This window comes from Pseudomonas sp. TAA207, assembly GCF_001529285.1.
Classification (GTDB): Bacteria; Pseudomonadota; Gammaproteobacteria; order Pseudomonadales; family Pseudomonadaceae; genus Aquipseudomonas; species Aquipseudomonas weihenstephanensis.
Genome location: NZ_LLWJ01000061.1, coordinates 1 through 112527 on the forward strand (window position 1 = coordinate 1; position 112527 = coordinate 112527).

Sequence of the window (112527 nt, forward strand, 5' to 3'; positions counted from 1 at the left end):
GCTTTACGGCCGCTTCGCGCCCGGACGCAGCCTCGCATTACTCGTCAGCGACTACGCGCAAGTTGGTGTAGCCATTGGCGAAGGCGACGTCTGAGTGCGCAGCGATCATAAACCCGATGAATGCGGTTGAATGACTTTACGACCGCTTCGCGCCCGGACGCAGCCTCGCATTACTCGTCAGCGACTACACGCAAGTTGGTGTAGCCATTGGCGAAGGCGACGTCTGAGTGCGCAGCGATCGTAAACCCGTTGAATGCGGTTGAATGACTTCATGGCCGCTACGCGTCAGCGGCTACACGGCTGTGCTCTGCGTTACTCAAGCACCGTGACCGGCATGCCCACTTCCAGCACCCCATGGCTGTCGTTCACCAGGTTCTGGCCGAACATCGTGCCGCCTTCCTGTTTGCGGTAGCTCATCAAGGTCATCAATGGTTCGCGCTGCTCGTCACGCTCGCCGGTTTGCGGATCAATGGTGGTGAGGATGCAACGCGAACACGACTTGACCAGACGAAATTCGACATCGCCAATACGAATGCGCTTCCAGCCGTCTTCGGCAAAGGCTTCGCTGCCTTCGACCACCAGATTGGGACGAAAACGCAGCATGTCCAGAGGTCGGCCGAGCCGGGTCGAAATATCGTCCAGCGAGGCCTGACCAATCAGCAGCAATGGATAGCCGTCCGCAAAGGCTACCTTGTCATCGTCGCGCCCATAACCGGCTTCAGTGGTGCGCGCACGCTCAAGCGGCACATGCACCAGGCGCACCGGGCGCCCGATAAAAGCGCTCAGCCAGCGGGCCGCGGCATCGCCAGCGTCCGGCACACGCAGGGTGTCGCGCCAAATGGTCACGCCGCGCAGATCCGTGTTGGCATCGGGCACCTCGACCTCCAGCGCCGCAGTCCCTGCAGTGCTGAGCGTCAGTCCGCCGCTAGCGTTCCAGAGCGCAGAGAGCTGGCTCATTTTTGGATCGGCGCGCTGGGTCAAAAAACGCCCGGTGGCTTCGTCCACCAGCATCCAGCGTCGATCACCCACCACACCCAACGCGTCCAACCCCACTTGCGTCAGGCTTTCACCCTGGCCGGACTTGAGCGGGAAACGATAAATCGAACGTAGATGCAGCATGGATCAGCCCCTGCGGAGTAAAAACGCCACAGTATACGAGCCGACCCCTCGTGCAAAGAATCAGGCAGGCACTTGATCCAGCACCAAGCGTTGACGCACCACGTCTACTAACTTGTCCGGCTGGAATTTGGACAGGAAGTTATCGCAACCGACCTTTTTCACCATCGACTCGTTGAAGCTGCCTGACAGCGAGGTGTGCAGCACCACATACAGGCTGCGCAAACGCGGGTCGTTGCGGATTTCAGTGGTCAGGCGGTAGCCGTCCATTTCAGGCATTTCAGCATCGGTGAAAATCATCAGCAGCTTGTCAGTCATGACCTCCCCTGAATCCGCCCAGCCTTTGAGCATGTTCAACGCTTTGAGGCCATCGCTGGCGACGTGCATTTTGACGCCCAACTGCGAGAGCGTTTCGCGCAACTGCGACAGCGCTACTTTGGAGTCATCGACCAACAGCACTTCGCGGCCTCGCGCATACTCAAGAATCGGGTCTTCCAACGTTTCACGGGAGACTTTGGCGCTGTAAGGCACGATTTCGGCCAGTACTTTTTCGACGTCAATGATCTCGACCAACTGCTCGTCGACCTTGCTGATAGCGGTCAGGTAATGCTGGCGCCCGGCACTGGTCGGCGGGGGCAAAATGGCTTCCCAGTTCATGTTGACGATGCGGTCTACACCGCCGACCAGAAACGCCTGCACCGAACGGTTGTACTCGGTCACGATGATGGTGCTGTCAGGTCCCGGCACCAGCGGGCGCATGCCGATGGCTTGCGACAAGTCGATGACGGGCAAGGTTTGACCGCGCAAATTGACAACACCACAGACAAACGGATGACGCTGCGGCATCAGGGTCAGTTTTGGCAGTTGCAGGACTTCTTGCACCTTGAACACGTTGATCGCGAACAGCTGGCGACCCGCCAGGCGGAACATGAGAATTTCCAGTCGGTTTTCGCCAACCAACTGTGTGCGCTGGTCTACCGAGTCGAGGATGCCGGCCATGAATAACTCCTGGGCGTGGGTGCTGAATGTCTAGCGTTATCGGCAGAATCACAGGGAGCTTAACCCCGAAAACAAATCTGCCCACCGAAAGTGATGGCACTTTGATATCACGTCGTGTAATTATCGGCATGCCTTCTCGATCAAATGCCGCTTACCCCCTCCCCATGTCGTTATGCCCTAAGGGATTCCCCTAGGGGCAATCAGGCCTGACCTGATATTCGTGCTATCCAATTGCCATTATTGTGACCCCCTTCGCATTATATGAATCACGGCGGGAACTTTTCATTCTTGAAACAGCGCTGTCTGAGCGGCAACTTGCACTAAGGCATTCCGAATTTTTAAACATTTAATGCGTCTTTTTTTCAAACCCTCAAAGTGATCAGTTCAACTTAAAGTCACCCTGACGCTGCCCCTCTGTACCCCGCCTGTTCGTGGCGTTGGCACAATGAGTACGGACATTCACTTAAATGGCGTTCTAGCAGAGTGAGACGATGCATGTTCAATGGCAAAACACGGCCGTTAGCGCTAGCAGACTTTTTAATTGAAGCTCAAGTGTTGTTGACCACGGCAGAAGAATGCCTGAGTCACTTAAAACTGATCCACGACGATGAAGATGCGATCAATTGCATGCTGGGGACGCTGTCAAAACTTGAAAGGCGCGCCAAGGCACTGGCCATCACCCCGGTAGCCGGATTTTGCCGCGCCCTGCGGGCGCTCCTCAAACAAGCCAATAGCCTGGGCACGCTGCGCGACAAGACGGTCGCGACCCTCAGGGACTGCTTCAGTCTGCTGGCCTGGCAAGTCGAACTGATTGACCTCAAAACAGGCCAATTGGTGCTGGACGATACCGAGCAAGTGATGCTGATTGCCACGTTTGCGGCGCAGATCGGTGCCCCCTCCGGTCCGCCGATGGCAAACGAGTAAATGCACGCCGCTGATGCGCAACCTGTGCGGCGACACGCCAAACCTTGGGTGTCCCGGCCCACCCTCGGCCTGCGGCGACATTTAGAGTGACATCAGCGCCGCTCTGCACTTGCGTATCGCGTAATACCTACCAACTAAACACCTGTTCTTCCACGCATTAACGCTGTAAGAAAAACCTGTAGGTCGCTAACTAAGGCGAACAAACACCGGGGAACTTAACGGGCGGCAAAGGCGACCTGCTTTAAATGAAGTGATACCATGCGCGCCGCCCATTGAGCCGCAGACCTGCGAAGTAACAGGTTCAGGTGTCGCCTCAATTATCCATTTACGACCGTGTAACTCTTAACCTGGCACTCCCCTGCCAGGTCCTTCAGCGAACACCATTGGCTCCACACGCTATGCACGCCAGCCTCAAGTCATTCAAGCCCTGGTTGCCCACGGGTAAAACTGCTCGCCGGCTGACAGCGCTGCTCTGTCTGTGCTCGGCCACCTCGAGCATCATCGTCTACCTGACCTCGGCGACGTTGCCCAGCGCGTTGATGCTGCTCGATCTGGCGGCCCTGGGCAGCGTCTGGTGGTTGCACCGCGACTCACGCAGCGCCATCAAACTGCAACCCAAAGAGCTGGCGGCGCGGTTGATTCAGGTTCAGGAAAGTGAACGTCAACACCTGAGCCGCGAACTGCATGATGACATCGGGCAGCTCCTGACCGCCGCCACCTTGCAAATCCGCTGGCTGCAACGGCGCGTGCCCGAAGACTTGCAAGGCCACTGCCTGGGCCTGTGCAATGTGCTCGAAGAAACCCTGGCCAAAGTGCGCGACGTGTCTGCCGCGTTTAACCCTCGGCAAATCGCAAGCCTGGGGATTGAAGTCAGCTTGCGTGCGCACTTGATCAAAACGCTGGAAAACACGTCGCTGCACTGGACCTTTGAATGCCACCAACGCCTGACCGACCTGCACGAAGACATGGCCTTCGCCCTGTTTCGCGTCACCCAAGAGTCCGTCACCAACGTGCTGCGCCATGCCAAGGCAACCAATCTGGTGGTGCAACTGCGTCGCCAGGCCGATGGCATGAAGCTGACGGTACACGATGATGGCGCAGGCTTTATGCCAGCCAGAAACCCCAGCCAGGCAGGCCAACGCGGCATGGCCGGAATGCTTGAACGGGTTGAACAACTGGGCGGCAGCATCAGTGTCATCAGTGAGCCGGGTGCGGGCACTCAAATCGACGTGCTGCTGCCGTGGCCACGTCGCGCGCGCGAACGCGCCAGCCTGAGCAAAACCCCATGACCTGTAACCTGCTGTTGGTGGATGACCATCTGTTGATTCGGGCCGGGGTCAAAGCACTGATCAACGACTTGCCAGGCTACGCGGTCATTGGTGAGCTGGATGACGGCGGGCAATTGCTGGAAGTGGCAGAACGGCTGCACCCGGACATCATTCTGCTCGACCTGTCGATGCGTCATACCGGTGGCCTCGAAGCGCTGCGCCGACTCAAGGCGGCCCTGCCCCTGAGCAAAGTGCTGATCCTGTCCATGCACACCGACCCGCAATTGATCATGCAAACCCTTGAAAGTGGTGCCCACGGCTACTTGCTCAAAGACACCAGTGCCGTGGAGCTGGAGCAAGCACTGGGTGCGCTGCGCCATAACGAGCGTTATTTGAGCCCGGCCATTGCACATACCGTGATCAATCAAGCGCTCAACCGGGGGCCGGGGCACGCCGCCCTTCAGGCCAAAAACCACAACCTGACCGAACGCCAACTGGAAATCCTGCGGCTCATCGTGCGCGGTAAATCCACCCGCGAAATTGCCTGTGGCCTGGGCCTGAGCATCAAAACCGTGGAGACCCACCGCGCGCACGTCATGAAGCGCCTGCACATCCACGACGTGGCAGGGTTGGTGCTGTTTGCCGTGCGCGAACAAATCATCAGTCTGGATGACTGAGCAGGGGCGAGCCTTGCGGCAAATGCACCTTTAACGCGCCCTTCTTTACCTCAAAGCGCCGGGCGGGCCCCGTCATCGGCTCACCGTCCAGGTTGATCGACAGCCCCTCGGCCGAAGTAATCTCAACCCAGGGCATGCGCGCACGCACGAACAGGCTGTCGATCCCCCAACCGCCCTCCATCAGCCCTTTGATCGTGCCAACGACTTCCTGCGGGGCCGGCAAAATGCTGATGTCCAGCAGGCCATCATCGGCTACAGCGTCAGGGCACAGTTCGTGCCCTCCGCCTGCCTGGCGTCCGTTACCAATGCCCAGCGCCAGCAGTTCGCCCTTCCAGTGGAAGTTGGGACCTTGCAGCTCGGCATACTCAGCATGCAACTCGCTAAAACGCGACAGCCCGGTAAACAGATACGCCGCGCCACCCAAGACTTTTTTCAAGTCCTCGGATGTGTTGGCCGTGACCTGGCTGCCAAAGCCACCGGTGGCCATGTTCAAAAACAGCTCGCCCCCGGCATCACCCAAATCAATAGGGCGCGCCGGTGTGTCGAGCAAGGCCAGCGCTTTCGCAGGTTCCAACGAAACGCCCGCTGCCCGCGCGAAGTCATTGGCCGTCCCCAGGGGCAGCAACACCAGGCTGGCCTCAGTCCGGGCCTGCGCCATTGCTTCGGCGATATCACGCAACGTGCCATCGCCCCCGCCCGCGATCAGGTGGGTATACCCCGCCTCCAGAGCCTCGCGCACCAAACGCTGGGCATCACCGGCCTCCCACGTCAGCCGCACCGCCAGCTCCCAGCCTTGGGCACGTTGCTGTTCAACGGCGGCCCGCACGTCTTCGTTGAGTGCCTGCTTGCCATGCAAGATTAAAAAAGCCTTTCCTGCGCTCATTCATCGTCCCTCAAATGTGAGTCTGACCTTTTGGACAACAACCAAATGAAAACGGCCTGCGGTTTTTTTATTCGTCACGCTGCCCTGCCCGCCGGGGCGAAACACGGTTTTAAAAAAGGATCGCGTTTTTAGATTCGCGACAAAGTGTTTCATGTTCTTTACTACTCTCCAGACGCGACAAAAGCCCCTCAGGCGACAGGTATAAGCCTGAATACAAGGGGTTGAGCAATCTTTCTCCATAAAAAATAAACGCGTCTACACTCCAGACCACACACAAAGTGCCAAATAAAGCCCCATAAAAAACACAATTAGCCGATCCGCCGACTGCCTCTGAATGAGCGTTTTTGCAGCATGGATGAGTGACATTGCTTTGCAGTCCGTCCCCCGCCACGGGGGCGATTAAGAAGGGATACTTATGCGCTTGCAGCCCGTTGACAGCTTGTCCCTTACCCGCCCGAGCATGGTCGAGTACTTCTTGCTAGCCATTCGTCTGGTCCATGGGGTGACTGCGATCTTGCCAGGCCTGTTGCTGCTGTTTTATTTGCGTGACCAACACCCTGAAGCCACCAAAAGTTATTTCGCCGTACTGATTTTTTTCGGTGTGGTCAGCGTGCTGTTCTTTCAGGCCCTGGGGGTCTATGCCGAAAACATTTTCAGTAACCGCTGGCGCCTGCAACTCACACTGTTCGCCTGGTCTGCGGCGTTTTGCCTGCTGCTGTTCATGCACCGCGCACTGGACTTGTTCAATTTCATCTCCAACGCTGAGTTAGTGGTGTGGTACTTGGGCAGCCTGGTGTTATTTGGCGTTGAACGCATGATTTTGCTGACGCTGTTCAAGCGCTTGATGAGCCGTGGCATTTTTTTGCAGCAAGCGGTGATTTTGGGCGCCACCGAAAACGGGGTGCGCCTGGCCGAATACCTGGCCCAGCATCAGGACATTCGTTCCGGTGTCATCGGCTTTGTCGATGACCGCGTGGCCCGCCTGCCAGACACCGTCGCCCATCTGCCCTTGCTCGGTAACACCCAGGATCTGGAAAAAATGATCCGCGAAGAAAAGGTCACGCAAATTCTGGTCGCGCTGCCCTGGTCGGCCGAAAACCGGCTGGACTACATCATTCGCAACCTGCGCAAATTCCCGGTCAACGTGCTGTTGGTGCCCGACATGATTGCCTTTCGCCATGCGCACAACCGCATCAGCGAAGTCGCCAACCTGCCGATGTTCAACGCCTCCGAGGTGCCGCTGCGGGGCTGGTCGCCGGTATTCAAACGCATTGAAGACATGGTGTTGTCGACCCTCGCGCTGATCCTGCTGTCACCGCTCATGCTGCTGGTGGCGCTGGCGATAAAAATCGACTCCCCCGGCCCCGTCCTGTTTCGCCAGAAACGCTACGGCTATAACAATCGCCTGATTGAGGTGTTCAAGTTTCGTTCGATGTACCAAAACCAGTCAGACTTCACCGCCGACAAACAAACCACGCGCGGCGATCCGCGTGTCACACGGGTCGGGCGTTTTATCCGCAAAACCAGCCTTGATGAATTGCCGCAACTGTTCAACGTGTTCGCCGGCAGCATGTCGATGGTCGGCCCGCGCCCGCATGCCACGGCCACCAAAGCGGCGGGCATTTTATTTGAAGAGGCGGTGCAGGAGTACACCTCACGCCATCGGGTAAAACCCGGCATCACCGGCTGGGCACAAATCAATGGCTATCGGGGCGAAACCGACACCCTGGAAAAGATCGAAAAACGTGTCGAGTTCGATCTCGAATACATCGAAAACTGGTCGGTGTGGTTTGACCTGTACATCCTGTTCCGCACAGTCCCGGCGGTAATCATGACTAAAGAGGCGTTCTGAATGAGCACACTCATTCCCTGCATTATCGCCGGCGGTGCCGGCACGCGACTGTGGCCGGTGTCACGTGAAGCCATGCCCAAACCGTTTATGCGCTTGCCTGACGGTGAAAGCCTGCTGCAAAAGACCTTTCGCCGCGCCACCGGTTTGCGTGATGTGGGGCAGTTACTGACCGTCACCAACCGCGAGGTGTTTTTTCGCACCCTGGATGACTATCGCCAGATGAACAAAGGCGCGGTCGAGCTGGACTTCATCCTCGAACCCTTTGGCCGCAACACCGCGCCTGCCATTGCGGCGGCAGCCTTGCATGTGGCCCAACGCTATGGCGCAGACGCACAGCTGCTGGTGTTGCCTGCCGACCACCTGATCAAAGACATCGAAGCCTTCGGCAAAGCGGTCGACAGCGCGCGGCAATTGGCCGACGAAGGCTGGCTGGTGACGTTCGGCATTTTACCGACCAAGGCCGAAACCGGGTTCGGCTATATCGAGAAAGGCCAAGCGCTGAACGGCGACGCGTATCAAGTGGCCCGCTTCGTTGAAAAGCCCGATGCAGCTACCGCGCAACAGTACCTGGACGGCGGCCATCACTTGTGGAACGGCGGCATGTTTTGCATGCGCGTCGACAGCGTGTTGCGTGAGTTCAAGCAACACGCGCCCGACGTACTGGCGGCGGTCAGCCACTGCCTGGAACACAGCCAGGTATTCCAGGGCAAACAGGAAATCCACCTCGAACTGGACAGCACCACCTTTGCCCTCGCCCCGGATATTTCCATTGATTACGCGTTGATGGAGCGCTCGCAAAAAGTCGCCGTGGTGCCATGCAGCCTGGGCTGGAGCGACATCGGTTCGTGGGAAGCGGTGCGCGAACTCAGCCCCGCCGACGCCAATGGCAATCAGTGCAACGGCGAAAACGTGCTGCACGATGTGCACAACTGCTACATCGATTCGCCCAAACGCCTGGTGGGCGGCGTCGGCCTCAACGACCTGATCATCATCGACACCCCGGACGCCCTGTTGATCGCCGACTCAAAACGCAGCCAGGACGTGAAGTACATCGCCCAGACGCTCAAGCGTCAGGGCCACGACGCCTACCGCCTGCATCGCACCGTGACTCGCCCGTGGGGCACTTACACGGTGCTCGAAGAAGGCCGGCGCTTCAAAATCAAACGCATTGTGGTCAAGCCGCAGGGCACCTTGTCCCTGCAAATGCACCACCACCGCAGTGAGCACTGGATTGTGGTCAGCGGCATGGCCAGGGTCACCAATGGCGACGACGAATTTCTGCTCGACACCAACGAATCCACCTTTATCAAACCGGGTAAAACCCACCGCCTGGTCAACCCCGGGGTGGTTGATCTGGTGATGATCGAGGTGCAAAGCGGTGAGTACCTGGGCGAAGACGACATCGTGCGTTTCACTGACATTTACGGGCGTGTGCCCGTCGACGCCAGCAAAAGCTGAATCAGGTTGTTCGATTGCCAATGACCCGCAAGGGAGCTGTGACCATGCATGCCAGGAAGCGCAAACAATGAAAAAAGTCCTGCTGATGTTGAGTGTTGTGTTGCTAAGTGCGTGCAGCCTGCCGTCCAAAGTGGCGCTGCCTGACGACGAGGTATTACGCGAAGGCCATCGCGCCGGCCTGGCCCTGGCGGGCAAGCCGCTGCCCCTGGAACGTATCCGCGCAGGCGACACGTTGCGCATTGTCCGTAATACCGGTGAAGCGCCCTCTATCTCGGCGTTTACCGCCAACTCGATCTATGAACTGACACTGTTTAACGTGCGCACCGACGGCACGTTTTCTTACCCCTACATTGGCAGTGTCAAAGCGGCGGGCATGACCCCGGACCAGCTCACCACGGTGCTGGAAAAAAAGCTGACCCACGTTTATCAAGACCCGTCGCTGACCATCAACTTCTCGCAAACGCCCAGTAACACGGTGTACGTAGGCGGGGCGGTACAAAACCCGGCCACCTTGCAAGTCAACATAGCCACCACGCTGGAGCAGGCCATTGTGGGCGCTGGCGGCGTGCAGCCGGTGGGCGACAGCAACAACGTTGCCCTGCTGCGCCAAGAGGATGACGGGCGCTACAACACCTACTTTTTTGATTACAAAAACTCCATTGCCCGTGGCAATGGCATGCAAGCACCGGTTCTGCTGCAACGCGGCGACGTTGTGTTTGTGCCCAAGTCGTCAGTGGGCAATGGCATCGAGTGGGTCGATCTCTACCTCAACCAATTGATTCCGTTTACCAAATCAATTGGCATCGGGGCGTCCTACGAACTGCGTAAAAACGACAATAACTAATCGCCAAAGGACTGCCGACATGATCAATATCCGTTCTTTCCGCGATTTATTGCGCCTGTTCTTCATCTTCAAGCGCGAAGTCAAAATCACCGTGCTGGTGACGTTCATCATCATCGTGCTGGGTGCGTTCCTGCTGCCCAACCGCTTTGAGTCCACCGCGCTGTTACTGGTTAAACCCGGCCGCGATACCAGCACCTTGCCGATTGAAATTGCCGACCGCCAGGCGGTGGTCATCCCCAGCGCCATGCGCGACCCGATCATCGATGAAGAACGCATCCTCACCGGGCGCCCGATTGTGCGCATGGTGGCCGAGAAGTACCTCGATGACCTGTCACGCCAGCCGCAACCTACCGGCGTGGTGGCCACGGTCAAAAATGCGCTGAAGGCCACCGTGCAGGGCCTGGTTGATATCGGCCGCGGCTTTTTGCAAATGCTTGGGCTGGTCGAGAAGCAAACCCCGGTCGAGCGCCTGGCCGAGCAACTGAGTAAGAACTTCAGCGTGACCCACGCCCCCGGCTCTTCGGTGATGGAGGTGAGTTTTACCTGGAATGATCCCGAGGTCGCACAACAGGTGGTCAAAACCTGGATCGACCAATACGAGCAAGAGCGCACCTCCACCATGGGTCGCAAGAGCTTGTACGGCTTCTATGAAGCAGAGGCGGCATCCACACAAGCGCGCATCCTCGACCTTCAGCGCCAGATCGAAACCATCCTCAACCAACTGGGGGCGGTGAGCATCACAGAACGCCTGAACGACATCGCCCGCAACCTCAATAACCTCAAGGGTGAGCACCTCAACACCACCCGCGCCGTGGCCTCGACCCAAAGCGGTCTGGACACCATTCAAGCGCAGCTCAACAGCATGAAAAAAGAGATCAGCATCGGGCGCCAGATCAGCATCAACCCCGACCGTCAAGACTTGGCCCAACGCATCAATGCCAAGCTGATCGAACGTCAGGAGATGACCCGCACCTTCAAAGAAACCGCACCGCCGGTCAAAGCGCTGGACGCTGCCATCGCCAACCTGCAAGCCCTGCTCAACAGTGAAAAAGCGGTGGTGCAACGCAGCGAAAACCTGGCCCCCAACCCGGTATTCACGCGTTTGCAAAACAGCTTTGCCGACCAGCAAGCCAGCCTCAGCCGCCTGAAAACCCAAGCGGCCCAGCAAAAGGTGCAACTTCAAAAGCTTGAGCAAGACCGACGTGAAGCGCTGGCCCTGGAGCCTGAGCTGTCGCGTTTGCAGCGCGAATTGGAGGCGGCTGAAAAAAGCTTCGCGCTGTACAGCGACAGCACCGAAAAAGCCCGGATTGACCGTGAACTGGACAAGAGCCGCATCAGCAACATCGCGGTGATCGAACAAGCCACGCTCAACCCTAACCGTGTGTTCCCCAAAAGCCTGCTGATGCTGTTTTTGGCGATCCCGATCAGCCTCGCGGTGGGCTTGCTGGCGCTGTACTTCTTCTACCTGCTGGATCAGCGCATCCACGACGGCGACCACATCGAAGAGCGTTTCGGGGTCAAGGTCTGGACCAGCCTGCAAGACCTCAGCGACAAGCAGCCGCAACGGCGCAGCGCCTTTATCGCCAGCATGTATCGCTTGTATGGCGTACTGCCGCTGGAGCAAGTGGCCGAGCGCGGCCTGAGCATCGGGTTGACCTCGGCGCGTAAAGGCGAAGGCGTGAGCTTTGTGATTGAGCACCTGCGCGAACTGCTGGTGGAACGCGGCCATCAAGTGCGCGTCAACGGCGCTGGCCCTGCGGCACCGGGCGAAATCCTGCTGCTGGATGCCTCAGGTTTCTTCTCCAATCAGGAAGCGTTCGTGATTCTGCGTCAGGCCGACCTGATTTGCCTGATCGTGGAAGCCGAAAAAACCACCGTGCCTATCCTGCAAACCGCACTCAATACGCTTAATACCGCGTTCAAGCGTGTGGACGGGATCATCATCAACCGCCGTCGCTTCGACATCCCCGAAAAGGTGTTGAACTTCCTGGCCCGCATTCGGGGTAAAGCCTGATGCACATTGCCCTGCTTGCGCCATTGGCGCCTGAACAAAACGGAATTGCCGACTACGCAGGGCACCTCAAGGCCGCCCTGCTGAGCCAGGGCATTGAAGTCAGCACGCCCCTGGCCGGCATTGGCAACGACCCCGAGCGCGCCGTGCAACGGGTGGCGAGCACCGATTGGCGCGGCATCGATCTGGTGCACGCCGAGTTGGGTGGTGGGCGTTTGGCCGAGTTTCATGCCCTGCGCGCGTTACGCCAGCGTTTTGCAAAATTACCCCTGACCGCCACCGTGCATGACCCTGAGCGTCTGGTGTGGCGCCGGGCCAAGCTGCCGTGGCCGTTGTCGCTGGCCAGCCGCCTGCCCTCCCCACTGCCACAAATGGCCACGGTACTGGCTGATCCGTTGTGCCTGTATGAAGAGCGGCAACTGGCCCGCAGCCTGACGCGTCTGGTGACGCTGACCCAATCAGGCGGCGATTGCCTCAAACAGCGCATGGGCCTGCACGCTGAACAAATGGTGGTCATCCCCCACGGCAACCTGTTGATCCCGCCCGCGGCGATGCCAGCCCTTGATCCGCTGAAGCTGCTGTACTTCGGCTTCATTTATCGCGGCAAGGGCATTGAAGACTTGCTTGAAGCGCTGGCCATGACCTTTACGCAAAAACCCGAACTCAAACAGCACCTGACGCTGACGCTGGCTGGGGGCAGCGAGCCGGAAATGGCCTTCGAGTCGGGAGGCAGTTATCTGCACTTGTTGCGCCAACGCATCGAACAACTGGGGCTGGAGAAGAGCATTGCATGGCACCTGGATTTACCGGCCAGTGAAATCGCCAAGGTCATCCAGGCCCATCACGTCATGGTGCTGCCGTACCGCGAGTCGAGCAAACTCAAGCTGCTGGGCCAACTGCGCGGCACCAGCGGTGCGTTGTCCTGGGCAGCCGCCTGTGGGCGCGGAGTCATCACCTCGGATGCTCGCTCCTTTGCCGAAGAGGTCGACCACGGCAACGGCGTGATCTACCCCCAAGGCAACGTGGCGGCACTGGCGGCTGAATTGGGCCACCTGTGTGCCGATCCGCAGATGGCGCTGCGCTGGGCCGAACACGCGCAAAAAATCGGCGACGAACGCGTGTGGAGCGAAACCGCCAAACATTTTCATCAGATGTTCAAATCCGCCTGCTGGGGACGCACACATGTGGCGTAAACCTGTTATTTGGCTGCCCCTGCTGCTGCTCGTGGCAGTGGGCGTCAGTCTGTTGCCGTGGAGCCCGCCCGTCGAAGCCGAAGGCACCACCTTGCGCGGGCCACGCCCCATTGAGTGGAAAGACTTCCTAGGGGTGAATGCGCAGTTTCAATACTTCCCCCAGCCGGTGTATGAAAAACAGATGCAGCGCCTCGACGAACTGGGCCTCGACTGGGTACGCCTGACGATTCACTGGGCCATGATCGAGCCTGAAGAAAACCAGCTGCAACTGGCCCCGCTCGATGGTGTGATGCAGGCCATCAACGCCCACAAACTCAAAACCCTGGCGTACCTGGTCGGCTCGGCACCCTTCGCCAGCAGCGTGCCAGAGGGCGCCGAGGCCAACGATCAGTACCCACCCAAAGACTTCAACGTATTTGCCCAGCGCATGCAGATGCTGGCCCAGCGCTACCCGCAGGTGAATGTGTGGCAGGTGTGGAACGAGCCCAACATCATGTGGATGCCACAGGCCGATCCCGACGCGTACTACCGCCTGCTGACCACTACCGTCGACGCTCTGCGTGCGCAACTGCCGGGGCAGCAGGTCGCCACGGCTGGCATGGCGTACTACAGCCAGATGCCCAAGCAAGAAGGTCTGATGCTGGAAAAACTGCTGGAAAAAGGCTTGGCCGAGCAACACCTGATCACCGCCTATCACCCTTATTCTCAGTACCCCGAAGGTGACAACCCGGCGGACAAGGACTTCTTGACCCGCTCCAACTTCCTCAACAATGCCTTGCACGCCAAAGGCATCGCGCAGGTCTGGGCCACCGAATGGGGCTGGTCGAGTTACAACGGCCCCAAAGAAATGCAGCTGCTGATTGGCGTGGACGGGCAAGCCGACTACACCCTGCGCCGTCTGGCCTTGATGAGCGCGATGGATTTCCAGCGCATTTTCCTGTTTAACCTCAGCGATCTGGACCGACGCGCCAGCCCGCGTGATCAGTTCTACGGATTGCTCGATCTGCAAGGCAACCCCAAGCCTGTGTATGTGGCCCTGCAACACTTTTTCAACGTCACAGGCCCACGTATCGACCCGGCGGATGCGCCCACCGTCGAGGGTGCGCCGAGCGATCTGTACAGCATTGGCTGGACCCGCAGCGACGGCAAACGCCTGTGGATGTTCTGGAGCGCCAGCGGTGAACAGGTGCACTTGCCCGGCATCACCCAGGCCACGCTGTACAACCCGCACGATGGCAGTGAAACCCCGTTGAGCGATGCATCGGCAATCACGGTGGCGCTTAAAACCAGCCTGCAACTGTTGGTATGGACACCATGAACATACTTTGGACGCTGCCCTACTTGCCGTGGCCCACCACCAGCGGCGGCAAAACCCGCCAATACCATCTGCTGCGCAGCCTGGCGGCACGCGGGCATCGCATCACCTTATTGGTGCAATCCAAAACGGTACTCGACGCTGACACCCGTGCCGCGCTTGAGCCGTTTGTCGAGCGGTTGATCGTGATGCCCAGACGCCCCTTACGCAGCCTGAAAACATTACTGGCCGTGGCGCTCGCGCCCTACCCCATGCTGGCCGCGATCAACGGCGTCAGCGCACCGCTTGAGCAGCAGTGGCGTGAACTGCTGCAAGCACCGTGGGACGTGATCCAGATCGAGCACAGCTACAGTTTTCAACCGTTCGAACGTGCGCTGAGCGCGACCGGGCGCGATTTTATCCTCACCGAACACAACGTCGAATCCGCCTTGGGCGCGGCCAGCTACGACCGGCTCCCCGGTTGGTTCAAGCCGTTTACCTCCTATGACCAATGGCGTTACCGGCGCTGGGAAAAACGCGTGTTCGGGCTGGCAAAGGAATTAATCGCCGTCACCGAACAGGACGCTCACACCCTGCGTCAACTCACACACACGCCGGTGTCGGTGGTGGTCAACGGCGTCGACAGCGCACATTACGCAGCGGTTCAGCCAGACGTGCACAGCCAGCGCCTGCTGTTTGTCGGCAATTACGAATACCACCCCAACGTGGATGCCGTGGAATGGGCGCTGGACACCATTTTGCCGGCGCTGTGGGCTCTCAACCCGAACGTGCGGTTCGCTATTTGCGGCTTTGGTTTGCCCCACGATTGGCGCCAGCGCTGGCCTGACCCACGCATCGAATGGCAGGGCTTTGTGCCCGATTTGCGCGACCTGCAGCGCCAGGCCGCAGTGTTTTTTGCCCCGCTGCGTCAGGGCGGCGGCTCCAAGCTCAAAGTGCTCGAAGCGATGGCTGCCGGTTTGCCGGTGGTCACCACCGGGCAGGGCACGTCAGGTTTGAAGGTCATCAACGGCGACCACTACCTGGGCAGCGAAAACCCTCAGGAACTGGCGCAATTGTTGAACGTGGCACTCAGCGATCCTGCGCTCTTGCAGCGCATCGGCGAGGCTGGGCGTGCTTACGTCAGGGCCGAGCACGACTGGTCGGTGGCCGCGGCCCAGCTGGAACAGGTTTACACCCGTCTTCCCTCCTTAAAAGAAGAAGTCAGCGTATGCGCATAGGTCTGGATTACCGCCCCGCAGCGGGCTACGGCAACAGCGGCATTGGTCGTCAGGCGCTGGCACTGGAAGCCGCATTGCGCGCGCACCCCGAGGTGCAATTGCAGTTGTTTGGCGTAGCGCCCGAAGATCACCCGCTGCGCCGTCGCGTGCACTGCCCGCGCTGGGGTTCACCCTTGCAAGGGGTGCATCGGCTGCCCAGCCGTTTGCGTTTCGAAGGCGGCTTCCTGCCGGGTGCCCTGCGCGAAGCCGGGATCGACATCCATATCTGCAATTTCAACATGGGCTTGCCGATGGGGGCCAAGCCACCCGGCATGCGCTACGTGCTGCAACTGCACGACCTGTTCCAACTGACGCACACCAACCACCACGGCTCACGCCTCAAGGCCAAGGTGTACCGCACCAGCGACAAACTCTCGATAGGCCACTCGATCAAGGTCGCCGACCGGATCTGGACCCCTTCGCAATACACCGCCGACGAAGTGGTCAAGCTGTTCCCCGAAGCCAAAGGCAAAGTACGCGTGCTGCCCAACCTGGTGAGCGGCTTTGTCGGTGAGCCGGCCGACATCACGGACCTCAACCTGCCACCGCGTTACTGGCTGGCGGTGGGCACCCGCGAGCCGCGCAAAAATATCCCGTGGCTGGTCAGCGCCTGGCACGCCGCACGCCAACGCAGCGAACACGTACCGGAATTAGTGCTGGTGGGCGCGCGCGAACACCTGCCCCAGCCGTTGCAACAATTGCCCGGCCTGCACTTTTTAAGCGACCTGACAGACGCGCAATTACACGCCGTTTACCAACAGGCCGAACGCCTGTGGCAACCCTCCTTCGCCGAAGGCTTTGGCTTGCCGGTGATCGAAGCCTTGAGCGTGGGCACTTCGGTGGCCGTGGCCAGTGGTTCGGCGCTGGATGAAATCACCCCGCCTGACAGCCCGCGCTTTTCGCCCACCGACAGCTACGCCCTGAGCGAATTGATGCTGACACTGGCAACCCAAGGTCCCCAAGCCCCTGAACAAATGAAAGCCTGGGCCACCCGCTACGCTGACGATGCCTATCGCCAGCGCTTCAATGAGCTGCTGGAGGAGCTTCGCTAATGCCCTTGGCACTCCCGCTTGCAGTGTTGTTCAGCCTGCTGTTCGGGCTGATGGTCTGGGTATTGCCGCCGCTCAGCGTCATCGTGTTGATGGTCGGTGTGGCGGGCGTGGTGACGGTGCTGCGCCACCCTTTGTGGGGGCTATTGCTGTTTGGCGTGCTGGCGACGTTTTTGCCGTACACCACGATCAATATCGGCTTTCGCACCACCGTGTCCGAGCTGCTGATCCTGCTGGTATGGGGCAGCGTGCTGGTGCAAAAAATTCTCAACAATCTGGGACCTGCGCCCAAGCTGATGCGCACCGAACGCTGGGTATTGGCGCTGATGCTGTTCAGTGCATTGCCGTTTATCGTCGGCCAGTTGATGGTGACCGCCGAAGGTAACGGCCCGGTGAACTGGGTGCGCTGGTTGCTGAACCTGTCTGTTCTGTTTTTGGTGCCGCGCCTGCTCGACACGCCCAAGGCCCGCGAGCAGATGGTCATCGCGCTGCTGCTGGGCACGCTGTTCTTGCTGCTGCTGTCGATCCCGGTGTACCTGCGCGACCGCTCAGCCAGCGGTATTACGTCGATCCTCGGGCACTTGGGGTATGGCGGGGTGAGCATGCTCGATGATCGCTTGCAGTCCTTCACCACGCGCATGAGTTCGCCGTGGATGCACCCCAACGTCACGGGCGGCGCCATGGCGCTGCTGGTGCCGCTGGCCCTGTGTTTCGGTGTGACCCGCCGTGGCTGGCCCAAAGCGCTGGGCATCAGCGTCGGGGTCTTGGGCATTCTTGCACTGGCCATGACCGGCTCACGCGGCGCCTTGATCAGCATGCTGGTGGTGCTGGTCTGGTGCGCGGCCAAGCGGGTGCCTTACACCGGGCGCATGCTGTTTGCCGGTGTCGCTGCCATGTTCGTACTGCTGTTGGTGTACCCACCGCTACAAGACCGCCTGGCGGAGATTTTTTCAACCTCCGACAGCGGCAGTACCAGCGTACGCCTGGACGAATACCGCGCCTTCCCCAGAGCCATCGCCACCTTTCCTCTGGGCATTGGTTTCAAGGTTGAAGCGGGCGTTGCGGGCACCGGGCTGCTGGGTATCTCCAACCTGTTTCTCAACTTCATGTACAAAACCGGGCTGCCCGGCATGCTGCTGTTCATTGGCGTGGTGGTGAGTTGGTGGCGCGCCGTGCGCCCTCAACAAAGGACCCTCGTCCTGAGCGCAGACAATGCAATCTGGTTCGGCACCACAGTGGGTATTTTGGCAGCGTTGGTCAGCGGCCTGTTCGACCACTACTTCAGTTTCACTCAGGTATTGATCGCGCTGTTCTGGTTGATGCTCGGCCTGAGCCTGCACGAAGCCAAGCGCCTCAAACACAACGCCTCGACGCCCCTTTCAGGAGTTCGCCCATGAAGCACCGTCTTTTTCACTCGCGAAACCTGCGCCTGGCCCTGCCCGAGTACGCCGAGAAAATGGGCGTCAGCGTTCAAGAGCTGAGCGAGGCCTACGACTGGATGCTGGCCAACGATGTGTGTTTTGAACAACCGCTCAAGGGCGACACGTTATGTTTCATCAGCTACTTGAACATTGAGCCGCGCATCGAACACCCTCTGGCACGGCGCTTTTACGCCTTGCTGGGCCGAGAGGTCAAAGGGGCGCTGATCCCGCTCTACGGAAAAAACTGGGCGACGTTGCGCGACCGCATGCTGCGCTGGTGGGAGTTGGCCTACAACATCCTGATCTGCAAGATCCCCAGCCACACCTTGCGCCTGCTGTGGCTGCGGGCAGGCGGGGCAAAAATTGGCAAAGGCTCGACCGTGTGGCGCAACACCGAAATCCTTGGCGTCGATGGCTTGCGCATCGGCGAGGACAGTACCGTGGGCTGGCACTGCCAACTGGACGCACGTGGCGGCCTGATAATTGGCAATCACGTCACCATCGCCTCCCACGTGCTGATCATTGCCGGTGGGCATGACGTGCAGGCGCCCGAGTTCTGGGCCGTGGGCGGCCCGATTTATATTCGCGATTACGCGTGGATCGCCAGCCGCGCCCTGCTCTCGTTCGGCGCCGACATCGGTGAAGGCGCGGTGGTGGGCGGCAATTGCGTGGTATCCAAACCGGTGCCACCTTATGCCATCGTCGGCGGCCCGGACGCCACCATCAAAGGCGAACGCTGCCGCAACCTCAACTACAAGGTGGGCGGCAAAGGCCTGTTCACCTTGTTCCACTAGGCCCGGGCCATGTTCGGCCCCACCTTGTGGCTCACCCTGGCAACGTTGACAGGCCTTGGCGCGGGGTTCGCACGCGAGTGGCTGCTGGTCGCTGCCTGGGGCGCGGGTGGGCGCAGCGACGGGTTTCTGGTGGCCATGTTTTTGCCCGAGGCGCTGCGCATGGCGTTGGCCGCAGGCTTGCTGAGTGCCGCCGCCCTGCCGCTGTATCAACAACGTTCGCGCACTGAGCAAAGTGCCTGGCTCAGCGCGCTGGCCCCGCGTTTATTGCTGTGCGGGTTACTGCTCAGTGGCATTTTGGGTTTGGGTTCACTGCTGTGGGTACGCCTGATCGGCCCCGGCCTCGACAGCCAGGGTTATGCGCTGGCGAGTGACAGCTTGCGGATTCTGGCGTGGTGCGCGCCGGGGTTCGTGCTGCACGGGCTGTTCTGTGTGCCTTTACAGGCCCGTTCAAGGTTTGTGCTGGCCGGGTTGGGGTCGCTGCTGTTCAACCTGCCGCCGGTGCTGTACCTGGCACTGCTCAAGCATGATGCCAGCGCCCAGGGTCTGGCCTGCGCCTGCGTGCTCGGCAGCCTGCTCATGCCCTCGGTGCTGTTATTGCCGCTGTACCGCGACGGCTGGAAGCCTTGGCACATCCAGTCCGCGCCCGGCGCCAGCCGCGAACTGTTGCAACGCATCGGTCCTTTATTAAGTAGCAATCTGGCGAGCCAGGGCCTGGCGTTGCTGGAGCGTATGGTCGCGTCACTGTTGGGCGAAGGTTCGGTGACCTGGATCAACCTGGCGCGCAAGCTGATCAACCTGCCGCTGATTGCCCTGATGAGTCTCAACCAAGTGTTGCTCGGTTTGATGAGTGGCAGCGCGGGCGAACAGCGCTTGGGGCTGCTGCGCAAAGGACTGGCCAGCGCCACCTTGCTGACCGTGCCCGCCGTCGCCGGGCTGATTGGCGCAGCAGGCGCATTGGTGCATTTGCTGCTGCCCAACCAGGCGGCGGACAGCCCCTTGCCCACCTTGCTGGCGTGGTTCTCGGTCCCGTTAATGTTTGGCGCCTGGAATGCCCTGCTCGCGCGTTATGCCTATGCCGCCGGGGACACGCGCATGCCGCTCAACTGCGAGCTGATCGGCAGCCTGCTCAATGCCCTATTGCTGGCCGTGCTGCCGTACTTTTTTGGGTTGATCGGCATCGCACTTGCCGCTGTTGGCGGGGTGATCCTTACGGGCCTGCTGCTGATGCGGCGCCAACAACTGTTTTCGGTCGTGCCGTGGCGCAGCCATTGGTTACTCGGGCTGGGCATGATGCTGTTGTCCGCCTTACTGCTGCACCCGCTGCACAATATCTGGCTGCAATTGGGCCTGAGCACGGCCTTCGGCGCGCTGCTGATGCTGGCGATGGCGATGTGGTTGCGCCCGTGGCGCCCTGATAAACCGGAGGTTCAATGACATCGCCCCTCAAGGTGGCCTGCATCATCCCGACCTATAACGGGCGCCATGAACTGGAGCGCCTGCTGGATTCGCTGGGGCGCCAGAGCGCTGAATTTGACACTTTTATCGTCGATTCCAGTTCGCGTGATGGCACGTTCGAGCTGGCCGGGTCGCGCTGCAAAAACGTGTTGCGCATCGACAGCAAAGACTTCAACCACGGCGGCACGCGGCAACTGATGGTTGAGCGCAACCCCGGCTACGATGTGTGCGTCTTCATGACCCAGGACGCCTACCTTGAAGACCCGGATGCACTGGCCGCGATTGTGCGCCCGTTTGCTGATCCTCAAGTAGGGGCCGTCTGCGGGCGGCAACTGCCGCATCTGGACGCCGTGCCCTTGGCGCAACACGCGCGGCAGTTCAACTACCCGCCCACGTCACAGGTCAAAACCCTCGCCGACGCGCCGCAACTGGGGCTCAAAACGGCGTTCATGTCCAACTCGTTTGCGGCCTATCGACGCGAGGCACTGCTGGCTGTCGGTGGCTTTGCGCAGCACGTAATACTGTCGGAAGACATGTACGTCACCGCCAAAATGCTGCTGGCGGGCTGGAGCGTGGTGTATGAGGGGCAGGCGTGCTGTCGCCACTCGCACAATTACACCCTCAAGGAAGAGTTTCGGCGCTACTTCGACATTGGGGTGTTTCAGGCGCGTGAGCCGTGGATACGGCAAGCGTTCGGCGGTGCCGGCGGTGAGGGGTTGCGCTATGTGAAATCCGAACTGACGTTTTTGGGGCCGCAACGGCTGCTGAGCTGGCCGGCTTCACTGGTGCGCAACGCCGTCAAACTGGGCGCTTACAAACTGGGGCAACAGGAACATCGCCTGCCCAATCACTGGAAGAAAAAACTCAGCATGAACCCACGCTATTGGGACGGGCCATTTGCGTGAGCTCTCGGCTGCGAGTCTTAAATACTCAAAAGACCGCAGCCTTCGCCAGCGCCTACGTGCGTTTGCGCGCGGGTCAGCCCAGCACTTCGCTCAGCGGGATAAAGGCGACCCCATCGCCTTCCACCAGCGTGCTGTCTTCCAGCACCTCTACCAGCCCTTCGGCCCATGCTGCACTGCGCAGTACACCCGAACTCTGGTTTTTGTAGATCACCGCCCGCCCTTGCTCCAGACGCCCGCGCAGGTATTCGCGGCGATTGCCGGGTTTGGGCCAGACAAAACCGGCAGGCACTTGAAACTTGAGTGGCTCCACCGCCTGCACACCCTGACGGCGCAATAAATAAGGGCGCGCCAGCAGCGCAAAGGTGACCAACGTCGACGCCGGATTACCCGGTAACCCAATCACCGGCACGCCGCGAAAATGCCCGCAGGTCAGCGGTTTGCCAGGTTTGATTGCCAGTTTCCACAGCGCCAGCTCACCCGCTTCGCGCAGGGCGATACCCAGGAAGTCGGCTTCACCCACCGAAACCCCACCGGTAGACAAAATCAGGTCCACCGCGCCCAGTTCTGCCAGGCGCTGACGGGTCGCAGGCAAGTCGTCCGGCAAGATGCCTGCATCCAGCACTTCGCACCCCAGACGGGTCAACCAACTGCACAGCAGCACGCGGTTGCTGTTGTAAATCTGCCCCGGCCCCAATGGCTGACCCGGCTCGATCAACTCATCCCCGGTGGACAACACGGCCACCTTGACCCGGCGAATCACCTCAAGCGTGGCGCAGCCCAATGACGCAGCCAAGCCTTGCTCAATCGGTCCCAAACGCGTGCCCGCCGGTAAAACCACTTCACCGACCGTGGTCTCCTGGCCTTGTGGCCGAATGTTTTGCCCTTCGCGCAGTGCCTGTGTGAACAGCACCCGTCCGTCGGCCTGCACCTGAGCGTTCTCTTGCATCTCGACGCAATTGGCGCCCGCAGGCACGGGTGCCCCGGTGAAGATCCGCGCGCACGTGCCGCAGGCCAAAGCCTCAGGCGCCTGACCGGCAAAGATGCGCTGGCTGACGCTCAAAGGCTCACCGCTCCAGTCGGCCAGGTTCAGCGCATACCCGTCCATTGCACTGTTGGGCCACGGCGGCAGGTCAAGGCTCGACACCAGGTCATGGGCCAGCACACGCCCCTCGCACAAGGCCAACGCCAGCACCTCGGTGTCGCGAATCGGCGCCGCTTCGGCCAGCGCCAGCAACCTTGCCAGCGCCACTTCAACGGGCATCAGCTCGCCCGTGCGGCCCGGCTTACCCACGGGTTGGGCAGGCCGCTGCCTGTTTTAAATGGGCCACGAAGTTACACGGGCGATGGCGCGAGTCCAGTTGCTCAGCCAAAATCCCGTCCCAACCCGTGCGCACGGCATTGGTCGAACCCGGCAGGCAGCACACCAGGGTGCCATTGGCCAACCCGGCCAGCGCGCGCGATTGAACCGTTGAGGTGCCGATATCGGCGAGCGAGATATGACGGAACAATTCGCCAAAGCCATCAACGTGTTTGTCCAGCAGGCAACCCACGGCTTCAGGCGTGCTGTCGCGGCCGGTAAAACCGGTGCCGCCGGTGATCAACACCACTTGCACTTGATCCTCAGCAATCCAGTGGGCGACTTGGGCGCGGATTTTGTAGAGATCATCCTTGAGCAACACCCGTGCCGCCAACTGATGGCCCGCTTCGCTCAGGCGGTCGACAAATACTTGGCCCGAGGTGTCGGTTTCAAGTGTGCGGGTATCGCTCACTGTCAGCACAGCGATGTTTAAAGGGACGAAAGGCGCATCAACCTTGGCTTTCATAGACGAGGTCCAGTTGTAGGAAGAACAGCCCGGTGTTATATCACAGCCCTTCTTTTGCCTGACTGCGCGGAGTCAATTCATGAGCCAGTTCCACTGTTCAATCTTGCTGCTGGCGGGCGGACGGGGCCAGCGTATGGGCGGGCAGGACAAAGGGTTATTGCGCTGGCAGGGCCAGCCCTTGATCAGCCATGCCCAGCGGGTGGCGCGGCCATTGACGGATGACTTGATCATTTCTTGCAACCGCAATCACGCGCACTACGCCGCCTATGCGGACCAGGTGGTCAATGATGGCAACGATGATTTTGACGGGCCGCTGGCCGGTATCCGCGCAGGGCTGGCCGTGGCTCGGCACTCACACCTGCTGGTGCTGCCGTGCGATGTGCCGCGCATCGACACCGACCTGATCCGCGCCCTGTTCGATACGGCGCGCCTGAACCTCGAGCAACCGGTGATGGTGCGCCACGGCGAACACTGGGAACCGCTGCTGTGCGTGATCCCCGTCGCACTCAAAAGCGCATTCGACACCGCGTGGCAAAACGGTCAGCGCAGCCCGCGCAACATCATGCTTGAGCTCAATGCACAGGCTTGCGCATGCGCGCAGAATGATCCCCGGCTGCTCAACGTCAACACCCCGGATTTACTCGAACAAAGCCAATAGCTATCCTTGCGCCACTAGCCAGGGAACTTGCAGACGATGTATACGTCTCAGGGACAGCTACCCATTACGTACATTCATTTGTTGGAGAAACACAATGACTCATCGGACTCTCGCCGCCCTCATGCTCACTGCTGGCCTGGCCGCCCTTGCTGGCTGTGCGTCGCCAACCGTGATCACTCTTAACGACGGTCGTGAAATCCAGGCAATTGACACGCCTAAGTACGATGAAGATTCGGGCTTCTACCAGTTCAAGCAATTGGACGGCAAAGAAACCCGTATCAACAAAGACCAGATTCGCACCGTTAAAGAGCTGTAAGGCTTATGCGTTAAAACAAAACCCGCCCCGTGCGGGTTTTGTTGTTTTGGCGGGCCACACGCTTACCACGCAAGATGGATGCGGCTTTCAAAGTAGCGTTCTTCACCGCTAACCGGGTCGATGAAACGCAACGCCTTGGCCAGCAGCTTCAAGGGCTTGGCGTAGTCATCCTCGGCATCCTTGATCACCTGCGGATAAAACGGGTCGTTGCAGATCCCCGCCCCCAACGCCGCCATGTGCACGCGCAACTGATGCTTTTTGCCGGTGACGGGGTACAGCGCATAACGCCACAGGTCACCGTTTTTCTCACTCACATCGACCAGGGTTTCAGTGTTGCTGTCGCCCGGCCCTTCCTGCATGCGAAAGAACGGTTCACCGTCTACCAAACGGCTTTTATGTACACGCGGCAGCTCCAGTTCAGGCAAGGCAGGCGCGATGGCTTCATAGCGTTTTTCGATTTTGCGTGTCGGAAACAGCAACTGGTAAGCGGAGCGTGTGGCCGGGTTGGCGGAAAACAACACCAACCCCGCCGTGTGCCGATCAATGCGGTGCAATGGCACCAAATTCGGATTGTCGAGCGTGCGAATCAGACGGCGCAACAGGGTTTGCTCGACGTATTCACCGGCCGGGGTCACTGGCAGAAAGTGGGGTTTGTCGGCCACCACCAAATGTTCATCGGCATAGAGAATGGTCTCTTGGACCGGGATCGGCGTTTCGTTGGGCACTTCACGAAAATAGTGAATACGCAGGCCTTCCTTGTAGGCCAACTGCGCACTGATCGGCGCGCCGTCCGCATCCAGCACACGACCGCGCGCCAGGCGATCAAGCCACTGCTCACGGCTGATCGCCTGAAAGTGTTCACACAAGCAGTCAAGCACTGTCAGCCACTTACCGGGCGGCAGGTAGAGGGTGCTGGCTTGGTGCTCGGCGGCGTTAAAGCGCTGGGTCGACATAAAAAACTCGGGCAGTAAAAAGCAGCCGGGGATTATCGCCCACCGGGCCTGTTCACGAAACCGTCTCAGGAGCAGCCCGTGGCCTAGATGAGGAAGCTCGCCACCTGTTCAGTCTCAAAAGGCCAGTCCAACTCTGCGCCTGTATCGACCCGGCGCAACACCGGGATGCGCAGGCCATAGGTTTGAACTTGCCCCTCGCACTCTGCGATATCGACCAGCGCAACCAACAAGCCCCCTTCGACAAGCGGCATTAACACAGCTTCTGCGACTTCGCACAGGTGGCAGCCAAGGGTGCCCAACAGTTCACATTCGGGGGACATAATTCACGACCTGAAAAATAGGCCGCCATTCTAGGAGCGTTGCCCTATGACGTCGACCCGCAGCCCAGGTACGCCTGTCATTTGGCCGAGTCGGGTTGGCCAGCCGCGCGTTTGACCGCAAAGGTGCGATTGCAAAACGCCGTGGCCCAATCCAGCACCGGCTTTTCGAAAAAACGGTACGCCAGCGCCCCGTAACAGATCACGGCACTCATCATCAGCAGCAGAAAAAACAGATTGTCCCACACGCTGTCAGGCCATGCGCCGATACGCTGCCACACATGCCCGATCACGCCCAACACCAGCAAGTGCGACAGGTAAATCGTGTAAGACATATCACCTGTAAAAATCAGAAACTGCGGCACACGAATCAACTTGCGCCGCTCCAGCAGGGCCAGCGAACCAATCAGCGCGCCAAAAATAACCCCCACCGACACCATGCGCAGCAAGCCTTCGGTGAAGAACAGCTTGAATACGTAGATCAACCCAAACCCGACGGTCAAAGCAGCCATCAAGGTTGCCCAGACCCAGGGCGTTGGCACCTTGACGCTGTGCTTACTGTAAAAAAACAGTGCCAGAGCGCTGCCCATGATGAATTCCAGCGCGTAAGGGTGGAGCATGATTTTCAACGCCGGATTGAAGTCTTGCCAGTTGGCCAACAGGTTGAACGAAATCAGCCCGCACGCCCACAACGCCAGCAATAGCGGCAGGTGTTTTTCTTTGAATAACAACAACCCCGTAAACACCAGGTAGAACCACAACTCAAATACCAGCGACCAGGCCACCATCACCAATAGCACTCGATCATTGGGCAGCAATAAAAACGACATCAAGAGATTGGAGCTGCCATGCGAGGTATTGACCACGCCCGGCAGCGCCAAAGTGACGCCCAGGGTGATAAAAAAATACAGCCAATAATTTGGGTAAATGCGCGACAGCCGATTAAAAGCAAAACGCTGGGTTTGCACCGCGCTCTGAAAGCGGCCACGGGTCACAATCACCATGACAAAGCCACTGATCACAAAAAAAAGATCAACCCCCAGCTGGAAGAAGTCGACCCACGCTGGCAATAAAAGATCACCACCCGAATACTTCGCCTCAACTGACGCCATGTGGAATAACACCACTCCCAAAACGGCAGCGCCTCTCAAGCCTTGCAGGGAATACAGACGTTCCATAACGCTCCTGACGACTACGCTTGTCCAACATCCAATTAAGTAGCTTGGCTGTGAGCATAGCGAAGGACCGTGATTTTGAAATGTTGGCGTTTAATCATGATGTGTGTCAGCGCAAGCCCCTTTGAATTACTGGAAGCTCGCGACTTTTTTTATTCAAACAGACAAGGAAGACCTGCGTGTTTGCCAATTTGTTAATCATCCTCGCCTCCTCACTGGTGGTGATCGCCTTTTTCAGGCGGTTAAAGCTGCCTCCAGTCCTGGGCTATTTGTGTGTCGGGCTGTTTGTCGGGCCTACCGCTCTGGACTGGATCAACGACAGCCCGAACCTGCCCGACCTGGCTGAATTGGGGGTGGTGTTTTTGCTGTTTTCATTAGGGTTGGAGTTTTCGCTGCCCAAAATGCTGGCGCTGCGCAGGGTGGTCTTTGGCCTGGGTAGCCTGCAAGTACTGTGCACCTCGCTGGTGTTGGGGAGCCTGCTGTACGCGTTTGGCATGAGCCTCAATGCCGCCTTTTTACTCGGCGCCGGGCTGGCGCTGTCGTCCACGGCCATCGTCAGTAAAGAGCTGACCAGCCTCGGTGAAATTTTCAGTCGTCATGGCCAAAACGCGATTGGCGTGCTGCTGTTCCAAGACGTGGTGGCGGTGCTTTTACTGACATTAGTGCCTGTGTTCGCAGGCAGCAGCGAGCAAGCCTGGTACTGGGCGTTACCCATCACCTTGGGCAAAACCGTGATCCTGTTTGTCGGCTTGCTATTGGCCAGCCGCTTCCTGTTACCGCGCCTGTTCCACGAAGTAGCCGCCTCGCGCTCCGCCGAACTGTTTGTGTTGCTGGCACTGGTCATCGTGCTGCTCACGGCATGGCTCACCCATTTATTGGGTTTGTCGCCCGCACTGGGCGCATTTTTGGCTGGCATGCTGCTGGGTGAAAGCCATTACCGCCATCAGATCGAAGCGGATATCCGCCCGTTCCGCGACATCTTGCTGGGGCTGTTCTTCGTCAGCATCGGCATGCTCATCGACCTTCAACTGTTTGTGCATGACGGCTTTTTGATTCTGGGCCTGACCTTGGCCTTGCTCTTGATCAAAGGGGGCGTGGTCGCTGCGCTGGTCAAGTTGCGCGGCAGCGATGGTGAAACGGCCTGGCGCAGTGGCCTGGCCCTGGCGCAGGGAGGCGAGTTCTGTTTTGCACTGATGGCACAAATGCAAATCAACTCGTTGATCCCGCCCCAGATTGCCAGCTACCTGTTGGCCGCGACCTTCTGCTCGATGTTGTTGACGCCACTTTTACTGCGCGCTGCACCGCAGATCGCCGCCAGCTTGCACCGCAAGTCCAACGAAGAAGCCGAGCTTGAAGAAATCGCCGCGCAGAACGCTGAACTGCACGGCCACGTGGTGATGTGCGGTTATGGGCGGGTGGGTCAGTCCATTGGCCGTTTCTTGCGCAGTGAGCATCATGATTTTGTGGCTTTGGACTACGACCCGGATCGCATTCAAGAAGCCGCCAAAGTCGACAGCTGCGTGCATTACGGCGACGCCCGCCGTGGTGATCTGTTGCGCGCTGTCGGCCTTGACCGGGCGCGCCTGCTGGTCATCGCCGTAGACAACACTGAGGTGGCCATGTGCGTGCTCAAAGAGGCTCGCCTGATCACACTTGATGTGCCGGTACTGGTCAGAACCCGTGACGACAGCCAACTGGCTGAACTGAAGGCTGCCGGGGCGACCGAAGTGGTACCGGAACTGCTGGAATCCAGCCTGATGCTGGCCTCTCATGCCTTGATTCTGCTTGGCCTTTCGGAAAAAACCGTGCGCCATCGAGTGGATGAAGTGCGGCATAACCGTTATCACTTGCTGGAAGGCTGCATTGAAAACCCTGATGCACGCGAGAATCAGGGGTTCACCCGCGAAAATGAATAATTTAAGGTAAGGTTTTTCTCTGATTGAAGGTCAACGCCTCTAACGCCTGCGTCAGCAAGTGAGAGAAATGCAGTGAACCTTCAATCAATGCCTACACTCGAACCATCATCAAGCCACTTACGGAGATTCACATGGCCCGCACTACAGCAAAGAATGCTCAAGAGATATTGATGGCTGACTTCCAGGCGCTGGTTGCAGACACCGAAAGACTGCTGGAGCACACCGCGTCCCTGGCGGGTGATCAAGCCGAAGAGCTGCGTGCCCAAATCAAGGACAGCCTGCTCAAGGCCCGCGAGTCGCTGGATGAAACCAAAGAGACCCTGCAACAGCGTGGGCAGGCAGCCGTCGTGGCGACCGAAGACTACGTTCAGGCAAACCCGTGGCAGTCGGTTGGCATTGCCGCCGGCGTCGGCTTTTTGATTGGCCTGCTGGCTACGCGGCGCTGATATGACAGAAGAATCCGGCTCCCCTCGTTCCTCACCGCGGCGCCTGGGTGCCGCGTTTCTGGGCCTGCTGCACAGCCATGTCGAGTTATTGGGCATCGAGTTGCAAGAACAGAAGGCACGGACTGTCAGCCTGTTACTGTTTGCCGGGCTGGCCTTGGTGTTTGGCCTGTTATTGCTGATCGGGCTGTCGGCGCTGGTGCTGATTCTGGTCTGGGACAGTTATCGCCTGACCGGCATCATCGGCCTGTGTGTGTTTTATACGTTAGCGGCGATTTTCTGCGGCCTTCGTCTTAAAGCAGCGGTGTTCGATGAATCCTCTCCTTTCAATGCCACGCTCGAAGAGCTGGCCAAAGACCGCGAGCGTTTATTGCCATGAGCAGCCTGCCTGAAATGCCGCAAAAAGCGTCACGGCGCGAGATGCGTAAAGTGTTGATTCGCTTGCGCATGGAAATGCATCGCCAGGAAATTCGCCATGAAACCCAGCAGTTGCTCCAGCCTTTGCAAAAAATGCGCGGGATGACCAGCAACTGGCAAGAAAGCCTGGGGATCAAGCATGCGCCGTTGTGGGGCGTAGGCGCTGTCACCCTGTTGGGCTTTTTGACCGGTAAGGGCGCACGTTCCAAAGGCAGCGGTCGCATGTCGCGCCTGATCGGGCTGACGACCGGTCTGCTGCCACTGATCAAACTGGTCATCCAGGGCTCCGCGCGCAAGCCTTGAGGCGATGATTGCATCACCCGTTGCACCTGACTGTGTAACGGTTGATGAGTAACACGAGGCGACGTTCGTCAGCGCAGCCATCGTAGAACCATCGAACCCGGTGCGTCAGACACACCTTAGCCACCGGGTGTGCGGCCGCTTCGCGCTCAATCGCAGCCTCGTGACTCGACAGTGAACGCAGGTTCATGTCCCCACCTGATCCAACTTGCACGCTCGCGCGTGACGCGAGAAGCTGCGAGCACAGTCACTGACGGAGCACTGCGCCTTGGATTGGCAAACTCTACTTAATCGCGAACGCCTCGGAAAACCTCACCACAGTCCTGAAGAGCTGGGACGCAGCCCTTTTCATAAAGACCATGACCGAATCATCTTTTCAGGTGCTTTTCGCCGTCTGGGCCGTAAAACCCAAGTTCACCCCGTCAATAGCAATGACCATATCCACACCCGCCTGACCCACTCCCTTGAAGTCAGCTGTGTGGGCCGCTCATTGGGCATGCGCGTGGGGGAGACGCTTCGCAGCGCCCTGCCCGACTGGTGTGACCCCGGTGATTTGGGCATGGTTGTACAGTCGGCCTGTCTGGCCCATGACATTGGCAACCCGCCCTTCGGGCATTCGGGTGAAGACGCTATCCGTAACTGGTTTCAACAGGCCGCAGACCGTGGCTGGCTCGATGATATGAGTGATGTCGAGCGCACTGACTTCCTGAGCTTTGAAGGCAATGCCCAAGGATTCAGGGTGCTCACGCAGCTGGAATACCATCAGTTTGATGGCGGCACCCGCCTGACCCATGCCACCCTGGGTACGTTCCTCAAATACCCCTGGACGGCGCGCCATGCCGATTCGCAAGGTTACAAAAAGCACAAGTTCGGTTGCTATCAGAGTGAACTGCATCTGCTCGAAGGGATCGCCCACAAACTGGGCTTGCCGCAACTCGAAGAAGAACGCTGGGCACGCCATCCTCTGGTGTATCTGATGGAGGCGGCGGACGACATCTGCTATGCACTCATTGACCTTGAGGACGGCCTGGAGATGGACTTGCTGGGATACCGCGAAGTCGAATCCCTGCTGCTGGGACTGGTGGGTGATGACTTGCCTGAAACCTATCGTTTGCTGGGCCCTCAAGATTCCGAGCGACGCAAATTGGCCATTCTGCGTGGCAAAGCCATCGAGCATTTGACCAATGCCGCTGCGCTCGCCTTTGTCGAGCAACAACAAGCACTGCTCAACGGCACGCTACCCGGGGACTTGGTCGAGCATATGCATGGCCCGGCAAAACGTTGCGTGCTGGATGCAAAAGACATGGCCCGCAAAAAAATCTTCCAGGACAAGCGCAAAACCCTTCACGAAATCGGCGCGTACACCACGCTGGAAATTCTCCTGAATGCCTTTTGCGGCGCTGTACTTGAGCAACATGGCGGGCGCACGCCTTCGTTCAAAAGCCGGCGCATTCTGGATTTGCTGGGCAATAGCGCGCCTGACCCTTACTGGCCATTACACCGTTCGTTTATGCGCGTCATCGACTTCATTGCAGGCATGACAGACAGCTATGCCACCGAGATGGCCAGAGAAATGACTGGCCGCTCAAGTCCGGCTTGAATTTAAGTCTCGGTCCTAACAGGGCTGGCCTGAATCCTACAGGCTAGCCCTACAACCACTGCTCGGAAACACCTATGCACACACTCTTAATTAAACGTCATTAAACAAGCACAAGTAGCAAACACCAAAAACGCGTGTAGTACTTTTCCCAACCCAAACTAAACACTCCATTCAACAGCACAAACCAAACACTAAAAAAACACTCTATCCCTCATTACCTTTCCACTCACAACGTTAACAAATCGTGCTCTCGCGCCTTAATTTCCGTAGGATTTTTCCCATACTACGTTTGTAGGCCCGCAGGTTCGTGTGCCCGCTCATATAACTGAGCTATGGTGCGCGCTTTCTATACCGTGCTTAACAGGAATTAATTATGACCACCGTCTTTATAGTTGACGATCATCCGGTTATCCGACTGGCAATTCGTATGTTGTTAGAACATGAAGGTTATGAAATAGTCGGCGAAACCGACAATGGCGTCGACGCAATGCAAATGGTGCGTGAATGCGTGCCCGATTTGATCATTCTCGACATCAGCATCCCTAAACTCGACGGACTGGAAGTGCTCGCACGCTTCAACGCCATGAATTCAACCCTTAAAACATTGGTCCTGACCGCCCAGTCCCCTACCCTGTTTGCCATGCGCTGCATGCAATCCGGTGCGGCGGGGTATGTGTGCAAACAGGAAGAACTGAGTGAACTTGTCAGCGCAATAAAAGCCGTATTCTCTGGCTACAATTATTTCCCCAGTCAAGCCTTGACTCCTGAGCGACACGAGGATGGCGACTGTTCAGAAATCGAGTTATTCAAATTAGTGAATGACCGCGAACTCATGGTTCTACAGCTTTTCGCACAAGGCAAAACAAACAAAGAAATCGCCAAAGGGATGTTCTTGAGTAATAAAACAGTGAGCACTTACAAAAAAAGACTCATGCAAAAATTAAAAGCAAACTCATTGGTTGATCTTATCGAACTGGCTAAACGCAATTCTTTAGTGTGAGAAACACGATGCCCACGCGGTTACTACATCCTTTATCACTGATCACCGGCTTACTTCTATGCTGGTCCATGCTGGCTCACGCCACCGGCAGTGACAACTACCCATTGCTGAGCCGCTCGGGCATCTCTTACCTGGAAGCCCCGCTCGATAAGAAACAGCGCAAATGGCTTCAGGAAAAACGCGTATTGCGGGTGGGCATTTCTTCTCCGGACTATCCCCCTTTTGACATGACGACCAGCGGCCAGGATTACGAAGGTTTCACTGCCGACTACATCGGCCTTCTGGCCCAGGCACTCAACGTATCGATCAACGTTCAGCGCTTTGCAACAAGAGACGACGTTATCCAGGCCCTGGAGCAAGGCAACATTGATTTGCTCGGTACCTCGAATGGTTACGAAGCCGCCAATCAGAACCTGCTGCTTTCAACTCCCTACGCCGTTGACCAGCCTGTTCTTGTAACCCGCGAAGGAGAAACCCGCTCCTTGACCCAAGGCCTGGAAGGCTTGCGCTTGAGCATGGTTTACCACTACCTGCCACTCGATGAGGTCAAAAGGCTTTATCCAAAGGCCATCATTCAGTCATACCCTTCGTACCAAAATGCAATAAACGCGGTGGCATTTGATCAGGCCGATGTGTTTCTGGGCGATACGCTCTCCACGCATTACATGATCAACAAGGGCTATTTGAAGAACATTAAAATGGCCAATTTCAGCAAGCATGAAGCCTATGGCTTCAGCTTTGCTGTTCGTCGTGATAACCACGTCCTGCTGGACATCCTCAATTCCACGCTTGAGGCCATCCCCAACAACGAGCGCCAAAACATCGCCAAACGCTGGAGCGCTGGCAGCGACATATTGCTGACTGACCAAAAGCTCCAACTGACCGAACGTGAACAGCGCTGGCTGGCTAAACATGCCGTGGTCAAGGTCGTGGTTAACGAAACGCTGGCGCCGCTGAGCTTTTTTGATGCCGAGGGTAATTTTCGCGGTATTACCGCAGACCTGCTGGAAATGATTCGCCTGCGCACCGGGTTGCGGTTCGAGATCCAGCGTACCCGCAGCCTGAGCCACATGATCGACATGATTCAGCGACATGAGACCGACATTATTTCGGTGATCAGCCCATCGGTATCGCGCGAGAACAAACTCAATTTCAGTCGTCCCTATCTCGAAAACTCATTTGTCCTGCTGACTGCAAAAGGCATCCAGCACCCCGCCAACCTGGAACAGCTGGCCGGCAAACGCCTGGCGTTGACCCTGGGTAACCCGCTAACCGGCTATCTTCGCAAAGCATTCCCAGACATCACGCTCGTCGAAACCGACGATATCTATCAAGCGACGCAATTGTTGTCAGAGGGCAAAGTACAAGGGGCTGTGAATACCCTGGTCATTGCCAATTACTTGCTGGCGTCTCAACTGTTTCAGGACCGCCTGCAAATCAGCGCTACGATTGGCACCCAGCCTGCCACCTTTTCCCTGGCCACAGCCCGCGATGCCAGCGAACTAAGCTCGATCCTCGACAAAGCACTGCTCAGCATTGCCCCGGATGAGTTGGGCATTATCAACAGCCGCTGGCGCGGTTATGTGCCCGCCTCGGATAGCTACTGGCGCAATTATCATCGCCTGATTTACCAGGTCATCATCGGGACCACGCTTTTGCTGCTGCTGTCATTGGTCTGGAACGCTTACATGCGCCGCCAGATACAGCAGCGAAAACAGGCTGAGCGCGCCCTCAGCGATCAGTTCGAATTTATGCGCGCAATGGTCAATGAAACACCTCACCCCATTTATGTGCGAGATCGCCAGGGCATTCTGCAAACCTGTAATGACAGTTATCTGGAAGCGTTTTGCGCCAAGCGCGAAGAAGTCATCGGCAAAACGGTCATACAAACTCGCAGTGCCATCAGTAATGAACACGAAGCCCGGGACTTTCAGGCTGACTATTTGCGCGTTATACGCGAAGGCACGCCACTGATCATGGATCGCCAATTGCACATCGGCGATCAGATCATGACCATTTACCACTGGATTCTTCCCTACAGAGATTCGCTGGGTGAGGTGCAAGGCATCATCGGTGGCTGGATCGACATCAGTGACCGCCGTCAATTGATGGACAAACTGCGCTCCGCCAAAGAGCTGGCTGATGAGGCCAACCGCGCCAAAAGTACGTTCCTGGCAACAATGAGCCATGAAATCCGCACCCCCATGAATGCGGTTATAGGCTTGCTGGAACTCACGTTGAAACGAGCGGATAAAGGCCAGCTCGATCGACCATCAATTGAGGTGGCGTACAACTCTGCCAAAGACTTGCTGGAGTTGATTGGCGATATTCTTGATATCGCCAGAATCGAGTCGGGCCGGCTGAACCTGTCAGCTGAGCGCGTCAACTTGCGCGAATTGGCCAGCTCCGTGATTCGGGTGTTCGACGGTTTGGCACGGCAAAAAAAGCTGGCCCTGTCGCTGATTTTCACCCCGGGGCATGACGCTCCGGATGTACTGGTCGACCCCCTGCGTTTTAAACAAATCCTCACCAACCTGATCAGCAATGCCATCAAGTTCACAGATCGCGGTCATGTGACGCTGGCATTGAACCTGCTCCCGACAGACACCCCGGATCTGGTTCAGGTGCAGCTCAGCGTGCAAGACACAGGCATTGGTATCAGCAGCAGCGATCAGGCGCGCCTGTTTGAACCTTTTTCACAAGTAGAAAACAGCGGCCAGCTCGCCCTGGGGGGCGCAGGACTCGGGCTGGTGATTTGCAAAAGCCTGTGCGAAATGATGGGCGGCACCCTGACGCTGAGCAGCCAACCCACGGTGGGCACACTGGTTCAGGTCACCCTGAAAGTACCGTCTCTGGCACCCAGCCTGAGTCAGACCGCAAAAGAGCCGGAGATCACCCACAGCACACGGACGCTCAATGTCCTGGTTGTGGACGATCACCCGGCTAATCGCTTGTTGATGTGTCAGCAATTGGGCTTTTTAGGCCATGTGTACACCACGGCGCAAAACGGTGCCGCCGGGCTTGAACTCTGGAAGCAAGGGGGGTTCGACGTGGTCATTGCTGATTGCAATATGCCCGTCATGAATGGCTATGACTTGACCCGCGCGATTCGACATATCGAACACGTTGACCAGCGAGTACCGTGCACGATCCTGGGGTTCACCGCCAACGCCCAACCAGAGGAGCGTCTCAACTGCCAACAGGCAGGCATGGACGACTGCATGTTCAAGCCCATCAGCCTCACATTGCTCTGCAAGCGTCTGAACGAACTCAAGCCTGTCTACGCCGAAGTCGCATTCAATGTTGAAAGCCTTTATGCGCTGTCAGGTGCAGACCCCATCAGGATCAAGCGATTGCTCGAAGAGCTGTTACGCAGCAACCGGGCTGACCTTGAGGCGCTGCGCATACTGCGCGCAGACGAAGGACGGGAGGGTTTAACTGACTTGGCCCACAGAATTAAAGGCGCCGCACGTATTGTCGGGGCCGTGAAATTGATTGAGCGGTGTGAAGCGCTGGAAACGGCCAGCCCCGACACCTTGCAACACGCCTGTGATGAGGTCAGGCATGCCATGGCGTCACTGGAGCAAACGCTGCTCAATGAACTGGCCAAGCTTGCCGAATAACCAAGGAGTCACCCTGCACAAAAAAAGGCGCTCGTGAGCCTGGCCTAACTATGCTTACAGGGACCAGCGCACTCCTATCGGCGGGGACACCTTGTATGCCCAAGACTGCGTCAGCTAAAAAGCGCCAATTTCCCCTGCATGTCCATATCAGCGTGATGTTCACGCTGTTGCTGGTATTGCTGGGTGTGGCCTTGGGAATTTTTAACTATGTGCAAGCCACACGGATCATTCTCAACAGCAGCCAGCAGGTGTTCAGCCAGATAGAACAGGATGTGCAGCAAGACTTGCTGCACACCTACCAGCCAATACGCCAGGCGCTGAACCTGCTTTCACTCGGTACCGATGGCACTACCGATCGATTCGAAAGCCGGATGGCATTGTTGAAACCGTTTGTACAAACACTCAATGACAACCCGGCACTCGCCGCCCTTTATCTGGGGGACAACCAAGGGAACTTCTTTCTGGTTCGCCCTTTACGTAATCAAGCAACCAAGAACCGCCTGAAAGCACCGCAACAAGCCATGTATCAGGTCTGGAGCATTCAACGGTCGGGGCTACTGAGCGAGGTTGAGTCGAAAATTCTATTTTTTGATGAGTCCCTGTCGCTGCTTGAACAACGCAATAAAGCCGATGAAACCTACGACCCACGTGCCCGCAGCTGGTTTATTCCGGCGCGGGGTATCACCGACCAACTCACCACCAGCCCGTATTTGTTTTTCTCGACACGCGAGGTGGGCACTACATTATCCCGTCGCAGTTCGGCCAAAGCGGTGATCGGAGCAGACCTCACGCTTTCTCAACTTTCCACCACGCTGGCCCGGCACAAGGTCACGCCCGGCACAGAAATCGCGTTATTTGATGACACAGGCCAGGCCGTTGCTTACCCGGATTACCAGCCGTCACTGGCCGACCCTGAGTCCACTCACCTGTCTCGCGTCGAACAACTTAGCCCCGCATTCGCAGCCTTAACCCGCCATGGCATCGACCCCGACCATCGCCTCAAGGCTGATCAACGCCAGTGGATCGTCTCCCAAGCCAGGCTGACCGATGGTGGGCTGAACGGCTTGCATCTGGCCCTGATGGTTCCTGAAGACGAACTGCTGGGCGATGCTTATCAACTGCGTTGGGAAGGCGCCATTGTCACCCTGGCGATCCTGCTGCTGTGCCTGCCCTTAGGCTGGTTAATCTCTCGATTGTTGGTCAAACCCCTGCGTGCCCTGGTGCAAGAAGCCGAAGCGATACGGCGTTTTGACTTCAATTACCCCGCGATACAGCACTCACCGGTGCTTGAAATCGACCAATTGGCTGCCTCCATGCGCCGCATGAAAGAGACCTTGGCCAGTTTTTTTGAGATCACCGCCAGCCTGTCAGCGCACACCCGTTTCGAACCGCTGCTGCAATCGGTGGTGCGCGAAACCATGAAGATTGCCCAGGCGCAGGCCGGGCTGATTTATCTGACCGAAAGTGAGGGGCCTCATTTCGCCCTCAAAGGGTTGATCATTAACGATCAACCCCGCGACTTGAGCACATTGACTCACCCCGCGCTGAATGCTCAGGAGCGCGAATATCCGCCCTGGTTGCGTACACTGCATGAAGGCAACGACAGCGTGGTGTGCACCCTCAGCCATGCACAGGCCGGTGACTTGCAACCCGTGATGCAGGCGTTCGACAGCCAAAGCGTGCACCTGATCGGGATTCGTCTGCACAACCGTCATGGCGAGACCGTGGGCATCCTGGTGTTATTACTCAACAACAGCGGTTCGCGTGAAGACCAGGAGCACCTGCGCGCCGACCGTATTGCCTTCATCAAGGCCGTCTCGGGCGCGGCGGCGGTTTCTATTGAAAGCCAGCGCCTGCAAGCGCGACAAAAGCAGCTGCTGGACGCCTTCATCCAATTGCTGGCCGGGGCGATTGACGCCAAAAGCCCTTACACCGGCAGTCATTGCCAGCGCGTGCCCGCCCTGACCTTGATGCTGGCCCAGGCGGCTGCCGCCAGCCAACACACCGCATTTGCGCACTATCAACCCACCGATGAAGAGTGGGAAGCGCTGCACATCGCGTCCTGGCTGCATGATTGCGGCAAGGTCACCACGCCAGAATACGTGGTCGACAAAGCCACCAAACTTGAAACCCTGTACGACCGGATCCACGAAATACGCACCCGTTTCGAGGTTCTCAAGCGCGATGCCTGGGTCAGCTATTGGCAGGGCAAGGCTTTGGGTGCAGACGAGAAGCAACTGGCTCAAGCCCGTGACGCCAGCCTGGGCGCACTGGACGATGACTTTGCCTTTGTTGCCCGCAGCAATCTTGGCAGCGAAGCCATGGCCGAGGCCGACCTGGAACGCTTAAAGACGATTGCCCTGCGCACCTGGACCCGCACGCTAGATGATCGGCTGGGCGTGTCATGGGAAGAAAACAAACGCCAGGCAACCCGAACGGAGCAAGCCTTACCGGTGACCGAGTCACTGTTGGCCGACAAGCCGGAACACCTGTTCGTACGCAACGAGGCCGAATGCATGGAGCCGGACAATATATGGGGCTTTCAACTGGACGTGCCTGCGTACAAGTTCAATCGCGGCGAGCTGTACAACCTGAGCATTACTCGGGGCACCCTGACCCGCGAAGAGCGTTACATCATCAATAACCACATCGTGCAAACCATCCTCATGCTCAAGCACCTGCCCTTCCCCAGCTACTTGGGCAACATTGCTGAAATAGCGGGCGGGCATCATGAAAAAATGGACGGCACCGGTTATCCGAAACGGCTGAAACGCGAAGAGATGAGCCTGGCGGCACGCATGATGGCGATTGCCGATATTTTTGAGGCGTTAACCGCGTCCGACCGACCGTACAAACGCGGTAAAACCCTGAGTGAAGCGCTGAGCATCATGGCAGCCATGTGCCACGATGCTCATATTGACCCGCAATTGTTCGCGCTGTTTATGCACGAGCAGATCTATATGCAGTATGCCCAGCGCTTTCTGGCGCCTGAGCAGGTCGACAGCGTGGAAGTCGACGTGCTGCTACGCAAGGCCGGGCTGGGCCCATAGGCTCAGCAATCGCTCAAACGCAAAAAGATGGCCGCAAGTGCTTCGATGCCTTGCTGATCCTGCGCTGAAAAACGCCCGATGCTCGGGCTGTCCAGATCCAGCACACCGATCAAACGACCGTCCTTGATCAAAGGCACCACCAATTCACTGTTGGACGCGCTGTCGCAGGCAATATGCCCTGCGAACGCGTGTACATCCTCAACCCGCTGGGTCTCTCGGGTTGCGGCCGCAGCACCGCACACACCCCGACCAAACGGGATGCGCACACAGGCGATCTGGCCCTGAAAAGGTCCCAGTACCAACTCTTCATTGCGATTGAGGTAAAACCCGGCCCAATTCAAATCATCGAGCTGGTGATACAAAAATGCCGAAAACTGTGCGGCATTGGCAATAAAGTCACGCTCATCAGCCAACAAGGACTCCAGTTGCGCCTTCAACAAGGCATAACCGTCCAAACCATCACCTGTTGCGTTCAAATCAATCATTCGGTTGCTCCAACAATTTCAATCCAACCCAGTAGCGTGCGAACTGGTAAGCGCAGCGTCCATTACGATTGCCACGCCCGGTTGCCCAGCGCACAGCCAAAATATCCAGTGCCTCATTGCGCTCCCACTGCAAACCGGCCTTGCCCGCCAACACGCCGATCCAGTGTTCAACCACGCTCAGAAAATGCTCCTGCGTAAACGGGTAAAACGACAGCCACAGGCCAAATCGATCAGACAACGCAATCTTGTCTTCCACGGCTTCGCTGGGATGCAGTTCACCGTCGACGTGTTTCCAGTTTTCGTTGTCGCTTTCTTTTTCTGGCACTAAATGCCGACGGTTAGACGTGGCATACAACAGAACGTTTTCCGGGGCTTGCTCAAGGGAGCCATCCAGCACGCTTTTCAGCACGCGGTAATCGCCCTCGCCGGCCTCGAAAGACAAGTCATCACAAAACAGTACAAAACGTTGCTCCAGACCTTGCAGGGCTTCAACCACGCGAGGCAGGTCAGCCAGGTGATCGCGCTCGATTTCAATCAGGCGCAACCCGTGCGAGGCGTATTCGGCCAGCAACGCCCGAATCAAGGAGGACTTACCCGTGCCGCGCGACCCCCAAAGCAATGCATGGTTGGCCGGTAAACCGTCCAGAAATTGTTTAGTATTGCGGCCCAATTGATCGCGCTGCTGATCGACGCCAATCAAGTCGCTAAGACGCATCTGAAGGCTGACGTCCAGCGGCATCAAATAACCCGTACGCCCTTCGCGCTGCCAGCGTGCGGCGAGAGAGCGATCCCAATCCACCGGTTGGCGGATCGCCGGCAGCAACGGTTCAATACGCGCAAGCACCGCGTCAGCACGCTCAAGAAAGGCATTCAGTTTAGAATCCACAACATCTCCTCAGACTGATACACACAAAGCGCATTGATGGAGTGGACACGGATGCCCATCCCCGGATTAGCGGATACGTAATTACCAGCGGTTAACTGGGCAAAGTCTGCCAGCTAACCTGTTAATCTCTTGCCAGCCGACAGGACATGGAAACAGGTACAGCACCTTATGGACATAAAACTCACCCATCGCCTGTCGTTCAAACAGGCGCGGCTGACAGTGCTGGTCGGCTTTGTACTGGGAACGCTGCTCAGCCTGCTGCAAATCGGCATCGATTATGCCAGCGAAAACGCTGCCATCAATCGTGAAATCTATTCCTTGCTTGAGATCAGCCATAACCCGGCTTCACGGATTGCCTACAATCTGGACTCAGAGCTGGCTCAAGAGTTAGTGCTGGGGCTGTTACGCTCGCCTGCAATCATCGGCGCGCAACTGAGCGACAACGATAAGTCGGTGCTGGCATCGGTGCAGGATCAGCCCGAATCCGGGCGCTACCGGGCACTCAGTGACTTCCTGTTCGGGGCCAATCGTTCGTTTGATGACCGGCTCTACTTCAATCACATGCCGCAACAAAGCGTTGGCGTGCTGCACCTTGAGGTAGACACCTACCCTTTTGGCAGCCGTTTTTTACACCGGGCCGAAGTGACCTTGCTCAGCGGCTTCGCCCGCAGCCTCATCCTGTCAGGCATTTTACTCGGCCTGTTTTACGTGATGCTGACCCAGCCATTGGTGCGGGTGATCCGTGAGCTGAGCAACAGCAAACCCGGCGACCCTCAACCTTCACGTATCCATTGCCCGCCTGGCCACGAAGACGATGAAATCGGGGTGCTGGTCAACGTTGCCAATCAGCAGTTTGATGCACTGGTGCGTGAGATCGAACAGCGGCGCAGCGCCGAAAACCGTCTGAACGAATACCTGGCGCAGCTGGAACACATCGTGTCGGCCCGCACCCAGCAATTAAAAGCGATCAATGACCGCCTCAGCCAGTCCAATGAAGAACTGGAAGCCGCCCGCAGCACAGCGCTGGAAATGGCCCAGGCACGCTCCGCCTTTCTGGCCAATATGAGTCACGAAATACGCACCCCTCTCAATGGGTTGTTGGGCATGCTCGCCCTGACCCTGGACAGCCCGCTCAATGCTGAACAACACCAGCAGCTGTCGATTGCCCATGATTCGGGCAAAGTGCTGGTCGAGCTGCTCAACGATATTCTCGACCTGTCCAAATTCGACGCCGGGCAATTGGAACTGGAGCACATTGCGTTCGATCTTGGAACGCTGGTTGAAGACACCGCCAACCTGCTGTCGCAGAACGCTGCGCCCAGCGTCGAGCTAACGTGCCTGATCGACCCGCAGTTCCCGGCGCTGGTATTGGGCGATCCGACGCGGGTGCGTCAGATCGTCAGCAACTTGTTATCCAACGCCCTGAAGTTCACCCGGTTCGGGCGGGTGGATGTGCGCCTGAGCGCACAGCATGATCGCGTGCGTATCGAGGTCTGCGACACAGGGATTGGGATTGCTCAAGAGGCACAGGCCAGAATCTTTCAACCTTTTACCCAAGCGGGCGCCGGTATCACTCGCCAGTACGGCGGCACAGGCTTGGGCCTGGCATTGACCAACAGCCTGTGTGAAGTCATGCAAGGGCGCTTGACCATCAGCTCCGAAGTGGGTTTTGGCAGTCAGTTCTGCGCTGAACTGCCCCTGCCCTGCCACACAGAGGCGATTACGCCCAAACCCCTTTTGGGTAACGTGATTGCGGTCACAACCGCGAGCAGTGGCCTGGCAGAGTTGCTGAGCAGCCTGTTGCCGATCTGGGGCCTGAAATTTCAGCGCTTTTCGATAGACGACTCCTTGGCCAAGGTCAATCCTGACTTGTTGATCACGGACTGCCCCGAATGCCTGTTTGGCTTACGCCCGGCGATCAGCACACCGATTTTACTGGTCACCGCCTATGGCAATTTCATGCCGAGCGATCAGGTCAATGCACTGGCGCCGCTCCAGCAGAAAGCCCGGCCCCTTTCGCGTAAAGCGCTCTATCAAACCTTGCAGCACTTATTGCAAAAAGACGATGACGAGACCTTGCGCGCCCCGACCCACCTCCAGCCCGCACCGCACCGGGCACGCATTCTATTGGTGGAAGACAACCCGGTTAACCAGTTGGTCGCCAAAGGAATGCTGAGCAAACTGGGCTGCGAAGTAATGGTTGCTGCCCACGGTGGGGAAGCCTTGAGGCAGTTGGCACAGCATCGTTTTGATCTGGTGCTGATGGACTGCAACATGCCCGTTATGGATGGCTATGAAGCCAGCCGGCAAATACGCCAAAGCGAGCTTTGGGCTGACCTGCCGATAGTTGCTCTGACAGCCAATGCCATGCCTGAGGAACGTGAACGTTGCCGCACCGCCGGCATGAACGACTACCTGTCCAAGCCGTTCCGGCGTGAAGAATTGCAAGCGCTGCTCGATACCTGGGTGCCGCTCAAGCCTTAGGCGAAGGGCGTGGGTGCCAATGAGTGAGAAACGGGGCTACCGCGCCTACATAAACACCTCAGCCATCGCCTTTACGGCCGCACCTCCACACGCAGCAGTGATTCGATGTCAGCTTTCAAGGCATCGGGTTTCGTCGCAGGGGCATAGCGTTTGATACTGCGACCGTGCTCACCGATCAAAAACTTGGTGAAGTTCCACTTGATGCCTGTGGAACCCAGCAATCCAGGGGCGCGCTGTTTGAGGGCAGTAAACAGAGGGTGCGCCTGAGGGCCATTGACTTCGACTTTTTTGAACAACGGGAAGCTCACGCCAAAGTTCACCTCGCAAAATTGCAAGATTGCCGCTTCATCCCCGGGTTCCTGTTGCCTGAACTGGTTGCAGGGAAACCCCAGAATGACCAAACCTTGATCCTTATACTGCTGCCACAGCGCTTCCAGCCCTTTGTACTGTGAGGTAAACCCGCAGTTGCTCGCGGTATTAACCACCAACACGGCTTTGCCCGCGAAGTCGGCCAAGGTCTTTTGCTCACCGCTCAGTGTGGTGCAAGCAATGTTCCACAGGTTGTCAGTCATGACGCCACCCTCGATAACGTGAAGTTCAGTCGCGCGCCACGAAGTCCAGGCACACCGAGTTGATGCAATAACGCAAACCGGTAGGGGGCGGGCCGTCAGGAAATACGTGGCCCAAATGCGCATCACATTTGGCACACGTCACTTCAGTGCGGACCATGCCGTGGCTCACATCACGAATCTCGACCATCGCACACTCGCCAATGGGTTGATAAAAGCTTGGCCAACCGCAGCCTGAGTCAAACTTGGCCGCAGAGTCGAACAACGGCTCATTACAACAAATGCAATGGTAAACACCGTCCGCTTTGGTGGCGTTGTACTTGCCGGAGAATGGCCGCTCGGTGCCTTTGAGGCGGCACACGTTGTATTGCTCCGGGTCGAGCATGGCCTTCCAATCGTCCAGTGTTTTTTCCAACTTTTGCATGCTTAAGCCCCTATAGCTGAAAAACCCCGACCAGTGGCTTTTCCAGGGGTCGGGTGGCACGTATGATTGCGCCTCGTTAAGCGCCAGTCTGGCACCCGCGTTATGTGCATTCAAACGGATTCTTGAAGCAAAGCGGGTTGCCGCTGTGTGAAGACACAGAATTTCCCAGTGCAGGCGTCACGTCCTGGCTGGATCGTTCATTTTCGGGATCACATCGCCATGCAGGTCAGCAAATCAAACAAGCTCGCCAACGTCTGTTATGACATTCGCGGCCCAGTGCTCAAGCACGCCAAACGTCTGGAAGAGGAAGGCCACCGCATCCTCAAGCTGAATATCGGCAACCCGGCGCCATTTGGTTTTGAAGCGCCGGACGAAATCCTTCAGGACGTGATCCGCAATTTGCCTACCGCTCAGGGCTACAGCGACTCCAAAGGCCTGTTCAGCGCCCGCAAAGCCGTGATGCAGTACTACCAGCAAAAGCAGGTAGAAGGCGTGGGCATTGAAGACATCTACCTGGGTAATGGCGTCTCCGAACTCATCGTGATGTCGCTGCAAGCGTTGCTCAACAATGGCGATGAAGTGCTGGTGCCCGCCCCCGATTACCCGCTATGGACCGCAGCGGTAACGCTGGCAGGTGGCCATCCGGTGCACTACCTGTGCGACGAGCAAGCCAACTGGTTCCCTGACCTGGCCGATATCAAAGCCAAAATCACCCCAAACACCAAAGCGATGGTCATCATCAACCCGAACAACCCAACGGGTGCGGTGTATTCCAAAGAGCTGCTGCAAGGTATGTTGCAAATCGCTCGCCAGCACAACCTGGTGGTGTTCTCGGATGAGATCTACGACAAAATTCTGTATGACGATGCCGTGCACATCTGCACTGCGTCGCTGGCACCGGACGTGCTCTGCCTGACCTTTAACGGCCTCTCCAAGTCGTACCGGGTGGCAGGTTTCCGTTCCGGCTGGATCGCTATCTCCGGCCCCAAGCACAATGCCCAAAGCTACATTGAAGGCATCGACATGCTGGCCAACATGCGCCTGTGCGCCAACGTGCCCAGCCAGCATGCCATCCAGACCGCGCTCGGTGGCTACCAGAGCATCAATGACCTGGTGCTGCCCAACGGCCGCTTGCTGGAGCAACGTAACCGTACCTGGGAGTTGCTCAATGACATTCCGGGCGTCAGTTGCGTAAAACCGATGGGCGCGCTGTATGCGTTCCCGCGCATTGATCCAAAAGTCTGCCCGATTCTTAACGACGAGAAATTCGTGCTCGACTTGCTGCTGTCGGAAAAACTGCTGGTGGTGCAAGGCACGGCGTTCAATTGGCCGTGGCCAGATCACTTTCGCGTGGTGACACTGCCACGCGTGGACGAACTGGATCAGGCGATCGGCAGAATCGGTAACTTTCTGAAAACCTACCGTCAGTAATTTCTCTACATGCTGTGCGACGCATCAAATGTCGCACAGCATGTGTCTAATGAAACATTCTTCACTTACTGTACCTTCCGGGCCTTTTCGCGCCTGAATACGCCTTAAAAAATCCTTAAGCCTCGTATCCACTGGGTTTTGTGGGAATTTTTGAGCCTAAAAAAAGTCAATCCGTATTAGGAAATGGCTCTCTTGCAACTAGAATCACGCTGTAGGACACAGTTTGAAATAGTCACTTGGTTGAATAGCCTGTAACAGCACCTTATATACCCCGCATGCGGCAACACCTTAAGACGAGGAGATTCTTACAACCATGATGCGCATTTTGCTGTTTTTGGCCACTAACCTGGCGGTCGTGCTGATTGCCAGCATCACCCTGAGCCTGTTCGGCTTTAACGGGTTCATGGCGGCCAACGGGGTTGATCTGAACCTCAGTCAGCTGTTGGTTTTCTGTGCAGTCTTTGGTTTCGCAGGGTCTCTGTTCTCGCTGTTCATCTCCAAATGGATGGCGAAGATGAGCACAAGCACCCAGGTGATTACTCAACCTCGTACTCGTCATGAACAATGGCTGATGCAAACCGTTGAGCAATTGTCTCGGGAGGCCGGGATCAAAATGCCCGAGGTCGGGATCTTCCCGGCTTATGAGGCTAATGCTTTTGCAACCGGCTGGAACAAGAACGATGCCCTGGTGGCTGTTAGCCAGGGGCTTTTGGAGCGCTTCTCGCCCGATGAAGTGAAAGCCGTGCTGGCTCACGAAATCGGCCATGTGGCCAACGGTGATATGGTCACCCTGGCACTGGTTCAGGGCGTGGTGAACACCTTCGTCATGTTCTTTGCGCGCATTATCGGCAACTTTGTCGACAAAGTGATTTTCAAGAACGATGAAGGCCGAGGCATTGCCTATTACGTTGCGACCATTTTTGCCGAGTTGGTACTGGGCTTCCTGGCCAGCGCCATCGTGATGTGGTTCTCGCGCAAACGTGAGTTCCGGGCAGATGAAGCCGGTGCTCATCTGGCGGGTACCACCGCCATGATCAGCGCCCTGCAACGTCTGCGCTCCGAACAGGGCCTGCCGGTGCATATGCCTGACACCTTGGCCGCCTTTGGTATCAATGGCGGTATCAAGCAGGGCCTGGCGCGCATGTTCATGAGCCACCCGCCGCTGGAAGAACGTATCGATGCATTGCGTCGTCGCGGCTAACCTGACGGCACAGGCACAATAAAAGGGCGACTTCGGTCGCCCTTTTTCATGTTCGACGCAGCGGGCTTAGACGTTTTTTTGCAAGCGATACGCGCGCTCTACCAAACGAGTGGCGCCCTTATTCAGGAAATTCCAGCTCTTGTCCAGAATGTCGGATTGCTCCAGCACCTCCAGCGACCACTCTGGGGTCAGCAGGCGCTGAACCTCTGTATCCGGCACTGAGAATGGCGGCCCCTGCATTTCGGATTGATCGTAGTCGAGAGTAATCAACAGGCCCTGGCAATCGCGCGGCAAGACTTTCGTCAAGTGGGTAACGTAATTTGCTCGCATCTCAGGCGGTAAGGCGATGATTGCCGCACGGTCATATAACCCCTGACACGTCGCCACATCGGCTGCGCTGATCGCAAACAAGTCACCACACATGAGGGTCACAGGCCCCGCCTCATAGACGCTGAAGGCGCCACGCCGGGTAACGTCGGGTTTGAGGTTATGCTCGCTGAAATAGCGCTTTACAGCATCCTCAGACAACTCGACACCCAACACGTGGTAACCGTGAGCGGCCAGCCAGGTGATATCCAGACTTTTCCCACACAAAGGCACCAGCACACGCGCACCTGGCTCTAACCCCAAGGTTGGCCAATAGCGCGCCAAATACGGGTTGACGTGGTCCAGATGAAAGCCAATCTGATTGTTCTTCCACCGGTCGTGCCAAAACTCAGGCTGCATGATTCACCTTTAAATTCGATAGATAAGTACTAAAACTTATATTGGATTTAGATCAATGATCAGGATGAAGATGACGCATCTTAACCTTGAGACATAACGCCATGCTCCCCAGTCTTTTTATCTCCCATGGCTCGCCGATGCTAGCACTCGAACCAGGCGCCAGTGGCCCCGCCCTGACTCGCCTGGCCAGTGAATTGCCACGACCTAAAGCAATTGTAGTGATGTCTGCCCATTGGGAAAGCCCCGAACTGCGCGTTAGCAGCGCCGCAGCGCCTGAAACGTGGCACGATTTTGGCGGCTTCCCTCCTGCGTTGTTTGCCGTGCAATACCCCGCGCCGGGCGAGCCTGCCCTGGCAGCGCGCATTGCTCAAGTGTTACAAGACGGCGGCCTACCCGCACAACTCGACGCCAAACGCCCTTTCGATCACGGCACCTGGGTGCCGCTGTCATTGATGTACCCGGCAGCGGATATTCCGGTTGTACAAATTTCACTGCCCAGCCACAAAGGCCCGGCTTATCAGACAAAAGTCGGTCGCGCTTTGGCGGGTTTGCGTGAAGAAGGCATTTTGCTGATCGGCTCTGGCAGCATTACCCACAACTTGCGTGAGCTTGACTGGCGTGCGGGGCCAGAGAGTATCGAGACGTGGGCCAAAGATTTTCGTGACTGGATGATTGAAAAGCTCACCCATGATGACGAGGCAGCGCTGCACGACTATCGCCGCCAGGCGCCAAATGCCGTACGCAGCCACCCGAGTGACGAGCACTTGCTGCCGCTTTATTTCGCTCGCGGTGCCGGGGGGGCTCCTCGTATTGAACACGAAGGCTGGACGATGGGCGCTCTGGGGATGGACATCTATCGGTTCGGGTGAACCTGCAATCGCTCCAACGCGATCCGATTGAGCATAGAGCCGTCTCAGTCAACACTCGCAGCTTGGGTGCCTTGGCTGCAACTACGGGCAGCCACCAAAAAAGGCAGGCAAAAAAAATCCCCGAACCAGTCGGGGATTTTTTTAGCGATCAATCACTGCAACAGTGATTAATCTTCGCGATAGCGACGCAGCTTGAGCTGCTTGCCTGCAACGCGAGTATCTTTGAGCTTGGCCAGCAGTTTTTCCAGGCCATCTTCCGGCAGTTCTACCAGGCTGAAGCTATCACGCACTTGAATGCGACCGATGGCTTCACGTGCCAGACCACCCTCGTTGAGGATAGCGCCCAGCAGGTTCTTGGCAGCGATGCCATCACGCGCACCCAGCGCGGTACGGCAACGAGCACGGCCTTCGGCCAATGCAACCGGAGCGCGACGCTCACGATCACCGCGGTCCGGACGGTCACCCGAACGCTCGGAACGCTCACGCGGTGCACTGTTAGGCACCAGTGGGCGATCACGCTCGATGGCAGCCAAGGTCAGCGCCTGACCATTGGTGGCTTTGCGCAACAGCGCTGCGGCCAATGCACGTGGGCTGCAACCGATATCGGCAATCAGGCGATCCAGCAGATCACCGTGAGTCGATTCAGCGTCAGCCACCAGCGGCGTCAGGCTGTTGGTCAGTTTCTTGATGCGAGCATCGAGAACAGCTTGAGCATCCGGCAGGCGGACTTCAGCAACCTTTTGACCGGTTACACGCTCGATCACTTGCAGCATGCGACGCTCACGCGGCGTAACCAGCAACAGGGCGCGACCTTCGCGACCGGCACGGCCAGTACGGCCGATACGGTGAACGTAGGACTCTGGATCGTAAGGCATGTCAACGTTGAACACGTGGGTGATACGTGGAACGTCAAGACCACGTGCCGCTACGTCGGTCGCCACAACGATGTCCAGACGGCCATCTTTGAGGGATTCGATAACGCGCTCACGCTGGTTCTGAGCAATGTCACCGTTCAGCGCAGCAGCTTTATAGCCTTTGGCTTCCAGGGCACTGGCCAGGTCCAGGGTCGCTTGCTTGGTGCGCACGAACATGATCAGGGCGTCGAAATCTTCAACTTCCAGCAGGCTCAATACAGCCGAGGTCTTCTGGTCAGCGTGAACCAACAGGTGAGCCTGTTCGATCGCGGTAACGGTCTGAGTCTTGGTCTGAATCTTCACGTGTTGCGGGTCGCGCAGGTGGCGCTCAGCAATGGCACGGATCGACTGCGGCAAGGTCGCCGAGAACAATACGGTCTGGCGAGTCGCTGGCAAGGCCTTGAAGATCACTTCAAGGTCATCCATGAAGCCCAGCTTGAGCATTTCGTCAGCTTCGTCGAGAACCAGGTGGTTCACGGTCGCCAATACTTTTTCGTCACGACGCAAGTGGTCGCACAGACGGCCCGGTGTGGCGACAACGATTTGTGCGCCATTACGGATTGCTTTCAGTTGTGGGCCCATAGGCGCGCCGCCGTAAACGGCCACAACAGTTACACCCGGCATTTGCTTGGCGTAGGTTTCGAAAGCGGTTGCTACTTGCAGCGCCAACTCACGGGTTGGCGCCAGGATCAGGGCTTGCGGCTCGCGCTTAGCAGGATCGATGCGGTGCAGGATCGGCAGGGCGAACGCGGCGGTTTTACCCGTACCGGTTTGCGCCTGACCAATCATGTCGTGACCGGCCATGATGATCGGGATCGATTGCTGCTGAATAGCCGAAGGTTCTTCGTAGCCAGTTGCTGCAACGGCTGCAAGAATGTTCGGATTAAGATTAAAAGCGGCGAAGCCGCCGGTTTCCTGGGTCATGGGTCTGCCTCTAAGTGCATCCGCAAAGACCCATGCTCCAAAGCTGCGCATGCCGTGTAAGACTCAAGAGTCGCCCTGGCTGCTTTGTCGGCGGGGATTTGCGAAAACGTTTAAATGAATGGAGCGTTCAGGGTTGTCCGCGAAACGGACGAGCAGCCGAAGCGTGCTTCGGGAAATGCGACACCTAAACGTGGCCCGGCTAAAGGCCGGCGCGCACTATACCGGATTTATCCAAAAAAAGAAGTGTTTTTTTAAGGATAAAAGCGCTGAACGCCTCTGTAGACCGGGCCTTGACGATATTTTGCACACTGCAAAATGATTAAACCCTCGCCCGCGGGCTAAAACGTTTCACCTTCGCCCTTCACGTGGCTGGGCGAATGGCCTTGATCAAGGACTCCAGCGAGTAGCCCAAACGCGCAGCCAAGCCCTGGGCCCGCAGCGTCAAAGCCGGCAGCTCCAGCGTTTGTTCCAGATCGGCAGGCACCATCAAAATGACGTTCCCCTCCTTCACCGGCAGCTCCCAATAGTGACGATGGAATAACCCGCGCAGCAGCGCTGCACCCAGCGGTTTGCCATCATCTGTGGCCCACTGGTTGATGATCAGCCAACCGTTGGGGTTGAGCTTGTTCTGGCAGCTTTCAAGAAAGTTCCAGCCCAGATGAGCAGGCGCAGGCCCCAAGTCGTTGTACAGGTCGACAAAGATCAGGTCCGCCGACTCCGCACTTTCCAGCAACTCCTGCGCATCGCCGATGCGAATGTACAAGCGCGGGTCATCGTCCAGCCCAAGGTACTCGATGGCCAGACGCGGGACATCCGGGCGCAGTTCAATGGCTTCGACATCCTCAAGGGGCAAAAACTTCAGACAGGCCTGGGTCAGGGTTCCGGCGCCCAAACCTAGAAACAAGGCACTTTCGGGGGCTTCATGGCACAGCGCGCCAATCAGCATGGCGCGGGTGTAGTCGTATTCCAGCCAGCTGGGATCAGCGGTGAACACGCAACTTTGCTCGATCGCATCGCCAAATTCGAGGAAGCGGTAGTCTTCCACTTCAAGTACTCGAATCATGCCGAAGTCATCATGAACCTCAGCGAGCAGACGCTCAACGCGCTCCTCAGACATTTCCTCTCCTTGCCGCGACCCGGCACAACCCGGGCATCGCTCTAAAAAAACACCACTCGGAGCCGAGCAGAAAGGCGCGATTGTCGGCCATTGCCACGCAACAGGTCACGCACTAATTGCTGATAACATGCGCCATCTCCCCTTGACACTAGAGTCTGCGATGAGCCAACCCTGGACCCCCGACAGCTGGCGCGCCCTGCCAATCCAGCAACAACCGCACTACCCTGATGCCGCGCACGTACTGCGTGTCGAGCAGAGCCTGGCGAGTTACCCGCCACTGGTCTTTGCGGGCGAGGCTCGCGAATTACGCCGTCAGTTTGCCGAGGTCACACAAGGTCGGGCGTTTCTGTTGCAGGGCGGCGATTGCGCTGAAAGCTTTGCCGAGTTTTCCGCCGCCAAAATTCGCGACACGTTCAAAGTGTTGCTGCAAATGGCAATCGTCATGACCTTCGCCGCAGGTTGCCCGGTGGTCAAGGTCGGGCGCATGGCCGGGCAATTCGCCAAGCCGCGTTCGGCCAACGATGAAACGATCAATGGCGTAACCCTGCCAGCGTACCGGGGCGATATTGTTAACGGCATCGGCTTCGATGAAAAAAGCCGCGTGCCGGACCCCGAGCGTCTGGTGCAAGCCTATAACCAGTCAACGGCGACCCTGAACCTGCTGCGCGCCTTTGCCCAGGGCGGCTTTGCCGACCTGCATCAGGTTCACAAATGGAACCTGGACTTCATCGCCAACTCGGCACTGGCGGATAAATACAGCCAATTGGCCAGCCGCATCGACGAAACCTTGGCCTTTATGCGCGCCTGCGGCATGGACAGCTCGCCGCAGTTGCGCGAGACCAGCTTCTTCACGGCTCACGAAGCGCTGCTGTTGAACTACGAAGAAGCGTTCGTGCGTCGCGACAGCCTGACCAACGATTATTACGATTGCTCGGCCCACATGCTGTGGATCGGCGATCGCACGCGCCAGCTCGACGGCGCACATGTCGAGTTCCTGCGCGGGGTCAATAATCCGATTGGGGTCAAGGTTGGCCCGAGCATGAACACCCAAGACCTGATCCGCCTGATCGATATCCTCAACCCGGACAACGACCCGGGCCGTCTCAACTTGATCGTGCGCATGGGCGCCAATAAGGTGGGCGATCACCTGCCAAGCCTGATCCGCGCGGTCGAAGGCGAAGGCAAGCAGGTGCTCTGGAGCTGTGATCCGATGCACGCCAACACGATCAAGGCCAGCAGCGGTTACAAGACCCGCGACTTCGCGCAGATCCTCGGCGAGGTGAAGCAGTTCTTCCAGGTGCATGAGGCCGAGGGCAGCTATGCAGGCGGCATTCACATCGAAATGACCGGACAAAATGTCACTGAATGCATTGGTGGCGCGCGTCCGATTACCGAAGATGGCTTGTCGGACCGCTACCACACCCACTGCGACCCACGCATGAATGCCGATCAGTCGCTGGAACTGGCGTTTTTGATTGCCGAAACGCTCAAGCAGGTTAAGCGCTGAGTGAGCACGCAGTTGCGATCTCTTGATGTTAAAAGGATCGCAACCTGCGCCTGCGCCAGCACGGATTGCGGCTCATTTGTTGAACGGGTCTTCCCAAAAATGCCGGTGACTTTCGATTTCAATATCCGCCCGGCTCAACCCCAAATCCTTCAATGTGGCATCACTGACCCGCCGTAAATGTGCGCGTTCGCGCGACAGTTGATGCCAGCGAACCACCCGCGCAAACCAGCCTGCACTTATCTGACCTTTCATCGCTCGAATCCTCCTTGGGGATGGCTCAAGTCTGCGCACAGGCATAAGATCAATCCAACGAATGTTTCTTATGCAATTCATTTGCGAGATTGATCAATGGCTGACTTTCCGAGCATCGACACCGACCTGCTGCGCACGTTTGCAGCCATCGCCGATCACGGTGGATTTACCCGCGCAGCCGAAGCCGTCAACCGCACTCAATCGGCGGTGAGCATGCAAATGAAACGGCTGGAGGAAGACGTGCTGCAATGCCCGCTCTTTCAGCGCGAGGGGCGCAACGTGGTGCTCACTGCCGAAGGGCAGGTGTTACTGGGCTATGCGCGGCGCATTCTTAAATTACACAGTGAGGTGTTCAATACCCTGCGCCAGCCGCAGATGGTGGGCATGATCAAAATCGGCTCGCCGGATGATTATGTGATGCGTTTTTTGCCCGGCATTCTTTCACGCTTTGCCCAGGACTATCCGCTGATCAATGTCGAAGTGCATTGCGAACCTTCAGCGCAGTTGTTGCAGCGTAACGATCTGGACCTGACCATCGTCACCCGCAAACCCGGCTCTGAAAGGGGCCAGATCTTGCGCCAGGAACGCTTCGTGTGGATGGTGGCTCAAGGTTTCTCGCCGCACGAGCAAACGCCCTTGCCCCTGGCGATGTTCAATACCGAGTGCTTTTGCCGGATCTGGGCCTGCAATGCGCTGGATGCATTACAGCGCGAGTACCGCGTTGCCTACACCAGCGCCAGCCTGGCAGCCATCAATGCAGTCGTGAGCACAGGACTTGCGGTGACTGCACAGCTCGAAAGCCTGTTAACGCCCGACCTGCGTATCGTGGGCGAAGCCGAAAACCTGCCGCTCTTGCCTACGGCCAGTATCGTGCTGTTGCGCAAGGCCACCACCACGCCCTCCCCCATCATCGAGTGTTTTGCTCAGTACATCATCGACGGCTTCAAGCCTTGATCGCCAGCAGCCCGGCACAGATCAGCAAAAAGGCGCAGTACATGCCACGCAATACGCGCTCCGGTAGCGCATGGGCCACCTTGACCCCCCAACTGATACTCAACAGGCCACCAATGGCCATCGGCACCCCCATGTGCCAGTTCACTTCATGGTGCACGGCATAGGTGAGCAGCGTGACGCTGGTACTGGGGGCCGCCAGCGCCAGGGACATCCCCTGAGCCACCACTTGCGAAGTGCCGAAGACGCTGGTCAGTACGGGGGCCGCCACCACAGCGCCGCCCACACCGAACAGTCCGCCCGTCGTCCCCGCCAGCGCGCCCAGCACGCCATACCACGGCCAACCGAAGCGAGTGTTTGCAGCGGCTTGCGCCGAAGCGCCATAAAGTTTGATCAGGTTATAGAGGGTGATGGCCAGCAAGAATCCGACAAACCCCCAGCGAATCAGGCTCGGGTCCAGGCCGACCGCGAGCATGGCGCCCAGCCAGGCAAAACAAAAGCTCATCACCACCAAGGGCAGTGCCTGGCGCCAATCGATACGGTTGCGCTGGTTATAGCGGTACAGCGCCACGAACACATTGGGCACCGACATCACCAAGGCCGTGCCCTGCGCCATCTGTTGATCCAGCCCGAACCACAAGCCCAGCACCGGAATGGCAATCAAGCCGCCACCAATGCCGAACAACCCGCCCAGCGCGCCCAAGGCAATCCCCAGCGCGGCATACATTGCAAAATCGATCAGCATTACTGGCCCTCTTGGTGAGCCGCCATGCTACCCAGTCGCTCGCCTGTGGCAAAGCTCAAAACCGGGCCTTGCGCACGATTTCATCCAGCAAAAAAAACCCGACCATAAGGCCGGGCTCTTTTGTGGTGCGGTTAACGCAAGGTTTAAACCTTGGCGCGGCCCTTGTAGGAGCCACCGTCACGGGTGTCGATCTCGATCCAGTCGCCGATTTCAACGAAATCTGCAACGCTCAGCTCGGTACCGTTTTTCAGTTTGGCAGGCTTCATCACCTTGCCCGAAGTGTCGCCGCGCGCGGAACCTTCGGTGTAGTCAACCTGACGCACGATGGTGGTCGGCAGCTCTACGGAAACCAGGCGGTCTTCAAAGAAGATGGCTTCGCAAACATCGGTCATGCCTTCTTCAACGAAAGGCAAAACGGCTTCGATGTCTTCAGCGTTCAGCTCGTACATGGTGTAGTCAGTGGTGTCCATGAACGTGTAGGTGTCGCCGGAGATGAACGACAGGGTCGCTTCTTTGCGATCCAGGATCACGTCTTCCAGCTTGTCATCAGCGCTGTAAACGATTTCAGTTTTGTAGCCGGTCAGCAGGTTCTTCAGCTTGGTCTTCATGATCGCGCTGTTACGGCCCGACTTGGTGAATTCAGCTTTCTGAACCAACCAAGGGTCGTTTTCGAGCTTGATGACGGTGCCGGGTTTAAGCTCTTTACCAGTTTTCATTGCGAGTATCCGAATTTGGATTGAGATTTACAAAAATCTAGGCCGCGTATCATATCCAATTTCTATAAAACAGTACCAGCGCTTGCGCAAGATCAGCCTGCATTGCCTGTTGCAAGCACCAGCGCTCGCTGTGCGCGGTGATTTCAGGCCAGTGTTCAAGCACCGCATTCCAGCTGTGCGCCATGTCAGCGCCAGCGTTCCAGGCCAGCCACAGCTCGGTGAACGCCTGCGCGGCGGGCGCGGACAAGTCTTTGACGTACAACGCCAAAAACGCCTTGAGCTTGATCCAGTGCGCGTCCTCTTCTTGCTGATAGATGTGCCACAGCAGCGGACGACCAGCCCATTGCGCCCGCACAAATGAATCCTCGCCACGCACGGCATTGAAGTCACAACTCCATAAAAGCCGATCGTAATCCTCTTGCCGGACGAACGGCAGTGCCTGAACGCTCAGTTGACCCCGCTGCTCAACCGTTCCAAGTGGCAATTGATCGACATCCAGCCAGCGCAACAGATCCCCCATGATGCGACCTTGCGGCACCAGTAAATGCGTGGGTCGAGCGCCCGCTGCCATCGCCTCCAGCCAGCTGGCCAGCCCGGTGTTTTCGTAAGCAAAGAGCGAAATCAGGTGCGCACCGTCTAACGCATACACCCCCAGCGCCTGCAAAAAAGCACGTCGTGCCTGCGGATCACGCTCAAACGCCTGGCGTCGGGCAATCAGATCTGCTTCTCGCAACAGGCCCCCCGTGCCTTTCTCAAAACCGGGAAAGAAGAACATGCGCTTGAGCCCGTCAGGCCGCAGCGAGGGTAATCCGTGACAACCGGTCACCCAGTCTTCGGCGCTTAAATACTCAAGGTTGATCCACAGCGCAGGCACAGGCCGGGCTTTCATGGCCAGTAGATAAGCCTCTGGCAGTTTGCAGGCAAAGGCTTCGATGACGACATCAGCCACCTGCGCCGCCTCCCACTCCTGCGGCCACCGATGCACCTCAACCCCTTGGCGCCATTGTTGGGTTGCCGTGGCGTCTGCCTCGGGACAAAGCGCGACAAACGCCTGCAAGTCGTCGACCCACAACCGCACGGCCACGTCATGTTCGGCAACCAATTGCCGGGCCAGCCGCCAGGTCACACCAATGTCACCGTAGTTATCGACCACGCTGCAAAAAATATCCCAGGAGGCTTTCATTCCGGGCTCCAACGCTCAAAAGGCGGATTCTCCGCATAAAACAGTCGATACAGAAGCGCTGACACGGATTAATCTGCTCGGCAGTCGTGCGACAATCGCCGCTCGCATCCATTCGCGCCTGCCAGGAGGCTGCCATGCCCGCTCGTCCGATTGCTCGCCGTCGACTGTCTGTCAGGTTAAGCCCGTTGTCGTTGATCGGCTGTATCGCCGCTGGCCTTTGGCTAGGTTGCATGGCGATTGCACTGACCGGCTGGCTACTTTATCGCACGCTCGGGCCTGCCCCTCTGGCGCCAGTGGTCAACGACCTGCGCCAAATCATCCAACCGCAACCGCCCGTTCAAACGCCCGAAGCCAGCAACGTGATGTTTGAGCAGTACCAGCAAAATCTTTATCAAAGCGAGCAACAGCAACGCCTTGACCAAGCGCGCAGCAACTATCGCAACCTGTCCAACCCAACGTGCCAGTTTTGGTTACAGCAAGACCAAAATGCCCCAACCGATAAAAGCCGGGCTAATGTGCTGCGCTTTTGCAATTAACCTCAGACATAAAACGCCCCCCTTATGAACAAGACTGTTGTGCACCGCCTGCTACTGGAAAAGCTTGAGGTTGACCTCGATGTACTCCAGCGCGCCGCTCAAACGGCTTATGAAGCCGCCACGCACGAAGAGAATGTCGCGGAAAACAAATACGACACGCTGGGTCTGGAAGCCTCGTATCTGGCGACGGGGCAAGCACGCAGGGTTGAGCAGATCCGCCAGTCGCTGAAAAGCTGCCGGACAATGGCGCTAGAACCGTTCAATGCGGCGCGCGGGATTCAGGTCGGCGCGCTGGTCAACCTGGAAGCCGAAAACGGCAATGCGCAGCATCTATTTCTGGCGCCTGATGCCGCCGGCCTCACGCTCTGTGTTGAGGGGCAAACCGTGACGGTTATCACCCCGCATTCGCCGCTAGGCACAGCGCTGCTGGGCAAACAGGTGGACGACGAGGTGCAGATTACCGTGGGCGCTACAGCGCAATACTTCAGCGTCTGCACGATTGACTAGACGGGCTGCGCTGGATCGCGAGCCAGCTTGCGCCTGCGGGGCTACTCGCTGCGACTTACTTGGCAGCCGCCATCAGACGGTTCACTTCACTGCGCACCATGTTGGCGTACTCCGGCGGTGACATCGCGTCCAGTTCCGAGCGCACCCATTCAGCCCACTTGCCCTTGCGTTTGGAGCGCTCACCAAACAAACGCGCCGCATCCCCTTTGGCCTTGCCCAGATTGCTCTGCCAAAGATCAAACAGACGGGACTTTTCATCTTCAAGCGCAGCACGCTCAGCGAGAGACTTATTGGCGAGGTTGAAGCTCATGAGATTTTCCTGCGGCGTAAATTGGGCTACATCTTACACCCTCAAAAGAAGTGTCTCAGCCTGGTTTTTAACTACGCTGTCACCCTAGTACCGCACCCCGTGCAAAAACAGATGCAACTTTTCAGCACGGGACTGACTCCATTACTCATCACCCTTTCACCTGCAAGGAGTACCGCAATGGCTCGAAAAAACGCCGTACACGCCGCTGAAGACCAAATCAAAGACCAGGCTTTCAGTGAGCTGCAAGACCTGATTGCCGAATCGGAAAAACTGCTTAAAGACAGTGCTTCACTGGTCGGCGAAGAGGGTGAAACCCTGCGTGCGCAAGTTGGCCTGAAACTTAAACAGGCGCTGGATTCAGTGAGCAATGTGCGCGAGCGCACCAAGCCCGTCGTGGACGCCACAGAAAATTACATCGGCGGCCATCCGTGGCAGACCGTGGCGATTTCGGCAGGCTTTGGCCTGGTGGTTGGCCTGTTACTGGGGCGCCGCAACTAATCAGGCTTATTGCCCGACTGCGCTGCACCTGCACAGCCCCTCGCCAGCCTGGCGAGGGGCTTTGTTGTTTGAGCCGTTATTTTTTTCGACATACTCAGTGACATTGACGCCCGACAGTCCCGATACTTCACGCCACTCCCAACGCCTTCGAGACAGTCAATGTCAGCCTCAACTGCTGCCACCAAGCCCTTAAGCACCGCCCTGATTCTGCTGATGGCGACCGCCACCGGCCTGGCGGTTGCCAGCAACTATTACGCGCAACCGTTGCTTCACACCATCGCCCAACACATGGGCTTGAGCATGAGCGGCGCTGGCTCCGTGGTCATTACCGCGCAGCTGAGCTACGGCGCAGGCCTTTTGTTGCTGGTACCACTGGGGGACTTGTTCGAGCAACGCCGACTCATTGTGATCATGACGGTACTCAGTGCGCTGGGGCTTCTTTTGAGCGCATTTTCCCCCTCGTTGACTTGGCTGTTACTGGGTACGGCAATTACGGGCCTGTTTTCAGTGTCAGCCCAAATACTGGTAACCATGGGTGCCAGCCTGACAGATCCGCAAAGCCGCGGGCGCGTAGTAGGCACCTTGATGAGTGGCCTGCTGCTGGGGATTTTGCTCGCGCGGACCGTTGCGGGGGCGTTGTCCTCGGCGGGTGATTGGCGAACCATCTACTTGCTGGCGGCAGCACTGATGTTTATCAGCGCCATCGCTTTGTTTGTCGCCCTGCCCAGCCATCACCACAGTGCGGGCTTGAGCTACCCGAAATTGCTGGGATCGGTGTTTCGCCTGTTCGTCGAAGAGCCAGTGCTGCGCCTGAGAGCCGCATTGGGCTTATTGACGTTCTCGCTGTTTGCCTTGTTCTGGACCCCGCTGGCTTTTCTGCTGGCGGTGCCACCCTATAGCTACTCGGACGCTGTGATCGGCCTGTTCGGCCTGGCCGGTGCCGTCGGCGCACTGGCGGCCAGCTGGGCCGGACGCATGGCTGACCGAGGCAAAGGGCAGCAGGCCACCACCGTCGGCTTGCTGGTCCTGCTTGCTAGCTGGCTACCGATGGCGTTTGCCGGCACCTCGTTGACCGCCTTGTTGATCGGCGTGCTGGCATTGGATTTTGCCGTGCAACTGGTTCACGTCAGCAATCAGAATGCGGTGTTTCAAGTCCGTCCTGCTGCGCGTAATCGCCTTAATGCCGGTTACATCACCTGTTATTTCATCGGTGGCGCGCTGGGTTCACTGGTGGGTGCGCAAACCTATCCGGTCTATGGGTGGGATGGCATCGTGCTCGTCGGGGCCGTCATCGCCACATTAACCCTGGCTGTCTGGGGCTACGCCTTGCAACGCGAAAGCAAGCTGCAACCCGTCGACTAGAGAGTGTTACAGCACTTCTCATCACTTGGCTTAGTCGCTAGGATGCATTCCCCCTGAAAATAACCTGCCCGCGCAGACCCTCTTATTGCTCCGAGATAACGAATGATCCCTAAAGAATCGCGCAATGAACTCGCCCTGGACACATTCATCAAGGCGCACCCGCACTTAATCGAAGAAATGAAGGAACTGAGCCACGAAGACCGGCAACAGCAAATCCTCTGGGCATTTGAAGACGAAGCACAAAGCCGCGGACTGGAAGCGTGGGAACTGGCGCTGGAGCTGATTGCACGCTCACCTGAAGAACTCGCAGCCATGCGTCGGGAGGTTCATCAAGAGGTGGCTGAAGCACTGGACATGAGCTGGGAAGAATACTGCGGATTCAACGACATCGCGGTGTGAGTGGCGCGCGCATTGAGTGACGCAACGGTTATCAGCCAACCGTTCGTCACTTGAGTGGCACGAATCGGTAAAATGCCCACACCAATATCATGTAGTCCTCGCCCACCTTGGAGCTGACATCATGATGACGCTGCTCAAACACCTCTCTTTCGCCGCCGCGCTAGGCATTTTATCCGCCAGTTCGTATGCCGCACCGTCTTCAACGGGACCGACCATCCCCGAAAATCCCGTCAACCCGCCTGCAACTCAAGGGGTTGAGCCCAGCATCAATCAGGATTCCAAAATCCATAACGATGCCGATACGCCTACCCATCCTTCAGTTGACCCCAGGATTCAGGGCAATGACCCTGGTCGCCAGGGCGGTACGAATACAGACGGAAATGGCCCAGTGGGCGACAACGATCAGTTAATAACCCCGTCAGGTTCTGCCAAACCTTAATCCTGCACTCAAGGCCATCGTTCAAAACGGCTCAAAAAGGTAACTGTAAAAAAGAATTTCAAGTCATAGGTGGTGTCCAAGATGTAACGACCACTTAAAGGCTTACAGATGAAATTCGACACCTTTTCCCAAGGGCTTGCCAAAGCCGCGGGCCGCCCCCGTACGTTCCAGATTGCACTCCTGCTCATCGTGATCTGGGCCGTGTCGGGGCCTTTTTTCCACTTCAATGACACCTGGCAGTTGATCATCAATACATCCACCACCATCATCACCTTCCTGATGGTGTTCCTCATCCAAAACACTCAAAACCGTGATAACGATGTATTGCACATCAAGATCGACGAGTTGCTGCGCGTAACCAAAGAAGCGCAAAATGCAGTGCTCAACCTGGACTCACTGGATGCCAAAGAACTGCGCAACATTCGCAAGCAGTACAAGCGCATGGGTGAAAACCAATCGGTAGAAGTGACGCGCACCGAATCGGAAGTCACTGCGACCGAAAAAGGCACCCAGACCCCTGCTTGAACATACCGCGCTGATACTTTCAGGCATCAGCGCAGCCCATTGCCATTAGCTGTAAGGTTTATCAGCGCCACCTTTTTGGTGAGCCGCGGCAAGTTTCTTTGCCATTTCCAGATGCATCTCCAGTTTGGGTAAGTACTTGTGAGCGAACGCTTTGAGTTCCGGTGACGTGGACTGATGGGCCTGATGCTTGAACAATGCAATGGCATCTTCATGGGTCTTGACCTGATGAGCCGCGTAAGCCACATCAAACGACGCCCCTTCCTGCACTTGAAGCATCATAGACTTCGCTTTACTCAAAATATCCTCTTCAGCCGCCACCTTAAGACCTTGCTTTTGAGCGATTTCTTTCAGGTCACGGTTGGCATCGGTGTAGTCCTTAATGACTTCGACTGCATAGCTATTGATATCTACAGCCGTGGTTTTCTGAATTGCCATGCGACTGTTTTCAATCTCCGCAATCCCTGCTGCAGACGCCTCGTCAACAAACTCGGCAGGACTGGCAGCCACGGCAGCTCCCGCCATGAACATGGCATAAGCCAATGCACAACTGGCGACAAGGCGTTTAGGGACACTCGGGGTTTTCATAACATCCTCCAGAAAAAGGCAGGTTTATTCCCTGCACAGAATCTGAAGGCGTATGCGGGTAAAGGTTTAGAAAAACCTGATAGGGGCGACGAGCGGTCACTGCAAAAAGTACCGGACGTCATGTTTACGAGCACCGGGATGTGGCTGCGTTTATTCAAACCGCTCAACGACTGTGGCCGCTAATGCATGACCCCGGTCAACATTATAAATACGATGGATGAAAACCCACTGCCCTTGCCACTTATAAAGTTTTGTGTGCACACGCATCAGTTCAAATAAATAAACAGGACAACTTAGCTCCATGGCGACTTGTTTTAAGGGGACGCCCAATACTTTACTCATCCGATACTGAGCAGCGGCTTTAGACATCACCAAACATTCACGCGCCTGCGCCACCAAAGAGGTCAATTGAAAAAATGTCCATTGATCAGCCACCTCGCACTGATGTCGATGCAATGTGATATCAAGAGAGCCCTCAACGCAAACAGGACTTGAGTATTCAACCTCACTGACGTACGTCAACAGCTTTCGCTGAATGGGCGATGAGTCTATTTCCTCTTCTTTAAATCGCACCAACAATGACTCATGCATGTGTCCCGAGACGGCGGACAAGGCGGCTGCTCCATCAAGTCGCAATAACTTCCAATGCAGAATAACGCGCGCAAACACCTCTTCCTGGGCGGCGAACACATGAAAAAACTCGAGCACCGTATTCGATTGCCTTAACCGCACCTTGTCTAGAATCGCCGTAAACTCAGCCGCATCGAAGAATTGAAAGGGGCGAGCATAATTAATCTCACACCCGACGACAACCATACTTTGCTGATAGTCCTTGAGCTGCCGAGCAATCGACACGCCTAAATATTTAATAAACCAGGCGCACACATCATTTACGCCAAACTCAAGCAGAGCATGTGGATGAAACTGTATAGGACTGAACAAGGTAGGGTCGATGGCCCGGACACTAGAGACACTGCGATCAATATACATATCAACCTCCTGCAATGGCCGTAAAAACATCCAATTCATCGTGGTTATTAACGTTTACATCCAGCGAATCAACAGATAGCTTTTCACCATTTAGCGAGACCAGAAAGCTTTTCTTAACTTGCCCTTGGCCATCCAGAACAACAGCACGGAGATCCGGGTGTAGGCTGATTATTTTCAGGATCACACTCTTAACTGTGTCCTGAGGTTCAACATCAATACTCATTTCACGTGCGTAACCCATGAACCTTGCAAGGTTTCCCGATAGCTTAATATTCATTCCTTTAACTCCTGCTGATACTTGCGCTGTTCCTGCATCTCCAATTCATGGATTTTATAAATACCGAGATCCACCTTAAGCTTCTCTTGAGGGTCCGCACCCGCAATCAAGGATGCAAAGTCCCGTTGCGCCCGACCAAGACCACTGTTTTCGGTATACCCCCAACCTCCTGTGATGCTCAGTGCCATCGAGACAATTTTATTAACAGCCTCAACCGCCTGGTATTTAGCGGATGATGACACCGGATCCCAATAAGGATCCGATGCGCCCAGATCCTGTCGAAGTAAGGCGTGATAGACAAAAGCGCGTGCAGACTCAAGCAGGATATACATCTCACCCACCACAGCCTGTACATGCTGAAAGTCAATCAAGCGCTGCTGATTACGTACCGTACGGTGCACATAATCTACGGCTGCTTCAATGACTGCCCGCGCCCGCCCTAAGAACAACGTTGTTTGCAAGGATCGTCGACAATTAAGAAAGTAACGCTGGGCAAAACCGAGTCCATCCGAGGCCACCAACAAACGACTTTTGTGCAACCGTACATTATTTAAAGACAGAGATGAAATTCCGGTGGAGCGGCACCCCAGCATGACGCGAGGCAACACAACAACACCCGGATCATCCGCACGCACTAAAAAAACCTGAACATCCAACGTATTGCTGCGCACAAACACCATAAATACATCAGCTGTCTCAGCGCCAGTCACGATTTCCTTCACCCCATTCAGTACGAAATAGTCAATATCTTTATCGCGCACCGCACACGAGGTGAATGTGAATGCATCCGCATTCTCTGTGTAGGCAAACGCCCCGCCTCTTCTCCCTTCTACCAGATCGTTAATGTACTGATCATTAACATCATCACGCCCGAGGGCAAGCAGGGCTGTAATAAAAGACATCCGCACCGAGATCAAAAACGGAAAGGAGGCATCCACAGACAAATAACCAATTTTTTCCAGCACTTGGCCCCATGCCGCATACCCCTGCCCTAAGCCGCACCTTGATTTAGGCAGGTGGTACTTATAAAGACCTAACTGCGCAAACTTCGAAATTAAATCGTGACTTATCGGGGTCGATGTTCGGTCGCGTTCAATGACAGAACTATTTAACTCGCCCTCTATAAGAGGACCATACACTGCCTTTACATCCCGAGCTCCTTGCCAATCTATACGCATTATGGGTCCCTCCATAGCGAGCAAGACAGTACATAACTTACAACCTCCAAGCAGCCACCCAAGCCGCCGTTTATCAGCGTCAGCGCTGTTAACACCACGACAAAGAGTAGGCCAGAATAAAAAAAACGCCATGACCTGTGCGCTAAATCGTTTTAAAAGATAAACCCTGTCCTGTAAACCCGTTATCAACCCCGCATGCGCTTCGTGTGCAGCACGAAAAGCACTTGCGACAATACTTTTTACTGCGTCAAATTACCCCACACCAAGATTGGACTGCACCCTGCTGGCCTCAACATTGACGCACGCAGGAACGTCGCATGAAGAAGGACGATAAGAATGACCCTTTTTAGACTTGCTCTGGCTTCAGAAGCGCCCAAACGGTGGCGCCTCATGGGCAGCGTGGGCAGTCCACCCCCATGCAGGCATGTACTTACTGGCCGGTATGGCGTTGCTGGGGGCGTGGATGCTGGCAAACACACGTAGCAGCTGCCGAAGGAACGAGGCTGCTACAAGGATTGGCCATATCACACACAGATGCTGGCTTAATTAGGGGACACCGTTATCACTGTAGATCCGGAAAAAGGGCCTGGGGTGACAGTGCCTCGGGTGACTAAAGTGGAAATGATATTAAGTGGACTATCCAGATTGTTTGTAACCGACATATTAATGCCATTGGTGGCATCCCGAGTATTGATTGTCACTACGGAGTAAAGACTGTCATCATTTCTAAGCCTGACGCCCCAAGTGTTTGTACGGGCTGCCCTGACAGAGATGCTGGCAGAAGCATTACATCTAACATTGAGACGGGTCGATGCTTGTGCGCCATTAAGTTCTGAGCCGGACAGCGCTCTATGGTCGACAGTCGCATTCCCACTAATACTGCATTGCACCGGAGGTGTTGGCGGCCTTAATGGCACACAATTAGTAAGATCATATGCAGGGCCACCCATATTGCCGCTGGCCGTAGTATAAACCATACACCCCCCCGTAAGATCCCAGGCTGACTCTATCAAGTACGAATCGCTATAAGGCATAAACACCCCCATACTATTAAGCTCACGAAGAATATCTCCGAACGTCACCGGACGGTTAAGACCCGTAGTAACGGTCCATTGACCACCACTAAGTTGCGAACCCACCAACCTAAGCTCTGGACGTACTTGGCAATTCCGATTAGTTCTACCACAGGCACTTAATCCTGAGTCTTCAAGAGACCATCCGCTTAACGTATAGGATATTCTTGTAAACCCACCCTCAGACACAATCGACGTCACAACGAAGGTAGCGGTAGCATGTGCCCTCGATATAAAACCAAATAACAGCACCACAAACACTAAAATCAGCCGCATATAAATAACCTGGCAATTAATGCGAGACGGGGATCTTAACCATCACGAGACAGCAAGACTTAAAATAAAAACAACCTGATCGTTTTTAAAAATCAAACGCCCCATCAACTAGTCATAGCTTAGCGTAAAACTTAACGCCGCATAAAACGCCCCCAACCCTATGTTCCTATCTACCAACGCCTGCGACTCCCCTTGCAGATAAGCATTGAAATTTATCAAGTTACTGCCTTTGATAAACGCCCCCATATTGTGGGTTTCATTTAGTACCAAGGGCTTGCCGTCGACAGTTTCCAACCCCAACAAGACACCGTGCACATCGCCGCTTTGCAATACCAGCAGCCCAGGTGGGTCGATACTTTCAGGCCCGCTGAACATGATACTGACCCTGCTGTTGCCTGTGCCCAACTGACAATTCTGCAGGTGCAAAGTCATGGGCCGCCCGCGGGTGCGGCCATTGAGATAAAGGTCCTTGTCCACAACGCTTAAAAAATCCAGCTCAACCTGGGCATCTTCCGCCGCGAGCATACAAGGCTCATTGACCAGCGAGCCGGAAAAGTACAGGTTGTCTTCATCTGCCACCGCTGCTGACCACCACAGGCCTAGGGCAATCCAGAGGGTCAGGTTCACGATCCACTTGCCCATAAATCCTCCTAATAAAACTCGGCCAGTAACAGTGCCGAAGCGGTGAAGTCGATACTCGGCAACTCACTGCCCTTAAGCTTGACGGGTACTGCCTCCAGCAACGGCAAGGCGGTGGGGGTGATCTGCATAAATTGAGGCTCGCCGGGAATAAGCTCGGCCCCGCCAAGCAATACCTTGATGCCAAGGTCCGGCACAGAGGACTGCAACGCTTTAGGTTCAAAAACAGCAGGATTGCCCTTGAGGGTCAGGCGCATGCGCCAGGAAGTACGGGTACTCGCACCCGGACAGTTGATTTGATAAGGGATCGCCTTGCGGTATTGCTCACCATCGATGCGATTGATGGCGAGATTGCCAAAGCGCACATCCAGACGCCCGCCCTTGTCACTGACCGTACAGAGGGGCCGTGCCAGTAGAGTGCCGCTTAACTGCAGGGTTTCGGCCATGCCAGCCAAAGGCAAGGCAGCCAGCGACAGAACTGTTAACACTCGATTTAAGGCGTTCATTGATACTCCACCATCACCGTGGCGGTGGCCGAAAACGTGCCATTTACGATCTCGCTGCTTTGAGTCCTTTTGGCCAACACTGCTTGCAGCAACGGTTTCTTGCTGGCATCGAAATTTGCCCAGGTATTGAGCGCAAGCGCAGAGCCATCTTTTTTAAACGCAATACCCAGTTCGTCATTGCCCGGCACTGCCAATAAAGCCGGTAAAAACCAGGTGCCGGCCCCCTGCACCTGTATGCGAACCTGATTGCTCACCGCCAGTGAGCAATCAAGGGTGTAAGGGAGGGTGATGGTCTTGTAACTGCCATCAATATCGTCGACTTGCACATCGCCAAATGTGGCGGCAATCAATTTACCGTCGTTGATCACACACGGAGGGGCCGCCATCATATTACCGCCGAAATCCATACGCATATCGACAGCAAGGCATGCCAAAGGCAGTGCAGACGCCAACAGAACAGCCAGCACTCGGGACAGGACGTTCATAGATATTCAACCATCAATGTCGCGCTGGAAAAAAATGCCCCGGTTCGTATCTGGGTACTCCCAGCCCTCTTGACCAACACAACTTGCAACCGAGGTGTACTGGTGCGATTGAAATTTGACCACGTATTGATCGCAAGGTTGGTGCCGTCTTTTATGAACTGGATGCCAACTTCGGGAATACCCGTAATAGCCAACAATGCAGGAGTAAACGACTGGGTTCCTCTCACTTGCATACGAATGACGCTGCTCTCGACACTGGAGCAATTCAGGGTGTAAGGGATGGGGATCGTCTTGTAACTGCCATCGATATCGGCGGTCTGAACATCTCCAAAATAGGCATTAATAAATCTTCCGCCGTTGATCACACAGGTGGGCGCCAGAACAGTGCCGCTGATCGTCACAGTCATACTGGAGGCAGCATTCGCGAATGACCCACAACCCAGTGCCAGCACCATAAGCGCCACTCGCAGGGCCGACATTTTGCAGTGCTCAGTCATAGCTCAGATTCACATTCAGGCTGGCACGAAAAGCGCCCGGACGCAGCGGTGCAGCGGTGCGCTCAGGCCGGATGTAGTAAGTCAACTGGCTGTCACCCGGCGTGACAAACCACACAGGCGCGGTTTGCCCCAGATGCAGGTTGCGCCCCTGAACGTCCTGCACGCGCAGGCCAACACCACTGGCACCCTCTACCTTGATCAGTTCCGGGGTATCTGGATCGGACACGGCGCTGAAGGTCAGCGTGGCCACTGGCTCGCTGGCACTCCACAGCAGGGTGCCCAGCCGGTCATCCCGGCGCCCGCCCTCGCTGCGTACACAGCCCTGCAGTTTCAGTTGTAGCGTTACAGGCCTGCCCTGATCGCCCATTTGAGCCAGGCGAGCTGTACTCAGGTTGCCCAGGTCCAGGGTCTGATGGCTGGAACTGGTGTCCAGATAACACGCGCTTTCAAGCAAGCTGCCGATCACCTGGAACTCGGCCGTCTGCACGTTTGTACCTGCGGCCTGGGACAAGGTTGAAACACTTGAGCAGCAGAGCAAGGCCACCAGGCAGTTGCGGAGTCGAGGGATCATGGTTTCAACTCACTTGAAGAGGTCATGGCTCAAGGTCATTTCTTGTCGGTAACAGGGCTGGCGGTGCAAGTCCCCGCCACACAGCTGAACTGCAATTGCGGACGGCCGCCGTAGTCATTGACGTAGGTCAGCACTGGCTTGTCGCCCAGCACCTTGGTGCTCAAGCCCAGATCCTGCTGGGACTTGGGCGGGACCATAATGGGCTTGAAGTCCGCCGGGCTGGCTGTCTTGAGATCCGGGGCGGCTTCAATCAGAGTGATGAAATAAGGCGTCGGGTTGTTAACCTGATAGCGCTCGCCCTGACGGCTCAGGGTCAGTTGTTCCTGCCAGGGCGCTTCACTCAAGCCCTTCTTTTGCGCAATCGCCAAGGGCCGGTAGAACAGCTTTACCCGGGTTTGCAAGGCGATTTGCAAGGTGTTGGCCTTGTCGCTGCGCGGCGGAATTTCGCGCAGGTTGAAGTAAAAAATCGACTCGCGATCCTGGGCGAGCAGGTTCAACTCTGGCAGGCCCTGGATCTTCACCTGGCTGCTGGCACCGGGTTCCAGGCGCTGTACAGGGGGGAGCACCACCATGGGGCCGGTGACTTTCTCGCCCTGTTCGTTTTCGATCCAGCCCTGGGCCAGGTAAGGCAACTGCGCATTCTGGTTGCTGATGCTCAGGCTGACGGATTTTTCACCGCCGATAAAAATCACCCGGGTGCGGTCCAGTGATACAGCGGCCTGACTGGTTTGTACGGTACTTGCACCAAGCATGGCGAGTAGTACAAAGGTGTAACGTTTGCAGAAGATCATGGGTGGTTCCTGTAGCCATAAATTAAGTGGCGCCGTTGCTTGTGTCGCCAAGGGGCTGACACAGCAGCTCCAGTTGTGATTTGAGTGAAGCAACCTTGTCCGGCAGGGTGAAGCGGCAGTGGTCGTTGCCCCCCCAGTTCAGCGTCATGGTTTCGCCCGGTTGCATGCCGCTCAGATAGGTCGAACCTTCTTCACCGACAATGCCGGTGTCCTGGCCGCGGCTATTTTTGGCGGTTGCACCAAAGGGCGGGGCGTCACGATCGGCCATCAGAATGGTGACCATCCCCTTTGCTCCGGCGATCACGTCAAAGCTGCGATAGCCAATGGCGCCTTCGGTCAACGTGCCCTGGATCACGGACTGGGTTGCTTCAACATCGTCGGGCAAGGTGTCCAGATCGATACTGGCCTGATTGCGGTAGTAGCTGTTGACGTCCGTGATCACGGCCTTGCCGAACCGATTGGTATGGGTCACGGCGCCGTTGCCACGCACCGGTACATCGGCCACACCCTGGGTATCGACCAGCAATCGGGTGCCGCCCATTACACTACTGCGGTGCAGGGCCGCGCCTCGACCGGTGATGGTGGCGCCGCCTTCTACGGACAGGCTGGCCGTGGTGTATTCGCCCTCCTGGTAACTGCCACTGACAACCACTTGGGCCTGATCCCCTTGATGGGAGAAAAAGCCACTGGCGGTTTCGCCGCTTGAAGTCTTACCGGCGCTGAGCATGTACTGGTTACGCTCGTCGAGGCTGTCGTAGTAACTCAAGGTATGGGTGCTATCTCCGTTATTAACCGAAGTGTTGAGACTGATTGAGCCCGTACCACCCCAGGGAATACTGACCGACAGATACGCACCATCATCGGAGGCACCATTGGATTTGTTCTGATAGGCCGTCAGCGACAGGCTAAGATTTTTCAAACGACCCACATCGAAGTAGCGCGACATCGACAGGCTGAAGCGATCACTGGCCCGGCTGTCCCAGTAGGTCTGGTGGTTATAGTTGAAATACAGGCTGAGGCCGGCATCACGAAACTGTTTGCTCAGGGTGGTGGTGTACATGTTCTTGCTGCGGTTAAGCGGCCGATCACCATGCCTGGCTTCAATAAACTCGTTCATGCTCATGTAGTTTTCTTCGGAGAAGCGATAGCCGGCGAAGGTCACCTGGCTGTCGTACTCATCGAAGCGCTTGGAGTAGCTGATCCGGTAGGACTTGCCCATCAGGGCACTGTTGCTGGCCGGTACAGTGGCACGGGATTGGGTGACATCCACCGACAACGCGCCAAAAGCCAGCAAGTCACGGCCGGCACCCACCGCCAGCGAACCGTAATCCTTGGCGCCGAGTGCGCCGCCATACAACGACCAGCCATTACTTACACCCCAGGAAAACTCGCCAGTGGTGAAGATCGGGCCGTCCATCTGATGCTCCCAGTCGGAAGGCTTACCGCCTGTCAGCTTGTAGCGCACAGACCCCGGACGCGTCAGATACGGAATGCTGGCGGTGTCCATTGTGAAATCCTGAACACTGCCGTCCTGTTCTTCGACGCGCACATCCAACTGACCACTGACCGCATCGTTAAGGTCCTGGATACGAAAGGGGCCCGGCGGCACCTGAGTGTTGTAAAGCACCCTGCCCTGCTGGCTGATCACCACGCGAGCGTTGGTGCGGGCCACGCCCGTGACCTCGGGGGCATAGCCTCGAAGATTGGGCGGCAACATATTGTCGTTACTGCTCAGGTTGGCGCCTGTGTAGCGGAAGCTGCCGAACAGGTCGGAGTCCAGGTAGCCTTCGCCGACAATCAGGCTCGAACGTAAAGACGGTATGGCACGCAATGCGTAAAAGCGGCTCCAGGCGAATTGTTGCTGTGAGGCCTGGCCAGCGCTGCGCTGCATTTGTGATTGCCAGTCGCCGCGAAAGCGCCAGGCACCCTGATTGAAACCCACAGTACCGTTGCCATTCAGATTGTCGTTGCGACTGCCTTTACGGTCGGTGGTCTGAGCGTTGAAGTTGTAGTCAAACAGCGCACCGGTAATGCCATCGTCCCAGCGAGAAGGCGGGTCCCAATTCGGCGCGGTGTATTCCAGCTGGTCCTGGGGGATGCTCAGGTACAACCCTGAAGTACTCAGATCGCCACGAGCCTGCATGCCGGGAATACTGCTGAGCTCCAGACACGCACCGTCGCGCCACCAGGTCAGGTTTTTAATTGTTTGCTCTTTCAAACCCAGTTCATTTACAAGTGCTGGGGAGAGGCAGGGGAGACTGTTCTTCGGGTTATCATCCGGGGTAATAAAAACAACGGGGAATTCAGTGAGCGTATCGCGATTAAGATGAACCATCAGTGTGTACTCCCCCGGCATGATGAAGTTCGCCGAAGCAAACACCCCAAGATCAAGGTTCTGGCGATCGTTAAGGTCCAATACATCGGTATTGAACTCGAACTCTTGGGCTGCACTGGCCCACGTCGCCAAACAACACAACGCTGTGGCAGTCAATACCTTACGGTGATCCACGCGAATACAATCCTTGATCTATAAAGCCTCACCACTTCAATCACTCAGAAGTGCTGAATACTCAATTTGATAGTGGCGTGATAGTTACCCGCCTGAAGTGCACTTCCAGTACCGACAAGTTCCAGGACGTAATTAAGCACCATGGTGTCAGCAACACCGGAGCTGTCATCAAGTAACATGCCGGGCGCAATCAACTTTCCACGAGCATCCTTTATCCGCAATGCAATGCCTTTGACTGCACCCTGGAGGCTAAAATTATTACCGTCAACCTCACCTTCAAATGTCAATTTCAAGGCCCGCGACGATAGGGCATTGGAACCTGTGTAGGTGATGCCGCAATCACTCAGGTAAATATTCAAAGGCCGCTGAAACGAGGCTTCACCGCGTACCAGGCCATCCAGCGAGGCCGGTTGAAAGGTGACCGTTTGGCCTTCATTACCCATGCGCATGGCACAGCCCGTATCCACAATACTGCCGACTAATTGCACACGCCCTTCTTGTTGCTTGTTAGCCAGTAGGTCAGCGGCACAGGCCTGCACACCAAACAGGTACAGAACCAGGAGCAGTGACAACAGCAGCAGGACGCCAGAGCGAATCATCAACACCTCCGAAAACTTCCCCCAAGCACGCACTAAGTACGTACTCAGGGGCATCTCAATGACGGAGCGAGTTATTGATAAGCGAGGGTAAAGTTGGCGAACGTCTCGAAGTCACCCGGCGTAATTTCAGCAGCCGCTCCAGGTGTGCCTGGCTCATCACCTACACCCGGCGTGCCTGGTGCTCTGTCACCCTGCAGGTAAGCGCTGAACGCGAGGAAGGTATCGCCGTTAGACAGCGTCTGTGCAGGCGACTCACTGCCCAGCGGGATCAGGGTACCGTTTTGATCGGCGATAGCCAGGCTGGCACCGCGAGCCGTGCCTCTGAGTGCCAGCAGGTCAGTGTTGGCTGCCGGCGAACCGGTGAAGGTAGCGGTCGCAGACTTCAAGACACCCAATTCACAGCCGAGCAGTTCGATTCGGAAAGGCGTAGGGCGAGACTGACCACCATCCCTCAGCGCAACGTTGGCAACCTGCGCCATTTCAACAGTCTGAAACTGCGAGTCTTGAGCGATAGAGCATGGCGCATTAATAATGGAGCCTTTAAACGTAATGACGCCATTACCCTGATTTTCAGCCATTGCACCAGCCGAAGTTGCCACCAGAGTAACTGCCATAATGGCGCCAGCCAAAGTTTTAACTTTCATTTCACGCTCCTAAAGTTGTTGTTTCCCTTGAGGAAGTTCACCGGAACCTTCTCAAGCTCGGGTATCGAAGTACCGTTGAGCTGGGGCAACTTTAGGGGGCGATAGTGTAAAAGTGAGTAGGACGTTGCCGATAGCATGCTAGGAAATTTCCCACATGCTTTTTCCTGCTAGCGGTCAGGCAGTCAGCGCATTGCGCTTGGCAAGCTCGGCCAGGTCCACCAGCGAATTGACGCTCAGCTTTTGCAGCAGGCGGGTTTTATAGGTGCTGATGGTCTTGTTGCTCAAAAACAGTTTTTCACTGATCTGCTTGTTTGAATAACCCTGGGCCAAGTGCTGCAAGACCGTCAATTCGCGGTCGGTCAGCGACTGGATCTGCTTAAGCTCGGTCAGTTGATCTGACGAGCTGACGCTGTCAGAGGTCAGCGAGGGAAAGAAGGTATAGCCTGCGTCTACGGCCTTGATGGCAGTAATCAGTTTGTCCAGGCCTTCTTCCTTGTTGATAAAACCGCGGGCACCGAGCTGGATGCAGCGCCTGCACACCGAGTCGGCAGGCTGGGAAGTCAGGATCAGTATTTCACTGCGTACATTCAGGGCCTTGATACGGGTAATCACACTAAAACCATCGAGCTTGGGAATTCCGATATCAAGCACTACCACCTGCGGCGTCAGTTCGCGCACCAGTTGTACAGCATCAAGCCCGTTGTCTGCTTCACCCACCACGCGCATGCCATGTTTTTCCAGCAGAACCGTGACCGCGAGCAGAATCACCGGGTGATCATCAACTATAAGAACGCTATGCATGGTGCCTTTAACCTCTTGAACGCGCTTGCCACTGAACAGCGGTAAAGGCTAACACGCTTAGCCAGGCAGGATCTGGCTATAGGCCTTCGTGAAGTTTAGCTTCGGAAATTTCCTAGAAAAGATCGGAAAATTCCCATTTGGACACTTTCAGTACGCTAGCACACTGATTCCCCTCCTTTCTGAGTAGATGTGCGCGATGCAAGACTTGACGGTTTTGGTGCTGGAGGATGAACCCTTCCAGCGGCTGGTCACTGTGACCGCGCTGGAAAAACTGCTGCCGGGCACGGTGTTGCAAGCGGCTGACGGCGATGAGGCGATCACAGCCCTGGCGGGCTGCAGCCATGTGGATATTGTGCTGTGTGACCTGAAAATGGCCGGCATGGATGGCCTGGCCTTTCTGCGTCATGCCACCAGCAGCGGCAAGGTGCGTGCAGTGGTGCTGTGCAGCGGGCTTGACCCGATTCTGCGTCAGGCTACGGTGTTGATGATCCACTGCCTTGGCCTCACCTTTCTCGGTGATTTGGGCAAGCCGTTCAATATCGAGGGTTTCAACCAACTGGCCAAACGTTATAAGGCGCACTGTAACACCCAGCCCAGGCCGTTATTGCCGGCGGAGCTGCCCACCCTGAACGATGTGCTGCAAGGCCTGGATAACGGCGCGTTCGAGGCCTATTACCAACCCAAAGTCACTCTTGCGGGTCAGGATCTGGTGGGCGCAGAAGTGCTCGCGCGCTGGGTGCATCCGCAGTGGGGAGTATTGGCTCCTGCACACTTCTTGCCGGTGATGGAGCAGCACAATCTGATCGACAGAATGTTCTGGCATCTGTTCGAGCAGGGTTTGGCCCTGCACCAGCAACTGGCAGCGCAGGGCCAGGCAATCCATTTGGCGTTCAATCTGCATCCGGCGCAGTTGGCATGCAGCGGCCTGACCGAGCGCATTCCGATGATGCTCAAGCGCGCGCAGGTGCCAGCAGCCTGTGTGATCTTCGAGATCACCGAAACAGGCCTGCTCAGCGCCCCGGCCAGTAGCCTTGAGAATCTGGTGCGCCTGCGCATGCTCGGTTGTGGCCTGGCCATGGATGATTTTGGCGCGGGTTACTCATCGCTGGATCGCCTTAGCGAGCTGCCCTTCAGCGAGATAAAGCTGGACCGGGCGTTTGCCCACAAGATGCAAAGCAACCCCAGGTGTGCCGCGATTATCAGTTGCTCGGTGGCTCTGGCCCGGGCGCTGGATATTTCGCTGGTGATCGAGGGCGTAGAAACCGCCGCACAACAAACCCGCCTGATCGAACTGGGCTGTACCATTGCCCAGGGCTATCTATTTGCCCGGCCCATGCCGCAAAGCCACTTTATCGATTACTGCAGGATCAGGCTGCTCGCCAGCACGGGACCATCACCGAGCAATAAAGGCGATGGCTTTGAACTATAATCTCGCCAGCCACGATGACCATGCCGTATTGCGTTGCGTCCCATCAGACTTCCACGGTCTCTTTTCGATGTACTTACCTTTGTTCTGGCTGGCCTTATGCTCGCTACTGATCAGCTCTCCCGTGGAGGCTGGCGCACTAACTTCGGCCCCCCAAACGCTCTCCAGTCAATTGCGCATCGACCGTCAGGACCTGGGTATTACCCAGAAAGACTGGCAATGGCTGCGCCACAAGGGCGAACTCAGGGTCGGCGTATCGCCTGACGAGTCCCCACCCTTCTCGATCAATGCTCAGAGCAACCAGTACGAGGGCATCAGTGCCGATGTAACAGCCCTTGTTGCCCAATTGCTGGTGCTTAAGGTCAAGATCGTGCCATTTGCCAACGCCAAGGACGCCGCCCAGGCGCTGCAGGAGGGCAGCATCGATGTGCTCAGCAGCCACGGTAGCCAGGAGCCGGGCACGCAGTTGATCTTCAGCAAGCCTTATGCCCGGGACCGCTTGGCTGTGTTCAAGCGCAGCGCCGAACCACGTAATTCGCCCAGCGATCTGGCTGGTTTGCGCGTAGCGGCTACCGACGAGCATATGAACGACTTGCTAAGGCGCTATCCACGGGCGGATTTGAAGGTCTATGCCGACCATGACAAAGCCATTGCCGCCGCAGCTTTCGGCCAGGCGGATGTGTATGTCGACGACCTGTACAGCGCCTATTACCAGATCAATCATGCGTTCTACGGCTATGTGCGCTTTGAGCGCTTCAGCGATCTGGCTATTGGCGGTTACAGCTATGCCTTGCGCGCAGACAACAATCAGTTACAGCGGCTGATCAATATCGCCCTTGAGACCATTGGCGACGATCGACTTACCCATCTGGCCAAGCGCTGGATCGGCAACAGTTTTATTCCCGGCGAAGAGCCGATCGACCTTACGCCGCAACAGGTGCGCTGGATAAAGCGTAATCCGGTAGCTCGACTGGTGATCAACGATGACCTGGCCCCGGGTGCCTATTTTGACTCCAACGGGATTTTTTCCGGTGAAGTGGCCGATCTTCTGGAAGTGATCACCCTGAGCACCGGGCTGCATTTTCAGGTGATTTCGCGCGGCGGCGGTTACCCGCAAATCATCGAAACCTTGCTCAAGGGCGATGCCGATCTGGCACTGATGACGGCCAGCCCCGAACGTGAGGAACATCTGCGCTTTACCCGGCCGGTGATCAACGGTCCTTTTGTGCTGCTTAGCACCATAGCGCAACAAGGCAAGCTGGACAGCCTGGTCGACAAGCGTGTGGCCATTCCCAGCGGGCATGTGGCCATACAACAACTGCGCAGAAACTATCCCAAAGCCACGCTGATCGAGGCCGGTGACACGCTGGACTCGATGAACCTGCTCTATGAAGACAAGGCCGATGCCGCGGTCATAGCATTGCCTGCGGCGCGCTATTACAGCGAACGGTTATTTCGCGACAAACTGGTCATCAACAATATGCTGGACCTGGGCCCGGGCACGGCCAGCTTCGCCTTGCGCCGCAGTGATGCGGAACTGCAATCCATTATCGACAAGGTCTTGCAGAACATTGCACCGGATGAACTCAGCGCCATTGCCAACCGCTGGCGAGCGCCACCGGGCATGAGCGGGCAAACCTGGGTGGATTACGAACGGCTGATCCGTCAAATCGTCGTCGGCGCTGCGCTGTTACTGTTGCTGGTATTGGTATGGGTGATCTACCTGCGCCGCCAGATCAAGGCCCGGCTCAAGGCCGAGCGCATGCTCAATGACCAACTGCAATTTGTCGAAGCCCTGACCGACTGCATGCCACCACCGCTGTATGTGTGTGATGTAAACGGGGTCATCCTGTCGTGCAACCGCAGCTTCCTTAAAAGCATCGGTTTGAACAAGGATCAGGTGCTGAACAAGGCTGTGCATGAGTTACCCGGCGAGCACATCAAGAACCCACCTGAGCTTGATCAAAACTATCAGCAAGCACTGAGCAACGGTCAGACCATCGAGTCGCTGCATCTTCTTGAGCTGCAAGGCAAGATCGTGTCGGTCAGCCATTGGGTACAACCGTTCCACGACTGCCAGGGCATCACCAAGGGTCTTATCTGCGGCTGGCTGGATATCAGCGAACACCGCCAACTGGTGCAGCAACTGCAGGAGGCCAAGAGCCAGGCCGACAGCGCCAGCAAGGCCAAGAGCAGTTTCCTGGCAACCATGAGCCATGAAATCCGTACGCCCATGAACGCCGTTATCGGCATTCTGGAGTTGGCGCTCAAACGCGCCACTGATGAGCCCATTGATCGCGCCAGCATTGAAATTGCCCACACCTCGGCTAAAAGCCTGCTGGAGTTGATCGGCGATATTCTCGATATCGCCCGTATTGAATCCGGGCGTCTGAGCCTGTCGCCCAACCGCGCCAACCTGCGCGAGTTGGTGGAATCGGTGGCCCGGGTGTTTGAAGGGCTGGCCCGGCAAAAACGCCTGCGCCTGTTGCTGGAGATCGATTCGAGCATCAATTGCGATGTGCTGGTCGATGCCCTGCGCTTCAAGCAGATCCTCTCCAATCTGGTCAGCAATGCGATCAAATTTACCGAGGAAGGCACGGTCAAGGTCAGTATCGTGGGCGCCTTGCTCGACAACATTCTGCTCAACGTGAGCCTCAGCGTGCAAGACACCGGTGTGGGCATCAGTTTGGTCGATCAGCAGCGCCTGTTCCGCCCCTTTGCCCAGGTGCAGCGCAATGTGCAGCACACCGAAGGCACTGGTCTGGGCCTGGTGATCTGCCGCTCGCTGTGCGAAATGATGGGCGGCCAATTGAGCATGAACAGTGCGTTGGGCCGGGGGACGCAGGTCAATATCGAGTTGCGCGTGCAGGTACTTGAGGCCATTAGCGTGCCGCTGCTGCCGCTGCTGGCGCCAGCGCAAGTCAGGCAGCGTTATCGCCTGCAGGTGCTGGTGGTTGATGATCACCAGGTCAATCGCAAGGTGCTATCCGAGCAGTTGAACTACTTGGGCCACGATGTCAGCGAAGCGGAAAATGGCCAGCAGGCTTTCGAGAGCTGGAGCACGCAGGCGTTCGATGTGGTGATTACCGACTGCCATATGCCGGTCATGAACGGCGCAGAACTCACCCGGGCCATTCGGCGCGAGGAACAGGACAACGCACAGGAGCCCACTGTGATCATCGGCCTGACCGCCGATGCCCAGCCGCAAGAGCTTGAACTGTGCATTCTCGCGGGCATGAACGAGTGCCTGATCAAGCCGATCAGCGTTGATGAACTGGACGCGCATTTGCTCGCCCACCAACACTTGGAGGAGGTACAACAGCCTGCAATGGCCCAACTGGCGTTGGTGCCTGACTCAGTACAAATGGTTGATCTTGGCCCGCTGGAGGGTTTGATCAGCAGCGAGCCGATAAAGCTGCGCAAAATTCTCGATGAGTTGATCAAGAGCAACCGTAAGGACTGTCAACTTATGACGGTATTACTGCAAGAAGGTGAGGTTGAGAAGCTTGTAGAACTGGCCCATCGCATCAAGGGCGCAGCACGAGTGGTAAAGGGCGAGCACCTGGTTCAGTGCTGCCGCAAGCTTGAGATCGCGTGTATTGACCCGCAAGTATCACTGAATCAGCTCAGGGCGTTGGTCGCTCAGGTCGAAACAGCGATCGGGATGCTGGAAGAGGCGTTGCTGGGGCTCAGGAATCCCAATTAATAAACCGACGCACTCTTTGCAGTTTCGCAACCGCCAGAGGCCTCTGAGGGATCAAGTATTGCTTCTGCCACTCAAGGCACTACACGCAGCCGCCTCTTTCGGGCAGGGATCGATTGAGGACATAAGGTTTTCGATTATCCTCGTGTCAGGTACCCCTGGGAGCCTTTTGAATACCCCCCCTTCCCTCTCATCGTTCGCGGCGACAAACCTGGGACGCCCCTCATAGACCAGCGCGTTACGAACGTACGGACACTGGATACAGAACGTCTCAAAGTGTCTATCAGTCTCAGGCACCAATGCCGTATTGATAACCACCAGATCAAAAGGCTCGTCCGCGCGATCAAGCATGGCCAGCAGTTCGTCAAAAGAGCCGACAGGTGCAATGCGGTGGTATCCAAATTTATTGAACATCTTCTCGATGGACAAACGTTGAAGATGCTCGTCTTCAACGATCAATATGCGCAGTGAGGGAGTAGACATTGTTACCGCTCGTAGGGGCGAAATCTGGAGAGACTGAAGGTGTGAGGTATTGTTGCTCGTCCTTGAATAAGCAGGAACGAGGAAGACTCCTACGAATACGTAGGAAAAATCCCACAAGTCGCTACACCATTGCGCACAGCCACCCTTCTACGGATTGACATAGGCGCCTAGCTCTCCATTTCGATCCCGTGTAGCACGAGCGAGGGCAATCTTTACCATCAGGAGAGTGAGGATCTCAAGAACGGGGAATGGCATGGCGCCGATCAGCACCTTCTCCTGACGACACCGCAAATGCTCACAAGGTGTGTTTACAGGTCTATTTATGACAGACCGAAAAAAGCCGCCTCGATGGGCGGCTTTGCAAGTCGATAGCGCACAGATCAAACGATGATCGTGTGAGGGTACGCGTGCATGGCGCTGTCGTGTGTCACCAGGCTGATACCTTCTGCAAGCGCTTGGGCCACCATGATGCGGTCAAACGGATCGCGGTGATGATTTGGCAGATTGCCCACAGTCAGCCCGTAATCAGAAGTGATCGGCAACTCAAGATAGCCCGCATCTAACAGCACTTTGCGTAGCACAGCTGGAATAACACCGGTGCGCTCGGCGCCCTTGATGGTCAGCTCCCAGATGCTAGCGGCGCTGAAATACAGGGTGTTGGCCTCATCGTCGATAAGCTGGGCCGCCGCCTTAGACAGTTTGTCGTCGCCGATAGCTGCCCAGATCAGGATATGAGTGTCGAGCAATAACCTCATGCCTTGCCCTCAAACAGATCCGCTATTTCAACATCCAGAGCGTCCGAGGCCTCGGCGTTGAATGTCACTCCAGCGAGCATCCCGCGGCGCTTGGGGGCTGTAATAGGAACCAGCTTGGCCACTGGCACGCCTGCCTTGGCGATGATGATGGTCTCCCCGCCCGCTGCCGCATCAACAAGCTGCGAGAAGTGTGTTTTCGCTGCGTGGATGTTGTGGGTCTGCATGTCACTATCCCCCGATGGTTGGTCAATGCAGCCAGCCTAGTCCATCGGGTGGACTAAGTAAAGAATGGTTGGCTGCCTGCGCTTGCGGGCAGTGCTCATAGCGACAAGCCTAGTCATTGAGAAGTTGGGAGATGACAGCGCACGCCGCAGTTGAGACACGTCGAATCCCCCAAACACACCGGAGCGCTGAAACTCACAGTTACCAAGTCAAATTGACCCAAGCCGATATTGGGCGGCAATGTCCTTGGTTTATATGGACTCATACAGGGACTTCACATGAGGAAGGACGATAAGGACGACCCTTTTTTAGACTCGACATGGCATCAGAAGCGCCCAAACGGTGGAGCCTCATGGGCAGCGTGGGCAAAACCCTCTGTGCCAGAACCGGTGTACGTCCCAAAAGATGAATGGCCATCCCCCAAGAAACGCACCGACCAGGTCTTCGCCAAGTCCTGCGTCTCTGAAAACTGGTGCAGCACGGATGCAGGGAAGGTCATCGAACCCGCCTCCAACTTCGGCAACATCATGGTGGTTGCCTCCATGCTTTTGCCCTCTGCGTCAAATGCAGTGGCAATGGCCATCGGTGCAGATGCCGGACTCGCACGCGTAGCGGGTGGCGGCATCATGCAACAGCGTATGACGTGGGCAATACGTGGCGCGGGAGGCCCGGTCAGCGTTTTTATAATGGGGATGCTCCCCACCAAAATGGGTGACGGCACACTCCATACCGACGAACAACTGCGCAGCATGAACAAGGCCACCACACGGGTGCGCTTTCAGTTCCGACGTGATGCCGAAGGGGTCATGCAGATTTACGGCATTCACACCGGCGCGTCAGGTGATGACTCAGTACGCATCGTGCAAGTGAAGTGGAACGCAACCAAAACTGCAATGGAGGCTGAGCTAAATGGGATCACCATCCTTTGGACGCCACCACACAGCTCTTCAGGCATGCCACCACTGAGTTACCCCGACGAAAGCAGCAAGCAACTGGGCTCTATCCTCGTACACCCGATCCCGGAAAACACGGACAGCCAGCTTGACGGCCTTCCTGGCGATGACATTACAACCGAGGACTGCATTCTGGTCTTTCCGGAAGAAACTGGCCTCAAGTCGTTGTATGTGGTGTATGCAAAACCGTTTGGTGGTGGGGATATCAAATACCACACTCCCCCGCTTACACTTCCTGCGTTCCCAGATGCTATCCGTATCCGTAAAAAAGGAAATCGCAAGCGCTGGGAAAGCAAAAAACGTATTTACGAATGGGACTATCAGCATGGGGCAGTAGAGGTGTACGACAAGCAAGGAAACCACTTAGGCGAGTACGACGCCACTACTGGTGAACAAACTGGAAAAGCCAAGTCCGAAAGACAAACCACAACAAAATAAATCAGGAGTGTTACCAATGGCCTTCATTGTAATCAGTGGCTTTTACCCAGAGCCAAACCCGGATAATTCAATACAGTATGAGAAAGTCGTATCGCAAGAGTTACAGCCAGCAATTCTCGCTGCAATGGGTTGGAATAGCCTAGGAGATGTACCGATGGGTGAAAATGATCTAACTCAAGATCAATCCATAGCGGTTATGACGATACTGGGCGACCCGATCAACAGTGACCTGATGTACTGCATGGGGCTTTGCAGCTAAATATCAGAGGCGGGTACGAACGTCTATTCGCCACCTCCCACCGTCATCTTTCGCAGGCTCAGCTGAAAGCCATGAAATTCATCGTTGAAGCATTTGATAAAGAGAACGAATTTCCAGATTTTGAAGTAGTCCTCCCTGACGATTGCGAAGCCCAGTTAGCCGAAATCATGAACGGGTCACTCCCACAGCGAGGCGACGAGGGCTACGACCTGAACGAAACCCAACTATCGAACATTGAGGTATTGGCGGGTAAACGTTTCAACGACGAAAAACACATATTCCAACTCACTTGTAACGTGAGCTGAAATACTGCCTTTGGTAATTAGGCTAAGAGACGGGTCGATTTTTCAGCACTACGCCCCATCCCATACGCAGAGGCGCACCGAAGAGAGTGGATAGCGTCCACTTTGCAACGCGGCAATGCATCAGCCTTTTGCCAGATTGAGCGCATTTTAGCTGCCTCTGCCAATTGTTGGTAAACCCCCCGCCTCTCGCACCAAAATAGCGCGCCAGTCCCATGGGGGGGCATTTTCCAGACGCCAAAAACCACAAACCCCCGACTTTCTCTAGGAAAATCAGGGGTTTGTGTTTACTTAATGTGGCGGTGAAGGAGAGATTCGAACTCTCGATACAATTTCTTGTATACACACTTTCCAGGCGTGCTCCTTAAGCCACTCGGACACTTCACCGTATCTCTTCAAACATGTTCTGTCTGTCGAGGCGCGCTAATGTAGTCGAAACCTTTCGATATGACAAATCTTTTTTTCAGAATTTTCATGTGCTTACGCGATTTGCTGATGACTGGCCTCTTGCAGGGGGGCAAATCGGCCAATTGTCGGCCCCTGCACCACGCCTTGGTTGGCGCCATACGCCGCTGCGCCAGCGTCTATATAGAAGATGCGCCGCGATCAGCTGACTCACCAGTCAGTCACAGCGCTTTACCTGTGCCGTGGGGCTGGGTAACGTCTGCTCCACTTCAATACAAGGATTGACGCCATGAGTGACTTGATTGCCTACCACCTGGAAGACGGTATCGCCACGCTGACTTTGTGCAATGGCAAGGTGAATGCGATTTCGCCGGATGTAATCACCGCCTTTAATGCCGCGCTGGATCAAGCGGAACAAGATCGCGCCGTGGTGATTATTACCGGGCAACCGGGCATTCTCTCCGGCGGTTATGACTTGAAGGTGATGACGGCAGGCCCTCAGCAGGCGGTTGATCTGGTGACTCAAGGCTCGACGCTGGCACGTCGCCTGTTGGCGCATCCTTTCCCGGTGATCGTGGCTTGCTCCGGGCATGCGGTCGCCAAGGGTGCCTTTTTGCTGTTGTCGGTCGATTACAGGATCGGTGTCGATGGCCCCTTCAGCATCGGCCTCAACGAAGTGCAGATCGGCATGACCATGCACCACGCCGGTATTGAGCTGGCCCGCGATCGCCTGCGCAAGTCGGCCTTCCATCGTTCGGTGATCAACGGCGAGATGTTTAACCCGCAAAGCGCAGTGGACGCAGGCTTCCTCGACAAAGTGGTTCAGCCGCAAGAGCTGCACGGCGCAGCGCTTGAGGCTGCACGCCAATTGAAGAAGATCAATATGAAAGCGCACAAGAACACCAAGCTCAAAGTGCGCAAGGCATTGCTGGATACTCTGGAAGCTGCCATCACCCTTGATCAAGACCATATGGGTTGAACCTCTTGCGACCCGACTACCTGTGCAGTCGGGTCGCAAGCTCTGTCGCTCACCTCCCCTGCCTGGCCTGTTGATTCCAGCAAAGCCGCTCTGTCGCGCCCCTTATCGCCCCGCTGAAACATGCGCTTAAACATCAGTCATCTCCTGTGTGTATCGGAGTAATTGCCGAATACAGTGCACGTCCGTACACTGCGCCACCTTTTGTGTTGACGAGCCTGTAAATGCTACTTTCGTTTCGTATGCTGTTGATGAGTCTGCATTTTATGACCGCCGGAGTACTGGGAGTGCTGCTGGGCCTGTGCCGACCTTTCAACCCTGATAACAGTCGTCTTTGCGCGCGCCTCTATGCGCTGCCGTCCAGATGGATCCTGGGCTATAAACTGAAGACTGAAGTCGGCCCATTGATGGATAAACCGCAAAGCTGCGTAATCATTGCCAACCATCAGTCCAATTACGATTTATTCGTATTCGGCAACGTCGTGCCGCGTCGCACGGTGTGCATCGGCAAAAAAAGCCTGAAGTGGGTCCCGCTATTCGGTCAATTGTTCTGGCTGGCCGGCAACGTGCTGATCGATCGCGGCAATGCTGATAAAGCCCGCAAGTCAATGCTGACCACGACCCGTACCTTGCAACAAAAGGACACCTCGATCTGGGTATTCCCCGAGGGCACACGCAATTTAGGCAAAGAATTACTGGCGTTTAAAAAAGGCGCATTCCAAATGGCCATTACTGCGGGCGTGCCTATCGTGCCGGTCTGCGCCAGCACTTATAGCCAGCACCTGAAGCTCAATCGCTGGCACAGTGCCGACATCCTTATTCGCTCCTTGCCTGCCATCCCGACAGCGGGCTTAACGCTGGACGACATGCCTGCGTTGATGGAGCAATGCCGCGAGCAGATGCGCGCCTGCATTGAGGCAATGGACCGTGAAGTGCTGGCCGGGCAAAAGCACGCCACGCCAACCTTGACCGACAGCAAGGGCGCCGCTTCCAACCCGAACGTCTGAAGGTTTGTTGACTCAAAGGATGGCATTGCACGCTAAGCTGCATCTTCGTGCCCTAACCCTTTGAAGAAGAAGCGATTAGAACTATGGGGAGAGTTGTTGCTGCGGCGGTCTATTGCGCCGGCAAAAAAATCACCAACATCACACTGGACGAAGGCAGCGACTGGGCGAAAAAGCCCGGCCACTTCGTCTGGATTGGTCTGGAACAGCCCGACGCGCAAGAGATCAGCAACCTGCAACGCCAGTTCAACCTGCATGAACTGGCCATTGAAGATGCCCTTGAGCAACACAGCCGGCCCAAACTGGAGACCTTTGGCGACGCGCTGTTTATCGTGATCTATTCGCCGATTCGTCACGAGGGCACGCTGGAGTTTGTCGAAACCCATATTTTTGCCGGCAATGGCTACATCATTACCAGCCGCAATGGGCACTCAGCCTCTTACAAAGCCGTGCGCCAGCGTTGCGAAGCCCGGCCCTTGCTACTCGATCATGGCGAAGACTTTGTCTTGTATGCCTTGCTCGACTTCGTCACCGAAAGCTATCAACCGGTGAGCGAAGCCATCCACGCCGAAATCGATGCGCTGGAAAAAAGTATCATGGGCAACTCGCTCAAAGAAGCCGACATCGTGCACTTGCACAGCTTGCGCCGCGATGTACTGCGCTTGCGCCGCTATGTAGCCCCAATGGTTGAGATCAGCGAAGAACTGCAACGCCTGGCCTTTCCCTTTATCGACAAGAACATGCGCCCCTACTTTCGAGATGTGCAGATTCATGTCACGCGCCAGATGGAAGACCTCTCGACACTGCGCGACATCGCGAGTCAGACCATTGAAGTGGTGGTGCTGCTGGAGTCGTCGCGCCAAAGTACTGTGCAGCGCAAGTTCGCCGCCTGGGCGGCCATTCTGGCCTTTCCTACGGCTGTTGCAGGGATCTACGGGATGAACTTCCAAAACATGCCGGAGCTGAGTTGGCATTACGGCTACTTCGGCGTTCTGGGCTTTATCGGCATTGGCGTCACAGGGTTGTGGGCCAGTTTCAAGCGCTCTGGCTGGCTGTAAGCATGCGGGCAGTCTGCGCCTGCCCGCAAATTCTTGACGCTTAAACGGTTTGCGTTTCAGGCTTGTGCGCAACGAAACGCATCATCCACTCTGCCACCGTTTGACCGTGATGGGCCTTTTCAAGACTGGCGATGCCTGTGCCGTAGATTTGCGCACCCAAATGTTCCTGGCGCAGGTCTAACAATGCACGCGAGTAATCGTGAATGAACTCCGGATGACCTTGAAAGCACAGCACTTGATCATTGATGTGATAGGCCGCAAACGGACAAAAGTCGCTTGAAGCAATAACCGTGGCGTTTTCAGGCAGGGCCGTCACCTGATCCTGATGACTGATCAGCAGCGTCAGGTCTTCGACTGCCGGGCTCATCCACGGCGCCTTGGCGGCCAATTTGTATTGGTGAGTGCCAACCCCCCAGCCCTGGGTCGCGCGCTCACTTTTGCCGCCCAGTAACAGCGCCAGCAACTGGTGACCAAAACACACACCAATCAACTTGTCGCCACGCTCATACCGTGTGAGCAGGTAGCTTTTGAGGGTTTCAATCCACGGGTCTGTGCCAAACGAGTCCGCCTTGCTCCCCGTTACCAGATAAGCATCGTAGGTCTGGTCATCAGACGGGTATTGACCGTTCATCACGTTAAAGACGCTGAATTGCGCGGCGATAGGCTGCTGGGTGAACAGTTGTTTGAACATCTGCCCATAGCCCTGGTATTGATCAACAAACTCAGGGCGCAGAACGTCGGTTTCCAGAATGCAAATGTGTAGCGACATAAAAGTACCTGGCACGATGAAGACGAAATGATCACAGCAATGGGCTAGAGCCTGCCTTGAAAGCGTAATTCAAGGCAAGCACTGAACACCGGGTTTCATGTAAGCCTTACGCTTTGTGAACACAGAACTGAATGAAACCGCTGCACAACCCACGCGCTGACGAACGGTAGGTCGCTAAGTACTCCAACCCTTTGAATGCCCGTTGCGTCTAGCAACGGCCTGTCAGCCAGCGCCTTCACTGCGTAATAGCGTTTTAGAAAGATTGAGCACTTAGATGATGTGAAAGGGTTCTAAGCCCTTCGATACGCGGGCTCTAAGGTAAACCTGTGAACCGCTGCGTTGCTGACCAACTAGCACACATGCGGCTAAGGATCGTTGCTTTTTAATAACAAAAAAGGCAGATAGCCATGTTCAAACACACCAAACTTCGCCAAGCAGGACTCATCCTTTTTGCCACCGCCCTGCTGCTGATTGTGCCTAACCTGACCAAGGTCATCGGCTAGCATCCCTGACATGGGGCCCCACTCATATTTACGACCCGCGGCTTTCGGGATTGGCACTTGTGTGCCAATCTTCAAGCACATTTGCAGGGAGGGAACCTTATGCGTCATTGGCTGGCAGTTGCTCTGCTTCTTAGCTGCGGGGTCACCCAAGCAGGGATCATCGAGGTAAATAGAGCCGTGGATGAAGTCAATGATGGTGCGCTGATACTCGATCTGCGCAACAACAGTGATTTCGCCGCTGGTAATGTGCATAACTCATTGCAGGTCGATCTGGCACTCGAAGACGGCACGGGCATCAGTGCTGAAGGGCTTGCCTATCAACTCCGTCAGGTCGTTCTAGACCCCAACGCAACCGTGGTGATTTATAGCGATAACGATCAAGACGCCAATGAGGCCGAAGACACGCTGATCAAACATGGTTTTTTCGGCATTGTGAACGGGGGCAACTATGAAGAGCTGCGCGACGCGCTTTTCTATTCTGACTATTCTTCCTGGTTCGCACCATTCGGCGACGATCCCGCTGACGACGACATTACAGCCATCAATTGAAACGCCTGACGATTTTTATTACCGCCCTGCTCAGCCTGCCCGCTTACGCCGCCCAACTCACCCTGGAGCTGGGTGATACCCGCCGCACCTGGCAAACCGTCGAGCTGCTGAAACATCCGGCCGCGCAGGAAGTGCGCATAGATGACGATGTGTCTTACAAGCGCGCCATGACCTATCGCGCAATACCTATGGCCAGCTTGCTGGAAGGCATCAAACCTGAAGACCACCTGCAAGCGGTGGCGCTGGATGGCTTTGCGGCTGAACTCAGCGCCGCTCCGCTACTGAGTCAAAACGGCGCCAAGGCCTGGCTGGCCATTGAAGACCCTGAGCAGCCGTGGCCCGCACTGGGCAAAGGCAAACCCAGTGCCGGGCCTTTTTACCTGGTGTGGACCCACCCTCAAGCCAGCCACATCAGCCCTGAACAATGGCCTTTTCAGGTCGCTCGCATTACCCGTCAGCGAGCAGTCGCCGAACGTTTCCCGGTGATGCGCCCTGACCCGGCACTCCCGGTCGACTCACCGATCACTCAAGGCTTTAACTTATTTCAAAAGAATTGCCTGGCCTGCCATCGCCTGAACGGTGCAGGGGATTCACAGTTTGGCCCCGACCTGAACATTCCGTACAACCCTACCGAGTATTTTGGCGCTGACTTTCTCAAGCGCTACGTGCGCGACCCACAAAGCCTGCGTCATTGGCCACAAGCGCGCATGCCCGGATTTTCTACCCGCGTGTTGTCCGAAAACGAGCTGGATCAGTTGGTCAGTTACTTACAGCACATGGCCACGCGCAAAGTGACGTTGCCATGAATAATCCGCCCAAGGTTTTAACTATCAACGACATAGGAATAGCTAATTTCACGGAACGCACGAACCGTCAGATACTTGCCGCCATTGTCGAACTTCCCTTTAGCCACCCCCTTGCGGTGGCTTTTTTTTGGCTGTCATAACGTAAAACGGCCAGCCCAAGGGCCGACCGTGAGTCGTTGTATTGACGATTAATTCAACAGGCCACGCACCTCCTGCTTAACGCCCCAGCCTTCTATGATCCCACCCAGCGGCACTACCACCGCCTCGAAGTCTTGTTCAAAGTCACCAATGCCGCCATAGGTGGCATACATCACTTTGCTCAGCTCCAGATTCCAGGCGCCATCCTCGCGCGCATTGATTTGCGCATTCAGGGATTCGCCACAAAATTTTCCTGCTGCCCGGCGCGCCCGCTCTTCGTCCGGGAAGATGGCGTAAAACTCAATAGGATGGATACGTGAAAAATCAAAACCGCCTTCTTTCATGCGGCGCAGCACATAGCTGCTGAGGTCTTCTTGATGGGCTGTGCTCATGAAACGTCCTCCTCGCAATGGATAGACATTCAACGTTCCCCGTGGTGCAACAGTCAGGCCGTTGCGGGGCTGCAAGCATGTAGCGAACAAGATTAGAGCCAGTCGAACACTTCGCCGGTCTGGGTGCAGATTAGCCCTGACGCGCAATATCTGCCAAGTGGAGGAATATTAAATTAATGATTTATTTCGGATTAACTTACGAGCGCCGGGCAAATAACCGCCTGACCCTGAATAGATGCGCTACCCAGGGCCAGACCAGCCTTGACAGAGGGCTTACTGCTTCTCTGCGCGCTCTTTGAGCGCCTTCAGCGTATTAAACGGTGCATCGATTACAAACTTGTTGGCCAACCAGGATGGCACGCTGCCGCCCGGCTCAGTGTGAACCTGATAGGTCACTTCAGTCTCATCAGCACCTTTTGGCACCAACTTCCAGAAGCCCTCTACTTGAGTTACCCGCACAAAGCCTTTTTCTTCAGGGAGGTACGTCGAGACCCCTTCAAGCTTACGCATTACAGCGCCATCACTGCCGATCGAGGTAGTCACCAGCAAAATCGAATCACGCGGTGTTACCGGCCAAGGCGTATTGAACTGGGTGTAAGTCCAGCTCTTGTCCCCTTCGGTTTTAAGCAGCTTTTGGGATTTGCACTCGTGAATCCATTTGCACGCACCCGCCACGTCTTCCTGCAAGCCACGCACCTTGGCAATCGGCGCCTTGATCGTGGTCACGCCCTGATACGCCTTGTACTTTGAGCCAGACACCTCGCTCAACGACACCTTAATGCCGTCTTCATTCTTCGCCACTTCCCAGTCTTCAGCGTGAGCAGCGCTCACCATCAACACGCTCAGACCACACGCAATTGCTACTCGATGCAACGAACCCATTGTCTTATTCCTTATTGTTGAAGGTTTGTTCACTGGACATGAACACACTATGCCGCGGTCATCTGTTCCCACCACCCGATGAGGTTGATGGCTTCTTCCCGGTTACTGCCGCACACCTCGATGTCTGCTTTGAACGAACCACACACGGCGGGACGTTCGGGGCGCCCAAACAACCCACACAGATTTTCGACAGAAAGGTGCAGACAGCGTTCCCCGGCAGGTTTGCCATTAGGCATGCCAGGGATCGGGGTACTGATGGAGGGGGCTATACAGCAAGCGCCACAGCCTTCGCGGCAATTCATGACGTTAGCTCCTCATTCGGGGCAAAGTGTGTTGATGACAAGGGATAGTACTCGCTGGAACAGGCGTTTGAAATTGTCCGTTCAGCAGAAAGCGCGCATAGAGGCAAGTGACTGAACAGTCAGTTTAGAAGCCTGCTTTGGCGCATGAGGCACTTATTGCTTGAACTCGAAATCCAGGGCCGCGCCTTCAATTTGGCGGTCACGGGCTTCGTTGCGCAGTTGCAGCTCCATCTCATTGCTCAACAGACGACCGTTTAATTGAAACGGGCTGTCTTCTGCGGGTTTTTCACCGAACAGATTGGGCAACAAGGGTTTGTGCTTGGGCATCGGCATAGTGCCAATCGGCTGAAGTTGCTTGACCATTTCAGGAGGTAGGCTCAGGTCAAGCTTGGCGCTGGGCAAGCGTTTTTTTGCGATCTCACGCGCCGACTTTGATTTGCTCGCAACAGGTGCACGCTTTTTTGCGGGTGCCTTTTGAGCACTGGCAGCTGGCTTTTCAGGCGACTCGACGGTCTTGGTGTTGGTTGTCCGGGCCTGTGACTGCACCGCTGCCACATCGACAGCCGCAAAGGCAGTTAACACGCCCACCAACAGTATCCCCACGCTAAATGTCGCTTTCATAACTCCCACAGCGTTAACGGTTCAAGTGCATATGCTGGCGCTTTAGACCTCGTGTGACAAGTCACATGTGGGCACATCGCCATGTCCGATTGCCGCATGCGGGCTCAATAGAGGCTTGTCGCCTCCTGACAGAGCTGGCTGGCAAGCATCCCCAAGGTCATCAGGGCGCGCTCCGCTTCACGGTTCCAGGGCGTACCGCAATTGAGCCGTATGCAGTGATTAAATTGCTCGGTATTACTGAAAATCAACCCCGGCGCGATGCTGATCCCTTGCTGCAACGCCCGCACATGTAGCTCTTGGGTATTAACCCGGCCTGGCAAACTGACCCACAGAATGAACCCGCCACTGGGGCGCGACATCTGCGTGCCCTCGGGAAAATACTGCTGAACTGCCAACTGAAATGCGCTGAGGTTTTTCCGGTATTCCTGCCGGATGTGCCTTAAGTGACGGTCATAACCGCCATTTTCAAGGTAGGCCGCAACACCCATCTGCGTCACGCTGCACGCTGAATGGGTAGTAAACGTCTGCAAGCGCTGAATCTCTTGCTGAAACTTACCCGCGATCATCCAGCCAATCCGTACACCGGGCGAAAGCGTCTTGGAAAAACTTGAACAGTAAATCACTCGATCCAGCCGATCATAGGCCTTGAGCGCCTTGGTACGGCCGACTTCGAACATCAACTCGCCATAAATATCGTCTTCAACGATCTGGATATCGAAATCGGAAGCCAGGCGCAGTAACTGCTTCTGTCGCTCCTCGGGCATGGTGCCGCCCAGCGGATTACTCAGGCGCGTAGTCAACACCAACGCTTTGATCGACCATTGATTGGCCGCCAATTGCAGGGCTTCCAGGCTCATACCGGTGGCAGGATCACTGGGAATCTCGATCACCTTCAAGCCCAGTAAATCCGCCAGTTGCAACAACCCGTAATAAGTAGGCGACTCGGCTGCAATCAGGTCACCGGGGCGCGTGAGGGTGCGCAGGGACATTTGCAGTGCATCGACACAGCCATGAGTGATGATCACTTCTGAAGGATCGACCACCACTCCGGCATCGCGCATGCGAATTGCCACTTGCCGACGCAACGGCTCAAAGCCCGGGCTGAACATGTAACTGAACGCGCGAGGGCTATGGAAGCGCGTGACTTTGGCCAACTGCTGGTGCAGGGCGCGCACGGGTAAATAGTCGACACTGGGCACCGCAGCTCCCAGAGGAAACACCCCTTCGCGGCGCGATTCGACCAACACCTGTTGAATGATACTGCTGCGTGTCACCAGGCCTGGGCGCTCAACGCGGGCGATATCGGGGGTTGGCGCGGTCAGTGCCGGGGTTTGGTGGACGTAATACCCCGACTGTGGCCGGGCGCGAATCAGCCCTTGATCTTCAAGGTTGGCGTAGGCTTGCAAGACCGTGGCATGGCTGACATTGAGCTGCGAACTCATCTTACGTACCGAAGGCACACGCTCGCCGGGCTGATAAACGCCACGCCGAATATCCTCAGCCAACTGCTGAGCGATACGTTGATAAAGCAAAAGGTTGGTCATGGCGCAGCACTCAATGTTCAGGCGTTTTTTTTGTTGTGTAGAACAATACCGGAACAGTTTAGAAGTGTACGGGCACAGTTGTCATCCATCTAAGCCGTACAGTGCGCAACGGGGTGAAACTGTATGGGTACAGAGTGGCAACAGACTTACGCAGACCTAAACCTGTAGTCGCTGACGAGTAATGCGAGGCTGCGTCCGGGCGCGCAGCGCTCGCAGACCCATTCAACACGGTGCTCGCTTCGCAATCGAACGTCGCTTTCGCCAGCAGGTTACGCAGACCTCAGGGTGTTAGCGGGCAGCGCCCAACTGACCTTTTTCGTCAGAAAACACAATCTCAACGCGACGATTCTGCGCCCGACCACGCTCAGTGGCATTCACATCCACCGGGTATTCATCGCCATAACCTTCAACCTGAATCCGTTTTTCGTCGATGCCCAGGTCAATCAACACATCGGCTACCGCTTGTGCCCGATCACGCGCCAGTTTGAGGTTGTCATCCTTGCCGCCCGTGCTATCGGTATAGCCCTCAATACGCACCACGCGCTTGGGGTTCAACTGTAGAAATTGCACCAGCTTGAGGACCGTACGGTTGGCGGAGTTTTTCAAGTCAGCCTCACCCGTATCGAACAACACATCACCCAGGGTCATGACCAACCCCCGATCTGTCTCGTTGGTCGTCAGGCTCAGGATTTGCTCTTCCAGCCATTGTCCTTGCTGCTGAACGCTTAACAACTTGGCTTCGCGCAGCGCCAATTGCAGGCGCTGACGCTCCAGTTCGAGCTTGGCCGCACGCTCTTCGTTGAGCACTTGCTGCGTGTGTTCGCGCGCGATCTCGCTATAGCGCTGACTCAAATACGCGTAATGGGCCACATCTTCGCCACTGCCCCAGTAACTGGACAAGCGCTCAGCGCGGGCTAACGATTCACCAGCACGGATGACATCCTTGGGAGCAATGCGCAACACATTGGTGTCTTCTTTGACCACCTGAAAATCGCTGGCGGCCTGTTGCAACGCCTGGTCACTGTTGTGGTGCCCGGCGCAACCGGCCAGGCTGACGCTGGCGAGCAACACGCTCGCGCTGATCATGACGGGCTTAAGGCTCATTGGTCCTCCGCCAGTTGCTTGCGCAAGCGTGTAATTCGGGTGTTCAACACGTTCAATTGCTCCTGGCTCTTTTGGGTCAGCACGCGCGCTTCGGCCAATCGCGCATCCAGCTCGGCTTGTTCAGCCTGCATGCGCGCATCTTTGTAAGACGCTTCAGCCATTTCGGCCAATGCCTCGGCCAGCTTGTCTTCGGCTTGTTTGAGCTCGCTCACATCATCGGCACTGGCACCCACGGCTTTGGCTTGTTCCAAGGCTTGCTCAGTCAAACGGATTTGTTCATTCGGCGCAGGATCAGCTGCACAGCCCGCCAAAGCCAGAACGGCCAGGGCAGCGAAAAGAGGTCGAATTGTCACTGGGTATTCCTACTGTTTTGGGGCACTGACCGGCTGTTTGAGCTGGGCTTTCCACCGTTTCAGGTTGCGTTGCACAGCGGCCTCGGTCAGGCCAGAGGCGGGCAATTCTGTCATCTTTTGCGCGAGCTGTCCGCGCAACCACGGTTCATTGCAAGCGGAGTCATGGGAAATCGCCACAAACAGTCCCGGCTGATCGACTGGCTGATCGTGTGCCCGCACGTCATCGGTGATGCCTAACGTTTGAGACGTAGCCAGGCCCGCATAACGCCCCGCCAGCACATATTCGACGTCACCCAGCAACAACGCCTGGAACGCTTGCGCCAAGCTCGAGCGACGCTCCAGCGTGAGCTGACGTTGCGCAAAGGCATCAAACGCCTCTGTGAGGCGAGCTTTATCGGAGAGTGCGCCTTTATGCCCATGCAGATCGGCAGGCGTGTCATAAGCGAGGGCTGACCCCTTGAGCGTCCACACCACGTAGTCGTTACGCACCAGCGGGGGGTGAATGTAATCTTGCGCCGTCAGGCCGGCCAACGTCAGCGGCGCATCCAGCAGCATGTCCATGCGCCCGGTGCGCACTTCGTTTTGTGCTTCTGCACGCTTGCCGCCATACACCACTTCAATGTTGATGCCGAGGTCTTGCGCCACGTGTTGCAGCAGGTCAGCGCTGGCGCCAATCAAATGTGCAGGATCAGCAGGGTCGCGCCACAGATAGGGAGGAGCATCCGGGCTGCCGGTCACGATCAGGCGCTCGCACTTGCCGGCCGCCTGCGACAACACTGGCAAAAACACCAAACCCAGCAACCACCTGCTTACTCGCCGCACACCCATACCTCACACCCCGAAAATCCAATTCAGACACACAAAAAAGCCCGACCATCCGACCATGAAGAATCAGCTGAAACACTCGGTGTTTCGCCCTTCTCCACGGCCCGAATGGCCGGGCTCTTTATAAGTGAAGCGGCTGGATTAAACCAGCTTCTCCAACTCCGGCACAGCTTCGAACAAGTCCGCGACCAGGCCGTAATCAGCCACCTGGAAGATCGGCGCTTCTTCATCCTTGTTGATCGCAACGATCACTTTGGAGTCTTTCATACCGGCCAAGTGCTGGATCGCGCCAGAAATACCCACCGCGATGTACAGCTGTGGCGCAACGATTTTACCGGTCTGACCGACCTGCATGTCGTTGGGCACAAAACCTGCATCGACTGCGGCACGCGAAGCGCCAACAGCAGCACCCAACTTGTCAGCCAGTGCGTACAGGTGTTTGAAGTTGTCACCGTTCTGCATGCCACGACCGCCCGACACGACGATTTTGGCAGCGGTCAGCTCAGGGCGGTCCGACTTGGCCAGCTCTTCGCCAACAAACGAGGAGGTGCCTGCATCATGAACAGCGCCAACTGCTTCAACCGAAGCCGAACCACCGTCAGCAGCAACCGGATCGAAACCGGTAGCACGCACGGTGATCACTTTGACCGGTGCAGTGGACTGCACGGTGGCAATGGCGTTACCGGCATAGATCGGACGCTTGAACGTATCAGCGCTTTCGACCGACACGATCTCGGAGATCTGATCAACGTCCAGCTGCGCAGCCACACGCGGCAGGATGTTTTTGCCGTTAGAGGTAGCAGCCGCCAGGATGTGGCTGTAGCCAGCGCCTAGCTCAGCAACCAGCGGGGCAACGTTTTCTGGCAACTGGTGCGCGTAAGCCGCGTTATCAGCGACCAGCACTTTGGCCACGCCAGCAATTTTGGCAGCGGCTTCAGCGATTGCGCCAATGCCCTGGCCTGCAACCAGAACATGAATGTCACCGCCGATTTTGGCAGCGGCGGCAACGGTGTTCAGCGTGGCCGGAGCCAGTACTTTGCCGTCGTGTTCGGCGATTACGAGGATAGTCATGATCAGATCACCTTCGCTTCGTTTTTCAGTTTCTCGACCAGTTCAGCCACCGACTTGACCTTGATACCCGCGCTGCGAGCAGCCGGCGCTTCAACTTTCAAGGTTTTGTTGGTCGAAGCGGTCGAAACGCCCAACGCTTCAGGCGTCAGCACTTCAAGCGGCTTCTTCTTGGCCTTCATGATGTTTGGCAGGGACGCATAACGCGGCTCGTTCAAACGCAGGTCGGTGGTGATGATGGCCGGCAAGCTCAGCGAAACTGTTTGCGCGCCGCCGTCAACTTCACGGGTCACGGCAACCTTGTCACCCGCCACTTCAACCTTGGACGCGAATGTGCCCTGACCATAGCCGGTCAGCGCAGCCAGCATCTGGCCCGTCTGGTTGTTGTCGCTGTCGATGGCCTGTTTGCCCAGGATCACCAACTGCGGCTGCTCCTTGTCCACGACTGCCTTGAGCAGCTTGGCCACGGCCAGCGAAGTCAGGTCTTCGGCGGATTCGACGAGGATGGCGCGATCTGCACCCAGTGCCAGCGCGGTACGCAGCTGTTCCTGAGCCGTGGTCGGGCCGATGGAGACGACGATGATTTCAGTCGCCACGCCTTTCTCTTTCAGGCGTACGGCTTCTTCCACTGCGATTTCGCAGAAAGGATTCATCGACATCTTGACGTTGGCGAGGTCAACGCCGGAGTTGTCCGCTTTGACGCGTACTTTAACGTTGTAATCGACCACTCGTTTGACAGCTACAAGAACCTTCATGGATTCCTCGTTACTCTCCGGTGAAAAGAAAGTCGCCTAGGCGAACCTGGCGGTTGAAGCTCATCAGCACAAGGGCACCTCCAAAGATCGTTGCTGTGCCCTTCTTATATAAAGAATGACGAATGCCAAATACTTCCCGTGCGACCGTCTGTCAGGTGTGACTCACGAGTCATCCACCAAAAGGACGTGTAAACTTCGCTCAAAAAATAGCAGGCTCCTACAGGCTCATGCCTGTGCCCTGTCTTTAGAGGTGCTCTTGAAACCGACAATCAGCCTACGGCGAGCGCAAAACCGCCCGTATCTTGACCGGAACGCCTTTTGCGGTCAATACAGCAAATCGGTCACTTTTGAGCCTCTCGACTTTGATTTGTCTGGGTTCCAGCAGATTCAAACAAACGTTTGTATTGGACCCTGACAGTGGTGTAGATATAATGCCCGGCCATAGAGAGAGCGGCGCCTCATCCATTGCATCTTCAGCCAGCAGGCGAGGAAATAATGGATGGAACGCCAAACCTCCAATTAGAAAAATACCGTTGAGCCTTGAGTAGGAGATAGCCTGTGGAACGCGAATACATGGAATTCGACGTGGTCATCGTCGGCGCCGGCCCTGCCGGTTTGTCCGCCGCCTGCCGTTTAAAGCAGAAGGCCGCCGAAGCCGGTAAAGAAATCAGCGTCTGCGTGGTTGAAAAAGGCTCCGAAGTCGGTGCTCACATTCTGTCCGGTGCCGTATTTGAACCACGCGCCCTGAACGAATTGTTCCCGGACTGGAAAGCACTGGGCGCTCCGCTCAATACCCCAGTCACCCGCGACGACATCTATGTACTGCGCAGCGAAGCCACCGCGACCAAGGTGCCTGACCTGTTTGTGCCTAAAACCATGCACAACGAAGGCAATTACATCATCTCGCTCGGCAACCTGTGCCGCTGGCTGGCGCAGCAGGCCGAGAACTTGGGCGTGGAAATCTACCCGGGTTTCGCGGCTCAAGAAGTTCTGTTTGATGAAAACAACGTGGTTCGCGGGATCATCACCGGTGATCTGGGCGTTGACCGCGAAGGCAATCCTAAAGAAGGCCTGTACACCCCTGGCATGGAGTTGCGCGGCAAATACACCCTGTTCGCCGAAGGCTGCCGCGGTCACCTGGGCAAACAGCTGATCGAGCGCTTCAACCTCGACAGCGAGGCCGACAGCCAGCACTACGGCATCGGCCTGAAGGAAATCTGGGAAATCGACCCGGCCAAACACCAACCCGGCCTGGTGGTTCACACCGCTGGTTGGCCACTGGACATCATTAGCAGCGAAAACACGGGCGGTTCTTTCCTGTATCACCTGGAAAACAACCAAGTGGTGGTGGGCCTGATCGTTGACTTGTCCTATAGCAATACCTTCCTGTCGCCGTTCGATGAATTCCAGCGCCTCAAACACCACCCGGTGCTCAAGCAATACCTTGAAGGTGGCAAACGCATCAGTTACGGCGCGCGCGCCCTGGCCAAAGGCGGCCTGAACTCGCTGCCAAAAATGGTGTTCAACGGTGGCGCCCTGATCGGTTGCGACCTGGGCACCATGAACGTGGCCAAGATCAAAGGCAGTCACACGGCGATGAAGTCCGGCATGCTTGCCGCCGAGGCGGTGGCAGACTCGCTGCTCGCAGACTGCGAAGGCGGCGATGCACTCAACACTTACGTTGAAGCCTTCAAAGCCAGCTGGTTGTTCGACGAGCTTTTTGCAAGCCGAAATTTCGGCCCGGCGATGCACAAGTTTGGCCCGATCATGGGCGCAGGCTTCAACTGGATGGATCAAAACATCTTCGGCGGCAAACTGCCGTTCACCCTGCACGACACGAAGCCAGATTACGCCTGCCTGAAACTGGCCAAAGACTGCAAGAAGATCGACTACCCGAAACCCGATGGCAAGTTGAGCTTCGACAAACTCAGCTCGGTGTTCCTCTCCAGCACCAACCACGAAGAAGAGCAGCCTTGCCACCTCAAGCTGCGCGACGCAAGCATTCCGATCAGCGTGAACCTGCCGCTCTACGACGAACCGGCGCAACGTTACTGCCCGGCGGGTGTGTATGAAGTGATCACGCAGGAAAGCGGTGAAAAGCGCTTCCAGATCAATGCGCAAAACTGCGTGCACTGCAAAACGTGCGACATCAAAGACCCGTCACAAAACATCACCTGGGTCACCCCGGAAGGCGCTGGCGGCCCGACGTACCCGAACATGTAAGCCCGACTCGTTTAGTCGCTGAAAAGGCAGGGGCTGCAGTTCTTATCGCAGCCTCGTGCCTCGTCAGCGACTACACAACGGTTGTAAGGCCCTCAGCACCCTGCCCCCTCGTGCCCGGGACTGCGTTCAAAGTAGCGCTTGTACTCACGACTGAATTGCGAGGCGCTCTGATAGCCCACGCGCTCGGCCACCTGCGCCACACCCAGCCCTTCACTCAACAACAACTGCTGCGCCCGCAACAAACGCAAACGCTTGAGATATTGCACCGGCGACAGCAAAGTGCTGCGTTTGAAATGCTCATGGAAGGTGGACGTGCTCATGTTGGCGCACCGCGCCAGCGTGTCGACATTCAAAGGCTCGGCAAAGTGCTCATGCAAATGACTGAGCGAGGCGGCAACCCGGGCGAACTGGCCCTGCTGCTCAACCAGTGCCCGCAACACCCCGGCTTGCGGCCCACGCAGTGCCGCGAAAAGAACTTCGCGCAAGCGCGCTTTACCCATGATCCGGCACTCCAGCGGGTCATGCAGGCAACGTAGCAAACGCTCAACCGCCTGGCGCATTTCGTCATCCAACACCGCAGAGGTCATGGATTCCGGTGTTTGCGCCACGGCGCTACGGTCCGGGCCCAGCCCCATCGCCAGCACCAACTCCCCCAGCACAGCCCGATCAATACTGATCGCCACTCCCAGCAGCGGCACCGTTTCAGAAGCAAAGGTTTCACACTCAAACGGCACCGACAGCGCCTGCACAAGGTAATGGCCTGCGCCGTATTCCAGGGTGCGCTGACCGAGATAGGCCAACTTACTGCCTTGCGCGATGACCATTAGACTAGGCTCATAAATCTGCGGCATGCGCGCCACAGCCCGACACGCCGACACCACGCGCACTTCAGGCAATAACGTCGATACAAAACCGGTTTGCGAGGCCAGCGGCTCAATCAACGAGACCAGCGTGGCGTTCTCATCGCGATGGCGAGTCAAAAACATGCAGACAACTTCACAGGAGGAATAGACAGGCGCATCTTCGCAGAATTGACCACCAAAACCACCTCCAGCCCGACACACCGGAGGAATAGGCATAACAGGCGGAGGAATTGTCATAGTCCTGCAAGACAGGCGAGCGCAAAATCACCTCCTTGTTCACCGTCAACGTTTCGCGAGGCTTTCCATGTCCAACGTCACTTACAACGCCATCGGCTATGCCGCTCAAACCACCTCGGCCCCCTTGGCCCCCATGCAGTTCAACCGCCGCGCACCGCGCCCGGACGACGTCGCCATTGAGGTGTTGTACTGCGGCGTGTGCCACTCCGACATCCACCAAGTGCACAACGATTGGGGCTTTGCGGTTTACCCGGTCATGCCAGGCCACGAAATCGTGGGCAAAGTCACCGCCGTCGGTAGCGACGTCACTCAATACAAAGTGGGCGATGTGGTCGGTGTAGGCTGCATGGTCGATTCGTGCCGCGAATGCTCGGCCTGTAAAGAAGACCTGGAACAATATTGCCTGGAAGGCTTCACCCAGACCTACGGCTCACCGGACCGTATCGACGGCACCACCACGATGGGCGGCTACTCGGACAGCATCGTGGTGCGCGAAGACTTCGTAGTGCGCATCCCGGAAAACCTCGACCCGGCCAGTGCAGCCCCGCTGCTGTGCGCGGGCATCACCACTTACTCGCCGCTGCAACACTACGGTGTTGAGCCGGGCGACAAAGTGGGCGTGCTGGGCATGGGTGGCCTGGGCCACATGGGGATCAAGTTTGCCAAGGCCATGGGTGCAGAAGTGACTTTGTTCACACGCTCCGCCGCCAAAGCTGAAGAGGCGCGCCGTCAAGGTGCCGATCACGTGATCGTGTCCACCGACGCCGAGCAAATGAAAGCCGCCGCTGGCAGCTTCGATTTCTTGCTCGACACCATTCCGGTGCAACACGACCTGAACCCCTACCTCGAAACCCTGCGTTTTGACGGCGTGCACATTCTGGTTGGCTTGATCGAACCGGTTGAGCCGGCTGTGGATGCGTTCAACCTGGTGTTCAAGCGTCGCGTGCTGGCAGGCTCGCTCATCGGCGGGATTGCTGAAACGCAAGAAATGCTGGATTTCAGCGCCGCGAATGGCATCACCTGTGACATTGAAATGCTCGACATCAAAAACATCAACCAAGCGTTTGAACGCGTGCAGAAAGGTGATGTGAAATACCGCTTCGTGATTGATATGAAAACGCTGAAAGCCTAAGCGTTTAGCCCGCCGGGGCCGGAGCAATGGGGAAGAACTCCCCGTTGCTCCACACGCCTACCCAAGGCTGACCATCAATGACCAGCGTCTGCGCCATCTCGACCAACTGGTAATACACATTGCGATGGATCAACGCCTCAAGGTTGCGTCGTACCCGCACGTAAGGCGAAGGCTCTTGAGTGACAGGATCAATCACCACCCGCAACGGGTGTTCACGATCCAATTCAAACTGCTCATCCACGTTGGTGGTGAAGCGCAACACCTGCTGCTCACCCTCCCCTTCGACCTCAAGGGTAACCGCCACGAAGGGCGCGTCATCGACTTTGATCCCGACCTTTTCCACCGGTGTTATCAGAAAATAATCGTCTCCATCACGGCGAATGATGGTTGAGAACAGCTTGACCATTGGCTTGCGCCCAATCGGTGTTCCCATGTAATACCAAGTACCATCTCGGGCGATGCGCATGTCGATGTCGCCGCAAAAAGCGGTGTCCCACAAGTGAACCGGCGGCAAACCTTTACCGGGCTTGGGGATTTGCGCCAACAGGCCACTGACGTCCACCGGCTTGCTCATACTGCCCTCCTGAATTTATTGATCGCTCAAGCCTATCAAGCTGCGCGCGTACTTAGCCAGCGGCGGGCCAATCAGATCGGCAGGCTTGTTGTCATGAAACGTCAGCAAACCGCCACGGCTGCGAATGGTGGCCGTGTCGATCAAGTATTGGGTGCTGGTCTCGATCAACATCACCTGAATCACACCGCTGTCGATACCCAAACGGCTGATTTCTTCCTGGTCCAGCCACTCGTCACTGTTGCCAATGCGGTCATCGGCACGGGCAAATCGGGTGTAGAGCAAATAATGCGCGCCAAAGCTCCGGGCTTCAGACATCGCGTCGTCCAACCCCAGCGGTGCCTTGGCACGGCGCACCATCGGGAAGTATTCGATAAAACCACTGTAGGCTTCTTCTGCCACAACGTTGGGCCGCACGTAAGGGTCGCCGACGGGCTTAAACGGGCCTTGAGCAATGTAAATGAAGGAGTCGGGCTGGATGCGCAGCGAATTGCTGCGACGCGTGTTGCTGTGGTCGAGCAAACCGGCGTCACTCATTTGATAACGCGCGCCTTCGCCCAGGTCGCTGACCTTCATGCAACCACCCAGCGCCAAAAAAGCCAGCAACACAAACAGACTACGCATCACGATCTCCCGATGGCCGGTGACAAAAAACCGGCGAATAGCCGCGTAATGCAGTTTGCGCGCCAGTTCGAGCCGACGCCGCACATCGCAGGGCACACGCATCAACCACCAATGATTTTCATCACCGTGGCACCCCCCGAAAAGGCGACGTCCTGCTTGTCACCCAAGGCTTTCATCAACAAGCCTTGCAACGCGGGCAAGGCTTCGTGCCGGGGCTTGTTGAGCAAATCCCCGACGTAATGACGATTACTCGACGATAAACACCCGTGCAACCAGCCGGTCGATGAAAGGCGCAACCGCGAACACGTCCGACAAAACGGGACGCTCTCGTTGGCAATCACACCAAAATACCCCCGGCCCGGGATCTGATAGCGCACGGCCGTGGCATCAATCGGCGCATCGGCTTGCAGGTAGTCGTGCCGCTCGCCAATCAGCTCAAGCAATTGCTGCAAGCTCACAAACTGATGCAGAAACGCATTGCCATCGCTGGCCAGATGGCCCATGCGCATCAGTTCGATAAAGCGCAGTTCGAACCCCCGCTCAAGGCAGTACTCCAACAGCGGCATGACCTGATCCAGGTTTTGGCCGCGCAAGGGCACCATATTGACCTTGATCTTCATCCCCGCCTCGCTGGCGTGTTGCAGGCCATTGAGCACGGTCGCCAAATCGCCGCCGCGGGCAATGCTGCGAAACGCGTCGGGGTTGAGGGTGTCGAGGGACACATTGAGGCGGCGAATGCCGGCGTCCAGCAGCAACGGTAATTTGCGCGTGAGCAATTGGCCATTGGTGGTCAGGCTGATATCACTCAAGCCCAACTGCCCGACTTCGCGCATGAAGGTTTCCAGCTTGGGACTGACCAACGGCTCGCCGCCGGTAATCCGTAAACGCTCAATTCCGGCCGCTTCAATCAGATACGCCACGCCACGCGCCATTGCTTGAGCTGACAACTCATCCTGCGCCGCCACTAATCGCTTGCCGTTCGGCACGCAGTAGGTGCAGGCATAGTTGCAAGCGGAGGTCAGACTAATGCGCAAGTTGCGAAATTGTCTGCCTTGGCGGTCAACAATCATGGATGACTCCGGCACGAGGGAAGTAGGACGCCCCAAAACCTGACTCATGTATCAGGTTTTGGCAAGACCCACACCTGAGTATAGGCGGCACGGCAAAGCGCCGTGCGCGGTGAACCGACGGCGTTACTCGACAGCCGGGGTGTCTGTATCGCGCTTGCGCTTGTTACCCATGCGCACACCGATGTCCATCAGGAACTGGAAAAAACCTTCCTGATCTTCCAGGACATTGCTCCAGAACGGCGAGTGGTACAGCGCCACCGCGCCGTGAACCAGCGCCCAGGCAGCGCAGTAGTGGAAATAAGGCGGCACGTCTTCGAGCTTGCCTTCGCTGATCCGACCTTTGATCAGCAGCGTAAGGCGCTCAAAATTCGACGCACGGATTTTATGCAGCTCTTCGATCAACTCAGGCACCTGATTGCCTTTGACCACCTTCTCTTCAAGGCGATCAAACAACCGATAACGCTGAGGGTCACGCATGCGAAATTCAAAGTAGGCGCGCGACAGCGCTTCTTTGTCTTTATCCACATCGGCGGAATGCAGCAGCTCGTTCAAATCACGCTCGTAGTCGAGCATCAGGCGCAGATAGATCTCGGCCTTGGACTTGAAATGCTTGTAGATCGTGCCTTTACCGATGCCGACGGCATCCGCAATCATCTCGACGGTGACGCTGTCTTCACCCTGTTCGAGGAACAGTTTGAGCGCGGTATCGAGAATTTCTTGCTCGCGGCGACGAAACTCACGGACCTTACGGGGTTCTTTGTGCATAAGAAAAGGTCTGTAGGGGTCAAAATCGAAGCCCGGTATTATGCCTAAGTCACGCTAAATTGCACGGATCATCCTGCATATCGATGTCTGCGGATGAATAACGCCCAGCACAATGCGTACTCAAACGAATCACGGGTATTCCAAATCTGTTTAAAAAATGATCAATGCCGACTGGACGCCCTACAAAGCTGACCAATACTTAGGGAGTCGGCGTGACATACCCCCCAAATGCTTCGCCGATAAGGGTCACAACGGAGTGTGCGCCTTTGTTTTACTCCTAATGGTCTTAACCCGGATTCCCCCAGAGCCCGGGTTTTTTTTGCCTTTTTTGCCGACGGGTCAGTGTTGGACCCGCGCCAGCGGGAACAGGCGCTGGAAGTTTTCGGTGGTCTGCTCGGCAAAACGCTCGTAGGACTCACCGCGCAACATGGCCAGAAACTCTGCCACTTCACGTACGTACTGCGGCAGGTTGGGCTTGCCCCGGTAAGGAATCGGCGCCAGGTACGGCGAGTCAGTCTCCACCAGCAAACGATCGGCAGGCACTTGGCGCGCCACGTCGCGCAGGGCATCGGCGTTGCGGAACGTGACGATGCCAGAAAGCGAAATGTAAAAACCCAGGTCCAGCGCCGCCTTGGCCATATCCCAGTCTTCGGTAAAACAATGCAACACACCGGCCTGCGGCAATGCGGCTTCGCGCAGCAGCGCCAGGGTGTCTGCACGTGCGCCACGGGTATGCACCACGACCGGCTTGCCGGTTTGCTGCGCGGCTTGCAAGTGAACGCGAAACGACAACTGCTGCAACTCGGCCGCCTCAGGTTCGTAGTGATAATCCAGGCCGGTTTCGCCAATCGCCACCACCTGCGGGTGATTCAGCTCGCTCAGCAGCCAGTCCAATGCCGGAGCGGCGCCCGGTTGCACGTCCAGCGGGTGCACGCCCACCGAACAGTCCACATCGGTATAACGCTCGGTCAGGGCTTTGACATCGGCCGCGTTGTCAGCGCTGACGCCAATGCACAGAAAATGCCCCACCCCGCGATCACGCGCCGCTTGCAGGGCGGCGTCCAGCGAACCGTCGTGGGCACTCAGATCAAGGCGATCAAGATGGCAGTGGGAGTCAACGAGCATAGAAAATCACCTGCTTAAAAATGTGAATCAACTCAGCGCTGGCCGGGCAGGCTTGCCCATTGCACCAATAACGCTTCAAGCAACAGCACTCGGTTGAGGTTGGCCTTGCTCAACACCTTTTGCCGCTGGGCCAGAATCCAGTCCTGAATGTTCAGGACTTTTTCCTGCGGCGTTTTTTGCGCCAGGTACTGCACGACTTTGCGCATGTCTTCAAGGCCCAGGCCAGCTTCGTCCTGAGTCAGTTGATAGCGCAAGATCAGACTCGACCAGTCACAGAACCAATCAAACAGCAATAAAAGGGGAATCGCGTTCCAGCTTTCTGCCAATTGAGTGGCCGATATCTGCTGCTTGAGCAGCTTTTTAACCCCTTCCACCACGCCAGCCCGCTGCTCTCGCACACCCTGTGCGTGCAACTTGACGGCGGCCAACGGCGAACCGGCCGCCAGGGTCAATAACTCCACCCGCTCATCGGCACTGCAATCGGGCAAGGTTTTAGCCAGCCACGCCAGGCTCAGCGTTTCGTTCGGCAGCGGGCACGCCTGCTGCACACAACGACTGCGGATGGTCGGCAACAAACGGCTGGACTGGTGACTGACCAACAGCAACACCGTATCGCCCGACGGCTCTTCCAGGCTTTTGAGCAATGCGTTGGCGGCGTTGATATTCATCGCCTCCACCGGCTCGACCAGCACCACCTTGCGCCCGCCCAACTGAGCGGTTTGCACCACGAAACTCACCAGATCACGCACCTGGTCGACCTTGATCGCCTTGTCCGCTTCTTCGGGCTCCAGAATGTAGTTGTCCGGATGACTGCCCGCCGCCAACAGCAGGCAAGACTTGCAGGTACCGCAGGCCTCAAGCCCGGCAGGTTGTCTGCACAGCAGGCGGGCCATCAGGCGCTCGGCCAGGGCGCGCTTGCCGATCCCGGCAGGCCCGTGCAGCAGATAGGCGTGCGCATGGTGTGCGCGCCCGGCCATTTGCTGCCAGAGGCCGTCTTGCCACGGATAGGCTTCAGCCACGGTACAGACCCAGCAATTGCGGCATCAACGCGTCCAGCTGCGCCTGAACGTGCTCAAGGCTTTGCGCCGCGTCAATCAAACGGTAACGCTGCGGGGCGGCTTCAGCGCGCTGCAGATAGGTACTGCGCACGGCATCAAAAAAGGTCCGGCCTTCTTGCTCGAAGCGATCCAGGCGGCCCCGCGCACTGGCGCGCGCCATGCCAACCTCGATAGGCAAATCGAATACCAGCGTCAAGTCGGGACGCAGGTGACCCTGTACAAATGACTCAAGGGTCGCGATGCGCTCTTTCGATAAGCCGCGGCCACCGCCTTGGTACGCGTAGGTGGCGTCGGTAAAGCGATCACACAGCACCACGGCGCCACGCTCCAGCGCCGGGCGGATCACCTCGGCCAAGTGCTGCGCGCGGGCGGCAAACACCAACAACAACTCGGTGTCTGCGCACATGGCATCGTCGCTCGGTGCCAACAACAGCTCACGAATGCGCTCAGCCAGCGGCGTGCCGCCCGGTTCACGGGTCAGCACCACATCAATACCTTCAGCCCGCAAGCGCGCGGCCAGGTATTCGCGGTTGGTGGTTTTGCCCGCGCCTTCGGGGCCTTCCAACGTAATAAACAAGCCAGTCACAGGCAGCAGTCCTTTATCAGTGTCATTGCGCGCTTTGCGGTTGGGCTTCGCCGGGCGCCGGGGAAACAGGGGCGACGGCATCCGGCGCAGGGCTTGAACGGTAATCGGCACGGCGTTTGATCTGGAATTCACGGACGGCGCTGTTATGCGCGTCCAGATCATCAGAGAACGTGTGGCTGCCATCACCCTTGGCCACAAAATACAAACTGCTGCCGCTGACCGGATGCAAAGCGGCATGAATGGCTTCACGGCCTACCATGGCAATCGGTGTCGGTGGCAAACCGGGAATCGTGTAGGTGTTGTAAGGCGTCGGTTCGCGCAAGTGCGCGCGGGTCAGCTTGCCGTTGTACCGCTCGCCCAAACCGTAAATCACGGTGGGATCGGTCTGTAATGGCATGCCGATCTTCATACGTCGCACAAACACCCCGGCAATCTGCCCACGCTCATGCGGCACACCGGTTTCTTTTTCTACCAGCGATGCCATGATCAGCGCTTGATAAGGGTCTGCGTAGGGCAGGTCCGGGGCGCGCTGCTCCCACTCTTCAGCCAACACCTTATGCAAACGGTCATAGGCCTTTTCAAGCAACTGCGCATCGCTCATGCCACGCACAAAGCGATAGGTGTCGGGAAAGAACCGCCCTTCCGGGAACTCACCCGGATGACCGAGCTTGGCCATCACCTCACTGTCACTCAGGCCGTCGAGGGTCTGCTCGATTTTCTCGTGCTTGGCCAACGCGCTGCGCACTTGTCGAAAATTCCAGCCTTCGACCAGCGTCAGGCTGTATTGCACCACCTCTCCACGCTGCCAAAGACCGATCAGGTCCTGGGCTTTCATGCCGGGCGTCATGCGGTATTCACCGCTGTGCAGCGGTTGCTCCGCCAGATTGAAGCGCCAATACACGCGCAACCAAAAGGCGTCTTGCAACGTGTCGTCTGCCTCAAGGCGATTGAACATACCGGTTGGGGTCGCGCCCGCTGGAACATCAAGCAGTTGTTCTTGCGTGAGGCTCAGCGGCTGCTCGAGCGCCGAGTTGAGTTTCCAGGCACTGGCGCCCAACACCAGGCCCGCCAACACCAGACCGGTCTCCAGCAGCAACAAGAATTTACGTTTCACGAATCAAACATCCAATAGGGTGCGGGCAATGCTTTGCAGTTTACGGGTGAGCGGCCCCACCGGCCAGCTCAGGCCAGCAACACCCCGTACAGGCCAAATGCCGTACACGCTGTTGCAGACAAAGAGTTCATCAGCCTGTTGAAGCTGCTCAACGCTGATATCAGTGACATGACACGGGATCGCCAGGCGCTCGGCCTCGCTCAGTAATGCTGCACGCATCACACCCGCCACCCCACAGCGTTGCAGGTCGGCGGTGATCAACACCCCGTCACGCACTAAAAACAGGTTACTGAACACGCCCTCGATCACGCGTCCCGAGGTGTCACGCATCAAGCCTTCGGCGTAAGCCGGGTCTTGCCATTCGGAACGGGCAATGACTTGCTCCAACCGATTGAGATGCTTAAGCCCCGCCAACAGCGGTTGCTCAGCCAATCGCGTGGCGCAGTCAAACAACTGAACACCTTCAAGGGCGTGCGCCAGGGGATAAGCCGGCGCAGGGCTGGCTTGCAGAATTCTGCGAGGCTGAGCCTCGGGGCACGCGGCATAACCGCGCAGGCTGTCGCCGCGGGTCAGGATGAGCTTGAGAACGCCCTCGCCCATCGCCTGTGCATACGCCAGCACTTCACTGCGAATCAGTGACTGATCCGCAGTAATCGCCAGTCGTGAGCAGCCCAGCACCAGACGCTGCATGTGCAGCTCCAGCAACACCGGCCGCCCGGCCTTGACGGCGACGGTCTCAAACAGACCGTCGCCGTAGGCCAGCCCACGGTCCTTGAGCGACGCTAAACCGTGCGCTGGCAGACCGTCGACCCAGCTGTGCATCACTCGGCGAACCGGCGGAAAACCAGTGAGCCGTTGGTGCCGCCAAACCCGAACGAGTTGGACAGTACGACATCGATCGGCATTTCACGCGGCGTGTGCGGCACGAAGTCCAGATCGCAGCCTTCATCAGGCTCGTCCAGGTTGATGGTCGGCGGGGCAATCTGGCTGTTAATCGCCAGCACGCTGAAAATTGCCTCAACCGCGCCCGCAGCACCCAACAAGTGCCCGGTCATCGATTTGGTCGAACTGACCGCCAAGTTGTAGGCGTGATCACCGAACACCGACTTGATCGCCGAGACTTCCGCCAGGTCACCGGCAGGCGTCGACGTACCGTGAGCATTGATGTACTGCACTTGATCGATGTTCACCCTGGCATCACGCAAGGCATTGGTGATGCAGCGTGCAGCGCCTGCGCCATCCGCCGGGGGCGAGGTCATGTGATAAGCGTCGCCGCTCATCCCGAAGCCAATCAGCTCGGCATAGATCGTCGCGCCACGCGCCTTGGCGTGTTCAAGCTCTTCAAGCACCAGTGCACCGGCGCCATCAGACAGCACGAAGCCATCACGGCCTTTGTCCCAGGGACGGCTGGCACGCGTCGGATCATCGTTGCGCGTCGATAGCGCGCGCGAGGCACCAAAGCCGCCCATGCCCAAACCGCATGCGGCCATTTCAGCACCGCCGGCAATCATCACATCGGCTTCGCCGTAGGCAATGTTGCGCGCCGCCATACCGATGCAATGCGTACCCGTGGTACACGCTGTCGAAATGGCGTAGTTAGGTCCCTGTGTACCCAAGTGGATAGACAGAAAACCGGAAATCATATTGATGATCGAGCCAGGCACAAAAAACGGAGAAATCCGTCGCGGGCCTTGTTCGTGCAAGGTACGGCTGGTTTCTTCGATATTGGTCAACCCCCCAATACCCGACCCCATGGCCACACCAATACGCTCACGATTGGCATCCGTGACTTCCAGGCCAGCATTTCGTATTGCCTGAAAACCAGCTGCCAAACCGTATTGAATAAACAGGTCAAGTTTTCGGGCTTCTTTGACGGAGAGGTAATCCTCAACGTTAAAGCCCTGTACCGAGCCGCCAAAACGGGTGGAATAGGCAGAAAGATCCGTGTGTTCGATCAGACCAATGCCACTTCGGCCTGCCAGAATGCCTTGCCAGGTGCTCGGAACATCCGCACCCAGTGGCGACAACATCCCCATACCGGTGACTACGACGCGTCTACGCGACACAGCACTCTCCTTTATTCTATTGACGACACTTTGCATCAAGCCTAAAGAAAAAACCGCACGCCATAGTGGCAGTGCGGTTTTTCCATGACAGCATGTAACGATTACAAACTATTACGCCTGGTGGGCAGTAACGTAATCGATAGCAGCTTGTACAGTAGTGATCTTTTCAGCTTCTTCGTCAGGAATTTCGGTCTCGAATTCCTCTTCCAGAGCCATCACAAGCTCAACAGTGTCAAGGGAGTCGGCACCCAGGTCTTCAACGAAGGAAGCAGCATTGGTCACTTCTTCTTCTTTAACGCCCAGTTGCTCGGCAACGATTTTCTTGACGCGTTCTTCGATGGTGCTCATACCTTGTTTTCACTCCTAATGGACAAATTCAGGCAGCTGGCCAGTGGGCAAGTGTATCGAAAGACTTTTCAGTTTTTCAACTGAAAGCTTTGCACCTACCCCGCTACAACCGGCTGCCTATAAAAAGATTGCAGCTTTATAACGGATTTTAGACAGCTCGTATGACATTTTTTTGAAGCAATCCGTCACATTTAACTCATGTACATCCCGCCGTTGACCGGAATTGTAGCCCCAGTCACGTAAGCTGCACCGTCCGAAGCCAGGAAAGCGACCACGTTCGCGATCTCTTGAGCCTGACCCAAACGACCCAGCGGAATCTGCGTCTGCAAGGCTTCACGCTGTGCTTGCGGCAATTCGCGGGTCATGTCGGTATCGATAAACCCAGGAGCCACCGAGTTGACAGTGATTGAGCGCGAACCCACTTCACGCGCCAGAGCACGGCTGAAACCTTCGAGGCCGGCCTTGGCGGCGGCATAGTTTACTTGGCCTGCGTTGCCCATGGCACCCACAACAGAGCCAATGTTGATAATTCGTCCCCAGCGCGCCTTGGTCATGCCGCGCAAAACACCCTTGGACAGGCGAAACAGACTGTTCAAGTTGGTATCGATGACATCATGCCATTCGTCGTCTTTCATGCGCATCATCAGGTTATCGCGGGTGATGCCAGCATTATTGACCAGGATCGCCGGCGCGCCGAACTGCTCCTGAATGCTGTTCAGCACCGCGGCAACGGAATCTGCATCCGTGACATTGAGTTCCATGCCCGTGCCTTGAACGCCGTTTTCTTTCAGCGTGGCAGCAATGCGCTCAGCACCCGAAGCAGTGGTGGCAGTGCCAATGACAATGGCGCCCTGACGACCCAACTCCAATGCGATCGCCTGGCCAATGCCACGGCTAGCGCCCGTTACCAGTGCAACTTTACCTTGCAAGCTCATGCAGGCTTCTCCTAATTCAGGCCAGTGCCGCACGAGCGGCAGCGAAGGCGTCTGGGGTATTCAAGTTGTGAGTGGTGATGCCCTCAGCGCAACGCTTGCTGATGCCCACCAGAACTTTGCCCGGGCCACATTCAACCAGCTCGACCGGGCCATTGGCCGCCAGACATTGAACTGATTCAACCCAGCGCACAGGCTTGTACAGCTGCTCAAGCAAATCGCGCTTAAGGGTATCCAAATCGTTCGCCACGGCTGCACTGACATTCTGCACCAGCGGGATCTGTGGCATTTTCCAGTCAATGGCCTGGATCGACTCGGCAAAACGCTCCGCCGCGGGTCGCATCAACTCACAGTGCGAAGGCACACTCACCGGCAGCGGCAGCGCACGCTTGGCGCCCTTGGCCTTGCACAGCTCCATGGCGCGCTCAACAGCCGCCTTGGCTCCGGCAATAACCACCTGGCCCGGCGAGTTGAAGTTAACCGCGCTAACCACTTCACCTTGCGCCGCCTCAGCGCACGCAGCCAATACAACGGCATCGTCCAGCCCCAGGATCGCCGCCATGGCGCCTTGACCGGCAGGAACAGCTTCTTGCATCAAGCGACCGCGACGCTCAACCAGCTTCACGGCATCAGCCAGGCTCAGGCAACCGGCAGCGACCAGCGCGCTGTACTCGCCCAAGCTATGGCCAGCAACGAAATCTGGCTGCTTGCCGCCTTCGGCCAGCCACAGACGCCACAGGGCAATCGAAGCGGTCAAAATGGCGGGCTGGGTGATATCAGTTTGATTCAGCTTCTCGGCAGGGCCGTCCTGGGTCAACGCCCACAGGTCGTAACCCAGAGCCTCAGAAGCTTCTTTAAATGTTTCCAGAACCAGCGGGTGTTCCGCGCCCAGCTCGGCCAACATGCCGAGGGACTGCGAACCCTGCCCTGGAAAGACGAATGCGAGGGATGTAGACATGTAACAAGCCCCTAATGATCTTGTCGTCGGTGAATTGACGTCCTGCCGTGGCGGACGCAAGAAACTGACAGTTGGATGGCGATTTAGACCGTGCGGTCACATTTACCCGCTCGACCCGCAATGCGCCTACGGTAACAACCCTTCAAGGCGCCCATGCAAACGCTTTGGCAGGTCTTCATGGATTTCAATCAGCGCCCGTTCTATCGCACTTTGAAAGCCCTGAGCACCTGCCGAACCGTGACTTTTAATGACAATCCCCTGCAACCCCAGAAAACTCGCGCCATTGTGCCGTGCGGGGGCCAAATCAGCCTGCAAGCGACGCAGTAACGGCATCGCCAACGCACCGACACATCGCCCAAAGAGCGTGCGCTTGAACAACGCCTCAATCCGGCCTGAGATCATGGTCGCCAGGCCCTCACTGGATTTGAGCAGGATATTACCTACAAAACCGTCACACACCACCACATCGGCCTCGCCGCGGTACAACCCATCACCTTCGACAAAGCCGATGTAATGCAAACCGCTCGCCGCTTGCAACAAGGCGGCGGCCTCCTTGACCTGCTGGTTGCCCTTGATGTCTTCGGTACCAATATTCAACAGGGCTACGCGCGGGCGAAGCGTGCCGAGGGCCTGCGCGGCCACCGACCCCATCACCGCGAACTGAAACAACTGCTCAGCCGTGCAATCGACGTTGGCGCCCAGATCCAGCAACTGACAATAGCCCGCCTGCGTCGGAACCGCCGCCACCATCGCAGGACGATCTATACCGGGCAGCGTTTTGAGGACGAACCGCGACAGCGCCATCAAAGCCCCCGTATTCCCCGAACTGACACAAGCCTGCACCTTGCCATCACGCAGCAGCTCAAGC

The 112527-nt window shown here is 56.8% G+C and carries 115 protein-coding genes and 1 tRNA gene (1 of these 116 only partly in view); 50 read left to right on the top strand and 66 right to left on the bottom strand.

The features are described 5' to 3' along the window. Nucleotides 1–312: 312 nt before the first annotated feature. Together AP059_RS07590 and AP059_RS07595 are read right to left on the bottom strand one after the other, a co-directional pair. Complete coding sequence (locus AP059_RS07590; RefSeq protein ID WP_059762676.1) at nt 313–1119, bottom strand: MOSC domain-containing protein; 807 nt, start codon at nt 1117–1119, stop codon at nt 313–315. A 60-nt stretch (nt 1120–1179) separates the two neighbouring features. After that, nucleotides 1180–2115, bottom strand: coding sequence for a chemotaxis protein CheV (locus AP059_RS07595; protein WP_059762678.1), 936 nt, complete (start codon nt 2113–2115; stop codon nt 1180–1182). Nucleotides 2116–2610: 495 nt separating this feature from the next. On the opposite strand from AP059_RS07595, the gene AP059_RS07600 reads away from it, so the two are divergent. The 3 genes from AP059_RS07600 (at nt 2611) to AP059_RS07610 (ending at nt 4984) form a co-directional block, all read left to right on the top strand. Next, nucleotides 2611–3039 (top strand): hypothetical protein, encoded by a 429-nt coding sequence (locus AP059_RS07600; RefSeq protein WP_059762680.1) that lies wholly within the window; start codon nt 2611–2613, stop codon nt 3037–3039. Nucleotides 3040–3437: 398 nt separating this feature from the next. Next, nucleotides 3438–4328: a sensor histidine kinase gene (locus AP059_RS07605; protein ID WP_059762682.1), complete on the top strand. Its 891-nt coding sequence runs from the start codon at nt 3438–3440 to the stop codon at nt 4326–4328. Then, nucleotides 4325–4984, top strand: a complete 660-nt coding sequence (locus AP059_RS07610; protein ID WP_059762684.1) for a response regulator — start codon at nt 4325–4327, stop codon at nt 4982–4984. The genes AP059_RS07605 and AP059_RS07610 overlap by 4 nt, the downstream gene beginning before the upstream one ends. Here the strand turns inward: AP059_RS07610 and yegS are convergent. Then, nucleotides 4968–5867 (bottom strand): lipid kinase YegS, encoded by a 900-nt coding sequence (yegS, locus tag AP059_RS07615; protein WP_059762686.1) that lies wholly within the window; start codon nt 5865–5867, stop codon nt 4968–4970. The genes AP059_RS07610 and yegS overlap by 17 nt on opposite strands. A 415-nt stretch (nt 5868–6282) precedes the next feature. Here yegS and AP059_RS07620 point away from each other — a divergent pair, with 415 nt between their 5' ends. The 12 genes from AP059_RS07620 (at nt 6283) to AP059_RS07675 (ending at nt 21420) form a co-directional block, all read left to right on the top strand. Beyond that, nucleotides 6283–7719, top strand: a complete 1437-nt coding sequence (locus tag AP059_RS07620) for an undecaprenyl-phosphate glucose phosphotransferase (protein ID WP_059762689.1) — start codon at nt 6283–6285, stop codon at nt 7717–7719. Then, entirely contained in the window at nt 7720–9177 is a 1458-nt protein-coding gene (locus AP059_RS07625; protein ID WP_059762690.1) for a mannose-1-phosphate guanylyltransferase/mannose-6-phosphate isomerase, read from the top strand. Between the two features lie 67 nt (nt 9178–9244). Next, nucleotides 9245–10021 (top strand): polysaccharide biosynthesis/export family protein, encoded by a 777-nt coding sequence (locus AP059_RS07630; protein ID WP_059762692.1) that lies wholly within the window; start codon nt 9245–9247, stop codon nt 10019–10021. A 19-nt stretch (nt 10022–10040) separates the two neighbouring features. After that, nucleotides 10041–12035 carry an exopolysaccharide transport family protein gene (locus AP059_RS07635; protein ID WP_059762694.1) on the top strand — a complete coding sequence of 665 codons (1995 nt, stop codon included), beginning with the start codon at nt 10041–10043 and terminating at the stop codon, nt 12033–12035. After that, on the top strand, nt 12035–13225 hold the full coding sequence (locus AP059_RS07640; protein ID WP_059762696.1) for a glycosyltransferase: 1191 nt from the start codon (nt 12035–12037) through the stop codon (nt 13223–13225). Before AP059_RS07635 ends, AP059_RS07640 begins: the two co-directional genes overlap by 1 nt. Continuing rightward, nucleotides 13215–14543 (top strand): beta-galactosidase, encoded by a 1329-nt coding sequence (locus tag AP059_RS07645; RefSeq protein WP_059762698.1) that lies wholly within the window; start codon nt 13215–13217, stop codon nt 14541–14543. The genes AP059_RS07640 and AP059_RS07645 overlap by 11 nt, the downstream gene beginning before the upstream one ends. Then, nucleotides 14540–15757 (top strand): glycosyltransferase family 4 protein, encoded by a 1218-nt coding sequence (locus AP059_RS07650; protein WP_059762700.1) that lies wholly within the window; start codon nt 14540–14542, stop codon nt 15755–15757. Before AP059_RS07645 ends, AP059_RS07650 begins: the two co-directional genes overlap by 4 nt. Further along, nucleotides 15748–16848, top strand: coding sequence for a glycosyltransferase family 4 protein (locus tag AP059_RS07655; RefSeq protein WP_059762702.1), 1101 nt, complete (start codon nt 15748–15750; stop codon nt 16846–16848). Before AP059_RS07650 ends, AP059_RS07655 begins: the two co-directional genes overlap by 10 nt. Continuing rightward, on the top strand, nt 16848–18242 hold the full coding sequence (locus AP059_RS07660; protein WP_059762704.1) for an O-antigen ligase family protein: 1395 nt from the start codon (nt 16848–16850) through the stop codon (nt 18240–18242). The genes AP059_RS07655 and AP059_RS07660 overlap by 1 nt, the downstream gene beginning before the upstream one ends. After that, on the top strand, nt 18239–19060 hold the full coding sequence (locus AP059_RS07665; RefSeq protein WP_059762708.1) for an acyltransferase: 822 nt from the start codon (nt 18239–18241) through the stop codon (nt 19058–19060). Before AP059_RS07660 ends, AP059_RS07665 begins: the two co-directional genes overlap by 4 nt. 9 nt (nt 19061–19069) lie before the next feature. Beyond that, nucleotides 19070–20494 carry a lipid II flippase MurJ gene (locus AP059_RS07670; RefSeq protein ID WP_059762710.1) on the top strand — a complete coding sequence of 475 codons (1425 nt, stop codon included), beginning with the start codon at nt 19070–19072 and terminating at the stop codon, nt 20492–20494. Beyond that, nucleotides 20491–21420: a glycosyltransferase family 2 protein gene (locus AP059_RS07675; protein WP_059762711.1), complete on the top strand. Its 930-nt coding sequence runs from the start codon at nt 20491–20493 to the stop codon at nt 21418–21420. The genes AP059_RS07670 and AP059_RS07675 overlap by 4 nt, the downstream gene beginning before the upstream one ends. Before the next feature lie 73 nt (nt 21421–21493). On the opposite strand, the gene AP059_RS07680 is transcribed toward AP059_RS07675, so the two are convergent. Further along, entirely contained in the window at nt 21494–22681 is a 1188-nt protein-coding gene (locus AP059_RS07680) for a molybdopterin molybdotransferase MoeA (RefSeq protein WP_059762800.1), read from the bottom strand. A gap of 22 nt (nt 22682–22703) precedes the next feature. Then, nucleotides 22704–23243, bottom strand: a complete 540-nt coding sequence (moaB, locus tag AP059_RS07685; protein WP_048365133.1) for a molybdenum cofactor biosynthesis protein B — start codon at nt 23241–23243, stop codon at nt 22704–22706. Between the two features lie 79 nt (nt 23244–23322). Here moaB and mobA point away from each other — a divergent pair, with 79 nt between their 5' ends. Further along, nucleotides 23323–23901 carry a molybdenum cofactor guanylyltransferase MobA gene (gene mobA / locus AP059_RS07690; protein WP_059762712.1) on the top strand — a complete coding sequence of 193 codons (579 nt, stop codon included), beginning with the start codon at nt 23323–23325 and terminating at the stop codon, nt 23899–23901. 94 nt (nt 23902–23995) lie between these two features. Then, complete coding sequence (locus tag AP059_RS07695; protein ID WP_048365131.1) at nt 23996–24217, top strand: YgdI/YgdR family lipoprotein; 222 nt, start codon at nt 23996–23998, stop codon at nt 24215–24217. Nucleotides 24218–24279: 62 nt separating this feature from the next. Here AP059_RS07695 and AP059_RS07700 read toward each other — a convergent pair whose 3' ends face one another. From AP059_RS07700 to AP059_RS07710, 3 genes are all read right to left on the bottom strand, one after another. After that, nucleotides 24280–25170, bottom strand: a complete 891-nt coding sequence (locus tag AP059_RS07700; protein WP_059762713.1) for a pseudouridine synthase — start codon at nt 25168–25170, stop codon at nt 24280–24282. Between the two features lie 83 nt (nt 25171–25253). Then, nucleotides 25254–25490: a glutaredoxin family protein gene (locus AP059_RS07705; RefSeq protein WP_059762714.1), complete on the bottom strand. Its 237-nt coding sequence runs from the start codon at nt 25488–25490 to the stop codon at nt 25254–25256. A gap of 77 nt (nt 25491–25567) precedes the next feature. After that, a complete protein-coding gene (locus AP059_RS07710; RefSeq protein WP_059762715.1) occupies nt 25568–26665 on the bottom strand; it encodes an acyltransferase family protein in 1098 nt (365 codons plus the stop codon). A gap of 176 nt (nt 26666–26841) precedes the next feature. Here AP059_RS07710 and AP059_RS07715 point away from each other — a divergent pair, with 176 nt between their 5' ends. The 4 genes from AP059_RS07715 (at nt 26842) to AP059_RS07730 (ending at nt 29741) form a co-directional block, all read left to right on the top strand. Then, complete coding sequence (locus AP059_RS07715; protein WP_059762716.1) at nt 26842–28578, top strand: cation:proton antiporter; 1737 nt, start codon at nt 26842–26844, stop codon at nt 28576–28578. 131 nt (nt 28579–28709) lie between these two features. Further along, the gene (locus tag AP059_RS07720; RefSeq protein ID WP_059762717.1) at nt 28710–29024 is read left to right on the top strand and encodes a DUF883 family protein; all 315 of its coding nucleotides are present in this window, start codon (nt 28710–28712) and stop codon (nt 29022–29024) included. Between the two features lies 1 nt (nt 29025). Continuing rightward, entirely contained in the window at nt 29026–29400 is a 375-nt protein-coding gene (locus AP059_RS07725; RefSeq protein WP_048365125.1) for a phage holin family protein, read from the top strand. Then, complete coding sequence (locus AP059_RS07730; RefSeq protein ID WP_059762718.1) at nt 29397–29741, top strand: hypothetical protein; 345 nt, start codon at nt 29397–29399, stop codon at nt 29739–29741. Before AP059_RS07725 ends, AP059_RS07730 begins: the two co-directional genes overlap by 4 nt. 13 nt (nt 29742–29754) lie before the next feature. Here the strand turns inward: AP059_RS07730 and AP059_RS22450 are convergent, their stop codons facing one another. Next, nucleotides 29755–29928, bottom strand: a complete 174-nt coding sequence (locus AP059_RS22450; protein WP_156425776.1) for a hypothetical protein — start codon at nt 29926–29928, stop codon at nt 29755–29757. 78 nt (nt 29929–30006) lie between these two features. Between AP059_RS22450 and AP059_RS07735 the strand changes: the two genes are divergently transcribed. The 4 genes from AP059_RS07735 (at nt 30007) to AP059_RS07750 (ending at nt 39011) form a co-directional block, all read left to right on the top strand. Then, on the top strand, nt 30007–31338 hold the full coding sequence (locus AP059_RS07735; RefSeq protein ID WP_059762719.1) for a deoxyguanosinetriphosphate triphosphohydrolase: 1332 nt from the start codon (nt 30007–30009) through the stop codon (nt 31336–31338). Nucleotides 31339–31711: 373 nt separating this feature from the next. Further along, nucleotides 31712–32338 carry a response regulator transcription factor gene (locus tag AP059_RS07740; RefSeq protein WP_048365122.1) on the top strand — a complete coding sequence of 209 codons (627 nt, stop codon included), beginning with the start codon at nt 31712–31714 and terminating at the stop codon, nt 32336–32338. 8 nt (nt 32339–32346) lie between these two features. Then, nucleotides 32347–35961 (top strand): transporter substrate-binding domain-containing protein, encoded by a 3615-nt coding sequence (locus AP059_RS07745; RefSeq protein ID WP_059762720.1) that lies wholly within the window; start codon nt 32347–32349, stop codon nt 35959–35961. A 95-nt stretch (nt 35962–36056) separates the two neighbouring features. Further along, nucleotides 36057–39011 carry an HD domain-containing phosphohydrolase gene (locus AP059_RS07750; protein WP_059762721.1) on the top strand — a complete coding sequence of 985 codons (2955 nt, stop codon included), beginning with the start codon at nt 36057–36059 and terminating at the stop codon, nt 39009–39011. Between the two features lie 2 nt (nt 39012–39013). On the opposite strand, the gene AP059_RS07755 is transcribed toward AP059_RS07750, so the two are convergent. Both AP059_RS07755 and AP059_RS07760 read right to left on the bottom strand, forming a co-directional pair. After that, nucleotides 39014–39496 (bottom strand): GAF domain-containing protein, encoded by a 483-nt coding sequence (locus AP059_RS07755; RefSeq protein WP_048398702.1) that lies wholly within the window; start codon nt 39494–39496, stop codon nt 39014–39016. Continuing rightward, entirely contained in the window at nt 39489–40382 is an 894-nt protein-coding gene (locus AP059_RS07760; RefSeq protein WP_059762722.1) for an ATP-binding protein, read from the bottom strand. The genes AP059_RS07755 and AP059_RS07760 overlap by 8 nt, the downstream gene beginning before the upstream one ends. 168 nt (nt 40383–40550) lie before the next feature. On the opposite strand from AP059_RS07760, the gene AP059_RS07765 reads away from it, so the two are divergent. After that, entirely contained in the window at nt 40551–42866 is a 2316-nt protein-coding gene (locus AP059_RS07765) for a response regulator (RefSeq protein WP_059762723.1), read from the top strand. A 71-nt stretch (nt 42867–42937) separates the two neighbouring features. Here AP059_RS07765 and AP059_RS07770 read toward each other — a convergent pair whose 3' ends face one another. Both AP059_RS07770 and msrB read right to left on the bottom strand, forming a co-directional pair. Then, on the bottom strand, nt 42938–43438 hold the full coding sequence (locus tag AP059_RS07770; RefSeq protein ID WP_059762724.1) for a glutathione peroxidase: 501 nt from the start codon (nt 43436–43438) through the stop codon (nt 42938–42940). Between the two features lie 25 nt (nt 43439–43463). Then, a complete protein-coding gene (msrB, locus tag AP059_RS07775; protein ID WP_059762725.1) occupies nt 43464–43859 on the bottom strand; it encodes a peptide-methionine (R)-S-oxide reductase MsrB in 396 nt (131 codons plus the stop codon). Nucleotides 43860–44078: 219 nt separating this feature from the next. Here msrB and AP059_RS07780 point away from each other — a divergent pair, with 219 nt between their 5' ends. After that, nucleotides 44079–45290, top strand: a complete 1212-nt coding sequence (locus AP059_RS07780) for a pyridoxal phosphate-dependent aminotransferase (protein ID WP_048362988.1) — start codon at nt 44079–44081, stop codon at nt 45288–45290. 313 nt (nt 45291–45603) lie between these two features. Continuing rightward, on the top strand, nt 45604–46491 hold the full coding sequence (gene htpX, locus AP059_RS07785; RefSeq protein WP_059762726.1) for a protease HtpX: 888 nt from the start codon (nt 45604–45606) through the stop codon (nt 46489–46491). Between the two features lie 66 nt (nt 46492–46557). Here htpX and AP059_RS07790 read toward each other — a convergent pair whose 3' ends face one another. After that, nucleotides 46558–47217 (bottom strand): thiopurine S-methyltransferase, encoded by a 660-nt coding sequence (locus AP059_RS07790; protein ID WP_059762727.1) that lies wholly within the window; start codon nt 47215–47217, stop codon nt 46558–46560. A gap of 101 nt (nt 47218–47318) precedes the next feature. On the opposite strand from AP059_RS07790, the gene AP059_RS07795 reads away from it, so the two are divergent. Beyond that, nucleotides 47319–48086, top strand: coding sequence for a DODA-type extradiol aromatic ring-opening family dioxygenase (locus AP059_RS07795; RefSeq protein WP_059762728.1), 768 nt, complete (start codon nt 47319–47321; stop codon nt 48084–48086). Nucleotides 48087–48253: 167 nt separating this feature from the next. On the opposite strand, the gene AP059_RS07800 is transcribed toward AP059_RS07795, so the two are convergent. Then, entirely contained in the window at nt 48254–49924 is a 1671-nt protein-coding gene (locus AP059_RS07800) for a DEAD/DEAH box helicase (RefSeq protein ID WP_048362984.1), read from the bottom strand. 361 nt (nt 49925–50285) lie between these two features. Further along, nucleotides 50286–51041, bottom strand: a complete 756-nt coding sequence (locus AP059_RS07805) for a spermidine synthase (RefSeq protein ID WP_059762729.1) — start codon at nt 51039–51041, stop codon at nt 50286–50288. A gap of 160 nt (nt 51042–51201) precedes the next feature. Between AP059_RS07805 and AP059_RS07810 the strand changes: the two genes are divergently transcribed. Further along, nucleotides 51202–52548: a class II 3-deoxy-7-phosphoheptulonate synthase gene (locus AP059_RS07810; protein ID WP_059762730.1), complete on the top strand. Its 1347-nt coding sequence runs from the start codon at nt 51202–51204 to the stop codon at nt 52546–52548. Nucleotides 52549–52620: 72 nt separating this feature from the next. On the opposite strand, the gene AP059_RS07815 is transcribed toward AP059_RS07810, so the two are convergent. After that, nucleotides 52621–52800 carry a DUF1127 domain-containing protein gene (locus AP059_RS07815; protein WP_059762731.1) on the bottom strand — a complete coding sequence of 60 codons (180 nt, stop codon included), beginning with the start codon at nt 52798–52800 and terminating at the stop codon, nt 52621–52623. Between the two features lie 96 nt (nt 52801–52896). Here AP059_RS07815 and AP059_RS07820 point away from each other — a divergent pair, with 96 nt between their 5' ends. Beyond that, nucleotides 52897–53754 (top strand): LysR family transcriptional regulator, encoded by an 858-nt coding sequence (locus AP059_RS07820; protein WP_048362980.1) that lies wholly within the window; start codon nt 52897–52899, stop codon nt 53752–53754. Here the strand turns inward: AP059_RS07820 and AP059_RS07825 are convergent. From AP059_RS07825 to earP, 3 genes are all read right to left on the bottom strand, one after another. Beyond that, complete coding sequence (locus AP059_RS07825; protein ID WP_371260626.1) at nt 53744–54478, bottom strand: sulfite exporter TauE/SafE family protein; 735 nt, start codon at nt 54476–54478, stop codon at nt 53744–53746. The genes AP059_RS07820 and AP059_RS07825 overlap by 11 nt on opposite strands. A 161-nt stretch (nt 54479–54639) precedes the next feature. After that, nucleotides 54640–55212 carry an elongation factor P gene (locus AP059_RS07830; protein WP_016780001.1) on the bottom strand — a complete coding sequence of 191 codons (573 nt, stop codon included), beginning with the start codon at nt 55210–55212 and terminating at the stop codon, nt 54640–54642. Nucleotides 55213–55261: 49 nt separating this feature from the next. Next, nucleotides 55262–56395 (bottom strand): elongation factor P maturation arginine rhamnosyltransferase EarP, encoded by a 1134-nt coding sequence (earP, locus tag AP059_RS07835; protein WP_059762733.1) that lies wholly within the window; start codon nt 56393–56395, stop codon nt 55262–55264. A gap of 134 nt (nt 56396–56529) precedes the next feature. Between earP and AP059_RS07840 the strand changes: the two genes are divergently transcribed. Beyond that, a complete protein-coding gene (locus AP059_RS07840) occupies nt 56530–56931 on the top strand; it encodes a hypothetical protein (RefSeq protein WP_048362977.1) in 402 nt (133 codons plus the stop codon). Nucleotides 56932–56955: 24 nt separating this feature from the next. Next, entirely contained in the window at nt 56956–57438 is a 483-nt protein-coding gene (locus AP059_RS07845; protein WP_059762734.1) for a GreA/GreB family elongation factor, read from the top strand. A 55-nt stretch (nt 57439–57493) separates the two neighbouring features. On the opposite strand, the gene AP059_RS07850 is transcribed toward AP059_RS07845, so the two are convergent. Further along, nucleotides 57494–57748, bottom strand: a complete 255-nt coding sequence (locus AP059_RS07850; RefSeq protein WP_048362975.1) for a hypothetical protein — start codon at nt 57746–57748, stop codon at nt 57494–57496. A 177-nt stretch (nt 57749–57925) separates the two neighbouring features. Here AP059_RS07850 and AP059_RS07855 point away from each other — a divergent pair, with 177 nt between their 5' ends. The 5 genes from AP059_RS07855 (at nt 57926) to AP059_RS07870 (ending at nt 60971) form a co-directional block, all read left to right on the top strand. After that, a complete protein-coding gene (locus tag AP059_RS07855; RefSeq protein ID WP_048362974.1) occupies nt 57926–58246 on the top strand; it encodes a DUF883 family protein in 321 nt (106 codons plus the stop codon). 159 nt (nt 58247–58405) lie between these two features. Beyond that, a complete protein-coding gene (locus AP059_RS07860; protein ID WP_059762735.1) occupies nt 58406–59608 on the top strand; it encodes an MFS transporter in 1203 nt (400 codons plus the stop codon). A gap of 102 nt (nt 59609–59710) precedes the next feature. Beyond that, nucleotides 59711–60007, top strand: a complete 297-nt coding sequence (locus AP059_RS07865; RefSeq protein ID WP_059762736.1) for a DUF6388 family protein — start codon at nt 59711–59713, stop codon at nt 60005–60007. A 121-nt stretch (nt 60008–60128) separates the two neighbouring features. After that, nucleotides 60129–60446: a hypothetical protein gene (locus AP059_RS21975; RefSeq protein ID WP_177332363.1), complete on the top strand. Its 318-nt coding sequence runs from the start codon at nt 60129–60131 to the stop codon at nt 60444–60446. A gap of 108 nt (nt 60447–60554) precedes the next feature. Further along, nucleotides 60555–60971, top strand: a complete 417-nt coding sequence (locus AP059_RS07870) for a low affinity iron permease family protein (protein WP_059762737.1) — start codon at nt 60555–60557, stop codon at nt 60969–60971. 45 nt (nt 60972–61016) lie between these two features. Here the strand turns inward: AP059_RS07870 and AP059_RS07875 are convergent, their stop codons facing one another. The 15 genes from AP059_RS07875 to AP059_RS07940 form a co-directional block, all read right to left on the bottom strand. Further along, complete coding sequence (locus AP059_RS07875; protein WP_059762738.1) at nt 61017–61556, bottom strand: DUF4142 domain-containing protein; 540 nt, start codon at nt 61554–61556, stop codon at nt 61017–61019. A 150-nt stretch (nt 61557–61706) separates the two neighbouring features. Continuing rightward, on the bottom strand, nt 61707–62546 hold the full coding sequence (locus AP059_RS07880; protein WP_059762739.1) for a hypothetical protein: 840 nt from the start codon (nt 62544–62546) through the stop codon (nt 61707–61709). 1 nt (nt 62547) lies between these two features. Further along, entirely contained in the window at nt 62548–62823 is a 276-nt protein-coding gene (locus AP059_RS07885; RefSeq protein WP_059762740.1) for a MoaD/ThiS family protein, read from the bottom strand. Further along, nucleotides 62820–64001 carry an acyl-CoA dehydrogenase family protein gene (locus tag AP059_RS07890; protein WP_059762741.1) on the bottom strand — a complete coding sequence of 394 codons (1182 nt, stop codon included), beginning with the start codon at nt 63999–64001 and terminating at the stop codon, nt 62820–62822. Before AP059_RS07890 ends, AP059_RS07885 begins: the two co-directional genes overlap by 4 nt. 542 nt (nt 64002–64543) lie before the next feature. Next, nucleotides 64544–65350 (bottom strand): MrpH family fimbial adhesin, encoded by an 807-nt coding sequence (locus tag AP059_RS23225; RefSeq protein WP_441295892.1) that lies wholly within the window; start codon nt 65348–65350, stop codon nt 64544–64546. Between the two features lie 108 nt (nt 65351–65458). Next, a complete protein-coding gene (locus AP059_RS07895) occupies nt 65459–65992 on the bottom strand; it encodes a fimbrial protein (RefSeq protein ID WP_059762742.1) in 534 nt (177 codons plus the stop codon). Nucleotides 65993–66000: 8 nt separating this feature from the next. Further along, complete coding sequence (locus AP059_RS07900; protein ID WP_059762743.1) at nt 66001–66495, bottom strand: fimbrial protein; 495 nt, start codon at nt 66493–66495, stop codon at nt 66001–66003. Further along, on the bottom strand, nt 66492–66980 hold the full coding sequence (locus tag AP059_RS07905; protein ID WP_059762744.1) for a fimbrial protein: 489 nt from the start codon (nt 66978–66980) through the stop codon (nt 66492–66494). The genes AP059_RS07900 and AP059_RS07905 overlap by 4 nt, the downstream gene beginning before the upstream one ends. Then, nucleotides 66977–67459: a fimbrial protein gene (locus AP059_RS07910; RefSeq protein WP_165599921.1), complete on the bottom strand. Its 483-nt coding sequence runs from the start codon at nt 67457–67459 to the stop codon at nt 66977–66979. The genes AP059_RS07905 and AP059_RS07910 overlap by 4 nt, the downstream gene beginning before the upstream one ends. A 10-nt stretch (nt 67460–67469) precedes the next feature. Next, complete coding sequence (locus tag AP059_RS07915; RefSeq protein ID WP_082706773.1) at nt 67470–68048, bottom strand: fimbrial protein; 579 nt, start codon at nt 68046–68048, stop codon at nt 67470–67472. 35 nt (nt 68049–68083) lie between these two features. Further along, on the bottom strand, nt 68084–68839 hold the full coding sequence (locus AP059_RS07920; protein ID WP_059762747.1) for a fimbria/pilus periplasmic chaperone: 756 nt from the start codon (nt 68837–68839) through the stop codon (nt 68084–68086). Between the two features lie 22 nt (nt 68840–68861). Next, the gene (locus AP059_RS07925; RefSeq protein ID WP_203302918.1) at nt 68862–71348 is read right to left on the bottom strand and encodes an outer membrane usher protein; all 2487 of its coding nucleotides are present in this window, start codon (nt 71346–71348) and stop codon (nt 68862–68864) included. 44 nt (nt 71349–71392) lie between these two features. Next, the gene (locus AP059_RS07930; protein ID WP_059762748.1) at nt 71393–71947 is read right to left on the bottom strand and encodes a fimbrial protein; all 555 of its coding nucleotides are present in this window, start codon (nt 71945–71947) and stop codon (nt 71393–71395) included. 71 nt (nt 71948–72018) lie between these two features. Further along, the gene (locus tag AP059_RS07935) at nt 72019–72591 is read right to left on the bottom strand and encodes a fimbrial protein (RefSeq protein WP_059762749.1); all 573 of its coding nucleotides are present in this window, start codon (nt 72589–72591) and stop codon (nt 72019–72021) included. A gap of 174 nt (nt 72592–72765) precedes the next feature. Then, on the bottom strand, nt 72766–73392 hold the full coding sequence (locus AP059_RS07940) for a response regulator transcription factor (protein ID WP_059762750.1): 627 nt from the start codon (nt 73390–73392) through the stop codon (nt 72766–72768). A gap of 196 nt (nt 73393–73588) precedes the next feature. Here AP059_RS07940 and AP059_RS07945 point away from each other — a divergent pair, with 196 nt between their 5' ends. Both AP059_RS07945 and AP059_RS07950 read left to right on the top strand, forming a co-directional pair. Continuing rightward, a complete protein-coding gene (locus AP059_RS07945; RefSeq protein WP_059762751.1) occupies nt 73589–74821 on the top strand; it encodes an EAL domain-containing response regulator in 1233 nt (410 codons plus the stop codon). Further along, nucleotides 74811–78524 (top strand): transporter substrate-binding domain-containing protein, encoded by a 3714-nt coding sequence (locus tag AP059_RS07950; RefSeq protein WP_256209755.1) that lies wholly within the window; start codon nt 74811–74813, stop codon nt 78522–78524. The genes AP059_RS07945 and AP059_RS07950 overlap by 11 nt, the downstream gene beginning before the upstream one ends. A gap of 51 nt (nt 78525–78575) precedes the next feature. Here the strand turns inward: AP059_RS07950 and AP059_RS07955 are convergent, their stop codons facing one another. The 3 genes from AP059_RS07955 to AP059_RS07965 form a co-directional block, all read right to left on the bottom strand. After that, nucleotides 78576–79004 (bottom strand): response regulator, encoded by a 429-nt coding sequence (locus tag AP059_RS07955; protein ID WP_059762752.1) that lies wholly within the window; start codon nt 79002–79004, stop codon nt 78576–78578. A 380-nt stretch (nt 79005–79384) separates the two neighbouring features. Then, nucleotides 79385–79759 carry a type II toxin-antitoxin system VapC family toxin gene (locus tag AP059_RS07960; protein ID WP_059762753.1) on the bottom strand — a complete coding sequence of 125 codons (375 nt, stop codon included), beginning with the start codon at nt 79757–79759 and terminating at the stop codon, nt 79385–79387. Continuing rightward, nucleotides 79756–79983 (bottom strand): type II toxin-antitoxin system Phd/YefM family antitoxin, encoded by a 228-nt coding sequence (locus AP059_RS07965; protein ID WP_059762754.1) that lies wholly within the window; start codon nt 79981–79983, stop codon nt 79756–79758. The genes AP059_RS07960 and AP059_RS07965 overlap by 4 nt, the downstream gene beginning before the upstream one ends. Nucleotides 79984–80259: 276 nt before the next feature. On the opposite strand from AP059_RS07965, the gene AP059_RS07970 reads away from it, so the two are divergent. From AP059_RS07970 to AP059_RS07980, 3 genes are all read left to right on the top strand, one after another. After that, a complete protein-coding gene (locus tag AP059_RS07970) occupies nt 80260–81372 on the top strand; it encodes an S-type pyocin domain-containing protein (protein WP_059762755.1) in 1113 nt (370 codons plus the stop codon). Between the two features lie 16 nt (nt 81373–81388). Continuing rightward, complete coding sequence (locus AP059_RS07975; protein ID WP_059762756.1) at nt 81389–81631, top strand: pyocin S6 family toxin immunity protein; 243 nt, start codon at nt 81389–81391, stop codon at nt 81629–81631. Between the two features lie 71 nt (nt 81632–81702). Then, on the top strand, nt 81703–81936 hold the full coding sequence (locus tag AP059_RS07980; RefSeq protein WP_059762757.1) for a DUF7683 domain-containing protein: 234 nt from the start codon (nt 81703–81705) through the stop codon (nt 81934–81936). 294 nt (nt 81937–82230) lie between these two features. Here AP059_RS07980 and AP059_RS07985 read toward each other — a convergent pair. Next, nucleotides 82231–82320, bottom strand: a tRNA-Ser gene (locus AP059_RS07985). A 307-nt stretch (nt 82321–82627) separates the two neighbouring features. Here AP059_RS07985 and AP059_RS07990 point away from each other — a divergent pair. The 3 genes from AP059_RS07990 (at nt 82628) to AP059_RS08000 (ending at nt 85376) form a co-directional block, all read left to right on the top strand. After that, complete coding sequence (locus AP059_RS07990) at nt 82628–83317, top strand: crotonase/enoyl-CoA hydratase family protein (protein ID WP_048400844.1); 690 nt, start codon at nt 82628–82630, stop codon at nt 83315–83317. A gap of 221 nt (nt 83318–83538) precedes the next feature. Continuing rightward, complete coding sequence (locus AP059_RS07995) at nt 83539–84321, top strand: lysophospholipid acyltransferase family protein (protein WP_059762758.1); 783 nt, start codon at nt 83539–83541, stop codon at nt 84319–84321. 83 nt (nt 84322–84404) lie between these two features. Further along, nucleotides 84405–85376: a magnesium and cobalt transport protein CorA gene (locus AP059_RS08000; RefSeq protein WP_059762759.1), complete on the top strand. Its 972-nt coding sequence runs from the start codon at nt 84405–84407 to the stop codon at nt 85374–85376. Between the two features lie 40 nt (nt 85377–85416). Here the strand turns inward: AP059_RS08000 and AP059_RS08005 are convergent, their stop codons facing one another. After that, a complete protein-coding gene (locus tag AP059_RS08005; protein ID WP_059762760.1) occupies nt 85417–86145 on the bottom strand; it encodes an amidotransferase in 729 nt (242 codons plus the stop codon). Between the two features lie 602 nt (nt 86146–86747). Here AP059_RS08005 and AP059_RS08010 point away from each other — a divergent pair. Continuing rightward, nucleotides 86748–87197, top strand: coding sequence for a rhodanese-like domain-containing protein (locus tag AP059_RS08010; RefSeq protein WP_059762761.1), 450 nt, complete (start codon nt 86748–86750; stop codon nt 87195–87197). Next, a complete protein-coding gene (locus tag AP059_RS08015) occupies nt 87194–88003 on the top strand; it encodes a c-type cytochrome (protein ID WP_059762762.1) in 810 nt (269 codons plus the stop codon). The genes AP059_RS08010 and AP059_RS08015 overlap by 4 nt, the downstream gene beginning before the upstream one ends. A 188-nt stretch (nt 88004–88191) precedes the next feature. On the opposite strand, the gene AP059_RS08020 is transcribed toward AP059_RS08015, so the two are convergent. The 10 genes from AP059_RS08020 to AP059_RS08065 all read right to left on the bottom strand — a co-directional run bounded on the left by AP059_RS08020 (nt 88192) and on the right by AP059_RS08065 (nt 95987). Beyond that, on the bottom strand, nt 88192–88533 hold the full coding sequence (locus AP059_RS08020; protein WP_059762763.1) for a ribonuclease E inhibitor RraB: 342 nt from the start codon (nt 88531–88533) through the stop codon (nt 88192–88194). Nucleotides 88534–88806: 273 nt separating this feature from the next. Beyond that, nucleotides 88807–89415, bottom strand: a complete 609-nt coding sequence (locus AP059_RS08025; protein WP_059762764.1) for an START domain-containing protein — start codon at nt 89413–89415, stop codon at nt 88807–88809. Nucleotides 89416–89462: 47 nt separating this feature from the next. Then, nucleotides 89463–89717, bottom strand: coding sequence for a YkgJ family cysteine cluster protein (locus AP059_RS08030; protein WP_048362961.1), 255 nt, complete (start codon nt 89715–89717; stop codon nt 89463–89465). Between the two features lie 153 nt (nt 89718–89870). Beyond that, entirely contained in the window at nt 89871–90338 is a 468-nt protein-coding gene (locus tag AP059_RS08035) for a translation initiation factor 2 (protein WP_165599922.1), read from the bottom strand. 104 nt (nt 90339–90442) lie between these two features. Further along, a complete protein-coding gene (locus tag AP059_RS08040) occupies nt 90443–91882 on the bottom strand; it encodes an aminotransferase-like domain-containing protein (RefSeq protein WP_048362960.1) in 1440 nt (479 codons plus the stop codon). A 288-nt stretch (nt 91883–92170) separates the two neighbouring features. Next, nucleotides 92171–92986, bottom strand: coding sequence for an OmpA family protein (locus tag AP059_RS08045; protein ID WP_059762765.1), 816 nt, complete (start codon nt 92984–92986; stop codon nt 92171–92173). Further along, complete coding sequence (locus tag AP059_RS08050; RefSeq protein ID WP_059762766.1) at nt 92983–93339, bottom strand: DUF4398 domain-containing protein; 357 nt, start codon at nt 93337–93339, stop codon at nt 92983–92985. The genes AP059_RS08045 and AP059_RS08050 overlap by 4 nt, the downstream gene beginning before the upstream one ends. 9 nt (nt 93340–93348) lie before the next feature. Then, nucleotides 93349–94167, bottom strand: a complete 819-nt coding sequence (locus tag AP059_RS08055; RefSeq protein WP_059762767.1) for a substrate-binding periplasmic protein — start codon at nt 94165–94167, stop codon at nt 93349–93351. A 138-nt stretch (nt 94168–94305) separates the two neighbouring features. Beyond that, complete coding sequence (locus AP059_RS08060) at nt 94306–95235, bottom strand: electron transfer flavoprotein subunit alpha/FixB family protein (RefSeq protein WP_059762768.1); 930 nt, start codon at nt 95233–95235, stop codon at nt 94306–94308. 2 nt (nt 95236–95237) lie between these two features. Further along, nucleotides 95238–95987, bottom strand: coding sequence for an electron transfer flavoprotein subunit beta/FixA family protein (locus AP059_RS08065; RefSeq protein ID WP_048362955.1), 750 nt, complete (start codon nt 95985–95987; stop codon nt 95238–95240). Nucleotides 95988–96545: 558 nt separating this feature from the next. Between AP059_RS08065 and AP059_RS08070 the strand changes: the two genes are divergently transcribed. Continuing rightward, the gene (locus tag AP059_RS08070) at nt 96546–98210 is read left to right on the top strand and encodes an electron transfer flavoprotein-ubiquinone oxidoreductase (protein WP_059762769.1); all 1665 of its coding nucleotides are present in this window, start codon (nt 96546–96548) and stop codon (nt 98208–98210) included. A gap of 92 nt (nt 98211–98302) precedes the next feature. Here AP059_RS08070 and AP059_RS08075 read toward each other — a convergent pair whose 3' ends face one another. Next, a complete protein-coding gene (locus tag AP059_RS08075) occupies nt 98303–99196 on the bottom strand; it encodes an AraC family transcriptional regulator (RefSeq protein ID WP_059762770.1) in 894 nt (297 codons plus the stop codon). Between the two features lie 181 nt (nt 99197–99377). On the opposite strand from AP059_RS08075, the gene AP059_RS08080 reads away from it, so the two are divergent. Continuing rightward, nucleotides 99378–100442 carry an NAD(P)-dependent alcohol dehydrogenase gene (locus tag AP059_RS08080; RefSeq protein ID WP_059762771.1) on the top strand — a complete coding sequence of 355 codons (1065 nt, stop codon included), beginning with the start codon at nt 99378–99380 and terminating at the stop codon, nt 100440–100442. A 4-nt stretch (nt 100443–100446) separates the two neighbouring features. On the opposite strand, the gene AP059_RS08085 is transcribed toward AP059_RS08080, so the two are convergent. The 14 genes from AP059_RS08085 to plsX all read right to left on the bottom strand — a co-directional run. Further along, the gene (locus tag AP059_RS08085; protein WP_059762772.1) at nt 100447–101016 is read right to left on the bottom strand and encodes a DUF1285 domain-containing protein; all 570 of its coding nucleotides are present in this window, start codon (nt 101014–101016) and stop codon (nt 100447–100449) included. A gap of 15 nt (nt 101017–101031) precedes the next feature. After that, nucleotides 101032–101637 (bottom strand): DUF4823 domain-containing protein, encoded by a 606-nt coding sequence (locus tag AP059_RS08090; RefSeq protein WP_059762804.1) that lies wholly within the window; start codon nt 101635–101637, stop codon nt 101032–101034. A gap of 101 nt (nt 101638–101738) precedes the next feature. Continuing rightward, complete coding sequence (locus AP059_RS08095; protein ID WP_059762773.1) at nt 101739–102707, bottom strand: GTP 3',8-cyclase MoaA; 969 nt, start codon at nt 102705–102707, stop codon at nt 101739–101741. A 123-nt stretch (nt 102708–102830) separates the two neighbouring features. Beyond that, nucleotides 102831–103472, bottom strand: coding sequence for a TetR/AcrR family transcriptional regulator (locus tag AP059_RS08100; RefSeq protein WP_048362949.1), 642 nt, complete (start codon nt 103470–103472; stop codon nt 102831–102833). A 339-nt stretch (nt 103473–103811) separates the two neighbouring features. Beyond that, nucleotides 103812–104597, bottom strand: a complete 786-nt coding sequence (locus tag AP059_RS08105) for a TatD family hydrolase (protein ID WP_048400862.1) — start codon at nt 104595–104597, stop codon at nt 103812–103814. 32 nt (nt 104598–104629) lie between these two features. Beyond that, a complete protein-coding gene (locus tag AP059_RS08110) occupies nt 104630–105616 on the bottom strand; it encodes a DNA polymerase III subunit delta' (protein WP_048362947.1) in 987 nt (328 codons plus the stop codon). After that, complete coding sequence (gene tmk, locus AP059_RS08115) at nt 105609–106241, bottom strand: dTMP kinase (protein WP_059762805.1); 633 nt, start codon at nt 106239–106241, stop codon at nt 105609–105611. Before tmk ends, AP059_RS08110 begins: the two co-directional genes overlap by 8 nt. Nucleotides 106242–106263: 22 nt before the next feature. Further along, a complete protein-coding gene (gene mltG / locus AP059_RS08120; RefSeq protein ID WP_059762774.1) occupies nt 106264–107355 on the bottom strand; it encodes an endolytic transglycosylase MltG in 1092 nt (363 codons plus the stop codon). 3 nt (nt 107356–107358) lie between these two features. Then, nucleotides 107359–108177 carry an aminodeoxychorismate lyase gene (gene pabC, locus AP059_RS08125; RefSeq protein WP_059762775.1) on the bottom strand — a complete coding sequence of 273 codons (819 nt, stop codon included), beginning with the start codon at nt 108175–108177 and terminating at the stop codon, nt 107359–107361. Continuing rightward, complete coding sequence (gene fabF / locus AP059_RS08130) at nt 108177–109421, bottom strand: beta-ketoacyl-ACP synthase II (protein WP_048362944.1); 1245 nt, start codon at nt 109419–109421, stop codon at nt 108177–108179. Before fabF ends, pabC begins: the two co-directional genes overlap by 1 nt. A gap of 111 nt (nt 109422–109532) precedes the next feature. Beyond that, on the bottom strand, nt 109533–109769 hold the full coding sequence (acpP, locus tag AP059_RS08135) for an acyl carrier protein (protein WP_048362943.1): 237 nt from the start codon (nt 109767–109769) through the stop codon (nt 109533–109535). A 191-nt stretch (nt 109770–109960) separates the two neighbouring features. After that, nucleotides 109961–110704 (bottom strand): 3-oxoacyl-ACP reductase FabG, encoded by a 744-nt coding sequence (gene fabG, locus AP059_RS08140; protein ID WP_048362942.1) that lies wholly within the window; start codon nt 110702–110704, stop codon nt 109961–109963. Nucleotides 110705–110720: 16 nt separating this feature from the next. Further along, complete coding sequence (fabD, locus tag AP059_RS08145; RefSeq protein WP_059762776.1) at nt 110721–111659, bottom strand: ACP S-malonyltransferase; 939 nt, start codon at nt 111657–111659, stop codon at nt 110721–110723. Nucleotides 111660–111785: 126 nt separating this feature from the next. Then, nucleotides 111786–112527: the 3' portion of a phosphate acyltransferase PlsX gene (gene plsX, locus AP059_RS08150; protein WP_082706775.1), read on the bottom strand. The gene runs 269 nt beyond the window's last position; only the last 742 of its 1011 coding nucleotides appear in the window; its start codon lies beyond the right edge, outside the window; the stop codon is at nt 111786–111788.

Excerpts from the sequence above, each read along its gene's own strand:
- AP059_RS07590 (WP_059762676.1), bottom strand. The coding sequence starts at position 1,119 with ATGCTGCATCTACGTTCGATTTATCGTTTCCCGCTCAAGTCCGGCCAG.
- AP059_RS07595 (WP_059762678.1), bottom strand. The coding sequence starts at position 2,115 with ATGGCCGGCATCCTCGACTCGGTAGACCAGCGCACACAGTTGGTTGGC.
- AP059_RS07600 (WP_059762680.1), top strand. The coding sequence starts at position 2,611 with ATGTTCAATGGCAAAACACGGCCGTTAGCGCTAGCAGACTTTTTAATT.
- AP059_RS07605 (WP_059762682.1), top strand. The coding sequence starts at position 3,438 with ATGCACGCCAGCCTCAAGTCATTCAAGCCCTGGTTGCCCACGGGTAAA.
- AP059_RS07610 (WP_059762684.1), top strand. The coding sequence starts at position 4,325 with ATGACCTGTAACCTGCTGTTGGTGGATGACCATCTGTTGATTCGGGCC.
- yegS (WP_059762686.1), bottom strand. The coding sequence starts at position 5,867 with ATGAGCGCAGGAAAGGCTTTTTTAATCTTGCATGGCAAGCAGGCACTC.
- AP059_RS07620 (WP_059762689.1), top strand. The coding sequence starts at position 6,283 with ATGCGCTTGCAGCCCGTTGACAGCTTGTCCCTTACCCGCCCGAGCATG.
- AP059_RS07625 (WP_059762690.1), top strand. The coding sequence starts at position 7,720 with ATGAGCACACTCATTCCCTGCATTATCGCCGGCGGTGCCGGCACGCGA.
- AP059_RS07630 (WP_059762692.1), top strand. The coding sequence starts at position 9,245 with ATGAAAAAAGTCCTGCTGATGTTGAGTGTTGTGTTGCTAAGTGCGTGC.
- AP059_RS07635 (WP_059762694.1), top strand. The coding sequence starts at position 10,041 with ATGATCAATATCCGTTCTTTCCGCGATTTATTGCGCCTGTTCTTCATC.
- AP059_RS07640 (WP_059762696.1), top strand. The coding sequence starts at position 12,035 with ATGCACATTGCCCTGCTTGCGCCATTGGCGCCTGAACAAAACGGAATT.
- AP059_RS07645 (WP_059762698.1), top strand. The coding sequence starts at position 13,215 with ATGTGGCGTAAACCTGTTATTTGGCTGCCCCTGCTGCTGCTCGTGGCA.
- AP059_RS07650 (WP_059762700.1), top strand. The coding sequence starts at position 14,540 with ATGAACATACTTTGGACGCTGCCCTACTTGCCGTGGCCCACCACCAGC.
- AP059_RS07655 (WP_059762702.1), top strand. The coding sequence starts at position 15,748 with ATGCGCATAGGTCTGGATTACCGCCCCGCAGCGGGCTACGGCAACAGC.
- AP059_RS07660 (WP_059762704.1), top strand. The coding sequence starts at position 16,848 with ATGCCCTTGGCACTCCCGCTTGCAGTGTTGTTCAGCCTGCTGTTCGGG.
- AP059_RS07665 (WP_059762708.1), top strand. The coding sequence starts at position 18,239 with ATGAAGCACCGTCTTTTTCACTCGCGAAACCTGCGCCTGGCCCTGCCC.
- AP059_RS07670 (WP_059762710.1), top strand. The coding sequence starts at position 19,070 with ATGTTCGGCCCCACCTTGTGGCTCACCCTGGCAACGTTGACAGGCCTT.
- AP059_RS07675 (WP_059762711.1), top strand. The coding sequence starts at position 20,491 with ATGACATCGCCCCTCAAGGTGGCCTGCATCATCCCGACCTATAACGGG.
- AP059_RS07680 (WP_059762800.1), bottom strand. The coding sequence starts at position 22,681 with ATGCCCGTTGAAGTGGCGCTGGCAAGGTTGCTGGCGCTGGCCGAAGCG.
- moaB (WP_048365133.1), bottom strand. The coding sequence starts at position 23,243 with ATGAAAGCCAAGGTTGATGCGCCTTTCGTCCCTTTAAACATCGCTGTG.
- mobA (WP_059762712.1), top strand. The coding sequence starts at position 23,323 with ATGAGCCAGTTCCACTGTTCAATCTTGCTGCTGGCGGGCGGACGGGGC.
- AP059_RS07695 (WP_048365131.1), top strand. The coding sequence starts at position 23,996 with ATGACTCATCGGACTCTCGCCGCCCTCATGCTCACTGCTGGCCTGGCC.
- AP059_RS07700 (WP_059762713.1), bottom strand. The coding sequence starts at position 25,170 with ATGTCGACCCAGCGCTTTAACGCCGCCGAGCACCAAGCCAGCACCCTC.
- AP059_RS07705 (WP_059762714.1), bottom strand. The coding sequence starts at position 25,490 with ATGTCCCCCGAATGTGAACTGTTGGGCACCCTTGGCTGCCACCTGTGC.
- AP059_RS07710 (WP_059762715.1), bottom strand. The coding sequence starts at position 26,665 with ATGGAACGTCTGTATTCCCTGCAAGGCTTGAGAGGCGCTGCCGTTTTG.
- AP059_RS07720 (WP_059762717.1), top strand. The coding sequence starts at position 28,710 with ATGGCCCGCACTACAGCAAAGAATGCTCAAGAGATATTGATGGCTGAC.
- AP059_RS07725 (WP_048365125.1), top strand. The coding sequence starts at position 29,026 with ATGACAGAAGAATCCGGCTCCCCTCGTTCCTCACCGCGGCGCCTGGGT.
- AP059_RS07730 (WP_059762718.1), top strand. The coding sequence starts at position 29,397 with ATGAGCAGCCTGCCTGAAATGCCGCAAAAAGCGTCACGGCGCGAGATG.
- AP059_RS22450 (WP_156425776.1), bottom strand. The coding sequence starts at position 29,928 with ATGAACCTGCGTTCACTGTCGAGTCACGAGGCTGCGATTGAGCGCGAA.
- AP059_RS07740 (WP_048365122.1), top strand. The coding sequence starts at position 31,712 with ATGACCACCGTCTTTATAGTTGACGATCATCCGGTTATCCGACTGGCA.
- AP059_RS07745 (WP_059762720.1), top strand. The coding sequence starts at position 32,347 with ATGCCCACGCGGTTACTACATCCTTTATCACTGATCACCGGCTTACTT.
- AP059_RS07750 (WP_059762721.1), top strand. The coding sequence starts at position 36,057 with ATGCCCAAGACTGCGTCAGCTAAAAAGCGCCAATTTCCCCTGCATGTC.
- AP059_RS07755 (WP_048398702.1), bottom strand. The coding sequence starts at position 39,496 with ATGATTGATTTGAACGCAACAGGTGATGGTTTGGACGGTTATGCCTTG.
- AP059_RS07765 (WP_059762723.1), top strand. The coding sequence starts at position 40,551 with ATGGACATAAAACTCACCCATCGCCTGTCGTTCAAACAGGCGCGGCTG.
- AP059_RS07770 (WP_059762724.1), bottom strand. The coding sequence starts at position 43,438 with ATGACTGACAACCTGTGGAACATTGCTTGCACCACACTGAGCGGTGAG.
- msrB (WP_059762725.1), bottom strand. The coding sequence starts at position 43,859 with ATGCAAAAGTTGGAAAAAACACTGGACGATTGGAAGGCCATGCTCGAC.
- AP059_RS07780 (WP_048362988.1), top strand. The coding sequence starts at position 44,079 with ATGCAGGTCAGCAAATCAAACAAGCTCGCCAACGTCTGTTATGACATT.
- htpX (WP_059762726.1), top strand. The coding sequence starts at position 45,604 with ATGATGCGCATTTTGCTGTTTTTGGCCACTAACCTGGCGGTCGTGCTG.
- AP059_RS07790 (WP_059762727.1), bottom strand. The coding sequence starts at position 47,217 with ATGCAGCCTGAGTTTTGGCACGACCGGTGGAAGAACAATCAGATTGGC.
- AP059_RS07795 (WP_059762728.1), top strand. The coding sequence starts at position 47,319 with ATGCTCCCCAGTCTTTTTATCTCCCATGGCTCGCCGATGCTAGCACTC.
- AP059_RS07800 (WP_048362984.1), bottom strand. The coding sequence starts at position 49,924 with ATGACCCAGGAAACCGGCGGCTTCGCCGCTTTTAATCTTAATCCGAAC.
- AP059_RS07805 (WP_059762729.1), bottom strand. The coding sequence starts at position 51,041 with ATGTCTGAGGAGCGCGTTGAGCGTCTGCTCGCTGAGGTTCATGATGAC.
- AP059_RS07810 (WP_059762730.1), top strand. The coding sequence starts at position 51,202 with ATGAGCCAACCCTGGACCCCCGACAGCTGGCGCGCCCTGCCAATCCAG.
- AP059_RS07815 (WP_059762731.1), bottom strand. The coding sequence starts at position 52,800 with ATGAAAGGTCAGATAAGTGCAGGCTGGTTTGCGCGGGTGGTTCGCTGG.
- AP059_RS07820 (WP_048362980.1), top strand. The coding sequence starts at position 52,897 with ATGGCTGACTTTCCGAGCATCGACACCGACCTGCTGCGCACGTTTGCA.
- AP059_RS07825 (WP_371260626.1), bottom strand. The coding sequence starts at position 54,478 with ATGTATGCCGCGCTGGGGATTGCCTTGGGCGCGCTGGGCGGGTTGTTC.
- AP059_RS07830 (WP_016780001.1), bottom strand. The coding sequence starts at position 55,212 with ATGAAAACTGGTAAAGAGCTTAAACCCGGCACCGTCATCAAGCTCGAA.
- earP (WP_059762733.1), bottom strand. The coding sequence starts at position 56,395 with ATGAAAGCCTCCTGGGATATTTTTTGCAGCGTGGTCGATAACTACGGT.
- AP059_RS07840 (WP_048362977.1), top strand. The coding sequence starts at position 56,530 with ATGCCCGCTCGTCCGATTGCTCGCCGTCGACTGTCTGTCAGGTTAAGC.
- AP059_RS07845 (WP_059762734.1), top strand. The coding sequence starts at position 56,956 with ATGAACAAGACTGTTGTGCACCGCCTGCTACTGGAAAAGCTTGAGGTT.
- AP059_RS07850 (WP_048362975.1), bottom strand. The coding sequence starts at position 57,748 with ATGAGCTTCAACCTCGCCAATAAGTCTCTCGCTGAGCGTGCTGCGCTT.
- AP059_RS07855 (WP_048362974.1), top strand. The coding sequence starts at position 57,926 with ATGGCTCGAAAAAACGCCGTACACGCCGCTGAAGACCAAATCAAAGAC.
- AP059_RS07860 (WP_059762735.1), top strand. The coding sequence starts at position 58,406 with ATGTCAGCCTCAACTGCTGCCACCAAGCCCTTAAGCACCGCCCTGATT.
- AP059_RS07865 (WP_059762736.1), top strand. The coding sequence starts at position 59,711 with ATGATCCCTAAAGAATCGCGCAATGAACTCGCCCTGGACACATTCATC.
- AP059_RS21975 (WP_177332363.1), top strand. The coding sequence starts at position 60,129 with ATGATGACGCTGCTCAAACACCTCTCTTTCGCCGCCGCGCTAGGCATT.
- AP059_RS07870 (WP_059762737.1), top strand. The coding sequence starts at position 60,555 with ATGAAATTCGACACCTTTTCCCAAGGGCTTGCCAAAGCCGCGGGCCGC.
- AP059_RS07875 (WP_059762738.1), bottom strand. The coding sequence starts at position 61,556 with ATGAAAACCCCGAGTGTCCCTAAACGCCTTGTCGCCAGTTGTGCATTG.
- AP059_RS07880 (WP_059762739.1), bottom strand. The coding sequence starts at position 62,546 with ATGTATATTGATCGCAGTGTCTCTAGTGTCCGGGCCATCGACCCTACC.
- AP059_RS07885 (WP_059762740.1), bottom strand. The coding sequence starts at position 62,823 with ATGAATATTAAGCTATCGGGAAACCTTGCAAGGTTCATGGGTTACGCA.
- AP059_RS07890 (WP_059762741.1), bottom strand. The coding sequence starts at position 64,001 with ATGCGTATAGATTGGCAAGGAGCTCGGGATGTAAAGGCAGTGTATGGT.
- AP059_RS23225 (WP_441295892.1), bottom strand. The coding sequence starts at position 65,350 with ATGCGGCTGATTTTAGTGTTTGTGGTGCTGTTATTTGGTTTTATATCG.
- AP059_RS07895 (WP_059762742.1), bottom strand. The coding sequence starts at position 65,992 with ATGGGCAAGTGGATCGTGAACCTGACCCTCTGGATTGCCCTAGGCCTG.
- AP059_RS07900 (WP_059762743.1), bottom strand. The coding sequence starts at position 66,495 with ATGAACGCCTTAAATCGAGTGTTAACAGTTCTGTCGCTGGCTGCCTTG.
- AP059_RS07905 (WP_059762744.1), bottom strand. The coding sequence starts at position 66,980 with ATGAACGTCCTGTCCCGAGTGCTGGCTGTTCTGTTGGCGTCTGCACTG.
- AP059_RS07910 (WP_165599921.1), bottom strand. The coding sequence starts at position 67,459 with ATGTCGGCCCTGCGAGTGGCGCTTATGGTGCTGGCACTGGGTTGTGGG.
- AP059_RS07915 (WP_082706773.1), bottom strand. The coding sequence starts at position 68,048 with ATGATCCCTCGACTCCGCAACTGCCTGGTGGCCTTGCTCTGCTGCTCA.
- AP059_RS07920 (WP_059762747.1), bottom strand. The coding sequence starts at position 68,839 with ATGATCTTCTGCAAACGTTACACCTTTGTACTACTCGCCATGCTTGGT.
- AP059_RS07930 (WP_059762748.1), bottom strand. The coding sequence starts at position 71,947 with ATGATTCGCTCTGGCGTCCTGCTGCTGTTGTCACTGCTCCTGGTTCTG.
- AP059_RS07935 (WP_059762749.1), bottom strand. The coding sequence starts at position 72,591 with ATGAAAGTTAAAACTTTGGCTGGCGCCATTATGGCAGTTACTCTGGTG.
- AP059_RS07940 (WP_059762750.1), bottom strand. The coding sequence starts at position 73,392 with ATGCATAGCGTTCTTATAGTTGATGATCACCCGGTGATTCTGCTCGCG.
- AP059_RS07945 (WP_059762751.1), top strand. The coding sequence starts at position 73,589 with ATGCAAGACTTGACGGTTTTGGTGCTGGAGGATGAACCCTTCCAGCGG.
- AP059_RS07955 (WP_059762752.1), bottom strand. The coding sequence starts at position 79,004 with ATGTCTACTCCCTCACTGCGCATATTGATCGTTGAAGACGAGCATCTT.
- AP059_RS07960 (WP_059762753.1), bottom strand. The coding sequence starts at position 79,759 with ATGAGGTTATTGCTCGACACTCATATCCTGATCTGGGCAGCTATCGGC.
- AP059_RS07965 (WP_059762754.1), bottom strand. The coding sequence starts at position 79,983 with ATGCAGACCCACAACATCCACGCAGCGAAAACACACTTCTCGCAGCTT.
- AP059_RS07970 (WP_059762755.1), top strand. The coding sequence starts at position 80,260 with ATGAGGAAGGACGATAAGGACGACCCTTTTTTAGACTCGACATGGCAT.
- AP059_RS07975 (WP_059762756.1), top strand. The coding sequence starts at position 81,389 with ATGGCCTTCATTGTAATCAGTGGCTTTTACCCAGAGCCAAACCCGGAT.
- AP059_RS07980 (WP_059762757.1), top strand. The coding sequence starts at position 81,703 with ATGAAATTCATCGTTGAAGCATTTGATAAAGAGAACGAATTTCCAGAT.
- AP059_RS07990 (WP_048400844.1), top strand. The coding sequence starts at position 82,628 with ATGAGTGACTTGATTGCCTACCACCTGGAAGACGGTATCGCCACGCTG.
- AP059_RS07995 (WP_059762758.1), top strand. The coding sequence starts at position 83,539 with ATGCTACTTTCGTTTCGTATGCTGTTGATGAGTCTGCATTTTATGACC.
- AP059_RS08000 (WP_059762759.1), top strand. The coding sequence starts at position 84,405 with ATGGGGAGAGTTGTTGCTGCGGCGGTCTATTGCGCCGGCAAAAAAATC.
- AP059_RS08005 (WP_059762760.1), bottom strand. The coding sequence starts at position 86,145 with ATGTCGCTACACATTTGCATTCTGGAAACCGACGTTCTGCGCCCTGAG.
- AP059_RS08010 (WP_059762761.1), top strand. The coding sequence starts at position 86,748 with ATGCGTCATTGGCTGGCAGTTGCTCTGCTTCTTAGCTGCGGGGTCACC.
- AP059_RS08020 (WP_059762763.1), bottom strand. The coding sequence starts at position 88,533 with ATGAGCACAGCCCATCAAGAAGACCTCAGCAGCTATGTGCTGCGCCGC.
- AP059_RS08025 (WP_059762764.1), bottom strand. The coding sequence starts at position 89,415 with ATGGGTTCGTTGCATCGAGTAGCAATTGCGTGTGGTCTGAGCGTGTTG.
- AP059_RS08030 (WP_048362961.1), bottom strand. The coding sequence starts at position 89,717 with ATGAATTGCCGCGAAGGCTGTGGCGCTTGCTGTATAGCCCCCTCCATC.
- AP059_RS08035 (WP_165599922.1), bottom strand. The coding sequence starts at position 90,338 with ATGAAAGCGACATTTAGCGTGGGGATACTGTTGGTGGGCGTGTTAACT.
- AP059_RS08040 (WP_048362960.1), bottom strand. The coding sequence starts at position 91,882 with ATGACCAACCTTTTGCTTTATCAACGTATCGCTCAGCAGTTGGCTGAG.
- AP059_RS08045 (WP_059762765.1), bottom strand. The coding sequence starts at position 92,986 with ATGAGCCTTAAGCCCGTCATGATCAGCGCGAGCGTGTTGCTCGCCAGC.
- AP059_RS08055 (WP_059762767.1), bottom strand. The coding sequence starts at position 94,167 with ATGGGTGTGCGGCGAGTAAGCAGGTGGTTGCTGGGTTTGGTGTTTTTG.
- AP059_RS08060 (WP_059762768.1), bottom strand. The coding sequence starts at position 95,235 with ATGACTATCCTCGTAATCGCCGAACACGACGGCAAAGTACTGGCTCCG.
- AP059_RS08065 (WP_048362955.1), bottom strand. The coding sequence starts at position 95,987 with ATGAAGGTTCTTGTAGCTGTCAAACGAGTGGTCGATTACAACGTTAAA.
- AP059_RS08075 (WP_059762770.1), bottom strand. The coding sequence starts at position 99,196 with ATGTTTTTGACTCGCCATCGCGATGAGAACGCCACGCTGGTCTCGTTG.
- AP059_RS08080 (WP_059762771.1), top strand. The coding sequence starts at position 99,378 with ATGTCCAACGTCACTTACAACGCCATCGGCTATGCCGCTCAAACCACC.
- AP059_RS08085 (WP_059762772.1), bottom strand. The coding sequence starts at position 101,016 with ATGAGCAAGCCGGTGGACGTCAGTGGCCTGTTGGCGCAAATCCCCAAG.
- AP059_RS08090 (WP_059762804.1), bottom strand. The coding sequence starts at position 101,637 with ATGCGTAGTCTGTTTGTGTTGCTGGCTTTTTTGGCGCTGGGTGGTTGC.
- AP059_RS08095 (WP_059762773.1), bottom strand. The coding sequence starts at position 102,707 with ATGATTGTTGACCGCCAAGGCAGACAATTTCGCAACTTGCGCATTAGT.
- AP059_RS08100 (WP_048362949.1), bottom strand. The coding sequence starts at position 103,472 with ATGCACAAAGAACCCCGTAAGGTCCGTGAGTTTCGTCGCCGCGAGCAA.
- AP059_RS08105 (WP_048400862.1), bottom strand. The coding sequence starts at position 104,597 with ATGCTCGTTGACTCCCACTGCCATCTTGATCGCCTTGATCTGAGTGCC.
- pabC (WP_059762775.1), bottom strand. The coding sequence starts at position 108,177 with ATGCACAGCTGGGTCGACGGTCTGCCAGCGCACGGTTTAGCGTCGCTC.
- acpP (WP_048362943.1), bottom strand. The coding sequence starts at position 109,769 with ATGAGCACCATCGAAGAACGCGTCAAGAAAATCGTTGCCGAGCAACTG.
- fabG (WP_048362942.1), bottom strand. The coding sequence starts at position 110,704 with ATGAGCTTGCAAGGTAAAGTTGCACTGGTAACGGGCGCTAGCCGTGGC.
- fabD (WP_059762776.1), bottom strand. The coding sequence starts at position 111,659 with ATGTCTACATCCCTCGCATTCGTCTTTCCAGGGCAGGGTTCGCAGTCC.